Annotated in this window: 103 protein-coding genes, 5 tRNA genes and 1 riboswitch (1 of these 109 running past the window's edge); of the genes, 36 read left to right on the top strand and 72 right to left on the bottom strand. The window is 63.2% G+C overall.

What is annotated here, in order from left to right; all coding sequences use genetic code 11:
- Window positions 1-195, bottom strand: the 5' portion of a protein-coding gene (locus O0880_RS17175; protein ID WP_071325695.1) for an HDOD domain-containing protein. 645 nt of this gene lie to the left of the window's left edge; 195 of the gene's 840 nt are visible here — the first part of the coding sequence; it begins with the start codon at window positions 193-195; its stop codon lies off the left edge, out of view.
- Window positions 196-274: 79 nt separating this feature from the next.
- Window positions 275-826, bottom strand: coding sequence for an ArsR family transcriptional regulator (locus tag O0880_RS17180; protein ID WP_289887734.1), 552 nt, complete (start codon window positions 824-826; stop codon window positions 275-277).
- Here O0880_RS17180 and O0880_RS17185 point away from each other — a divergent pair, their 5' ends adjacent.
- Window positions 827-1282, top strand: a complete 456-nt coding sequence (locus tag O0880_RS17185) for a hypothetical protein (protein ID WP_289887735.1) — start codon at window positions 827-829, stop codon at window positions 1280-1282.
- Between the two features lie 60 nt (window positions 1283-1342).
- Here the strand turns inward: O0880_RS17185 and rpoC are convergent, their stop codons facing one another.
- From rpoC to O0880_RS17270, 17 genes are all read right to left on the bottom strand, one after another.
- Complete coding sequence (rpoC, locus tag O0880_RS17190; protein WP_071325697.1) at window positions 1343-5584, bottom strand: DNA-directed RNA polymerase subunit beta'; 4242 nt, start codon at window positions 5582-5584, stop codon at window positions 1343-1345.
- 109 nt (window positions 5585-5693) lie between these two features.
- Window positions 5694-9800, bottom strand: a complete 4107-nt coding sequence (gene rpoB / locus O0880_RS17195) for a DNA-directed RNA polymerase subunit beta (protein ID WP_071325698.1) — start codon at window positions 9798-9800, stop codon at window positions 5694-5696.
- A gap of 244 nt (window positions 9801-10044) precedes the next feature.
- Window positions 10045-10416: a 50S ribosomal protein L7/L12 gene (gene rplL, locus O0880_RS17200; protein WP_034753136.1), complete on the bottom strand. Its 372-nt coding sequence runs from the start codon at window positions 10414-10416 to the stop codon at window positions 10045-10047.
- 67 nt (window positions 10417-10483) lie between these two features.
- Window positions 10484-11023 (bottom strand): 50S ribosomal protein L10, encoded by a 540-nt coding sequence (rplJ, locus tag O0880_RS17205; RefSeq protein ID WP_071326751.1) that lies wholly within the window; start codon window positions 11021-11023, stop codon window positions 10484-10486.
- 320 nt (window positions 11024-11343) lie between these two features.
- Complete coding sequence (gene rplA / locus O0880_RS17210) at window positions 11344-12039, bottom strand: 50S ribosomal protein L1 (RefSeq protein ID WP_289887737.1); 696 nt, start codon at window positions 12037-12039, stop codon at window positions 11344-11346.
- The gene (gene rplK, locus O0880_RS17215) at window positions 12039-12473 is read right to left on the bottom strand and encodes a 50S ribosomal protein L11 (protein ID WP_034783246.1); all 435 of its coding nucleotides are present in this window, start codon (window positions 12471-12473) and stop codon (window positions 12039-12041) included. The genes rplA and rplK overlap by 1 nt, the downstream gene beginning before the upstream one ends.
- 115 nt (window positions 12474-12588) lie before the next feature.
- Window positions 12589-13215 carry a transcription termination/antitermination protein NusG gene (gene nusG / locus O0880_RS17220; RefSeq protein WP_071325699.1) on the bottom strand — a complete coding sequence of 209 codons (627 nt, stop codon included), beginning with the start codon at window positions 13213-13215 and terminating at the stop codon, window positions 12589-12591.
- Window positions 13215-13598 (bottom strand): preprotein translocase subunit SecE, encoded by a 384-nt coding sequence (gene secE, locus O0880_RS17225; RefSeq protein ID WP_010394308.1) that lies wholly within the window; start codon window positions 13596-13598, stop codon window positions 13215-13217. The genes nusG and secE overlap by 1 nt, the downstream gene beginning before the upstream one ends.
- 32 nt (window positions 13599-13630) lie before the next feature.
- A tRNA-Trp gene (locus O0880_RS17230) sits at window positions 13631-13706 on the bottom strand.
- 66 nt (window positions 13707-13772) lie between these two features.
- Window positions 13773-14963, bottom strand: coding sequence for an elongation factor Tu (gene tuf / locus O0880_RS17235; RefSeq protein WP_034753125.1), 1191 nt, complete (start codon window positions 14961-14963; stop codon window positions 13773-13775).
- An 88-nt stretch (window positions 14964-15051) separates the two neighbouring features.
- Window positions 15052-15126: transfer RNA gene (locus tag O0880_RS17240), tRNA-Thr, on the bottom strand.
- Between the two features lie 43 nt (window positions 15127-15169).
- A tRNA-Gly gene (locus tag O0880_RS17245) sits at window positions 15170-15243 on the bottom strand.
- Between the two features lie 60 nt (window positions 15244-15303).
- Window positions 15304-15388: transfer RNA gene (locus O0880_RS17250), tRNA-Tyr, on the bottom strand.
- Window positions 15389-15621: 233 nt separating this feature from the next.
- The gene (locus O0880_RS17255) at window positions 15622-17268 is read right to left on the bottom strand and encodes a tetratricopeptide repeat-containing response regulator (protein ID WP_289887738.1); all 1647 of its coding nucleotides are present in this window, start codon (window positions 17266-17268) and stop codon (window positions 15622-15624) included.
- Between the two features lie 134 nt (window positions 17269-17402).
- Window positions 17403-18998 (bottom strand): DUF3369 domain-containing protein, encoded by a 1596-nt coding sequence (locus O0880_RS17260; RefSeq protein ID WP_071325701.1) that lies wholly within the window; start codon window positions 18996-18998, stop codon window positions 17403-17405.
- Between the two features lie 63 nt (window positions 18999-19061).
- Window positions 19062-20141, bottom strand: a complete 1080-nt coding sequence (locus O0880_RS17265) for a J domain-containing protein (RefSeq protein WP_289887741.1) — start codon at window positions 20139-20141, stop codon at window positions 19062-19064.
- 139 nt (window positions 20142-20280) lie between these two features.
- Window positions 20281-21432: an SAM-dependent methyltransferase gene (locus O0880_RS17270; RefSeq protein ID WP_071325703.1), complete on the bottom strand. Its 1152-nt coding sequence runs from the start codon at window positions 21430-21432 to the stop codon at window positions 20281-20283.
- 93 nt (window positions 21433-21525) lie between these two features.
- Here O0880_RS17270 and O0880_RS17275 point away from each other — a divergent pair, with 93 nt between their 5' ends.
- From O0880_RS17275 to pepF, 4 genes are all read left to right on the top strand, one after another.
- Complete coding sequence (locus O0880_RS17275) at window positions 21526-22308, top strand: SDR family oxidoreductase (RefSeq protein ID WP_289887743.1); 783 nt, start codon at window positions 21526-21528, stop codon at window positions 22306-22308.
- A gap of 66 nt (window positions 22309-22374) precedes the next feature.
- Window positions 22375-22773 carry a dihydroneopterin aldolase gene (locus O0880_RS17280; RefSeq protein ID WP_046682033.1) on the top strand — a complete coding sequence of 133 codons (399 nt, stop codon included), beginning with the start codon at window positions 22375-22377 and terminating at the stop codon, window positions 22771-22773.
- On the top strand, window positions 22770-23726 hold the full coding sequence (gene ttcA, locus O0880_RS17285; protein ID WP_289887744.1) for a tRNA 2-thiocytidine(32) synthetase TtcA: 957 nt from the start codon (window positions 22770-22772) through the stop codon (window positions 23724-23726). The genes O0880_RS17280 and ttcA overlap by 4 nt, the downstream gene beginning before the upstream one ends.
- Window positions 23727-23903: 177 nt before the next feature.
- Window positions 23904-25781, top strand: coding sequence for an oligoendopeptidase F (gene pepF / locus O0880_RS17290; protein WP_289887745.1), 1878 nt, complete (start codon window positions 23904-23906; stop codon window positions 25779-25781).
- A 103-nt stretch (window positions 25782-25884) separates the two neighbouring features.
- Here the strand turns inward: pepF and kefC are convergent, their stop codons facing one another.
- The 6 genes from kefC to hppD form a co-directional block, all read right to left on the bottom strand.
- Window positions 25885-27699, bottom strand: coding sequence for a glutathione-regulated potassium-efflux system protein KefC (gene kefC / locus O0880_RS17295; protein WP_289887746.1), 1815 nt, complete (start codon window positions 27697-27699; stop codon window positions 25885-25887).
- A 69-nt stretch (window positions 27700-27768) separates the two neighbouring features.
- On the bottom strand, window positions 27769-29550 hold the full coding sequence (locus O0880_RS17300) for a M14 family metallopeptidase (protein ID WP_289887748.1): 1782 nt from the start codon (window positions 29548-29550) through the stop codon (window positions 27769-27771).
- Window positions 29551-29716: 166 nt separating this feature from the next.
- The gene (locus tag O0880_RS17305) at window positions 29717-32440 is read right to left on the bottom strand and encodes a TonB-dependent receptor (protein ID WP_289887750.1); all 2724 of its coding nucleotides are present in this window, start codon (window positions 32438-32440) and stop codon (window positions 29717-29719) included.
- Between the two features lie 162 nt (window positions 32441-32602).
- Window positions 32603-34099: a S41 family peptidase gene (locus O0880_RS17310; RefSeq protein ID WP_289887752.1), complete on the bottom strand. Its 1497-nt coding sequence runs from the start codon at window positions 34097-34099 to the stop codon at window positions 32603-32605.
- A 125-nt stretch (window positions 34100-34224) separates the two neighbouring features.
- Window positions 34225-37821, bottom strand: coding sequence for an indolepyruvate ferredoxin oxidoreductase family protein (locus tag O0880_RS17315; RefSeq protein ID WP_289887753.1), 3597 nt, complete (start codon window positions 37819-37821; stop codon window positions 34225-34227).
- A gap of 195 nt (window positions 37822-38016) precedes the next feature.
- Window positions 38017-39144 (bottom strand): 4-hydroxyphenylpyruvate dioxygenase, encoded by a 1128-nt coding sequence (gene hppD, locus O0880_RS17320; RefSeq protein WP_071325712.1) that lies wholly within the window; start codon window positions 39142-39144, stop codon window positions 38017-38019.
- Between the two features lie 125 nt (window positions 39145-39269).
- Between hppD and O0880_RS17325 the strand changes: the two genes are divergently transcribed.
- Window positions 39270-39794, top strand: coding sequence for an Lrp/AsnC family transcriptional regulator (locus tag O0880_RS17325; RefSeq protein WP_034753092.1), 525 nt, complete (start codon window positions 39270-39272; stop codon window positions 39792-39794).
- Here O0880_RS17325 and O0880_RS17330 read toward each other — a convergent pair whose 3' ends face one another.
- The 4 genes from O0880_RS17330 to O0880_RS17345 all read right to left on the bottom strand — a co-directional run bounded on the left by O0880_RS17330 (window position 39795) and on the right by O0880_RS17345 (window position 44374).
- Window positions 39795-40511 carry a GNAT family N-acetyltransferase gene (locus O0880_RS17330; protein WP_289887755.1) on the bottom strand — a complete coding sequence of 239 codons (717 nt, stop codon included), beginning with the start codon at window positions 40509-40511 and terminating at the stop codon, window positions 39795-39797. It abuts the gene before it with no gap.
- Window positions 40512-40598: 87 nt separating this feature from the next.
- Window positions 40599-41696 (bottom strand): multifunctional CCA tRNA nucleotidyl transferase/2'3'-cyclic phosphodiesterase/2'nucleotidase/phosphatase, encoded by a 1098-nt coding sequence (locus O0880_RS17335; protein WP_289887756.1) that lies wholly within the window; start codon window positions 41694-41696, stop codon window positions 40599-40601.
- A 13-nt stretch (window positions 41697-41709) separates the two neighbouring features.
- A complete protein-coding gene (locus tag O0880_RS17340) occupies window positions 41710-42426 on the bottom strand; it encodes a glutathione S-transferase family protein (protein ID WP_071325715.1) in 717 nt (238 codons plus the stop codon).
- A 22-nt stretch (window positions 42427-42448) separates the two neighbouring features.
- On the bottom strand, window positions 42449-44374 hold the full coding sequence (locus O0880_RS17345; protein ID WP_289887757.1) for a lytic transglycosylase domain-containing protein: 1926 nt from the start codon (window positions 44372-44374) through the stop codon (window positions 42449-42451).
- Window positions 44375-44532: 158 nt separating this feature from the next.
- Between O0880_RS17345 and O0880_RS17350 the strand changes: the two genes are divergently transcribed.
- Complete coding sequence (locus O0880_RS17350; RefSeq protein WP_289887758.1) at window positions 44533-45060, top strand: 5-formyltetrahydrofolate cyclo-ligase; 528 nt, start codon at window positions 44533-44535, stop codon at window positions 45058-45060.
- Between the two features lie 15 nt (window positions 45061-45075).
- On the opposite strand, the gene metF is transcribed toward O0880_RS17350, so the two are convergent.
- The 4 genes from metF to metK form a co-directional block, all read right to left on the bottom strand.
- Window positions 45076-45906 carry a methylenetetrahydrofolate reductase [NAD(P)H] gene (metF, locus tag O0880_RS17355; protein WP_071325718.1) on the bottom strand — a complete coding sequence of 277 codons (831 nt, stop codon included), beginning with the start codon at window positions 45904-45906 and terminating at the stop codon, window positions 45076-45078.
- The gene (locus O0880_RS17360; RefSeq protein ID WP_071325719.1) at window positions 45893-46249 is read right to left on the bottom strand and encodes a phage holin family protein; all 357 of its coding nucleotides are present in this window, start codon (window positions 46247-46249) and stop codon (window positions 45893-45895) included. Before O0880_RS17360 ends, metF begins: the two co-directional genes overlap by 14 nt.
- A gap of 81 nt (window positions 46250-46330) precedes the next feature.
- Entirely contained in the window at window positions 46331-47755 is a 1425-nt protein-coding gene (gene ahcY, locus O0880_RS17365; protein WP_071325720.1) for an adenosylhomocysteinase, read from the bottom strand.
- Between the two features lie 27 nt (window positions 47756-47782).
- Window positions 47783-47851: riboswitch (S-adenosyl-L-homocysteine riboswitch) on the bottom strand.
- A 123-nt stretch (window positions 47852-47974) separates the two neighbouring features.
- Window positions 47975-49141 (bottom strand): methionine adenosyltransferase, encoded by a 1167-nt coding sequence (metK, locus tag O0880_RS17370; RefSeq protein WP_071325721.1) that lies wholly within the window; start codon window positions 49139-49141, stop codon window positions 47975-47977.
- 188 nt (window positions 49142-49329) lie between these two features.
- On the opposite strand from metK, the gene O0880_RS17375 reads away from it, so the two are divergent.
- From O0880_RS17375 to dapF, 3 genes are read left to right on the top strand one after another with little or no spacing between them, the layout of a single operon-like run.
- Window positions 49330-50199 (top strand): lysophospholipid acyltransferase family protein, encoded by an 870-nt coding sequence (locus O0880_RS17375; protein ID WP_289887759.1) that lies wholly within the window; start codon window positions 49330-49332, stop codon window positions 50197-50199.
- Complete coding sequence (locus O0880_RS17380; RefSeq protein ID WP_289887761.1) at window positions 50196-51071, top strand: lipid A biosynthesis acyltransferase; 876 nt, start codon at window positions 50196-50198, stop codon at window positions 51069-51071. Before O0880_RS17375 ends, O0880_RS17380 begins: the two co-directional genes overlap by 4 nt.
- An 11-nt stretch (window positions 51072-51082) precedes the next feature.
- Complete coding sequence (gene dapF / locus O0880_RS17385; protein ID WP_289887762.1) at window positions 51083-51946, top strand: diaminopimelate epimerase; 864 nt, start codon at window positions 51083-51085, stop codon at window positions 51944-51946.
- A gap of 10 nt (window positions 51947-51956) precedes the next feature.
- On the opposite strand, the gene O0880_RS17390 is transcribed toward dapF, so the two are convergent.
- On the bottom strand, window positions 51957-53486 hold the full coding sequence (locus tag O0880_RS17390) for a hypothetical protein (protein ID WP_289887763.1): 1530 nt from the start codon (window positions 53484-53486) through the stop codon (window positions 51957-51959).
- A gap of 417 nt (window positions 53487-53903) precedes the next feature.
- Between O0880_RS17390 and O0880_RS17395 the strand changes: the two genes are divergently transcribed.
- The 8 genes from O0880_RS17395 (at window position 53904) to O0880_RS17430 (ending at window position 61366) form a co-directional block, all read left to right on the top strand.
- Entirely contained in the window at window positions 53904-54923 is a 1020-nt protein-coding gene (locus O0880_RS17395) for a porin (protein ID WP_071325726.1), read from the top strand.
- Between the two features lie 184 nt (window positions 54924-55107).
- Entirely contained in the window at window positions 55108-55785 is a 678-nt protein-coding gene (locus O0880_RS17400) for a DUF484 family protein (protein ID WP_289887764.1), read from the top strand.
- Window positions 55786-55792: 7 nt separating this feature from the next.
- On the top strand, window positions 55793-56740 hold the full coding sequence (locus tag O0880_RS17405; protein ID WP_289887765.1) for a tyrosine recombinase XerC: 948 nt from the start codon (window positions 55793-55795) through the stop codon (window positions 56738-56740).
- 135 nt (window positions 56741-56875) lie between these two features.
- Window positions 56876-57976, top strand: a complete 1101-nt coding sequence (locus tag O0880_RS17410) for a GTP-binding protein (protein WP_071325729.1) — start codon at window positions 56876-56878, stop codon at window positions 57974-57976.
- A gap of 478 nt (window positions 57977-58454) precedes the next feature.
- The gene (gene dksA / locus O0880_RS17415; protein WP_034753066.1) at window positions 58455-58907 is read left to right on the top strand and encodes an RNA polymerase-binding protein DksA; all 453 of its coding nucleotides are present in this window, start codon (window positions 58455-58457) and stop codon (window positions 58905-58907) included.
- Between the two features lie 223 nt (window positions 58908-59130).
- Window positions 59131-59667, top strand: a complete 537-nt coding sequence (gene hslV / locus O0880_RS17420; RefSeq protein ID WP_010394217.1) for an ATP-dependent protease subunit HslV — start codon at window positions 59131-59133, stop codon at window positions 59665-59667.
- 136 nt (window positions 59668-59803) lie between these two features.
- Window positions 59804-61156 carry an ATP-dependent protease ATPase subunit HslU gene (hslU, locus tag O0880_RS17425; RefSeq protein ID WP_071326752.1) on the top strand — a complete coding sequence of 451 codons (1353 nt, stop codon included), beginning with the start codon at window positions 59804-59806 and terminating at the stop codon, window positions 61154-61156.
- 15 nt (window positions 61157-61171) lie between these two features.
- Window positions 61172-61366, top strand: a complete 195-nt coding sequence (locus O0880_RS17430; RefSeq protein ID WP_071325730.1) for a hypothetical protein — start codon at window positions 61172-61174, stop codon at window positions 61364-61366.
- Window positions 61367-61502: 136 nt separating this feature from the next.
- Here O0880_RS17430 and O0880_RS17435 read toward each other — a convergent pair whose 3' ends face one another.
- The gene (locus O0880_RS17435; RefSeq protein WP_289887771.1) at window positions 61503-62117 is read right to left on the bottom strand and encodes a porin family protein; all 615 of its coding nucleotides are present in this window, start codon (window positions 62115-62117) and stop codon (window positions 61503-61505) included.
- 166 nt (window positions 62118-62283) lie between these two features.
- Between O0880_RS17435 and O0880_RS17440 the strand changes: the two genes are divergently transcribed.
- Window positions 62284-63075 (top strand): helix-turn-helix transcriptional regulator, encoded by a 792-nt coding sequence (locus O0880_RS17440; RefSeq protein WP_071325732.1) that lies wholly within the window; start codon window positions 62284-62286, stop codon window positions 63073-63075.
- Here the strand turns inward: O0880_RS17440 and O0880_RS17445 are convergent.
- The 17 genes from O0880_RS17445 to gpmA form a co-directional block, all read right to left on the bottom strand.
- A complete protein-coding gene (locus tag O0880_RS17445; protein WP_289887772.1) occupies window positions 63048-65312 on the bottom strand; it encodes a patatin-like phospholipase family protein in 2265 nt (754 codons plus the stop codon). The two genes, O0880_RS17440 and O0880_RS17445, sit on opposite strands and share 28 nt — an antisense overlap.
- Window positions 65313-65386: 74 nt before the next feature.
- Window positions 65387-65956 carry a type II secretion system protein N gene (locus O0880_RS17450; RefSeq protein WP_071325734.1) on the bottom strand — a complete coding sequence of 190 codons (570 nt, stop codon included), beginning with the start codon at window positions 65954-65956 and terminating at the stop codon, window positions 65387-65389.
- A 19-nt stretch (window positions 65957-65975) separates the two neighbouring features.
- On the bottom strand, window positions 65976-67196 hold the full coding sequence (gspF, locus tag O0880_RS17455) for a type II secretion system inner membrane protein GspF (protein ID WP_071325735.1): 1221 nt from the start codon (window positions 67194-67196) through the stop codon (window positions 65976-65978).
- 10 nt (window positions 67197-67206) lie between these two features.
- Window positions 67207-68628, bottom strand: coding sequence for a type II secretion system ATPase GspE (gene gspE, locus O0880_RS17460; protein WP_071325736.1), 1422 nt, complete (start codon window positions 68626-68628; stop codon window positions 67207-67209).
- Window positions 68629-68638: 10 nt separating this feature from the next.
- Entirely contained in the window at window positions 68639-70882 is a 2244-nt protein-coding gene (gene gspD, locus O0880_RS17465) for a type II secretion system secretin GspD (protein WP_289887774.1), read from the bottom strand.
- Window positions 70879-71655: a type II secretion system protein N gene (locus O0880_RS17470; protein WP_289887775.1), complete on the bottom strand. Its 777-nt coding sequence runs from the start codon at window positions 71653-71655 to the stop codon at window positions 70879-70881. Before O0880_RS17470 ends, gspD begins: the two co-directional genes overlap by 4 nt.
- The gene (gene gspM, locus O0880_RS17475; protein ID WP_071325739.1) at window positions 71652-72185 is read right to left on the bottom strand and encodes a type II secretion system protein GspM; all 534 of its coding nucleotides are present in this window, start codon (window positions 72183-72185) and stop codon (window positions 71652-71654) included. The genes O0880_RS17470 and gspM overlap by 4 nt, the downstream gene beginning before the upstream one ends.
- Window positions 72182-73411: a type II secretion system protein GspL gene (gene gspL / locus O0880_RS17480; RefSeq protein WP_289887777.1), complete on the bottom strand. Its 1230-nt coding sequence runs from the start codon at window positions 73409-73411 to the stop codon at window positions 72182-72184. The genes gspM and gspL overlap by 4 nt, the downstream gene beginning before the upstream one ends.
- 19 nt (window positions 73412-73430) lie before the next feature.
- A complete protein-coding gene (gene gspK / locus O0880_RS17485; protein WP_289887779.1) occupies window positions 73431-74414 on the bottom strand; it encodes a type II secretion system minor pseudopilin GspK in 984 nt (327 codons plus the stop codon).
- A complete protein-coding gene (locus O0880_RS17490) occupies window positions 74411-75034 on the bottom strand; it encodes a prepilin-type N-terminal cleavage/methylation domain-containing protein (protein WP_289887781.1) in 624 nt (207 codons plus the stop codon). Before O0880_RS17490 ends, gspK begins: the two co-directional genes overlap by 4 nt.
- Window positions 75034-75417, bottom strand: a complete 384-nt coding sequence (gene gspI / locus O0880_RS17495; RefSeq protein WP_071325743.1) for a type II secretion system minor pseudopilin GspI — start codon at window positions 75415-75417, stop codon at window positions 75034-75036. The genes O0880_RS17490 and gspI overlap by 1 nt, the downstream gene beginning before the upstream one ends.
- Window positions 75414-75899, bottom strand: coding sequence for a type II secretion system minor pseudopilin GspH (gene gspH / locus O0880_RS17500; protein WP_289887782.1), 486 nt, complete (start codon window positions 75897-75899; stop codon window positions 75414-75416). The genes gspI and gspH overlap by 4 nt, the downstream gene beginning before the upstream one ends.
- Before the next feature lie 21 nt (window positions 75900-75920).
- The gene (gene gspG / locus O0880_RS17505) at window positions 75921-76373 is read right to left on the bottom strand and encodes a type II secretion system major pseudopilin GspG (RefSeq protein ID WP_071325744.1); all 453 of its coding nucleotides are present in this window, start codon (window positions 76371-76373) and stop codon (window positions 75921-75923) included.
- Window positions 76374-76466: 93 nt separating this feature from the next.
- The gene (moeB, locus tag O0880_RS17510) at window positions 76467-77228 is read right to left on the bottom strand and encodes a molybdopterin-synthase adenylyltransferase MoeB (RefSeq protein WP_289887783.1); all 762 of its coding nucleotides are present in this window, start codon (window positions 77226-77228) and stop codon (window positions 76467-76469) included.
- 8 nt (window positions 77229-77236) lie between these two features.
- Window positions 77237-78730 carry a S41 family peptidase gene (locus O0880_RS17515; RefSeq protein ID WP_071325746.1) on the bottom strand — a complete coding sequence of 498 codons (1494 nt, stop codon included), beginning with the start codon at window positions 78728-78730 and terminating at the stop codon, window positions 77237-77239.
- A 48-nt stretch (window positions 78731-78778) separates the two neighbouring features.
- Window positions 78779-80242 carry a peptidoglycan DD-metalloendopeptidase family protein gene (locus tag O0880_RS17520; RefSeq protein ID WP_289887784.1) on the bottom strand — a complete coding sequence of 488 codons (1464 nt, stop codon included), beginning with the start codon at window positions 80240-80242 and terminating at the stop codon, window positions 78779-78781.
- A gap of 77 nt (window positions 80243-80319) precedes the next feature.
- Entirely contained in the window at window positions 80320-81066 is a 747-nt protein-coding gene (gpmA, locus tag O0880_RS17525) for a 2,3-diphosphoglycerate-dependent phosphoglycerate mutase (protein WP_071325748.1), read from the bottom strand.
- Window positions 81067-81172: 106 nt separating this feature from the next.
- On the opposite strand from gpmA, the gene O0880_RS17530 reads away from it, so the two are divergent.
- From O0880_RS17530 to O0880_RS17550, 5 genes are all read left to right on the top strand, one after another.
- Window positions 81173-81589, top strand: a complete 417-nt coding sequence (locus O0880_RS17530; RefSeq protein WP_071325749.1) for a rhodanese-like domain-containing protein — start codon at window positions 81173-81175, stop codon at window positions 81587-81589.
- 31 nt (window positions 81590-81620) lie between these two features.
- Window positions 81621-81887, top strand: a complete 267-nt coding sequence (gene grxC / locus O0880_RS17535; protein WP_034783579.1) for a glutaredoxin 3 — start codon at window positions 81621-81623, stop codon at window positions 81885-81887.
- 160 nt (window positions 81888-82047) lie between these two features.
- Window positions 82048-82521 (top strand): protein-export chaperone SecB, encoded by a 474-nt coding sequence (secB, locus tag O0880_RS17540; protein WP_010394167.1) that lies wholly within the window; start codon window positions 82048-82050, stop codon window positions 82519-82521.
- A gap of 182 nt (window positions 82522-82703) precedes the next feature.
- A complete protein-coding gene (locus O0880_RS17545) occupies window positions 82704-83165 on the top strand; it encodes an SH3 domain-containing protein (RefSeq protein ID WP_289887788.1) in 462 nt (153 codons plus the stop codon).
- A gap of 68 nt (window positions 83166-83233) precedes the next feature.
- Window positions 83234-84280 carry an NAD(P)H-dependent glycerol-3-phosphate dehydrogenase gene (locus O0880_RS17550; protein ID WP_289887789.1) on the top strand — a complete coding sequence of 349 codons (1047 nt, stop codon included), beginning with the start codon at window positions 83234-83236 and terminating at the stop codon, window positions 84278-84280.
- Between the two features lie 19 nt (window positions 84281-84299).
- Here O0880_RS17550 and O0880_RS17555 read toward each other — a convergent pair whose 3' ends face one another.
- The 4 genes from O0880_RS17555 to mscL are packed head-to-tail and all read right to left on the bottom strand — an operon-like array spanning window position 84300 to window position 87038.
- Window positions 84300-84644, bottom strand: coding sequence for a cupin domain-containing protein (locus O0880_RS17555; protein ID WP_232250995.1), 345 nt, complete (start codon window positions 84642-84644; stop codon window positions 84300-84302).
- 27 nt (window positions 84645-84671) lie between these two features.
- Window positions 84672-85364: a DUF2461 domain-containing protein gene (locus O0880_RS17560; protein ID WP_289887790.1), complete on the bottom strand. Its 693-nt coding sequence runs from the start codon at window positions 85362-85364 to the stop codon at window positions 84672-84674.
- 21 nt (window positions 85365-85385) lie between these two features.
- Entirely contained in the window at window positions 85386-86546 is a 1161-nt protein-coding gene (locus tag O0880_RS17565; RefSeq protein ID WP_071325753.1) for a Do family serine endopeptidase, read from the bottom strand.
- A gap of 42 nt (window positions 86547-86588) precedes the next feature.
- On the bottom strand, window positions 86589-87038 hold the full coding sequence (gene mscL, locus O0880_RS17570) for a large conductance mechanosensitive channel protein MscL (protein ID WP_071325754.1): 450 nt from the start codon (window positions 87036-87038) through the stop codon (window positions 86589-86591).
- A gap of 413 nt (window positions 87039-87451) precedes the next feature.
- Here mscL and petA point away from each other — a divergent pair, with 413 nt between their 5' ends.
- The 7 genes from petA (at window position 87452) to O0880_RS17605 (ending at window position 92287) form a co-directional block, all read left to right on the top strand.
- Complete coding sequence (gene petA / locus O0880_RS17575; protein ID WP_289887793.1) at window positions 87452-88060, top strand: ubiquinol-cytochrome c reductase iron-sulfur subunit; 609 nt, start codon at window positions 87452-87454, stop codon at window positions 88058-88060.
- A gap of 2 nt (window positions 88061-88062) precedes the next feature.
- Window positions 88063-89475, top strand: coding sequence for a cytochrome bc complex cytochrome b subunit (locus O0880_RS17580; protein ID WP_071325756.1), 1413 nt, complete (start codon window positions 88063-88065; stop codon window positions 89473-89475).
- Window positions 89476-89511: 36 nt separating this feature from the next.
- Window positions 89512-90276 carry a cytochrome c1 gene (locus tag O0880_RS17585; RefSeq protein ID WP_071325757.1) on the top strand — a complete coding sequence of 255 codons (765 nt, stop codon included), beginning with the start codon at window positions 89512-89514 and terminating at the stop codon, window positions 90274-90276.
- A gap of 120 nt (window positions 90277-90396) precedes the next feature.
- On the top strand, window positions 90397-91008 hold the full coding sequence (locus tag O0880_RS17590; RefSeq protein WP_010394154.1) for a glutathione S-transferase N-terminal domain-containing protein: 612 nt from the start codon (window positions 90397-90399) through the stop codon (window positions 91006-91008).
- A 225-nt stretch (window positions 91009-91233) separates the two neighbouring features.
- A complete protein-coding gene (locus tag O0880_RS17595; RefSeq protein ID WP_071325758.1) occupies window positions 91234-91746 on the top strand; it encodes a ClpXP protease specificity-enhancing factor in 513 nt (170 codons plus the stop codon).
- Between the two features lie 26 nt (window positions 91747-91772).
- Window positions 91773-91848: transfer RNA gene (locus O0880_RS17600), tRNA-Thr, on the top strand.
- Window positions 91849-92080: 232 nt separating this feature from the next.
- Window positions 92081-92287, top strand: coding sequence for a dodecin (locus tag O0880_RS17605; protein WP_289887798.1), 207 nt, complete (start codon window positions 92081-92083; stop codon window positions 92285-92287).
- Window positions 92288-92350: 63 nt separating this feature from the next.
- Here the strand turns inward: O0880_RS17605 and O0880_RS17610 are convergent, their stop codons facing one another.
- Entirely contained in the window at window positions 92351-92659 is a 309-nt protein-coding gene (locus O0880_RS17610; protein WP_071325762.1) for a hypothetical protein, read from the bottom strand.
- Between the two features lie 150 nt (window positions 92660-92809).
- Between O0880_RS17610 and O0880_RS17615 the strand changes: the two genes are divergently transcribed.
- On the top strand, window positions 92810-93184 hold the full coding sequence (locus tag O0880_RS17615; RefSeq protein ID WP_289887799.1) for a hypothetical protein: 375 nt from the start codon (window positions 92810-92812) through the stop codon (window positions 93182-93184).
- Window positions 93185-93396: 212 nt separating this feature from the next.
- Window positions 93397-94389, top strand: coding sequence for an EDSAP-1 family PEP-CTERM protein (locus tag O0880_RS17620; RefSeq protein ID WP_289887800.1), 993 nt, complete (start codon window positions 93397-93399; stop codon window positions 94387-94389).
- Between the two features lie 67 nt (window positions 94390-94456).
- On the opposite strand, the gene O0880_RS17625 is transcribed toward O0880_RS17620, so the two are convergent.
- The 14 genes from O0880_RS17625 to O0880_RS17690 form a co-directional block, all read right to left on the bottom strand.
- Window positions 94457-95521 carry a LytR C-terminal domain-containing protein gene (locus tag O0880_RS17625; RefSeq protein WP_289887801.1) on the bottom strand — a complete coding sequence of 355 codons (1065 nt, stop codon included), beginning with the start codon at window positions 95519-95521 and terminating at the stop codon, window positions 94457-94459.
- Between the two features lie 11 nt (window positions 95522-95532).
- Window positions 95533-96471 (bottom strand): type II secretion system F family protein, encoded by a 939-nt coding sequence (locus tag O0880_RS17630; RefSeq protein WP_289887802.1) that lies wholly within the window; start codon window positions 96469-96471, stop codon window positions 95533-95535.
- A gap of 105 nt (window positions 96472-96576) precedes the next feature.
- Window positions 96577-97554, bottom strand: a complete 978-nt coding sequence (locus O0880_RS17635) for a type II secretion system F family protein (protein WP_289887803.1) — start codon at window positions 97552-97554, stop codon at window positions 96577-96579.
- A gap of 8 nt (window positions 97555-97562) precedes the next feature.
- Window positions 97563-98909 carry a CpaF family protein gene (locus O0880_RS17640; protein ID WP_289887804.1) on the bottom strand — a complete coding sequence of 449 codons (1347 nt, stop codon included), beginning with the start codon at window positions 98907-98909 and terminating at the stop codon, window positions 97563-97565.
- 51 nt (window positions 98910-98960) lie between these two features.
- Window positions 98961-100139, bottom strand: a complete 1179-nt coding sequence (locus O0880_RS17645; RefSeq protein WP_071325769.1) for an AAA family ATPase — start codon at window positions 100137-100139, stop codon at window positions 98961-98963.
- 53 nt (window positions 100140-100192) lie between these two features.
- Window positions 100193-100801: a TadE/TadG family type IV pilus assembly protein gene (locus O0880_RS17650; RefSeq protein WP_289887806.1), complete on the bottom strand. Its 609-nt coding sequence runs from the start codon at window positions 100799-100801 to the stop codon at window positions 100193-100195.
- Window positions 100791-101273, bottom strand: a complete 483-nt coding sequence (locus tag O0880_RS17655; RefSeq protein ID WP_071325771.1) for a TadE/TadG family type IV pilus assembly protein — start codon at window positions 101271-101273, stop codon at window positions 100791-100793. Before O0880_RS17655 ends, O0880_RS17650 begins: the two co-directional genes overlap by 11 nt.
- Complete coding sequence (locus O0880_RS17660) at window positions 101270-102700, bottom strand: pilus assembly protein TadG-related protein (protein WP_198043834.1); 1431 nt, start codon at window positions 102698-102700, stop codon at window positions 101270-101272. The genes O0880_RS17655 and O0880_RS17660 overlap by 4 nt, the downstream gene beginning before the upstream one ends.
- Window positions 102690-102992: a hypothetical protein gene (locus O0880_RS17665; RefSeq protein ID WP_289887807.1), complete on the bottom strand. Its 303-nt coding sequence runs from the start codon at window positions 102990-102992 to the stop codon at window positions 102690-102692. The genes O0880_RS17660 and O0880_RS17665 overlap by 11 nt, the downstream gene beginning before the upstream one ends.
- 16 nt (window positions 102993-103008) lie before the next feature.
- The gene (locus O0880_RS17670; RefSeq protein WP_289887808.1) at window positions 103009-104454 is read right to left on the bottom strand and encodes a type II and III secretion system protein family protein; all 1446 of its coding nucleotides are present in this window, start codon (window positions 104452-104454) and stop codon (window positions 103009-103011) included.
- A gap of 18 nt (window positions 104455-104472) precedes the next feature.
- Entirely contained in the window at window positions 104473-105333 is an 861-nt protein-coding gene (gene cpaB / locus O0880_RS17675) for a Flp pilus assembly protein CpaB (RefSeq protein ID WP_289887809.1), read from the bottom strand.
- A complete protein-coding gene (locus O0880_RS17680; RefSeq protein WP_289887812.1) occupies window positions 105330-106706 on the bottom strand; it encodes an ATP-binding protein in 1377 nt (458 codons plus the stop codon). The genes cpaB and O0880_RS17680 overlap by 4 nt, the downstream gene beginning before the upstream one ends.
- A 93-nt stretch (window positions 106707-106799) precedes the next feature.
- Window positions 106800-107333, bottom strand: coding sequence for an A24 family peptidase (locus tag O0880_RS17685; RefSeq protein WP_289887814.1), 534 nt, complete (start codon window positions 107331-107333; stop codon window positions 106800-106802).
- A gap of 53 nt (window positions 107334-107386) precedes the next feature.
- Complete coding sequence (locus O0880_RS17690; protein WP_034752975.1) at window positions 107387-107569, bottom strand: Flp family type IVb pilin; 183 nt, start codon at window positions 107567-107569, stop codon at window positions 107387-107389.
- A 532-nt stretch (window positions 107570-108101) separates the two neighbouring features.
- Here O0880_RS17690 and O0880_RS17695 point away from each other — a divergent pair.
- Window positions 108102-109148, top strand: a complete 1047-nt coding sequence (locus O0880_RS17695) for a GGDEF domain-containing protein (protein WP_071325776.1) — start codon at window positions 108102-108104, stop codon at window positions 109146-109148.
- Between the two features lie 5 nt (window positions 109149-109153).
- Here the strand turns inward: O0880_RS17695 and O0880_RS17700 are convergent, their stop codons facing one another.
- On the bottom strand, window positions 109154-110380 hold the full coding sequence (locus O0880_RS17700) for an HD-GYP domain-containing protein (protein WP_071325777.1): 1227 nt from the start codon (window positions 110378-110380) through the stop codon (window positions 109154-109156).
- A gap of 182 nt (window positions 110381-110562) precedes the next feature.
- On the opposite strand from O0880_RS17700, the gene O0880_RS17705 reads away from it, so the two are divergent.
- Together O0880_RS17705 and O0880_RS17710 are read left to right on the top strand one after the other, a co-directional pair.
- Complete coding sequence (locus tag O0880_RS17705; protein ID WP_289887818.1) at window positions 110563-111504, top strand: LysR substrate-binding domain-containing protein; 942 nt, start codon at window positions 110563-110565, stop codon at window positions 111502-111504.
- 194 nt (window positions 111505-111698) lie between these two features.
- Entirely contained in the window at window positions 111699-115295 is a 3597-nt protein-coding gene (locus O0880_RS17710; protein WP_289887820.1) for an indolepyruvate ferredoxin oxidoreductase family protein, read from the top strand.
- Window positions 115296-115343: the final 48 nt, after the last annotated feature.

Below are 115343 nucleotides of genomic sequence, written 5' to 3' on the forward strand. Positions count from 1 at the left end.
CGAATTGGCCAGCGCGACCGTACGCGCCGCTAGCAGGGGCTCGGCCAGCACCAGCTTGATGGCGTGGTCGATATGGCAATCCGGCTCGGCCAATGCCAGCTGTAATTGCAAGGCGGAATTCACGCTGGTGGGAAACGTCAATTCTCCGCGCACCGCCTGGGAAACGATCAAACCGAACGCCTGTAATTTATTCATCATACGATCAATCCGCCTCAGCTATTATTCTAGAAAACAATTCCACGTTATAGCAGAAATTGATTACCAGGCCCGGTCATTAAAAAACCAGCGGCAAACCATTCGCCTGCAACATGCCATCCGTCCGGGCCAATGCGCCCAGGGCCAATTCATCGCCGATGACAAATAACTTCGGCTGCTGCAATACCTGCAGCAGGAATGGCTGCCCCTCGCGCAGGCGGCGCCGATAATCGGCCAGCGTATATAAGTTGGGATTGATTTTACGCCGCAAGGTTCGCTCGGCCGGGGCCAATCCCGTCAATAGATCGCCGTAATTGGCTTCCTCGCCCACCAGCAGCAGATCGACGGCGCTGCCCGGCATATCCTGCCCCTTCGCCGTGGCGCCATACACGAATGCCAGGTGCAGTTGCGCGCGCAGGGGCGCCAGGGTCGTACTGAGCACGCCGACCAGGCCGAAAGTCTTCTGCACCAGTCCGCTCAACTCGGGATACACGAGGCTTTCCTTGTTGGGCCAGAAGCGCCGCACATTGCCGATGCGCTCGGACGTGATAAGGCCGGACTCGTGCAAGCGGCGCAGTTCCCGCTGCGCCGAAGCACTGCCCAGCCCCGTCAGGCGCATGATCTCATTCAAATGAAAGCCCTCATTCACGCGGACAAAGAGCAATCCCAGCAGTTTTTGCTGGGCGGGAGTAAACAGGGCTTGGGCAATCATGCGCCAAATCTTAGCATGAATAAACTGGAAATTAGCGCGGCCTGCGCGATAGGCGACGGCGCTGCAACAGTGCTGTTCCGCAGCCGTCACAGCTCAATGATGGCGTGGGCAGCGGCACGTGTCGTGATCGTGCGCGCCCTGCCGTCTACTCGATGTGCATGCCCAATCTCGTCGATATTTAATCAATGGCATTCAGCATTCATCGCGCCGCAATTGCCCCGCATTCAATCATGGCAATACAAGTCGCGTCGTTTGCCCGATATCAAATTCGGAATGCATGGCGCCGTTTTAAATAACATGGACACCGGGTTTCATATTCCTCCCCCAATTGATACATGCCGTTTGAGTATCGGCATACCGATTCGTGTCGCATGAATTAAAAGGCGAAAAAAAACGGCACCCGAAGGTGCCGTTCTTGTCAGCTAGCAGCGCAGATTACGCTTCGTCGCCGTGGTGTTGCTGGATCTCGATGTCTTGCAGCGCTTCGGCAGCTTCGCCAGCCAGCGAGGCTTTCTCGGCCAGCAGCAGGGCTTGACGCTCTTCCACTTCCCACGCTTCTTTCTCTTTGCGTGCGCGGTGGAAGGCCAGGCCCGTACCGCCAGGAATCAGACGGCCGACGATGACGTTCTCTTTCAGGCCGCGCAGACCATCGCGCTTGCCCATGATCGCCGCTTCGGTCAGCACGCGGGTGGTTTCCTGGAACGATGCGGCCGAGATGAACGAATCGGTCGACAGCGATGCCTTGGTAATACCCAGCAAGACGTTTTCGTAGGTCGCTGGAATCTTGTTCTCAACGGCCATGCGATCGTTCTCGTCCAGCAGTTCCGAACGCTCTACCTGCTCGCCAACGATGTAGTTGGTGTCGCCGGCATTGACGATCTGTACGCGGCGCAGCATCTGACGCACGATCACTTCGATGTGCTTGTCATTGATCTTCACGCCTTGCAGACGGTACACGTCCTGCACTTCGTCGACGATGTAACGTGCCAGCGCTTCGATACCCAGCAGGCGCAGGATGTCTTGCGGATCGGCCGGGCCGTCCACGATCATCTCGCCCTTGTTCACGACTTGGCCGTCATGCACCAGCACTTGTTTGTCCTTGGTGATCAAGAACTCATGCTTGTTGCCGTCCATGTCCGTGATTTCCAGACGCTGCTTGCCCTTGGTTTCTTTACCGAACGCAACCGTACCCGTGACTTCCGCCAGCATACCGGCATCTTTCGGCGAGCGCGCTTCGAACAGTTCCGCAACGCGTGGCAGACCACCGGTAATATCGCGCGTTTTTTGCGATTCGGTAGGAATACGTGCCAGCACTTCACCCACCGATACCTGTTGACCGTCCTTCACCATGATCAGCGCGCCGACCTGGAAGCCGATCGCCACCGAGTGTTCGGTGCCGGCGATCTTGACTTCTTCGTTCGCGTCGTTGATCAGCTTGACTTGCGGACGCAGGGTCTTGGTCAGCGAACCGCGACGCTTCGCATCGATCGCCACCAGGGTGGACAGACCGGTCACTTCGTCGACCTGACGGGCGACGGTGACGCCTTCTTCGACGTTCTCGAAACGCACTTGACCGGCGTATTCGGTAATGATCGGACGGGTCAGCGGATCCCACGTTGCCAGGGCCGTACCGGCCTTGATGACCATGCCGTCCTTGACGATCAGGGTCGCACCGTACGGTACTTTATGACGCTCACGCTCACGGCCATGGTCGTCGGTGATCAGCACTTCGCCGGAACGGGAAATGACGATTTGCGCGCCCTTGCCGTTCGTCACGTAACGCATGGTTGCCGTGAAGCGGATGGTACCGTTCGACTTGGCTTCCACCGACGATGCCACTGCCGCACGCGATGCCGCACCACCAATGTGGAACGTACGCATGGTCAGCTGGGTACCCGGCTCACCAATCGACTGCGCTGCCACCACACCGACGGCTTCGCCGGCGTTGACCAGCATGCCGCGGCCCAGGTCGCGGCCATAGCACTTGGCGCACAGGCCGAAGCGCGTGTCGCAAGTCAGCGGCGTGCGGACCTTGACTTCATCGATGGACAGACGCTCGATCTCTTCGACCATGTCTTCGTCCATCAGGGTGCCGGCTTCGTACAGCGTTTCCTGGGTTTCAGGATTGACGACGTCATGCACTACCACGCGGCCGAGGATACGGTCGCGCAACGGTTCGATGACTTCACCACCTTCGACCAGTGCCTTCATGACGGCGCCGTTCATGGTGCCGCAATCGTCCTCGATCACCACCAGATCTTGCGTCACGTCAACCAGACGACGCGTCAGGTAACCGGAGTTAGCCGTTTTCAGCGCCGTATCGGCCAGACCTTTACGTGCACCGTGGGTCGAAATGAAGTACTGCAAAACGTTCAGACCTTCGCGGAAGTTCGCGGTAATCGGCGTTTCGATAATCGAGCCATCCGGTTTGGCCATCAGACCACGCATACCGGCCAACTGACGAATCTGGGCTGCGGAACCGCGCGCGCCGGAGTCGGCCATCATGTAAATGGCGTTGAACGATTCTTGCGTCGACTTGGTGCCGTCGCGGCGGATCACGTCTTCGACTTTGAGCTGGTCCATCATGGCCTTGCCGACTTCATCGGAGGTCTTGCCCCAGATATCGACTACCTTGTTGTAACGCTCGCCGGCGGTCACGAGACCCGAGGCGTATTGCTGTTCGATCTGCTTGACTTCCGATTCGGCCGTCGCGATCAGCGTGACTTTTTGCGGCGGTACCAGCATGTCGTCGACGCAGATCGAGATACCGGCGCGTGTCGCCAGGCGGAAACCCGATTGCATCAGTTTGTCTGCGAACACCACGGTGGCGCGCAGGCCGCACTTGCGGAACGACGTGTTGATCAGCTTGGAAATTTCTTTCTTTTTCAGCGCGCGGTTCAGCACCGAGAAAGGCAGGCCCTTAGGCAGGATTTCCGACAGGATCGCACGGCCGATCGTCGTTTCGTAGCGGGTAACCGTTTTCTCGAATTCGCCCGTTTCGGCGTTTTTCGGGTATTCGGTAATACGCACGGTGACGCGGGTCGTCAGTTCGACTTCCTTGTTGTCGTAGGCGCGGATCACTTCCGACACGTCAGGGAACATCATCCCTTCGTTCTTCGCATTGATCGCTTCGCGGGTCGCGTAGTACAGACCCAGCACGATATCCTGCGACGGCACGATCGACGGTTCGCCGTTCGATGGGAACAGAATGTTGTTCGATGCCAGCATCAGGGTGCGTGCTTCCATCTGCGCTTCGATCGACAGAGGAACGTGGACCGCCATTTGGTCACCGTCAAAGTCGGCGTTGAATGCGGCGCAGACGAGCGGATGCAGCTGGATGGCCTTGCCTTCAATCAGGACGGGCTCGAAAGCCTGGATACCCAGGCGGTGCAGCGTAGGTGCGCGGTTCAACATGATCGGATGTTCACGGATCACGTCTTCCAGGATGTCCCACACGACCGGCTCTTGAATCTCGACCAGCTTTTTAGCGGCCTTGATCGTGGTCGCCAGACCCATCAGTTCCAGTTTATTGAAAATGAATGGTTTGAACAGTTCCAGCGCCATCAGTTTCGGCAAGCCGCACTGATGCAGTTTCAATTGCGGGCCCACGACGATGACCGAACGACCGGAGTAATCGACGCGTTTGCCCAGCAAGTTTTGACGGAAACGGCCGCCCTTGCCCTTGATCATTTCTGCCAGCGATTTCAGCGGACGCTTGTTGGCGCCGGTCATCGCTTTGCCGCGACGGCCGTTGTCCAGCAGCGAATCGACCGCTTCTTGCAGCATGCGCTTTTCGTTGCGCGTGATGATCTCTGGAGCGCGCAGCTCCATCAGGCGTTTCAGACGGTTGTTACGGTTGATGACGCGGCGATACAGATCGTTCAGATCCGAGGTCGCGAAACGGCCACCATCCAGCGGTACCAGCGGACGCAGTTCCGGCGGCAGCACCGGCAGCACTTCCATGATCATCCAGTCAGGCTTGATGCCCGAACGTTGGAACGCTTCCAGCACTTTCAGGCGCTTCGCGTATTTCTTGATCTTGGCTTCGGATTTCGATTCCTTCAGTTCCACGCGCAGGGTTTCGGCATCGCGGTGGATGTCGATCGAGCGCAGCAGTTCACGGATACCTTCGGCGCCCATGAAGGCGGTGAAGTCGTCGCCGTACTCTTCGTACTTGGCGGCGTAGTCGTCTTCCGACATGATCTGGCACTTCTTCAGCGGGGTCATGCCTGGATCGGTCACGACGTATGCTTCAAAGTACAGCACGCGTTCGATGTCCCGCAGGGTCATGTCCAGGACCATGCCCAGACGCGACGGCAGCGATTTCAGGAACCAGATGTGCGCGGTTGGCGAGGCCAGCTCGATGTGGCCCATGCGCTCGCGGCGCACCTTGGCCAGCGTGACTTCGACGCCGCACTTTTCGCAGATCACGCCGCGGTGTTTCAGGCGCTTGTACTTGCCGCACAGGCATTCGTAGTCCTTGATCGGGCCAAAGATCTTGGCGCAGAACAGGCCGTCGCGCTCAGGCTTGAAGGTACGGTAGTTGATGGTTTCCGGCTTTTTGACTTCGCCGTAGGACCACGAACGGATTTTCTCAGGCGAAGCGAGACCGATCTTGATTGCATCGAAGGTCTCGTTGGTCTGTACTTGCTTGAATAGATCGAGCAGTGCTTTCATGTATCACTCCAGAGGTGATTAAATTTCTATATTCCTGAGACTACATTGCCCGGCATGGTTTCCCAGCCGGGCTTTGTGTTTCCCAAACCAAATGACAGGTGGCTGTCGTTTAGTTGCGTTCGAGGTCGATATCGATACCGAGCGAACGGATTTCCTTGACCAGCACGTTGAACGATTCCGGCATGCCGGCGTCGATCACGTGGTCGCCCTTGACGAGGTTTTCGTACACTTTGGTACGGCCATTCACGTCATCGGACTTGACGGTCAACATCTCTTGCAAGACATACGACGCGCCATACGCTTCCAGTGCCCAGACTTCCATCTCACCGAAACGCTGACCACCGAACTGGGCTTTACCGCCCAGTGGCTGTTGCGTCACCAGCGAGTAAGGACCGGTCGAACGCGCATGCATCTTGTCATCGACCAAGTGATGCAGTTTCAGCATGTGCATGACGCCGACGGTGACCTTGCGCTCGAACGCTTCACCGGTGCGACCGTCATACATGGTCACCTGGTTTTTCGACGCGGTCATGCCCAGGTTCTTGGCGATGTCGTCCGGATACGCCAGGTCCAGCATGCGGCGGATCTCTTCTTCATTGGCACCGTCGAACACTGGCGTGGCGAATGGAACACCTTTTTTCAGGTTTTCCGCCAGCTTCATGATCTCTTCGTCGTCGAAGTCGTTCAGCTCTTCAGCACGGCCGTTATCGTTGTAGATCGTCGTCAGGTACTTGCGCACTTGCTCGACCTTGGTTTGCGCCTTCAGCATTTCGCCGATGCGGATACCCAGACCCTTGGCAGCCCAGCCCAAGTGAGTCTCGAGAATCTGACCAACGTTCATCCGCGAAGGAACGCCCAGCGGGTTCAGCACAACGTCGGCTGGCGTGCCGTCGGCCATGTATGGCATGTCTTCCACAGGAACAATACGGGAAACCACACCCTTGTTACCGTGGCGACCCGCCATCTTGTCGCCCGACTGCAGGCGGCGTTTCACGGCCAGGTACACCTTGACCATTTTTTGCACGCCTGGTTGCAGCTCATCGCCTTGCGTCAGTTTCTTGCGCTTCTCTTCGAAGGCCAGATCGAACTGGTGACGCTTCTCGTTGATCGATTCCTTGATCGCTTCCAGCGCTACCGCCGCATCGTCGTCCGCAGGGCGGATGTCGAACCAGTGGTATTTGTCCAGATCGGCCAGGTAATCCTTGGTGATCTTGGCGCCTTTGGCCAGCTTTTTAGGGCCGCCGTTGACGACTTTGCCGATCAGCATTTTTTCCAGACGCTGGAAGGCATCGCCTTCCACGATACGCATCTGGTCGTTCAAATCCAGACGGAAGCGTTTCAGTTCGTCATCGATAATTTGCTGGGCACGCTTGTCGCGCACGATGCCTTCACGGGTGAAGACTTGCACGTCGATCACGGTACCGATCATGCCCGAAGGCACGCGCAGCGAAGTATCTTTCACGTCCGATGCTTTTTCGCCGAAAATCGCGCGCAGCAGCTTCTCTTCCGGGGTCAGCTGGGTTTCGCCTTTAGGCGTCACTTTACCGACCAGGGTGTCGCCAGCCTGCACTTCAGCACCGATGTAGACGATACCGGACTCATCCAGACGTGCCAGCTGATTTTCAGCCAGGTTCGAGATGTCGCGCGTAATTTCCTCCGCGCCCAGTTTCGTGTCACGGGCCACCACCGACAACTCTTCGATGTGAATCGAAGTGTAGCGGTCGTCCTTGACGACGTTTTCCGAGATCAGGATCGAATCCTCGAAGTTCAGACCATTCCATGGCATGAAGGCCACGGTCATGTTCTGGCCCAGAGCCAATTCACCCAGATCGGTCGATGCGCCGTCGGCGATCACGTCGCGCTTGGCGACACGGTCGCCCACTTGCACGATAGGACGCTGGTTGATGTTGGTGTTCTGGTTCGAACGGGTGTACTTGATCAGGTTGTAGATGTCGACGCCCACTTCACCAGCTTGCGCTTCGTCATCGTTGACGCGAATCACGACACGGCCCGCATCGATGTAATCGACGATACCGCCACGCAGGGCTTGCACGGTGGTGCCCGAGTCGACCGCAACGGTGCGTTCGATACCGGTACCGACCAGCGCTTTTTCCGGACGCAAGCAAGGCACAGCCTGGCGTTGCATGTTGGCGCCCATCAATGCACGGTTTGCATCATCGTGTTCGAGGAACGGAATCAGCGAGGCAGCGACGGAAACGATCTGGCCCGGCGCCACGTCCATGTACTGGATGCGCTCTGGGGATACCAGGATGGTTTCGCCGGCTTCACGGGCCGAGACCAGTTCATCGGACAGCATGCCTTCGTCGTTGATGGTCGCATTCGCCTGAGCGATGATGTAGCGGCCTTCTTCGATGGCGGACAGATAGTCGATCTGATCGGTAATCTTGGAGCCTTCGACCTTGCGGTACGGGGTTTCCAGGAAGCCGTATTCATTCAGGCGGGCATACAGAGCCAGCGAGTTGATCAGACCAATGTTCGGACCTTCCGGTGTCTCGATCGGGCAGACGCGGCCGTAGTGGGTCGGATGCACGTCGCGCACTTCAAAGCCGGCGCGTTCGCGTGTCAGACCGCCGGGTCCCAGAGCCGATACGCGGCGCTTGTGGGTAATTTCCGACAGAGGATTGGTTTGGTCCATGAACTGCGACAGCTGGGACGAACCGAAGAACTCGCGAATCGCGGCCGAAATCGGCTTCGAATTGATCAGGTCGTGCGGCATCAGGTTGTCCGCTTCGGCTTGGCCGAGGCGTTCCTTGACGGCGCGCTCAACACGCACCAGGCCGGCGCGGAATTGATTCTCAGCCAGTTCGCCCACGCAACGTACGCGACGGTTACCCAGGTGATCGATATCGTCGACTTCGCCGCGGCCATTGCGCAGTTCCACCAGGATCTTGATCACGGCCAGCACGTCTTCGTTCGACAGGGTCATGGCGCCCGTCAGTTCATCGCGGCCAATGCGGCGGTTGAACTTCATGCGGCCCACGGCCGACAGGTCGTAGCGGTCCGAGTTGTAGAACAGGCCGTTGAACAGCGCTTCAACGGAGTCTTCCGTTGGCGGTTCGCCTGGACGCATCATGCGATAGATCGCCACTTTCGCGGCCATCTGGTCGGCAGTGTCGTCGATACGCAGGGTTTGCGAGATGTAGGCGCCCTGATCCAGGTCGTTCGTGTACAACGTTTGGATTTCGGAAATGTTAGCATCGCGCAAACGACCCAGCAAATCTTCGGTCAGCTCATCGTTCGCGGAAGCGACGACTTCGCCGGTATCGCCATCGACGATGTTCTTCGCCAATACGCGGCCCAGCAGGTAGTCTTCCGGTACGGAAATGTGCTTGATGCCGGCAGCTTCGATATCACGCACGTGCTTGGCGTTGATACGCTTGTCTTTCAGGACCAGCGTCTTGCCCGACTTGTCGACGATGTCGAAACGCGCGACTTCACCGCGCAGACGCTCGGCAACGAATTCCATTTCCGCGCCTTCGGAGCGCAGGTTGAAATTGTCGAAGACAAAGAAGTTGGCCAGGATTTGCTCGTGCGACATGCCGATTGCTTTGAGCAAAATCGTCACAGGCATCTTGCGGCGGCGGTCGACGCGGAAGAACAGGATGTCTTTCGGGTCGAACTCGAAGTCCAGCCACGAACCGCGGTAAGGAATGATACGCGCGGAGAACAGCAGCTTGCCCGACGAGTGGGTCTTGCCGCGGTCGTGCTCGAAGAACACGCCAGGCGAACGGTGCAGCTGGGAAACGATAACCCGCTCAGTGCCGTTGATGACGAACGAACCGGTGGTCGTCATGAGCGGCAATTCGCCCATGTAGACTTCCTGTTCCTTCATTTCCTTGACGACTGGCTTGGTTGGCGATTCCTTGTCCAGGATCACCAGGCGCACTTTCGCGCGCAGCGGCGACGCGAACGTCAGGCCACGTTGTTGACATTCTTTGACGTCAAAGGCAGGATCGCCCAGAACGTACGACAAGAATTCGAGACGCGCAAAACCATTGTGCGAAACGATAGGGAAAATCGAGGTGAAAGCCGACTGCAGGCCATCATTCTTGCGGCCGGACGGTGCTATGTCCTCTTGCAAGAAGCTATGATAAGACTCGAGCTGGGTCGCCAGCAGGAACGGAACGTGGTGAACGTTGGCGCGCTTCGCGAATGATTTGCGAATGCGTTTCTTCTCAGTAAATGAGTAGTGCATGGACACTCCGTGAGTGACAGAAAGGATAGAAAATTCAGGTTTTGCAAGTGTTCGTTTGCACCGCTGCGTGTGACACAGACGAAACCTCAAGGCTCTGCTTTCCGGCTTGAATCGAATAAAAACTGCTGCTACAACTACATGACAAATACGATGCAGACGACAAAGGAGCCAAAGTCGGATTTCCCCCCTTGCGAGGGGAAACCTCAGACTTTGACTCGGGCGCTAACTGACGCCGGTACAGATATTACTTGATCGAAGCGGTTGCGCCGGCTTCTACCAGTTTCTTCTGTGCTGCTTCAGCGTCAGCTTTCGACACTGCTTCTTTCACAGTTTTTGGTGCGCCATCGACCAGGTCTTTAGCTTCTTTCAAGCCCAGGCCGGTGATTTCGCGAACTGCTTTAATAACGCCAACTTTGTTTGCGCCGAAGGTGTCAAGGATGACGTTGAATTCGGTTTGTTCTTCAGCTGCTGCTGCTGGGCCTGCTGCAGGACCGGCCGAAGCCATTGCTGCTGCGGACACGCCGAATTTTTCTTCGAATGCTTTAACCAGGTCGTTCAGGTCCATTACGGACATGGCGCTAACTGCTTCCAGGATATCGTCTTTGCTAATTGCCATTTTGAAACTCCTAAATTTATTACGTTAGTTACATCAGATTGGTACTGAGAGAAAAAAGCGCGCGCAATTAAGCGGCTGCTGGGGCTTCTTCTGCTGCTGCTTCTGCAGGAGCTTCGGCGCCTTCGCCTTTTTTCGCTGCCAGGGCAGCCAGACCACGTGCAAAGCCCGAAACCGGAGCCAGCATAACGCCCAACAACTGCGAAATGAGAACTTCACGGCTAGGAATGCTCGCCAACGCGGTGACAGCAGCTGTATCCAGCGGCTTGCCTGCGTAGTTACCTGCTTTGATGACCAGTTTGTCGTTGGTTTTAGCGAAGTCAGCGATGACTTTAGCTGCTGCAACGGCATCGGCCGAGATCGAGTAGATCAACGGACCGGTCATGGCATCTGCCAGGCTGGCGAATGCGGTACCTTCAACGGAGCGACGAGCCAGAGTGTTTTTCAACACACGCAGGTACACGCCTTGGGCACGCGCTTTAGCACGCAGTTGCGTCAAGTGACCAACCTGGATGCCACGATATTCGGCCACGACGATCGTTTGCGCAGCTGCTACTTGTGCGGAAACTTCGGCGACGACGGCCTTTTTGTCATTCAGATTGAGACTCACGGTCAACCTCCTTAAATGATGTTCGGCAATCACAACCGAGTGGTTGAGCGCCTTGCATCGGTTCGAACACGGCGTCCGAAGTCAAGAAGTACTAAACTGAGCGGATACATTCACGCAGCATGAGGACTACAAAACTTGTTCGGGTACACCATCTGCGTTGGGCACTTCCCGTTGCCGGAAAGTCTATTAACCTTCTGCACATGTGGTCGCAGTCGGCCCAACGGTCTTTGATTGTCTGCCTGCCTGGTGAGAACACCGGGCAGACAGCCCAAAGATGCGCCCGCAGCGCCCGAAGGCGCTACAGGACTTGATTCTGTTACTTAAGCTACCAGGCTAGCCTGGTCAACACGGACGCCAGCGCCCATGGTCGACGACAGCGAAACTTTGCGCAGGTACACGCCTTTGCTCGATGCTGGCTTGGCTTTGTTCAGGGCGTCGATCAGTGCGACCAGATTCGATTTCAGATCTGCGTCAGCGAACGATTTACGGCCGATGGTAGCGTGGATGATACCGGATTTGTCGGTACGGTACTGAACTTGACCGGCTTTCGCGTTTTTCACGGCGGTAGCGACGTCAGGAGTAACAGTGCCAACTTTCGGGTTAGGCATCATGCCGCGTGGGCCCAGGATCTGACCCAGGGTACCAACGATACGCATGGTATCTGGCGAAGCGATGACGATATCGAAAGGCATGTCGCCGGCTTTGATCTGCTCAGCCAGGTCTTCCATACCAACGATGTCGGCGCCGGCTGCTTTAGCAGCTTCCGCTTTTTCGCCCGACGCGAAGACAGCGACGCGTACGGTTTTGCCGGTACCAGCTGGCAGCACGACGGAGCCGCGCACCACTTGGTCGGATTTCTTAGGATCTACGCCCAGTTGTACCGATACGTCGATCGATTCATTGAACTTGGCCGTTGCGCACTCTTTGATCAGAGCGACAGCATTGTCGAAAGCGTACACTTTGGTACGGTCGACTTTGGCTTTCAAAGCCTTGATACGTTTGGATAACTTAGCCATTATACAACACCTTCCACCGTGATACCAATCGAACGAGCGGAACCAGCGATGGTGCGTACAGCAGCATCCATGTCGGCAGCGGTCAGATCAGGGGTTTTCAATTTAGCGATTTCTTCAGCTTGTGCGCGGGTCAGCGTACCGACTTTGTCGGTATGTGGCTTCGGCGAACCTTTGGTGATCGCAGCAGCTTTTTTGATCAGGTAGGTTGCTGGAGGCGTCTTCATCACGAACGTGAAGGACTTGTCCGCAAACGCGGTGATCACGACTGGGATCGGCATGCCTGGTTCCATACCTTGGGTCTGCGCGTTGAACGCCTTGCAGAATTCCATGATGTTCAGACCGCGTTGACCCAGAGCTGGACCGATTGGTGGGGATGGGTTTGCTTTACCAGCTGGCACTTGCAGCTTGATAAAACCAATGATTTTCTTTGCCATGATGGCTCCTATCTTGGATTGAGTAGTAGCGCCCCGCCGATCCTACCCTGGCGGGGCTCCTCTGACCGGATTTCGCTGAGACTGCCGCGGCGCTCCTGGTGGCGCTTGATAATGCTTAAACTTTTTCGACCTGGCCGAATTCGAGTTCCACCGGAGTGGCGCGGCCGAAGATGGTGACCGAGACGCGCACCTTGGATTTCTCGTAGTTGACTTCTTCGACATTGCCGTTGAAATCGGTAAACGGACCATCCTTGATGCGGACTTGCTCGCCCACTTCGTACAAGGTCTTGGGACGGGGCTTTTCAACACCTTCCTGCATCTGGCGCATGATGGCGTCGATTTCGCGCGCGGAGATCGGCGTCGGCTTGTTCGATTTGCCACCGATGAAACCGGTAACCTTGCTGGTGTTCTTGACCAAATGCCAGCTCTCGTCCGTCATTTCCATTTCAACCAGCACATAGCCAGGATAGAAACGACGCTCGGTAACCGACTTCACACCATTCTTGACTTCAACTACTTCTTCGATCGGCACCAGGATCTGGCCGAACTGGTCTTGCATGCCCGCGCGCTCGATGCGCTCGGTCAGTGCGCGCATGACGCTTTTTTCCATGCCGGAATAAGCATGCACGACATACCAGCGCTTGCTGCTCACTGGCACGCTCAGCGCTGCACCAGTATCCGCTGCCGGAGCGTCGCCCGGAACGGACTCTTCCGCCGCTTCATCATGCACATTTTCGCTCATTATTTTTTCCAACCCAGAATTACGTCATACAACAAAAACTCGAGCAATTTATCCGTGCCCCACAGGAAAATCGCCATGACCAGCACAAAGGCAAACACGATCGCAGTGATCTGCGTGGCTTCTTTGCGGGTAGGCCAAACGACTTTCTTGGTTTCGCGCACAGCTTCTTTGGCGAAATTGAGAAATTCACGGCCGGTCGTCGAGACATACAAGAGCGCAACAGCAATAACCAAACCAGCCACAAGCGCGCTTGCACGCACCAGAGCTGGTTGGCCTGCCAGGTAATAAAACCCGACTACTCCTGCAATCGCAGCCACTATTGCCAGCGCGACTTTTATCTTGTCACTCGACGTGCTAACGGTTTGCACGGATTGATTTGACATTTTTCTACTTTCGGTGCCCTGCACCTTGACGGTGGCAGGGACGGAGGGCATCGAACCCCCAACCTTCGGTTTTGGAGACCGACGCTCTGCCAATTGAGCTACGTCCCTACGTAAAACTTTCGAGGAGTGCTATTCTACCACCCAGGACGCCCCGGGTGGAAGCATAACATTTCCTTATGCGAGGATTTTTGCAACCACGCCGGCGCCGACGGTACGACCGCCTTCACGGATAGCGAAGCGCAGACCTTCTTCCATCGCGATCGGGTTGATCAGCTTGACGGTGATCGACACGTTATCGCCTGGCATAACCATTTCTTTGTCTGCTGGCAACTCGATCGAACCAGTTACGTCCGTCGTGCGGAAGTAGAACTGTGGACGGTAGTTGTTGAAGAATGGCGTATGACGGCCGCCTTCGTCTTTCGACAGAACATAGATCTCGCCGGTGAAGTGAGCATGCGGCTTGATCGAGCCTGGCTTGGCCAGAACTTGACCACGTTGCACGTCTTCACGCTTGGTGCCGCGCAGCAGCAGACCAACGTTGTCGCCTGCTTGACCTTGGTCCAGCAGTTTGCGGAACATTTCCACGCCGGTGCAAGTCGTTTTGACGGTATCGGTGATACCAACGATTTCGATCTCTTCGCCGACTTTAACAATGCCGCGCTCGATACGACCGGTAACCACGGTACCGCGACCCGAGATCGAGAACACGTCTTCCACTGGCATCAGGAACGCACCATCAACAGCGCGCTCTGGCGTTGGGATGTAAGCATCCAGCGCATCGGCCAGACGCAGCACTGCGTCAACGCCCATTTCGCCTTCTTTGCCTTCCAGCGCCATACGTGCCGAACCTTTGATGATTGGCAGGTCGTCGCCTGGGAATTCGTACTTCGACAACAGCTCGCGCACTTCCATTTCAACCAGTTCCAGCAGCTCTGCGTCGTCGACCAGGTCGCACTTGTTCAGGAACACGATGATGTATGGAACGCCAACTTGGCGGGCCAGCAGGATGTGTTCGCGGGTCTGTGGCATTGGGCCGTCAGCTGCGGAGCACACCAGAATCGCGCCGTCCATCTGCGCGGCACCGGTAATCATGTTTTTGATGTAGTCGGCGTGGCCTGGGCAGTCAACGTGCGCGTAGTGACGCGTTTCCGTTTCGTACTCGACGTGGGCGGTGTTAATCGTGATACCGCGCGCTTTTTCTTCTGGAGCCGCATCGATCTGGTCGTATGCTTTAGCTTCGCCGCCGAATTTCTTCGACAGAACCGTTGCGATTGCAGCGGTCAGCGTGGTTTTACCGTGGTCGACGTGGCCGATGGTGCCGACGTTGACGTGCGGCTTGGTCCGTTCGAATTTACCTTTTGCCATTTTGAACTCCTAATGATTTGATTAGATTGCTCAGGCACACGCCCGACGGTCTGGTTTGAATTGCTTCTGTGCTGCCTGCTGCGAATTCTGGTGCCCTTGACGTGGATCGAACACGTGGCCTCTCCCTTACCAAGGGAGTGCTCTACCACTGAGCTACAAGGGCTGTAATTTGTTGCATGCGATGCATCAAGCATCTGAACGGAAACTGGAGCGGGTGAAGGGAATCGAACCCTCGTCGTAAGCTTGGAAGGCTTCTGCTCTACCATTGAGCTACACCCGCGAGGTATCGTTCACTTTATCTTCACTTACTTGCTACTACCCAGTTTTCCTTGCAAAAACTTGGTGGAGGGGGCTGGATTCGAACCAGCGTACTCATAGAGAACAGATTTACAGTCTGTCGCCTTTAACCACTCGGCCACCCCTCCGCGGGAACCGCAGAGTATGAAGCATCTACTCACAACTGTCAACCTTATTTACTGATGCCTGACTGCTGCATTTGCTTATAAAGAAGAAGTTGGCTGCTTCGGGGCGTGATTATAAGCTCCCGATTTGAGAATGTGCAAGGGTTGGCGCGAAAAAGTCGTCTTTTTTCGCATTTTTTTTATCCGCCCCGCTTGCAAGCCGCATTTTCCCGTCATTTGCCCCGGTTTACCCCTGCTCACGGGGCGTCAGGCGGATGCATCCACGACGTGCCGCGCGGCTTATATTTGCGCAATAACTGCTGATGCAGGCCCGACAGCACCGGCAATTTGGGGTTGCGCGGATCCAGGCGGCGCACGCCGGCGATGAAATCGAGCGCCTGCTGGCCCATGCGTTCATCCCAGCCGCCATGCTCGAGGCATTTCAGCACGGCCACGGCCGCGTTGAACACCACTTGCGGGTTGTCAGGCAGGCGCGTGACGGCTTCGCTCATCAGGTCGACGGCGCCGCGGAAGTCGCCCTCGCCCGCCCTGGCCGCGCCGGCCGCCACCATGTCGGCCACTTCCTGGCGGCTTTGCCGCGCCAGCGCCTTGGCCAGCTCTTCGCGTCCCGCCTGTTCGAACACGGCCATGGCGCGCGTCATGGCGGCGCTGTCGGGCGCATTGCGCATCACTTCGCGCATCACCTCGGCGGCGCCATCCTCGCGCCCATGCGCCAGGCAATGGCGCGCCAATTCCGTCTTCAGCGTATTCGAGCCGCCGCCGCTATGGCGGTTGGCCGCCAGCGCCGCGTCGAGCGACTGCTGCAGCCTTTCCTCGTTGCCCGTATGCGCATGCAACATGGCGCTGCACAGCGCGCTGCACAGTTCCGCGTTCTTTTGCCCGCCCATCGACTTGTCGAGATCGCGGATCACGGCGCCCACCTGCAGCGGGTCGCCCTTGCGCACCAGCGTCTGCACGAGGCGCACATGGTCTTCCGGATCGCGGAATTCCGAATACTTGGCCTTGCTGACGACCAGTTTCAGGGCTTTCTCCGCCATCTCGATATCATCGGCGGCCAGGGCCGCCTCGCCCAGGCGGCGCAGGCGGCGCACGGCATGCGGCGACAGGGCCACCGCTTCGCTCAGCGCCGCCTGCGCCAGTTCCGGCTTGCCTTGCGCCAGATGAGTGCGGGCCAGCCAGTCATAGGCGTCGAGAAAGCGCTTGTTGTTTTCCAGCAACCCCTCCAGCGTGCCCTGCGCCGCGTCGTACTCGCCCAGCAGGAACTGCGTCTTCGCCTGGCCCAGGCGCGCCCAGCCGATGGCCTTGCTCTCATACAGCGCCGCATAGATCGGCTCGGCATCGGCAGCTTCGCCGAGCAGCAGATGCAATTCGGCGCGCAGGCGCATGAAATCGGTCGCATAGCGCGGATACAGGCTGGCGCCTTCGGTGCAGGCGGCAATCGCGGCGCGCTCGTTGCCCACATCGATCAGCGCATACACGGGCACGAAGGCGTTGCGCTTGTCCAGCGCGCGGCCGATGCGTTCGAGCATGCTGTCAGCGGTAAACGGCTTGAGGATGTAATCGGTGGGCAACAGCTCGACGGCGCTGACCACCTTGGCAAAGCTGCCTTCACCCGTGACCATGAAGAACATGGTCGAGGCGTGCATCAGCTTGTGGTGGCGCAAGTCTTCCAGCATCTGCTGGCCATCCTGCCCGCCTTCGAGGTCGTACTCGCACAGGATCAGGTCATACGATTTGTTGCCCAGCATGCGGATCGCCTGGCCCGAGCTGGCCGCGTCATCGATCTTCGCCAGGCCGCACAGGTTGAGCATATTGTGCAGGCTGGCGCGCATGCCCGGATGCGGCTCGATGATCAGTGCGCTGAGACCCTTGAGTTCTTTCATGTCGTGATGTCCGAAAACTCAGCGGCGCACCACACTGGTGCATGGCGCCAGCCAGCATGAGGCTGCCGAGTATATGACGGCGCCGCGCGCAAGGGAATGGCGCGGCGCCGAAAACCAGCAAGGAAGCCGGCAAATCAGCCGGTGGCGCGCTCCGGATGCCACAGTTGCGGTTCGTGGTCGATCAGGTCGAGCAGTGCGGCCACCACTTCCGGGTCGAACTGGCTGCCGCTGCGCTGTTCGATATATTCACGCACCTGCGGATATGGCCATGGCTCCTTGTACGGACGTTCGTGCAGCAAGGCATCGAAGACATCGACCACGGCGACGATGCGCGCGGCCACGGGAATGTCGCGCCCCGCCAGGCCGTTCGGATAGCCGGCGCCATCGAAATGCTCATGGTGGCCGCCGGCGATCTGCGCGCCATACGTCAGGTAGCTGACGCCGTCGACCATGTTGGCGGCGCGCTCGAGGATGGTGCGCCCGACGCTGGCATGCAGCTGCATCTGCGCCCTTTCCTCGTCCGTATGCTTGCCCGGCTTCAATAGCACGGCATCGGGCGTGGCCACCTTGCCCACGTCGTGCAGGATGCTGGCCAGGCCGATCATGTCGAGCAGCTGCGGCGTGAGCTCGTCGGCATACACGCCGCGCTGCTGCATGCGGCGGGCGATGGCGTCGGACAGCTGCTGCACGCGCCGCACATGGCCGCCCGTGTCGCTGTCGCGGAACTCGGCCAGGTCGGCCAGGGCCACCACGGTGGCTTCCTGCGCCTTGCGCAGCTGGCCGAACATGTACAGGTTGTCGAAGGCGGCGGCAATGCGCTGGCAAAACACTTCCAGCAAGTCGCGCTGGATCTGCGCCAGCGGCCACGGCGGCGTGACGGAAATGGCCAGCTCGCGGTTGCCTTCCGTATGGATGAACAGCACGTTGGCCGGGTGCTCGAACTGGCTGCGCTTTTCCGCGAACGCCTTGTCGATGGTCGGCGTCAGCGCGTGGTCGGCCGGCATGGCTTCGGACTCGGCCAGCACGGCATAGGTGCCCGTGGCGGCTACCACCTCGGGCCGCCCGGCACCGCCCTGCATCAGGCACAGCACGCCGTCGGCGCCCACGTCGAGGATGGCGCTGACCTGGTTCAGCACGCCGGAAGCGAATTCGCGCAGCGAATGGATCTGGTACAGATTGGTGGCGCCGGCCAGGATCTTGCCCAGGCCGATGCGGCTGCGCTCGAGCATCATCAGGCTCTCGTAGGCGCGCAGGGCCGAAATGACGGTGGTAAACAGCTTCTGTGTCGTCAGTTCCGTCTTGGCCTTGTAATCGTTGATGTCGTATTCGATGATCACGCGCTGCTCGGGCGCCTGGCCCGGCTGGCCCGTGCGCAGCACGACGCGCACGATGGCATTGTTCAGGTCGGCGCGGATGCGCTTGGCGAGGATCAGGCCGGCATCATCCGTTTCCATCACCACATCGAGCAGCACCAGCGCGATATCGGGCGTGTCGCGCAGGATCTCATAAGCCTCGCGGCCGCTGTAGGCGGAGAACAGTTCCAGTTCGCGCCCCTTGAAACTGACATTGCGCAGCGCCAGCCGCGTCACCGCATGCACATCGACATCGTCATCGACAATCAAGACACGCCACAGGCGCTGGTCGGGTGCGGCCAGTCCGGCAGGACTCGCCACCGGCTCATCCTCGTCGAGCAGCCAGTTATCATCTGCATCGGCTTTGAGGTCGGTCATGGATACTCCTAAGGGGTAGATTCGCTGTGGATGCTGCTTTGACGCCTATCAAGCATAATCAGATTAGATGTTGCTTACAACAGGATTCTGCGTGTCAGCCTCGCCAGCCACCGGGCTCGGCGCAGGTACGGACGCGCCACTGCGCGTCTTGCCGCCACAACTGTCCTGCGCCGGCTCGACCGCCTGGTAGCGCACCTCGTACTTGCCCGCGCTGAGCTGCTCGACGGCCAGCTTGTCATGCGCCAGGATGAACAGATAGCGCACGTTCGAACGCCGTTCCGTGTCATACAGCTTGACGAACACGGGCGTGGCATTGGCGCGGTTGTCGATGCTCAAGGTCAGCTCGTCACCCTTGTTACTGATCGGAAAACCGTCCACATAGCCGGACTGCGCCGGCCAGGGTTCGCCATTCGGCGCCACCAGCGCCGCGGACTGGGCCGTGCCATCGCAGACGGGCTGCATGGCTTTCAAGCTCAGCTGGGACACGGCCAGCACACGGATCTCGGGCGCCCTGGCCTGCTGCGGTTCCGGCGCATACGGCTTGCCCACGGCCCAGCTATCGACCGCCACCGGCTCGCCCTTCAATGCCGGCGGCAGCAGGGCGCTGGCGCCCGGCGTTGCCGTCTCCGTGCGCGGCTTGGCGCCATCGCGCGCAAAACCGCTCCAGGCCGATACCAGCGCGGACGGCATCGGCTGGGACGTATCGAGCATCAGCAAGGCGCCCAGCCAGCCCAGCAGCAAACAGATCAACAAACTCAGCCACCAGCGCCAGTTGCGCCAGACCGGTCGCGCGCCACGCCGCGGCTTGCCCGACGGCGGTGGCACATCCTGTGCCCAGGCGTGATCATGCGCATGGTGACGGCCATCCTTGGCCTTGCCTTCTTCGTGGTGGGTGCTTTCCAGCCATTCGATTTCCCACTCCTCGGCCGCGATCCACTCGTCATGCTCGCGGCGCCGCTGGGGGTCGGACAAGGTGCCATAGGCGCTGTTGAGGATAGCCATGATGCGGGCAGCCTTCTCGTCGCCGGGATTCTTGTCTGGATGATATTTCTGGCTGAGGGCCTTGTACGCGGCACGTATGACTTCCTGCGGCGCCAGGCGCGCCACTTTCAGGTTGTCATAGTGTGTATGTATCTTTCCCATCGTTCTATCTTGAAATCGGTGCGCGGCGACGGGTTCTTGCCGGATGGAACCGTGCTGTATCAATCATCATATACGATATGACAAGATAATAACCACCGGCGGACAGGAAATTGCAGGGCGTTAACGCCCTGCCTTGATATTACAGCCGGTGGCTGCGGTCGCCTGACAACAGGGTTTCCGGCAATTCCACCCGGTGTCCCACCACCAGCACCTTGAACAATTCGCCCATCTCGGCCGGCGACAGCAGCTTTTGCACGGCGCTCGCCTGCGGCAGGTAAGCCTTCGCCTGCTCCGGATCCGTGCGCAGCAGCAAGTCGCCGATACCGGCGCCCAGCAGGAAGGAGGCCTGGTTCATGTAGCCGAGCACATCGAGGCCCGCGTCCTGCGCCGCCACGGCCATGGCCGTGAAATCCACGTGGGCCGTGATGTCCTGCAAGCCGGGCAGATAGAATGGCTCCGCATGGGCATGGTGGCGGTAATGGCACATCAGCGTGCCCGTGGCGCGCTGGCCCAGGTAATACTCGTGCGCGGGAAAGCCGTAATCGAACAGCACGGCCGCGCCACCCTTGCCGGCGGTCAACATGCGCGCCAGCGAACGCATGAAGCCGCAGGCGACGCCATGAATCTCGCTGACATAGCCGACCGGCAAATCGTCCGCGTCGGGCACCTGGGCGGCGATCTGCGCCGCCACCTCGGCGCCGGCAAGGCGCTCGACAAAGACAAACTGGCCATCGGCAATGCTGACGTCGAGCTCGCACCAGCCGGCGGGCGTCTTGCTGATCAGGTTGACGGGCATGGCGTCCAGCACTTCATTGCCGAACACGGCGCCTTCAAAACTGTCGGGGAAGCCGTCGAGCCACACCACCTGCGGGAAGGCGGCCAGCGCCAGCTCCTGGCGCGCGCGCAATTCGCCGGACAATTCGACGATCGCATACTGTTCTACAGGGATGCCGGCGCTGGCCGCTTCCGTCAGGATATCGCAGGCCAGCTTGCCCGTGCCGGCGCCGAATTCGAGGATGCGCGGGGCCGTTTGCGCCATAATAGCGGCTGCCACGTGGGCCAGGGTGGCGCCGAACAGGGACGAGATTTCCGGCGCGGTTGTAAAATCGCCATCTTTGCCCAGCTTGGCGGCACCGCCGCTGTAATAGCCGAGGTCGGGCGCATACAGCGCCAGCTCCATGAAGCGGACAAAGGGAATGGCGCCGTCGTTGCGCGCGATTTCGGCGGCAATCTGGTGCTGCAAGGCATGGGACGCGGCCAGCGCGTCGCTATCGGGTGCGGGAAGAGACATTCCCGCATTGTAGCGAATCGGCGGGCCAGGCCGCCAGTGCCGCCAGTTCACCGACTACTTCAACCATATATAAAGTACATGAATCCAACGCACATGACGCAAGCAAGGCCGGCAGACGGCACACCCCGCGTCGCCCTCGTCACGGGCGCGGCGCGGCGTATCGGCCGCGCCATCGCGCTGGGCCTGGCGCGCGACGGCTGGGACATCGCCGTGCACTACCGCGACTCGCGCGACGACGCCATCAGCCTGGTGGCGGAAATCGAGGCGCTGGGCCGGCGCGCGCACGCCTTGCCGTGCGACCTGGCGCAGGAAGCCGGCGTGCGCCAGCTCTTGCCGCAGGCGCAGGCGGCGCTGGGCCCCGTCACTTGCGTAGTAAACAACGCATCGTTGTTTGAATACGACAATGCCGGCGATTTTTCCGTCGCCGCGCTGGACGCCCACATGCACGCCAACCTGGCCGCGCCCGTGCTGCTGGCGCAGGCCCTGTACGAAGCCACCCCAAGCGGCGGGCAAGCCGTGGTCATCAACCTGCTGGACCAAAAACTGTACAATCTCAATCCTGATTTTTTGTCGTACACCCTGTCCAAGGCGGCGCTGCTGTCGGCGACCACCATGCTGGCCCAGGCGCTGGCGCCGAAAGTGCGCGTGGTGGGCATCGCCCCCGGCATCACCATGGTCTCGGGCGAGCAAACGGAAGCCAATTTTGCCAAGGCGCATGAAAATACGCCGCTGGGCCGTTCCAGCACGCCGCAGGATGTGGCCGACTGCGTCTGCTATGTGGCCGGCGCGCGCGCGCTGACGGGCACCACCCTGCTCGTCGATGGCGGCCAGCATCTGATCGGCCTGCCGCGCGACGTCATGTTCCTGGCCAAATAATCAGCAGCCCTACCGACTACCCAACAAAAATATTAGCATTCAAGCATTCCCTTAAAAGGTAAAACTATGTCGTCCGCCCTGTCCCACCCTCGCCTGGCCGATTGCCGCCGCCTGTTCCTGCGCAATTACGAAGTCCTCATCAATATCGGCGTCTACGACTTCGAGAAAAAGGGCGAGCAGCGCGTCCTCATCAACGTCGACCTGTACATTCCCCTGGCCCTGTCGACGCCGAAGGATGACCAGCTGGAAGAGGTGGTCGACTACGACTTCATGCGCGAAACCATCGCCAAGCGCATGGCGCAAGGCCACGTGCAGCTGCAGGAAAGCCTGGTGGACGACGTGCTCGCCGCCATGCTGGCGCACCCGCGCGTGCGCGCCGCGCGCGTGTCGTCCATGAAGCCGGACGTGTATCCCGACTGCGAAGGCGTGGGCGTGGAAGTATTCAAGATCAAGGATGAAGCATGAACAACGCAGTGATGGAAACGGCCGTGGAAATCCCGGCCAACGTGGAAGCGCAGAAACTGGCGCGCAAGAAGGCGGAAAAGATCGCCCTGGAAAACAACAAGCTGCACAAGCGCCTGTGCCGCCTGGTGGGACAAGCCATCGGCGACTTCAACATGATCGAGGACGGCGACAAGGTGATGGTGTGCCTGTCGGGCGGCAAGGACAGCTATGCGCTGCTGGACATCCTGATGACCTTGCGCGAACGCGCGCCGATTCATTTCGACATCGTCGCCGTCAACCTGGACCAGAAGCAGCCGAACTTCCCCCCGGAAATCCTGCCCGCCTACCTGACGGAACTGGGCGTGGCCTTCCATATCGAAAACCAGGACACCTACAGCATCGTCAAGCGCCTGATTCCAGAAGGCAAGACCACATGCTCGCTGTGCTCGCGCCTGCGCCGCGGCATCCTGTACCGCGTGGCCGATGAGCTGGGCGCCAACAAGATCGCCCTCGGCCATCACCGCGATGACATTCTGGAAACCTTCTTCCTGAATATGTTCTTCGGCGGCAAACTGAAAGGCATGCCGGCCAAGCTGCAGTCGGACGACGGCAAGCACATCGTCATCCGCCCGATGGCGTACGTGAAGGAAGAGGACACGCAGCGCTATGCGGAAGTCAAGGGCTTCCCCATCATTCCATGCGACCTGTGCGGTTCGCAGGAAAACCTGCAGCGCAAGCAGATCAAGGGGTTGATGCGCGAATGGGACAAGAAGTTCCCCGGCCGCGTGGAAAGCATCTTCTCGGCGCTGTCGAACGTGGCGCCTTCGCACCTGATGGACCCGAAACTGTTCGGTTTCAAGGACTTGAAGGCCGATGGCGTGGCCAATCCCATGGGCGACATCGCGTTTGACGAAGAGCCATGCTCGACGCCGACCACCTTTGGCACGATCGCGCTGCAACCGCTGCAAGCCTAAGCCTCCCTGCTGAAATCGTTGTTTCGCCGCCACCGCCCAGGTGGCGGCATCCTGCCTCTTTCCCCTTGCGTCCATTTGATGTACCGTAGTCTGCTCTGCCGGTACGCGATGTGTCACGCGCGCATTCCTGTCCGGCGGTCAGCACGCATTCTTCCGACAACCTCACTGGAATGAACCATGACGCCATCCGCGCTCAAGCGCCCCCTGCTGTGTTCCCTGCTTGCCCTCAGCCTCGCCACTGCCTTCGCCGCGCCCGCGCCAAGCGACCAGCAGGCGGACCGCTGGGATCTGGCCGCGCTGTACCAGAACGACGCCGCCTTCGACGCCGATGCCCAAAAGCTGTCGGCGCAGCTGCAGCAGCTGGCCGCCTGCAAGGGCCAGCTGGGCAGCACGCCCGCCCGCCTGAAAAGCTGCCTGGACCTGTACGCGGAGGCGCGCAAGCGCGTCAACACGCTGTACGTGTATGCGGCGCAGTATTACGACCAGGATACGGGCGACAGCAAGGGTAACCAGCTGAACCAGCGCGCCGCCCTGCTGGGCAATGAGTTCAACCAGGCAACGACCTTCTTGCAGCCGGAAATCCTCGCCCTGGGCGCCAGACGCATCGACGCCATGCTGGCGAAGGACAAGGGCTTGCAGCTGTACCGCTTCCAGCTGAGCAACATGCTGCGCAGCGCGCCGCACACGCTCGACGCGGCCGGCGAACAGCTGGTGGCGCAATTCGGCCTGGCGACGGGTTCCGCCGCCACCATCTACCGCACCCTGGCCAACGCGGAAATCCCGTGGCCCAGCGTGACTCTGTCGGATGGCAAGGAAGTCCGGCTCGACCAGGCGGCCTACACGAAATACCGGGGCGACGACAACCGCGCCGACCGCAAGCGGGTATTCGACGCCTTCTTCGGCAAGTGGAAGGAATATGAACGCACGTTCGGCGAGACCCTGTACGGCCAGCTGAAGACGGATGCCGCCTACGCCAAGGTGCGCCGCTATGCCGATTCGCAAAGCGCCGCGCTCAATGCCGACCACCTGCCGCCGGCCGTCTACCAGACCCTGATCGCCCAGACCAACGCCAACCTGCCGACCCTGCACCGCTATTTCAAGCTGCGCGCGCGCATGCTGGGCATCAAGGATCTGGCGTACTACGACATCTACCCGCCGCTGCTGAAAAGCGAACGCACCTTCCCGCTGGCCGACGGCAAGCAGATGATGCTGGCCTCCGTCGCGCCGCTGGGGCCCGACTATGTCAAGACCCTCGCATCGGCCGTGAACGCGCGCTGGATGGATGTCTACCCGCGCCCGCGCAAGGTAGCGGGCGCCTACATGAATGGCGACGCGTATGACGTGCATCCGTATGTGCTGCTCAACTACACGGACAACTACGAAGCCGTCAGCACGCTGACGCATGAATGGGGCCACGCCATGCACTCGGTGCTGGCCAACAAGGCGCAGCCGTCGATCTATGCGCCATACAGCATCTTTGTCGCGGAAATCGCCTCGACGACGAACGAGGCGCTGCTGCTCGACGCGCGCCTGAAGCAGGCCACGGATGACGACGAGCGCCTGCTGTACCTGGGCGCGGCGCTGGAAAACCTGCGCGGCACCTTCTTCCGCCAGGCCATGTTCGCCGAGTTCGAGGCGGCCATCCACGGCAAGGTGGACAAGGGCGAGTCGCTGACGGGCGAGCAGATGACGGCCATCTATGCCGACATCCTCAAGCGCTACCACGGCGAAGCGCAGGGCGTCATGACCATCGATCCCGCCTACGCGCTGGAATGGGCCTACGTGCCGCACTTCTACCACGGCTTCTATGTGTTCCAGTACGCCACCTCGATCGCTGCGGCGCAGGATTTCTCGCAGCGCATCCTCGACAAGGAACCGGGCGCGCTGGCCGCCTACCTGAAAATGCTCAGCGCGGGGGGTTCGGCCTACCCGTATGAGCTGGTGAAGGCGGCCGGAGTCGACCTGGCATCGCCGAAGCCGTACCAGGCGCTGGTGGCGCGCATGAACGGCATCATGGACCAGATCGAGGCAATCGAAGGCAAGCGGGGAAAGTAAAACCCGGCAGCGATCGTTGCAGGCGTAGGTCGGCTTGGCGCAAGGCGCCTAAGCCGACACCACCGGCAACGCCAGCAATTTGTCGGATTACGCGGCTTTGCCGCTAATCCGGCCTGCCGCTTTCTACTTCCGCCGCCGCAAACGCCGCCGCATCGCTCTCGAACATGTCTTCCAGCTCCTCGCGCGCCTGGCGCGTAAGCGACATGACTTTTTGCTGGTCCTGGAAGTGTGGCGCCACTTCCAGCAGGGTTTTCAGGTTATGCCGGCCAAAGATGCCGGCCGCGCGCTGCGCCCGCTCGACGCTGTAGCCCACCTGCTGCAAGGTCTGCTCGCCCAGCAGCAGGGCCGCCGCGAACGTCTCGCGCTCGATCAGGGTCACGCCGCGCTTCATCAACTCATAGTAATGCGTGACGTTGCGCGCGCGCGCCAATATCGTCAGCTGCGGCAGGCGCAGGCGCACGGCGTCGACCAAGGCCAGGCTATCTTCCACGTTGTCGATGGCGATCACCAGCGCCTTCGCCTTCTCGATGCCGGCCGCCACCAGCAAATCCACGCGCGTGGCGTCGCCATAGAACACCTTGAAACCGAACTTGCGCAGCAGCTCGATCTGGTCGGGGTCATGGTCGAGCACCGTCACACCGATCTTGTTGGCCGCCAGCAGGCGGCCGATGATCTGGCCAAAGCGGCCGAAACCGGCGATGACGATGGGATTGTCCTGCGCCTCGATATGGTCGTCGGGGCGGCGTTTCTTTTCGCCTTGCAGGCGCGGCGCGACGAATTTGTCATGCAACAGCAGCAGCAAGGGCGTGGCCACCATCGACAGCGTCACCACCACGACCAGCAAGGCCCCCGTATCCGGCGTGAATACGTGCGCGGCCACGGCGGCGGCAAATACGACGAAGGCAAATTCGCCGCCCTGCGACAGCAGCAGCGCAAAGAACAGCTGCTGGCCGCGGGGAATGTCGAACAGCTTCGACAGGCCGTACAGCAGGGCGATCTTGATGGCGACGAAGCCTGCCACCAGCGCCAGGATCAGCAGGGGCTGGGCCCGCAGCACGCCGAAATCGACAGACATGCCGACGGCGATGAAGAACAGGCCCAGCAGCAGTCCCTTGAACGGTTCCAGGTCGCTGATCAGCTCATGCCGGTATTCGGAATCGGCCAGCAGCACGCCCGCGACGAACGTGCCCAGGGCCATCGACAGGCCCACCGATTCCATCAGCACGCAGATGGCGATCACCAGCAGCAGGGCGAACGCCGTGAAAATCTCGCGCAAGTCCGTCCTGGCGATGAAGCGCAGGATGGGATTGACGAGGAAGCGCCCGCCGATCACCAGCGCCGCCAGCACGGCCGCCAGCTTGGCCACGCGCAGCCAGCCCGGTTCGCCGCCATGCGTGGCCAGCCCGCCCAGCAGCGGCACCAGCGCGATCATGGGAATGGCGGCGATATCCTGGAACAGCAGGATGGAAAAGCCGGCGGAACCGGCCGGCGTGCTCATTAATTTACGTTCGCCCAGGGTGGCCAGCACGATGGCCGTCGACGACAGCGACAGGCCCAGCGCGCCCACCAGCGCCGTGCGCCAGTCCACGCCGAAGGCCATGGCGGCCGCGCACAGGCCCGCGCTGACGAGGGCCACCTGCGCCCCGCCCCAGCCGAAGATGGGACGGCGCAGCAGCCACAATCGCTTCGGCTCCAGTTCCAGGCCGATCAGGAACAGCAGCAGCACCACGCCGAATTCGGAGAAGCTGAGGATCACCTCGACATTCTTGATCAGCCCCAAACCCCACGGCCCGATGACGATGCCGGCCACCAGGTAGCCCAGCACGGCGCCCATGCCCAGGCGCTTGGCCAGCGGCACCATGATGATGGCCGCCACCAGGTAAAACAGTATGTTGATGAGGAAGCTGTGGTGTTCCATGCGCGGCCCGGGAAAACATGTGGATGAAACGACATCATGCCTGAAATGCCGGCACTCGGGGAGCGCCGCTTATTTCATGAAACTGGCGGGCCTCGCATCGACGCGCATCACCGGATACAGGTTCAGCCGCTCGTCCCACGAAGCGTGGCGGCGGGCAAAAAATTCCAGGCGCGCAGCCGGGCTCCCGGCAAACGCGGGATCGTCGGCCAGTTTCTGGTGAAACTGCGCCGCCAGCGCCGGGTCGGCCGCCAGCTGCGCGCGCGCCACGTCTTCGGCGACATATTCCTCCATGTATTCCTTGCGCTCGAAGGCCGTATTGAAACTGCCCCAGGCCAGCAGCGAGTCGGGCGCGCGCGGTTCGAGCATGGCGACGACCAGACGCGCCTTGGGCTGGTTGACGGGCACGTACAGCGCCCCCGCCTCGACCAGGCGCTCTTCTTTGCGCCATTCGCCCTGCACCGCCGCCGTTTGCCGTCCCTCGAACGACTGCGCGCCAAACTTGACGGCGCTGGCGCGGAAGGTTTCGACGGCCAGCTTGCCGGGCGCGGTACCCAGCACCTGATACGACACGCCATGCTGGCGCAGCTTGGCCGCCACCATCTGCGCCTGCGCGGCGGGCACCAGGTAGCCGGCCTTCGGCGCGGCCAGCTGCAGGTCGGGCACGATCTCGTCGCGCAGCGGCACGTTCCAGATCTGCGGCGTGGTTTCATCGTAGCGCGTCATCAGCGCGCCCGACACCTCGGACGGCGTGCGCGTGTAGGCATAGCCGCGAAACGCGATCATGCGGCTCTTGTCCGTGGTTTTATAGGTAAGCGGCAAGGTGCTGCCGGCCAGCTGCGTTGCGCGCTGGTCCGCCTCGAGCGCCGTTTGCCGCCACTGCGCGCCATGCTGCGCCACTTGCGACAGCAGCGACACGATGGTGTTGCGCGTGATGCGCACGCGGGTCGGATAATCCTTCCACGAATGGGTTTCCACCAGCATGCCGAAGCGGTTGCGCAGCAGGAAATAACCGTGCGAGAAGCGCGGGTTCGGCGCCGAATCGACAAAGCCCGATTGCGGATTGTCGTTCTCGGCAAACGAGATATAGAACGGCTTCGGATCCGAGCCCTGCTGCGCCAGATCGGCCAGCACATTGTCGCGCAAGGCCGTACCGGCCACGCGCAAGGCGGCGTCGCCCGCATGCACGGGTTCGACCTGGATCGAGATATCGGGTTCGAACTGGGCGCCATCGGTGACGTGCAGGTCGACGTAGGCCAGGGGATCCCAGGCGTTCACCAGCGCCAGCATGTGCTGCATCTCGGGCGTATCCGCCTTCATGTATTCGCGGTTCAGATTGTAGTTCTGCGCCGTGCTGCGCCAGCCCATTTCCACGGGGCCGCGCTGGTTCGGGCGGTTCCACTGGCCAAAGCGTTCATGGCCATCGACATTGAAGACGGGGACGAACAGCAGCACCTGCTTGTCGAGCGCGCCGGGCGCCGCCTTGCCGTCCAATACTTCGCGCAGCGCCAGGAAGCCGGCATCCTTGCCATCGATCTCGCCCGCATGGATGCCGCCCTGCACCAGCAGCACGGGCAGTTTGCGCCGCGCCGCCTCGGCCGGCGTCAAGGCGCCCGTTTTGGAGACGGCCAGCGCCAGCATGGGGCGGTTTTCCGGCGTGCGGCCGAATTCAAAGCAGCGCACCTGCTTCGGGTAGCGCGCCTGGAACTGGCGGCACAAGGCTTCCACTTCCGCATGGCGGCCCGTGTGCAGGAATGCCGAGCGTTCGGCCACCGTCGTCAGGGCGGGAGCGGCGTGCGCGCTGGCGGAAAACACGGTCAACAAGACGGCGGACAACAGGGTGTGGCGTAGCATGGGCAAACTCCATCGAGAGAGGACAAGCGGGCAATTATAGGGTGGCGGTGGCGAAAAAAACGCGCCGGAAATGAAAAAAACCGGAACAGCATGCGCCGTTCCGGTGTGTTTTTTTAATGCCCACCTGCGGCCGGCATTGCGCCAGAAACCAGGTGATGGCGCGCTATCAGGAGCCGAAGTGGTAGTTGAATTCCACCCAGCCCTGGCGTCCCTGCGGGCTGAAACTGCCCACCGGGTAGTACGGCCAGCCGCCGCTGGTGTCGCGCTTGATCTTGTCGAAGACGTTGTTGACGATCAGCGACAAGGTGGCGCGGTCGTTGATGCGGTACACGGTGCTGATGTTGGCCAGCGCCGTCGGCGTCAGATAGCCCGTGCTGGCGGCGTTCGGGATCTTGCCGTAGCGGCTGACCAGCAAGGTGTTCGACCAGTCGCCCGCGCTCCAGTTCACGCTCAGGTTCAGCTTGTCGGGCCAATCCATGTTCGTCAGCGATTTCGTCTCGTCGATCTCTTCGTCGCCGACGAATTGCTGCGACTTCTTGCTCAGCACCTTGGCATAGTTGGCCTTGAAGGCGAAACGGCCGTAGTCCGTCGTGCGCAGCAAATACTTCAGGCTCACGTCGATACCGCTGCTGCTCTGTTTTGCCGCATTGATCGGATTGACGGTGATGGTCTTGATTTCGCCGGCGCGGTTCAGGGCATTGGCCGCGAAGCGCTCGACGCGTCCCAGGGTATCGACGCAGGTCGGCGAATTGATATCCGTCCTGCCCAGGCGGCAATCGGCTTCATCGCGCAAGATCTTGTCGGCGCTCAGGTTCGTCACCAGATCATCGATCTTGATGTTCCAGTAATCGACGGAGACGTCGAAGTTCGAGCTTGGCGACCAGACGGCGCCGACGCCAAACGACTTGCCCTTTTCCGACTGCAGGTCCTTGCTGCCGTTCTGCACATAATCGGCGCCTGGCGACTTGTTGGCGAACTCGCAGCCTTCGATGGCCTGGCCGGCCGCGCCGCAGCGGTAGTAGTCGGTGGTGCTCGAGTAGTAACCGGTGCCGCGCGCCTTGTAGATGTAGTTCATGTCCGGCGCGCGGAAGCTGGTGGCATAGTTGGCGCGGAACAGCAGCTCCGGCGCGGGACGCAGTTCCAGGCCACCGTTGTAAGTGAACTTGCCCTCGTGGCGGCCGGCAAAGCTGTAGCGGTCATAGCGGCCGGCCAGGGTACCGGTCAATTTTTCATGCAGCGGCAGGTTCAATTCCGCGCCCAGCGCATAGCGCGTGCGGGTGCCGGCCGTCACGTCCGATGGCGTGGCGACATTGAAGTAGCCCTGATTGATGCGCGCGTCGGGTGTATTGCTGAAGCCCTGCTTGCCCACCTCGGCGATGGTGGCGATCTTGGCGGCGCCGGCCGGCAGCTGGAACAGGTCGCCGTTGGTGGCCAGGCTCAGGGTATTCGTCCAGGCCTTGTCGTCGCTGTTGGCATAACCGGTGATGCTGTCAAATTCGGCCGCCGTCACGCGGCGCGACAGGCGGGCCGGATCGGGTGCGTAGATCGGCACGCCATTCGCGTCGGTGCCCAGTTTCGGACCGAGGAAGAAGCTGTCGATGTTGGCCAGCGCGCGCGGCGTGTGGCTTTCGCTCTTGTACATCGAAGCGTTGTAGTTCGCTTCATACTGCCAGCTGCTGGTGCCCGGCACGCGGCCCTTGGCGCCCAGCGAGATGGCCGTGGCCATGTCGTCCCACTTGCGGTTGTAGCGCGACACGCCGCCCATTTCCTCTGGCGATATATAGCGCGTCCACGCCTCGTAGGCATTGGTGTTCTGGTTGCGGAAGTAGCTGCTGCCTGTCGACGACGAAGTCCAGCTCGGTCCGCGCGTATTGTTCTCGGTCGAGTTCTTGCCGATCAGGAAATCGGCAAACAGCGTCGTTTCCGGCGACAGCTCGTAATTGGCGCTGCCGAAGACGTTCTGGCTCTGGTTCTTGGTTTGCGTGGTCCAGTAGGTCGGGCTCACCTTCGGGCTGGCGCAGTAGCTGCCGTTCTTGGCCTGGTACTTGATGGTGCTGCCGCCGAACAGGTCGCCAAACTGGCTGCAGGTATCGCCCAGGTCCACATACTTGCCGGAGGTACCCGCCTGCACCAGGCGGCGCGAAGCGATATTCGTCGGCGTGCCCGAGCGGGTGGCCATGAAGTCGCGGTCCAGGCTGGACAGCGAATCGCGCTGGCTCAGCTCCACGCTGAACAGCGTGTGCAGCTTGTCGAAATTGCCGCCGCCTGTCAGCTGCACGCGCTGGTTGCCGCCGCCGCCGCGCGTGGTGCCACCGGCCTTGACGTTGATATCGAAGCCTTCCGTCTGCTTTTTCAGGATCACGTTGACCACGCCGGCAATCGCGTCCGAGCCATAGATGGCCGAGGCGCCGCCATTGAGGATCTCGATGCGGTCGACGATGCTCGACGGGATATTCGCCAGGTTGGTGAAGTTGACCGTGCCTTCATAGGCGACGGGGAAGTCGGCCAGGCGGCGCCCGTTCAGCAGGATCAGCGTGTGGTTCGGACCGAGGCCGCGCAGGCTGATGGTATTGGCCGACGGCGTGAAGGTATTGCCGAAATCCTCGCCCTGGGTAAAGCCGCTGTTCTGCACCTGGTTGGTCAGCGCGTCGAAGACGTTCTTGTAACCCTGCTTGGTGATTTCATCGCCGGTCAGGATGGTGACGGAAGACGGGCCTTCCAGGCTGGCGCGGGGAATGCGCGAACCGGTGACCACGACGGCCTGCGGGGTGGCCGCCGGCTGCTTGTCCGCTGCGGGCGCTTGCGTTTGCGCGTGCGCCTGCCATGCGGTGCCGCCCAGGATGGCCAGTACGCCAAGGCTGAGCGGGGTTAACTTGAACTGTTTCGACATCGTTGCGCTTCTCAAGGTTGGAGAAAGCCGAAAGATAACAAGATGCCAGCGTTTACAGAACGAATGGATTCATCTTTCTATATATCATAATTGTTATATAGAAATATTTCTGAGCAGAAAACCGCCCCCCATTTGGCGGGGCGAGAGGCAGAAGTCCCCGTCTTATCGTTGCATTACAGCAATTTCCTTGTAAGCGGGCCGCAGCACGCGCAGGGCCGTGTCCGCCGGGCTCTCCACCAGTCCCAGCAGCCTGGTCGCGCCCGTGGCCGGATTGCAGCTGCCGCTGGCGCGGTAGCGCAGCGCCGCCGCCAGCATCGCTTCGCCCGTGTCGCCCAGCGCATGCTGGTAATCGTCCGCCACGCTGCAGGTGGGCGCCATGCCGTCGGCATAGTCGCCAAAGCCCTTGGCATTGACGCCCTGGAACTGCACGGCAAAATACGTGGTGCCGCAGTTCGGTTCGGGATAGAAGCCATACGGCTTGCCGCATGTGGCGCCGCCGATCAGATTGACCTCGACATCGACGCCGCGCAAGCCATTGATGATCGATTCGGTGGCCGAGCAGGTATTGCCCGTGGTGAGCAGGGTCACGCGCTTGAGAGCGAGGGCAGGCAGCGGCGTGCCCTTGGCGAGCGGATTCGGGCCGGGAAAGCCCTGGCTCTGCGCGTGAAACGGCAGCGGGGCTTCCGGCTTGCTCTTGTCGTTGAAGAGCACCTGCTCGAACGTCTTGCCGGCCGTCGCCTGCGGACCGGCGATCATGTAGGCCAATTCGCTGGCGACATCGAGCAAGCCGCCGCCGTTATAGCGCACGTCGAGCACCAGGTCGCTGATGCCGGCCGCCTGGAAGACCCGCATGGCGTCGACCAGCTGGCGCTCGGCCACATTGTTGTGCGTGTTGAAGGTCAGGTAGCCGACCTTGCCCGTGGGCGTGTCGATGATGCGCTGGTTGAGCACGGCGCTGGTGGCGACCTCCAGCGCTTTCAGGCTCGCGCTCACGGTCGCGCCGTCGCGGCTGAAGGCCAGCGTGTGCGTGCCTTGCGCATCGGGAAACAGGCCCGCGTTGATGATATCCACGCTGGCCTGGCCGCCGGCATTGACGAAATCGACGCCATCGATGGCTTGCAGCACGTCGCCGCGCCGCAAGCCAGCCAGGTCGGCCGGCGAACCCGGCTCCACGATCGTGATCACGGCCTTGCGCGGCGGCGAGGCCTGCGTCATGGCCAGCAGCATGCCATAGCCAAACTCCACGCCATTGAGCGAGGCTTCCCATTGCGCCGTCGCGTAAGTGAAATGAAAGCGGTCCTTGGGCTTGCCGGATGCCGTCGTGGCGGTCGTTTTCAGCACATCGAAATACGCCGTGGCCGTGCCGAAGTTCTGCGGCAGATAGGTCGTCGGCACTTCGCGGTACCACAGATAGGTTTCATCGATCCAGCTGCGCACCCACGTCTGCTCGTCGAGCAGGGTGCCCGGCTTGTCCACGCTGCTGCCGCTGCGCGGCTTCTCGCAGCGGTTCGCCACCGTGGACGAAGCCACCAGCGCCGTTGGTCCGGTCGGCGTCACCGGTGGCGCGACAGGCGCGCTGCCACCCCCACCGCCGCCACCGCAGGCACTCAAGACGCAGACGAGGGAAACGGCCAGGCAGGAGAGGCGCAGGGCAGGCATGGCATACTTTCCAGAAAGAAATTATCTGAAAATTATAATGCGTTTCCGGCGGCGGCGCTGTTTTCCCTGACACGAAAAAATGGCGCCCGCAGGCGCCATTTCGTCACAGCATGCCATTCACGCCATCAGGCGACGGTGGCCGCCACCGGTGCCGCCACGGCGATTGGCACCACGGGCGGGGCGTTGAAGGCGATCAGCAAGCTTGCCTCCTTCTCCTTGGCCGCCTTCAGGTGACGCTCCTTCACATGGCCATAGCCGCGGATGTCTTCCGGAATGCTGGCGATGGCCACGGCTTGCGCCAGTTTGGCCGTCGTCAGCTTGGGCAGCAGGCCGCCCACCGTCGCGCGGTATTCAAGAATCAGCGCGCGTTCCATCTTGCGTTCGGCCGTGTAGCCGAAGATGTCGAACGCGCCGCCGCGCAAGCCCTTGAACTTGGCCAGCACGCCGAACGCCTTCATCATCCATGGGCCGAATTCCTTCTTGACCAGGTGACCCTGGGCATCGGTCTTCGCCATGATCGGCGGCGCCAGGTGGAACTTGAGCTTGATGTCGCCTTCGAACATGGCGGCGATCTTCGCCTGGAAGGCGCCGTCCGTGTACAGGCGCGCCACTTCGTACTCGTCCTTGTAGGCCATCAGCTTGTAGAAGTAGCGGGCCACGGCTTCCGTCAGGCGCAGGTGCGGGCCATTCAGGGCGCTTTCGGCGGCGCGCACCTGGCCGACGAAGTCCAGGTACTGCTGCGCATATGCGCGGTCCTGGTAAGCCGTCAGCAGGGCCACGCGCTTCTCGATCAAATCATCGAGCGTTTCGATGCGCTTGAATTCCACCACTTTCGCCGGCGTCGTCATGCGCACCAGGCTGGCCGTATCGTGGGCACCGGCGCGGCCCCAGTTGAAGGCGGCCTTGTTGAACGCCACCGAGACGTTGTTCAAGTCGATCGCCTTCATGATGGCCGCTTCGCTGAGTGGCACTTTGCCCTTTTGCCAGGCATAGCCGAGCATGAACATGTTCGTCGCGATGGAGTCGCCCATCAGCGCCGTGGCGATCTGGCCCGCGTCGATGAAGTCGACATGGTCGCTGCCACAGGCTTTTTCGATTTCCATGCGCGCCGAGGCGCCGGGGAATTGCCAGTCCGGGTTCTTCACGAAGGCGGCCGTCGACGAGCTGGTCGAGTTGATCATGGCCCAGCTGCGTCCTTCTCCCATGCGCGACAAGGCATCGCGGCTGGCCGTGACGATCAGGTCGCAGCCGATGACGAGATCGGCCGCACCGGTGCCGACGCGCGTCGAGTGGATGTCTTCCTGGTGGTCCGCCAGGCGCACGTGCGACATCACGGGGCCGCCCTTCTGCGCCAGGCCGCTCATGTCCAGCACGGAACAGCCCTTGCCTTCCACGTGGGCCGCCATGGCGAGGATCTGGCCGACGGTGACCACGCCCGTGCCGCCGATGCCGGTGACCAGGATGCCGAACGGCTCGACCGTCGAAGGAATATCAGGCGTCGGCAAGGCCGGCACTGCCGGCGCGTCCTTGTCGGCGGCAGCCGCCTTCTTCGGCTTTTTCAGGCCGCCGCCTTCCACCGTCACGAAGCTCGGGCAGAAACCCGTCGTGCACGAGAAATCCTTGTTGCAGGACGACTGGTTGATCTGGCGCTTGCGCCCCAGTTCCGTTTCCAGCGGTTCCACCGACAGGCAGTTCGATTGCACGGAGCAGTCGCCGCAGCCTTCGCAGACGGCTTCGTTGATGACGGCGCGCTTGGCCGGGTCCGGGTATTCATTGCGTTTCCGGCGGCGGCGCTTTTCCGAAGCGCAGGTCTGGTCGTAGATCATGGCCGATACGCCAGGCATGTCGCGCAGTTCGCGCTGCACGTCCATCAGTTCCGAACGGTGGCGCACGGTGACGCCTTCCGCCCAGGCGTAATCGTCCGGGTACTTTTCCGGTTCGTCGGTGACGACGATGATCGGACCGACGCCTTCGGCGGCGATCTGGCGCGAAATGATGGCCGGCGACAGCGGGCCGTCGAATTCCTGGCCGCCCGTCATGGCCACCGCATCGTTGAACAGGATCTTGTAGGTGATGTTCACCTTGGCCGAGACGGCCGCGCGGATGGCCAGGATGCCCGAGTGGAAATACGTGCCGTCACCGAGGTTGGTAAACACGTGCTTTTCATTCGTGAACGGCGCCTGCCCCACCCAGGTGACGCCTTCGGCGCCCATGTGGGTAAACGTCGAGGTCTCCCTGTCCATCCACAGCACCATGTAGTGGCAGCCGATGCCGGCCAGCGCGCGCGAGCCTTCGGGTACCTTGGTCGAGCTGTTGTGCGGACAGCCCGAGCAGAAGAACGGCGTGCGGTCTTTCTGCGGATCGGGTTTCACGCTGATCGCTTTCAGCACATTCTCTTTGGCTTCCAGGTAGGCGATGCGTTCCTTCACGCGCTGCTCGACCGGGTGGCCCGCGTAGTAGCGCGAAATGCGGCTGGCAATGGCGCGCGCGATCATCGCCGGGTTCAGCTCATACGTGGCCGGCAGCAGCCAGTCGCCGTGGCCCGTGCCCTTCTGGTTGCTCCACTCGCCCGTGTCGTCGAACTTGCCGACCACGCGCGGACGCTCGCCATCCTTCAGGTTGTACAGCTCTTCCTTCAGCGCGTATTCGAGGATCTGGCGCTTTTCTTCCACCACGAGGATCTCGTCGAGGCCCTTGGCGAATTCGTGCACGCCGTCCGCTTCCAGCGGCCAGGTCATGCCGATCTTGTACAGGCGGATGCCGATGTCGGACGCCGTCTGCTCGTCGATGCCCAGGTCGGCCAGCGCCTGGCGCGTATCGAGGTAGGATTTGCCGGCCGTGATGATGCCGATGCGCGCCTTCGGGCTGTCCCAGATGATTTTATTGAGCTTGTTGGCGCGCGCATACGCCAGCGCCGCATACCACTTGTAGCTGTTCATCCGCACTTCCTGCTCCAGCACCGTGTCGGGCCAGCGGATGTTCAGGCCACCGGCCGGCATCTCGAAGTCGGTCGGCAGGGTGATCTGCACGCGGTCAGGATCGAAGTCGACGGCGGCGCCCGACTCGATGATGTCGGTCACGCATTTCATCGACACCCACAGGCCCGTGTAGCGGCTCATGGCCCACGCGTGCAAGCCGTAGTCGATGTATTCCTGCACCGACGACGGATACAGCACGGGGATGCCGCAGGCGTTCAGGATATGGTCGGACTGGTGCGCCGTGGACGACGATTTCGCCGCATGGTCGTCGCCGGCCAGCACCAGCACGCCGCCATGCTTGGCGGAACCGGCGTTATTCGCGTGCTTGAACACGTCGCCGCAGCGGTCGACGCCGGGGCCCTTGCCGTACCACATGCCGAAGACGCCGTCGTATTTCGCGTCTTCGAACAGATTCGTTTGCTGCGTGCCCCAGACGGCCGTGGCGGCCAGGTCTTCGTTCAGGCCCGGGTGGAATTTGACGTGGTGCTCGTCGAGGTATTTTTTCGCCTTGATCGCCGTCATGTCGACGGACGTCACGGGCGAACCGCGGTAGCCGGTGATGTAGCCGGCCGTATTCAGGCCCGCTTTCAGGTCGCGCTCGCGCTGCAGCATGGGCAGGCGGATCAGCGCCTGCGTGCCCGTCATGAAGGCGCGGCCACGCTCGAGCGTGTATTTGTCGTTCAGGGAAATGTCGGCCGCGTGCGGGCCTGGCTCAAGACTCGAGCCCTTGACTGGTGCATTCATTACTTGTCTCCATTATTCTCGGTGCTACGCGTGCAAAGTCGGTTGAACTCACACGTACCGGCCGCGCTTTGTGAGCATGCCGGTGCGGAAAAATGACTTGTTTGTCGTAGACTACCACAGGAATGCGTGCAGTTCTTTGCTGCACTGCACTCCCAGGCTGCTGCTATTTTTACTACTATTTGTTACAAAGCAACATTACGCCGCGTTCGTATCTTTCAGCACGCCGCGCTTGATCTGGTCCAGCTCGATCGATTCGAACAGGGCGCGGAAATTGCCTTCGCCGAAGCCCTGGTCGCCCTTGCGCTGGATGATCTCGAAGAAGATCGGACCGATCACCGTCTGCGTGAAGATTTGCAGCAGCAGTTCGCGTTCCGTTTCCGTGCTGTGGCCATCGATCAGGATGCGCAGGCGGCGCAGTTCTTCCAGCTGCTCGCCATGGTTCGGCAGGCGGCGGTTGACCAGCTCATAGTAAGTTTCAATCGTATCCTGGAAGTCGATACCCGTATCGCGCATGCCTTGCACGGACGCGTAGATATTGTCCGTGCCCAGCGCGATGTGCTGGATGCCTTCGCCATGGTACTCGTCCAGGTATTCGGCGATCTGCGACTTGTCGTCCGACGATTCATTGATCGGGATGCGGATCTTGCCGCAAGGCGAAGTCATGGCTTTCGACTTCAGACCCGTCAGCTTGCCTTCGATGTCGAAATAGCGCACTTCGCGGAAGTTGAACAGGCTTTCATAGAACGTCGCCCATTCCTTCATGCGGCCACGGTGCACATTGTGCGTCAGGTGGTCGATATAGGTCAGGCCATGGCCGACCGGGTTGGCGACGGCGCCCGGAATGGCGACGAAATCGACGTCATAGATGCTGATGTCGCCGATGCCGCCCGGGGCGGCCGCGTCCGGCTTGTCCGCGCCCTTGCCGCGCCAGCGGTCGACGAAATACAGCAGGGAATCACCCACGCCCTTGATGGCGGGGATATTCAGTTCCATCGGACCGGTTTTATTGTCGAAACCCCAGGCGCCCAGTTCCAGCGCGCGGCGGTAGACGAAGGCCGCGTCGTCGACGCGGATGGCGATGGCGCACACGGACGGGCCGTGATGGCGGGCAAAACGCTGCGCGAACGAATCTTGTTCGGCATTGATGATGAAATTGATGTCACCCTGGCGGTACAGGGTCACATCCTTGTGGCGGTGGCGCGCGATGGCCGTGAAGCCCATGTTCTCGAACAGCTTGCCCAATGCTTTTGGGTCTGGTGCTGCATACTCGACGAACTCGAAACCATCGGTACCCATCGGGTTGTCCCAAGGCTGAAATTGCATGATGTCTCCTCCAAGAAGTAGCGCACAGTATAGGCGCGGTCTGTGGGCATTAAATGCCAAAGATCTCCCGAACAATCATGATTTGCGCAATAATATTGCGTGAAACAAGAACCACCGGAGGAAGCATGAGCAAAATTACGCTGGATAAAACGGACCGCAAGATCCTCGCCGTCCTGCAGGCCGACGGCCGCCTGTCGAATCAGGACGTGGCCGAGCAGGTCAGCCTGTCGCCGTCGCCATGCTTGCGCCGCGTCAAACGGCTGGAAGAAGCGGGCGTGATCCGCCAGTACGTGGCCCTGCTGGACCCGGAAAAGATCGGCCTGGGCTTGCTGGCCTACGTCAACGTGCGCCTGGAAAAGCACAGCGACGCCACCGCGCACAGCACGGCGCGCGTGCTGGCGCCCAACCTGGTGACGAACACGTCGCCGCGCGCCGACTTCGCCGTAGCCGTGGCGCAATGGCCGGAAGTGGTAGCGTGCTATGCGATGACGGGGGAGATGGATTACCTGCTGCGCGTGCACGTGGAAGACATGGAGCATTTTTCCCGCTTCATGATGGCGACCCTGCTGCGCCACCCGGCCGTGCTGGACGTCAAATCGAGCTTCGCCTTGCAGCGCATCAAGGATACGACGGCCCTGCCGCTGCTGTAATTACTCGGCTGGCGGCGGCGGCGGGGGGAGCACCGGCTTCTTGCGCCCCGGCAAGCGCTCGAACAGCTTGTACGCGGCGCGCGCATTGGCCTTGAACGTGTAGTCGAACATGGCGAACTGCTCCTGCACGGCTTCCTGCAGCATGCTCGATGGGTTCGGCGGCAATAGTTTCAAATAAGCATCGGCTTCGCCATAGTCGCGCTGGATTTCCATGCCCGCCTTCTTGGCGATATGCATCATCGTCTTGTTGGACGACAAACAATGCATGTACAGGGTGTCGACGTCGTTGTTGCGGCAGTGGATCGCCGCCCGCTCGAACAGTTTCGAACCCACGCCCATGCCGCGCATGGATTTCGACACGGACACGCCAAACTCGGCCACCTGCTCCTTGTCCGTCACCATGCTTTTCGCCGGCGACTGGTCCTTCGGCGCAAACGCCAGATGCCCCACGCCCACCAGCTTGAACAAGCTGTTGTAGACGCCGTAAATCATGTCGCGCGAAAAATCCATCTTCTGCACGTACTGCGCCACGAGTTCGTCGGGCAAGGCGCTGCCGAAGCGCAGCAGCCTGTCGCTGCGCTCGAGCGAGAGGAAATGCTTCATCATGCGGCGCCGGTCGCGCTCATGCAGTTGCTTGACGAGCACGGTCGGCCGCGCGCCGCCGCTACGGCTGAGCCAGCGGCGAAACGGGTTTTGAAACAGCTTGGGTAAGGTCACGTCGACTCCTGGAAGCGGTGCTGCCGCACGTCAAGTCATTATTGTGCAGTGCAGCATCATGGCGCCATTGTAGCGTATTCCCGCCGTTCAAGCCTGGGCCAGGAAGGCCGCCACGGCCGCCACCCGCGCCGCATGGATGACTTCCGGGATGCGTTTCGGGTCCGTGCAGCCTTGCGCCAGCGCGCCCGCGTTGACGGCGCGCGCCGCATCCAGGCCGCCCTGCAGGCGCACCGCCGGCGCAAAGTCGCCGGCGACCAGCCCATCGCAAGCGACGGCCTGCAGCATCTGCGCGTAGCGCTGCGGCTTGCGCAAGCCGTCGCAGCGCTCGCACAGGCTGACGATGGCCTCGGCGCTCAAGTCCAGCGCGCCGTTGATATTGTCCCGTTCGCGGGCCGCCATGACGGCCAGTTCGCGGCATTCATTGGGCACGCGCAGGCGCTCGCTCAACTGCTCGATGGCATCCTTGCGCATATGCAGCATCAAGGCCGCAAAGCGCACGGGCAAGTCAACACCTTGCGCGGCAGCATGGTCGATCACCTGCAGCAAACGCGCGCCGATGGTGATCTCGCCCATGATGCGTGCCAGGGCGCCGCAATCCTGCAGCACGGTCAGCATGCGCGACGGCCGCGCTTCCATCAAGCCTTTCGCCACTTCCTGCCACACGCGCTCGGCCACGAGGGCGTCGACTTCGCCGTCAGCCACCATGCGGCGCATCAAGTCCATGGTGGCGGGCGCCACCGTGAAAGCGTCGTAGCGGGCGGCAAAGCGGGCCAGGCGCAAAATGCGCACGGGATCCTCGCCGAACGCGCCGGAGACGTGGCGGAACACCTTGTTCTCGATATCCGCGACGCCGCCGAACGGGTCCGTCAGGCTGCCATCCTCGGCCATGGCAATGGCGTTGATGGTGAGATCGCGCCGCACCAGGTCGTCTTCCAGGGTGACGTCGGGCGCCGTGTGGAAGACAAAGCCCCGGTAGCCGGGGGCCGTCTTGCGCTCCGTGCGGGCCAGCGCATACTCTTCCTGCGTCTGCGGGTGCAGGAAGACGGGGAAATCCTTGCCGACGGGCCGGAAACCGCGGCGCAGCATGTCCTCGGGCGTGGCGCCCACCACCACGTAATCGCGGTCCTTGATGGGCAGTCCCAGCAGTTGGTCGCGCACCGCGCCACCGACCGTGTAAATCTTCATGGTGAACTTTTCTTTAATCGGGTAATTCCGCGTCGTGCTTGGGCGCCGTTTCCGTTTCCGCCAGCGCTTCCGCGATCCAGCGCGCCACGGCCGGGTGCGCCTGCACGCGCTCGCAATACGCGTTCAGCGCCGGCGCCAGGCTCACGCCATAGGTGCGGAAACGCATGACGACGGGGGCGAAATATGCGTCGGCGATGGAAAAGTCGCCAAACAGGAACTGGTGGTGGCCAAAGCGCGACAGACACTCTTCCCAGATTTCGCTGATGCGGCCGATGTCCGCCTGCGCGGCGGCCGTGCGGCCCCGCCCCGGCAGCTTGGCCTTGATATTCATCGACATGTCGGTGCGCAAGCCGGCGAAGCCGGAATGCATTTCCGCGCAGACACAGCGCGCCATGGCGCGCGCGGCCACGTCCTGCGGCCACAAATGCTTGTCCGGAAACTGCTCGGCCAGATATTCGCAGATGGCCAGGCTGTCCCAGATCGTCATCTCGCCGGCCAGCAGCACGGGCACGCGGCCGCAGGCCGAATACTCGGCGATTTTCGTCGCCGTGTCGCTCTGGTCGAGCAGCACGCGCACTTCCTGGAACGGGATGCCGAAGGCCGTCATGGCCACCCACGGGCGCATCGACCAGGATGAGTAATTCTTGTTGCCGATGATGAGGGTCAGGCCCGGCTCGCGCGCGGCGGCCAGGGCTTGCGTCAGGCTGGGATCAAGGATGGTCGTTTGCATAATCAGCTATTCCAGGAAAGGTTCAAGGCAAATCGGCCGCGACGGCGCTGTTTTTCGGTCCCACGGTGCCCAGGCGCGCCTTCAGCGACTGCGGGCTCTTTTCGAACAGGGCTGCGTAATAGGTGGCGTTGGCCATCACGTTCTTCACGTAGCCGCGCGTTTCCGTGTAGGGAATGATCTCGGCAAAGATGGCGCCTTCCAGCGGCCGCGTCATGGTGGCGCGCCAGATGCGCAGGCGCCCCGGTCCCGCGTTATAGGCGGCGCTGGCCAGCACTTGCGAGCCGTCCAGGCCACCGAGCACCATGTTCAGGTAGTTGGTGCCCAGCAAGACGTTGGTGCGCACATCGCTCAGCGTTTCCGTGACGAAATCGGTCAGACCGATCTTCTTGGCCACATAGCGGGCCGTCGACGGCATGACCTGCATCAGGCCGGAGGCGCCCACGTGCGACTGCGCATCCATGATGAAGCGCGATTCCTGGCGGATCAGGCCATACACCCAGGCCTTGTCCAGACCCAGGGTTTGCGTGGCCGGATGCATGACGTCGTCGTGCGGCGTCGGATAGCGCTGCGTATAGTCCACTTCCAGGCGCGTGCGGTCCGAGGTGTTGACCATGCGGTCGAGCACATTGTTCTGGCGCGCAAATTCCGCAGCCGCCAGATGCTGGCGGTCCGTCATCGAGCGCAATTCCCAGTTCCACTCGCGCGTGCCTTCGAAGCGCAAACGCATATTGAAGAATTTCAAGGCCCGCTGCAGGCCCGGATTGGCGGCCATGGCGGCGATTTCCGTCGGGCTGATCGGCTGGCCCGGCGGCGGCAAGACCAGATGGTTGCCCAGTTCCTCGTTGGCCAGCAAGCCATAGAAGTTCGACTGTTCGCTGATCGTGCGGTACAGCGCGTCGGCCTGGGCGTTCGGGCGGCCCGGCGTTTCCGCCTGCTGCGCGCGCGCCAGCCAGTACACCCAGGTCGGGTCCGCGCGCAGCGAGGCCGGCATGGCCTGGATGCTGGCCTTCACCAGCGGCCAGTTACCTTCGCGCAAGGCGATACGCGCCTTCCACTGCATCTGCTCCTGGGTCAGGGGCGCGCCATTGGTTTTTTGCCAATACTCAAACGCTTCCGGCGCCAGCGCATACGACGCCTGCAGGGCCAGGCTGGCCCAACCGATGGCCTGTTCCTGCGCCGTCAGTTGCGCGCTGGCCTTTTGCAGCGCCACCACGCCCAGCTTCAAGGTGCTTTTCGCCATGCGGCCTACAGCCACCAGGTACATTTCATGGTCGGCACGGCTGGCGCCCGCGCCCTTGGCCAGCACCAGCGCCGGCAAGTCGATCGCCTGCGCCATCTTCGCGTCGGATGCGCCCAGCAGCAGCGCGATGCGGCGCGCCGGACCCGTGGCATTGGTCTGGCCCGCCAGGCGGATCTGCGCCCACAGGTCGTTCGTGTCGAACTGGCCGCTTTGCGCCAGCGCGGCGATCAGGCTGCCGCACGCTTCGCCATAGCCAGGCGGCGACACGAGCAGGGTGCGCGCCTCGGGCGCCACGTTCTGTCCCTTGGCGATGCGGGACATCAGCGCATAGCACTTGAGCTGGGTGTCGTCGTCGAGGGCGAATTGCGGGTATTGTTCATCAAAGACGAGCCAGTCACGCTTGCGGCCCAGCTCCAGCAACCAGTCGTTGCGGAAACGGTCGGCGATGGCGCTGCCCTTGTAGCGGTTCAGGTAATCGCGAAATTGCGCTTCGCTCAACTGCTTGATGCGCGGTTTCAGCCGATAATAGTCAACATATGAGGGAATCTGGTAATTCGTCAGGCGCCCGGCATAGAAATCCGCCTTGTCGACGTCATCCTTGCGCGCGGCGTCGCGCAGCAGCAGGAAGGCGTCGTCCTCGCTGCGCGTATCGGGCGCGGCGGGCGTTGCAGTGGCGGACACCTGGGCCAGGACGGCCAGGGGAGACATGGCCGATGCAACACACAGCATCGTGCCGGCAATCCATTTCAGTGGGGAAATCAATGTACGACTCTCAATCTTAACTTGATGGTGATATGAATAGCGACCCTAGAATAACATGCGATCCGGCTACACGGCCACCCATTGCGCCACAGGACAAAGCCGGCTTGCGCAAGGCCTTGCTGGCGGCCCGGCGCGCCCTGCCCGAGGCCACGCGCGCGCAATGGGATGCGGCCATCGCGCGGCGCCTGCTCGACTGGTGCGCGCAGGAAAATATCGGGGAACTGGGCGTGTACTGGCCCCTGCATGGCGAGCCGGACTTGCACGGCGCGTATGCGCAGCTGGCCACGCGCGGCGTGGCATTGTCCTTGCCGGTGGTGCTGGAAAAGCATGCGCCGCTGGCGTTTTCCGGCTGGACGCCGGGCGAGCCCATGGTCAAGGATGGCATGGGCGTGGCCATGCCGGCGCAGTTGCGCCTGCACCCGGCGCCCGCGACCCTGCTGGTGCCCTGCCTGGGTTTTAACGCGGAACGCTACCGGCTCGGCTATGGCGGCGGCTATTACGACCGCACCCTGGCGCAAACGCCGCGTCCGCGCACGCTCGGCATCGCGTATGCCTGCCTGGCGGCAAGCTTTCCTAACGGCCAATACGACATCGCCCTCGATCACATCGTGACCGAGGGCGATCTGCTCTGACGGATCAGAACGCGGCTACTTCACCAGGCGCTGCCACAAGGCCGTCGTGGCGGCCGCCTGGTTCATGCTATAGAAATGCAAGCCTGGCGCGCCGCCTTCCAGCAGGCGTTCGCACAGACCCGTGACCACGTCGAGGCCGAAGGCCTTGATCGAGGCGCTGTCGTCGCCAAAGCTGGCCAGTTTCAGACGCACCCAGCGTGGAATTTCCGCGCCGCACATGTCCGAAAAGCGCATCAGCTGCGTGTAATTCGTGATCGGCATGATGCCGGCCACGATAGGCACGTTGATGCCCATCTTCTGCGTCTGCTCGACAAACTGGAAATACGCGTCGGCATTGTAGAAGTACTGGGTGATGGCGGCATTGGCGCCGGCCTGCACCTTGCGCGCGAACGCGTTCAGGTCGTCCTGTGGCGAACGGGCTTGCGGATGCACTTCCGGATAGGCTGCCACTTCGATATGGAAATGGTCGCCCGTCTCGGCGCGGATGAATTCCACCAGCTCGTTGGCGTAGCGGAACTCGCCGGAGGCGCCATAGCCGCTCGGCAAGTCACCACGCAAGGCCACGATGCGGTTCACGCCCGCCGCCTTGAAATCGGCCAGCACGGCGCGGATCGATTCGCGCGAGCCGCCGACGCAAGACAGATGGGGCGCAGCTTCTTCGCCGGCCGCCAGGATCTCGCGCACGGTGTCGAGCGTGCCTTGCTGCGTGGTGCCGCCGGCGCCGAACGTCACCGAGAAGTACTTCGGATGCAATTCAGACAACTTGACACGCGTGGCGCGCAGCTTTTCCGCCCCTTCCGGGGTTTTCGGCGGGAAAAACTCAATACTGAAGTTATGGTTTGCCATCGTCATGACTCAAAAGTAAGGTCGACAAGGCCCAGGAAATGACGCTGTACAGCAATGCACCACCCACGGCCGACCAGAAACTGGCGACATGGAAACCGTCGATCATCTGCGCCACCAGCCAGAACATGAAGCCATTGATGATCAGGATGAACAGGCCCAGCGACAAAAACGTCACGGGCAGGGTCAAGAGGATCAGCAAAGGACGGATCAGGGCATTGACCAGTCCCAGCACGGCGGCGGCCAGCAGCGCGGTCCAGCCGCTGCTCATCGTCACCGAGTGCATCAGATACGGGACGGCAAACAGGGCTGCCGCATTGATAAACCAAATCAGTAGCAAGCGCATTTCTCTAGCCTGTCAAAAGTGAGGTCAGGCCGGCGGCGGACGCCGGCCATCGGAGGATGAGTTACAGCCCCGGACTACCGATTAGTAGCGGTAGTGGTCTGGCTTGTATGGACCTTCCGTGCGCACGCCGATGTAGTCGGCTTGCTCTTGCGTCAGTTCCGTCAGCTGCGCATTGAGCTTTTTGAGCTGCAGGCGCGCGACTTTTTCATCGAGGTGTTTCGGCAAGGTGTACACGCCGACCGGGTAGTTGGCCGTGTTCGCGTACAGCTCGATCTGGGCGATCGTCTGGTTGGCAAACGACGAGCTCATCACGTACGACGGGTGGCCCGTGCCGCAACCGAGGTTGACCAGGCGGCCTTCGGCCAGCAGGATGATGCGGCGGCCCGACGGGAAGATGATGTGGTCGACTTGCGGCTTGATGTTTTCCCACTCGTATTGCTTCAGCGAAGCAACGTCGATTTCATTGTCGAAGTGACCAATGTTGCAGACGATGGCCTGGTCTTTCATGCGCGTCAGGTGATCGTGCGTGAGGATATGGTAGTTGCCGGTGCAGGTAACGAAGATGTCGCCGTGTTCGCAGGCGTAATCCATGGTTACCACGCGGTAGCCTTCCATCGCCGCCTGCAGTGCGCAGATCGGATCGACTTCCGTCACCCATACCTGGGCCGACAGGGCGCGCATGGCTTGCGCTGAACCTTTACCGACGTCACCGTAACCGGCGATGACGGCGACCTTACCGGCGATCATCACGTCGGTGGCGCGCTTGATGCCGTCGACCAGCGATTCGCGGCAGCCATACAGGTTGTCGAACTTCGATTTCGTGACGGAATCGTTGACGTTGATCGCTGGGAAGGCCAGCTTGCCTTCCTTGTGCATCTGGTACAAACGGTGCACGCCGGTGGTGGTTTCTTCCGTCACGCCGAGGATTTCCGGCAGGCGCTTCGAGTACCAGGTCGGATCGGCCAGCAAGTGTTTCTTGATCGAGTTGAACAGGCAGATTTCTTCTTCCGAACCGGGGTTGGCCAGCACCGACAGGTCGGTTTCCGCGCGCACGCCCAGGTGCAGCAGCAAGGTAGCGTCGCCGCCATCGTCGAGGATCATGTTCGAGTAGACAGCCTTGCCGTCAACCGATGGCCATTCGAAGATGCGGTGCGTGTATTCCCAGTAGTCGTCCAGCGACTCGCCCTTGACGGCGAACACCGGCGTGCCGGCGGCAGCGATGGCGGCGGCGGCGTGGTCTTGCGTCGAGTAAATGTTGCACGATGCCCAACGCACTTGCGCGCCCAGTGCTTCCAGGGTCTGGATCAGCACGGCGGTCTGGATGGTCATGTGGATGGAACCGGTGATGCGCGCGCCTTTCAAAGGCTGCGCTGCCGCGAATTCCTCGCGGATGGCCATCAGGCCAGGCATTTCCGTTTCAGCAATCTTGATTTCTTTGTCGCCCCATGCGGCCAAGGTGATATCGGCGATGGTGTAGTCGTGTTGCGATTTGAGTACGGCGTTCATCACGCCCTCCTTTCAGTTGTTGAAAAAGGTACGTGAGCGCGGTTGCAGGATATTCCGAGCCTGGCGAATTTCTTCGTCGCAACGCTCCTCGGACACGGGATTTTATCATTGTCAAGGCCGGCGCGCCAGCCTGTTTGCACGGCATTGCCACGTAACAACACATAAAAAAAGCGCCCGCGGCCAGCAGGCCGGGGCGCTTTTCTTGCCAGTCTGACTAGATTACTTCAGGCCGGCGGCGTCGCGCAGCAGGGCCACCTTGTCGGTGCGCTCCCACGTGAATTCCGGCTCTTCGCGGCCGAAGTGGCCGTAGGCGGCGCTCTTCTGGTAGATCGGGCGCAGCAGGTCGAGCATTTGCACGATGCCCTTTGGACGCAGGTCGAAGTGCGCCAGCACCAGCTTGGCGATTTCCGCATCGGGAATCACGCCCGTGCCTTCCGTGTAGACGGTGATGTTGATCGGCTTGGCCACGCCGATGGCGTAGCTGACCTGCACCTGGCATTGACGCGCCAGGCCGGCCGCGACGATGTTCTTCGCCACGTAGCGGGCCGCGTAGGCTGCCGAACGGTCGACTTTCGACGGATCCTTGCCCGAGAACGCGCCGCCGCCGTGCGGGGCCGCGCCACCGTAGGTATCGACGATGATCTTGCGGCCGGTCAAGCCGCAATCGCCTTGCGGACCGCCGATGACGAAACGGCCCGTCGGGTTGACGAGGAATTTCGTTTCGGTCAGCCATTCGCGCGGCAGGATGGGCTTGATGATTTCCTCGATCACCGCTTCTTCGATCTGCGAATGGGAAATTTCCGGTGCATGCTGGGTCGACAGCACGACCGTGTGCACGCCGACCGGGCGGCCATCGACGTAGCGCAGGGTCACTTGCGATTTCGCATCCGGACGCAGCCATGGCAAGCGGCCATCCTTGCGCAGCTGCGACTGGCGCTCGACCAGGCGGTGCGCGTAGTGGATGGCGGCAGGCATCAGCTCGGCCGTTTCATCGCAGGCGTAGCCGAACATCAGGCCCTGGTCGCCAGCGCCTTGATCCAGGTCAATACCCGCGCCTTCATCGACGCCTTGCGCGATGTCCGGCGACTGCTTGTCGTAGGCCACCAGCACGGCGCAACCCTTGTAGTCGATGCCGTATTCCGTGTTGTCGTAGCCGATGCGTTTGATGGTTTCGCGCGCAACTTGAATATAATCCACATTGGCGTGAGTGGTGATCTCGCCAGCCAGCACCACCAGACCGGTGTTGCACAGGGTTTCGGCGGCCACGCGGGCGGCTGGATCCTGGGTCAGGATGGCGTCAAGGATGGCGTCGGAAATTTGATCGGCAACCTTGTCGGGATGGCCTTCCGAGACGGATTCGGAAGTGAAGAGATAGTCGTTTGACATTGCAAGCTCCTGATTACTATGTGAATGTTCTGTCGCAGTAAAGAGGATTTTGCCTGCGACGCTTTAGCGATATTTATATTCCGCTTCGCAAGTTGTCTATTAACTCAGCGGTTACTGCATACGTGGTATTTTACGCTTCTTAAAAAATTTTGGCACGGCAACACGCCATTCCTGGAAACAGCTTATTCATGTTAGTCCCTATTTTCCGCTTCTTATCCGTCTTTCCCTTGCCGGTCTTGCATGGCCTGGGCGCTGCGCTCGGCTGGGTGATTTACGCCATTTCCCCGTCCTACCGGCGCCGCATGCGCGAGAACATGCAAGGTGCGGGGTTTTCGCAACACTTGCACACGGCCGTGGCCGAAGCGGGCAAGAGCGTGCTGGAACTGCCCTTCATCTGGTGCGCGCCGGCCGAGCGCGTGGCGCGCCATGCCACCGTGGAAAACTGGGAACTGGTGGAAAAAGCGTTGCAGCACGGCCGCGGCATCGTCTTCCTGACGCCGCACCTGGGCTGCTTTGAAATCGTCGCGCAGCAGATCGCCCTGCGCACGCCGCTGACCGTCATGTACCGCCCGCCCAAGCGCGCCGCATTGAAACCGCTGATCGAAGGCGCGCGCGCGCGCGAAAACCTGATGCTGGCGCCAGCCAATATGTCGGGCGTGCGCATCTTCGCCAAGTGCCTGAAAAAAGGCCAGCCGATCGGCCTGCTGCCCGACCAGGTGCCGCAGGAGGGCGAAGGCGTGTGGGCCGACTTCTTCGGCCGTCCCGCCTACACCATGACCCTGCCGGCCAAGCTGGCGCAGATGGGCGGCGCCGAAGTCATCATCACCTATGCCGAGCGCCTGCCGGGCGGGCGCGGCTACGTCGTGCATTTCGTGCCCTTCACCGAGTCGCTCGACAGCACCTCGGCCGAACAGGCGCGCACCATCAACGCGGCCATGGAGCAATTGATCGCGCGCAGTCCCGCGCAATACCTGTGGAGCTACAACCGCTACAAGGTGCCGCGCGGCGCGCCGCCGCCGGCGCCAGCCAGTCCGGATGCGGGCAAGGAGCCGGCATGAGACTGCTGATCGCCTTCATGTGGCTGCTGCACTGGCTGCCCTTGCCCATCCTCGGCCGCTTCGGCGTGGCCGTCGGCAGCGTGCTGTTCATCGCCATGCCCACGCGGCGCCGGATCGCCCTGACCAATCTGCGCCTGTGCATGCCGGAACTGACGGAAGCGCAGCGCGTGGCCCTGGCGCGCCAGCATTTCCAGGCCTATTCGCGCAGCGTGTGGGAGCGCAGCATCCTGTGGTGGGCCCCGGAAGCGCGCCTGAACCGCCTGATCAAAAAAGTGCCGGCCTTCCCGGGCCAGCAGATCGCCGACAAGCCGACCATCCTGCTGTGCCCGCACTTCGTCTGCCTCGACGTGGCCGGCGCCGCCACGGCCATGGAGATCTCCGCCTCGTCGATGTATGTGCAGCAAAAGAATGCCGTCTTCGACCAGGCCCTGCGCGCGGGCCGCTCGCGCTTCAAGCCGCCCAAGCTGTTTACGCGCCAGGACGGCATCAAGACCATCCTGCGCGCGCTGCGCGACGGCTTGCCCTACTTCATGCTGCCGGACATGGATTTTGGCGAGAAGGATGCGGAATTCGTGCCCTTCTTCGGCGTGCCGGCCGCCACGCTGACGGCCACGGCGCGCCTGGCGCTGGCCGCGCGCGCGCAGGTGATCCCCGTCATCGCCACCTTCCTGCCCAACTACCAGGGCTGGAAAGTGACCTACTATCCGGCCTGGGATGACTATCCCGGCGACGACATCACGGCCGCCACGCGCCGCATGAACGAATTCATCGAGGAACGCGTGCGCGAGGCGCCAGCCGAATACTTCTGGACGCACAAGCGCTTCAAGACGCGCCCGGAAGGCGAAGCGTCGTTCTATAACCAGCACAAGTGACACGGCACACCATGAAACTCCACTTTACCAAGATGCATGGCGCCGGCAATGACTTCATCGTCATCGACGCCATCAACCAAGACATCGACTTCACGCCGGCCCAGTGGCAGCGCCTGGCCGACCGCCGTTTCGGCATCGGCGCCGACCAGATCCTCGTGGTGGAAAAGCCGCGCCTGCCCGGCTGCGACTTCCGCTACCGCATCTATAACAACGATGGCGGCGAAGTCGAGCAATGCGGCAATGGCGCCCGCGCCTTCGTCAAGTTCGTCAGCGAAAAAGGCCTGTCCGACAAGCGCAGCATCAGCGTGGAAACGATGGCCGGCGTCATCGCGCCGCGCCTCGAGGCGGACGGCAGCATCACGGTCGACATGGGCGCGCCCGTGCTGGAGCCCGCGCTGGTGCCGTTCGACGCGAATGGCCTGGACGGCGTGGCGCAAGGCACGGATCTGCTGTGGCCGCTGGACCTGGCCTTGCCGGGCCATGGCGCCACGGTCCTGGTGTCGGTGGTCTCGATGGGCAATCCGCACGCCGTGCAAGTGGTCGACGATGTCGATGCGCAAGACCTGGAAGTGTCGGGCCCGCTGATCGAACGCCACGCGCGCTTCCCGCGCCGCGTCAACGCCGGCTACATGCAGATCGTCGACCGCCACCACGTGAAACTGCGCGTGTACGAACGGGGCGCGGGCGAAACCCTCGCCTGCGGCACGGGCGCCTGCGCCGCCGCCGTGGCCGGCATACGCCGCGGCCTGCTCGATTCGCCCGTGCGCATCAGCGCGCGCGGCGGCGAACTGTCGATCGCCTGGCAAGGTCCGGGCCAGCCCGTGCTGATGACGGGCCCGGCCGTGACCGTGTTCGAAGGCACGATAGAACTGTAATCCCCTTGCCTCATGCCGCCAGGAACTGCCGCTCCTGCGCCAGATCGTCCTGCGGCACGTGCGCCTGCGCCGACTCCAGCTCGGCCAGGTAGCATTTCAGGCGGTACAAGCGCTGCCGGTAATTGCCTTCCGGACCATCCATGCCGCAATCGACGCGTTCGAACAGGCGCATCACCTGATCGAGCACCTGGCGCTCCTGCGCCGTGCGGATCAGCACCAGGCGCCGCTTGCCGCGCCCGTGCGTGGCACTGATATCGATCAACAAGCAATGCCCCTGGTCGGCCGCATGCACATCGAGCAGCAGCGCTTCGGCGCGCGACAGGTGGAAGCAGCGCGCCAGTTCCAGGCGCGCCGCCAGCAAGGGGTGGTTCTGCCCCAGCTGGCGCCGCTGCGCGCCCGCATGCAGGACGCCGCACTGGCCCCAGTCGCCGGCGTCGCCGCGCGGCGCGATGCGCGCCAGCGCCGCCTCCGCTTCATGGCTGCCTTGCGCCTGCGCCTGCAGCAGCCAGTAGGCGGCACGCACGTCGCTGTTCACGCCTTCGCGGCGAGTGCGCCACGCATGCATCCCACATTCGAGCTGGGCCGGGCCATGCCCGAGGTCGGCAGCGCGTTCGAGACAGGACTGGGCTTCGACCACATTGCGCTGGGAAAATTCCGGTTTCGTATAGATGCGCGACAGCACGAACCAGGCTTCGGCCAGGCCCTGCTCGCCAGCCTGCGTCAGCCAGCGCACTGCCCGCTTGAAATTCGCCGCGCCATTGCGCGTGGCCAGGCGCTGGCCATGCGCATCCATGCGCGCATAGCCGAGTCCCAGCTCCAGCTGCGCCGTGCGGTCGCCGCCATGCGCCGCCAGTTCGCAGCACTGCCAGCCTTCGGCACCGCCGCCGGGCGCCAGCGCCTGGGCGCAGCGCGACAGCAACAGCACCTGCTGCGCATCGAGGGCGAGCGTGCGCGCGCCTGCCGCCGCCTGGCGCTGCAACAGCTCGCGCGCCAGCGGCAAGCCCTGCGCCAGGAATGCCGCATGGTCGCCCGTGTTCCAGGCCTGCTCCAGCCACGCGTGCGTATCGACATCGCCGCCCTGCGCCGCGGCCTGCCTGACGGCCGGCATGAACGTATCCGACGGCCCTTGCTGCAAGGACAATAGCCATTGTGCATCGGGCAAGCCGGCGCGCACGGCCGCCTCCAGCCCCAGGCGCGCCTTGGCCCGCAAGGTGTCGCAACTGGTGCTGGCGGCATTGCCCAGCACCAGTTGCGCCAGCACCAGCCCGGCCTGCACCAGCCCCGCATCGTACGCTTGCGCGTAATACGGTATCAGCGCCTTGGCCGCCGGTTGCGCCAGCTCGAACGGCACATGCGTGCCGATCAGCAAACATGCCTCCTGGCTATCCTCCTGGGCCGCCCGCGCCAGCCAGTGCAGGGCCGTGGGCAAACTTTGCGGCACGCCCTGCCCGAACAGATAGACGCGTCCCAGTGCCAGCTGACAGGCAACGTCACCCGCACGCGCCCCCTTGATCAATCCTAGTGTTTCGCGATTTGCCATCGATTCTCGATATTTGAGTCAATGATTCTAATAATGGTGAACGGTCTCCGGGCCCGTCGATGCAGGCCGTCCCCTAGTGTAACGTCCTTGTGTCACAAATCCGCCGATACGGGCGTAAGAACTTGATTCAACGCAACAATATCGGGCCGCCACCACGCCAGCATGCGGGTTTGCGCGAGGTATGGCAGGGGTAAACGGCGCTCGCCGGCGTCCGCCGCGAAGCAATCGCTGCGTTACGAAAATACAACAGGGCCATGGATTTATGGCGCTTTCCACCAATCTTTTCACGCATATTTGACCAATCCCATGCGCCCGGCACGCCGAGGAATTAAGGTTCATTCATCGAAACGCGGCAATTGGCGCATTTCAATCTGCTCGGATCTCGGACGGAACTCACTTTTAAATAGGGAATAAGACATGAAAAAATCACTCGTTGCCCTCGCACTCTTCGGCGCATTTGCCGCAACCGCACAAGCACAGTCGTCCGTTCAAATCTACGGCACGGTTGATGCTGGCCTGGGCAAAACGACCGGTTCGACCACTGCCGTGACGAAACGCGACAACAACAAGCTGGGCTTCAAGGGCACGGAAGATCTGGGCAATGGCCTGAAAGCCATTTTCCAACTGGAAATTCGCTATGAATCCGACACCGGCACGCTGGAAAACAATTCCCGTCCGCTGTTCCAGGGTCAAAGCCGCGTCGGCCTGCAAGGCGACTTCGGTACCGTGCGCCTGGGCCGTGGCCTGACCGCATTCCAGGAATCGAGCACCGCGTTCGAACCATGGTCGGGCATGCCAACGCCAGCCGGCTTCCAGACCGACATCACCGTGGCCGCCTACAGCAGCGATCCACTGAGCGCGCCAGGCAACTCGCGTAACCGCTTCTCGAACGCCGTGTTCTACAACTCGCCAGTGTTCAGCGGCTTCCAGATCAACGCCACCGTCGCCGCCAAGGAAGCCAATGGCAACGCCGCCGTCATCGCCACGCCTGGCAACCACGGCGTACCGGCCAATGCCACGCCGGATTCGAATCCATACTCGGTCTCGGCCACGTACACCAACTCGCAATTCGCCGCCATGGCCGCCTACGAGCGCAATGCGCTGGAAGCCAAGCTGTGGTCGGTTGCGGCATCGTTCAATCCGGTCCCGGAACTGAAACTGATGGCGTCGTACCAGCATCAGGATGACAGCGGCCTGAAAATCATCAATACCGATACCAAGGCATGGCTGGTCGGCGCCAACTACGACGTTGGCCCAGGCAAGATCCGCGCTGGCTACGGTCAAAAAACGCCGGATGGCGTGACCAAGACCAAGCAGGCATCGCTGGGCTATGACTACAACCTGTCGAAGCGCACCTACCTGTACGCGGACATCTCGAACCGCAAGGCAGCCACCTCGATCACCTACATCGGTCTGGGCGTACACCACAACTTCTAATGGCTGCGCCTGTCGCCCGCTGCGGGTGACAGGCCAGACGCAGGGAAGACCAGGCGGCATGGGCAACCATGCCGCCTTTTTCATGGGCGCGCGGAAAATGCACGCACGTGGCGCCCTTTGCGCCTATGCCGCGGCACTCTCGGTTAGAATTAAGCGTTCACCCTTCTATCATCTGACACTATCAATGACCGCCACACTCGATTCCAGCACCGTCGCCCAGTATCTGAGCGAGCATCCGAATTTCTTCGAAGAGCATACCGCTCTGCTCGGCGAAGTCAAACTGAGCAGCCCGCTGACGGGACGCACCATCTCGCTGCAGGAGCGGCAAATGGAAGTGATGCGCGACAAATACAAGGCGCTCGAACTGCGCATGTCCAAGCTGAGCCGCGTGGCCGAGGAAAATGGCGACATCGCCAGCAAATTCCACGGCTGGAACCAGGCCATGCTGCAGGTGCGCAACGATGCGGCCATGCCGCGCGTGCTGGTCGATGCGCTGCAAAGCAATTTCGACGTGCCCCACGTCAGCCTGCGCCTGTGGCAAGTGCTGCCGGAACACGCCAACGGCTGGTTCACGGAAGATGTCACGGCCGACGTGCGCATGTTCGCCAACAGCCTGCAAGCACCGTATTGCGGCAGCAACCGCGATTTCGAAGCCGTGCACTGGCTGCAGGCCGAGAAAATCGAATCGACCGTCATGATCGCCCTGCGCGCACCCGGCACCACGGGCACCTTCGGCCTGCTGGTGCTCGGCTCGCCCGACAGCGAGCGCTTCACCTCGAGCATGGGCACGGATTTCCTCGTGCACATCGGCGCCACGGCCAGCGCCGCCCTGGCCGCGCTGCGCGCCGGTGCGCCTGCCTGAGAACGCCATGAATGCGACGCGCGGCAAGGCCGAATGGCTCGACGCCTACCTGGCGCAACTGGCCACGCAGCGCAAACTGTCGCCGCACACGCTGGACGCCTACGGGCGCGACCTGCGCGCGCTGTTGGAACTGAGCGGCAACACGCCCTGGACGGCCCTGGCGCACAACGAAGTGCGGCGCTACACGGCCAAGCTGCACGCAGGCGGCCTCGACCCGCGCTCGATCGCGCGCAAGCTGTCGTCGTGGCGCGGCTTCTTCAACTGGCTCAGCGGTGAAACGGCACTCGACGCCAACCCCGTCGACGGCATCCGCGCCCCGAAGCGGGCCAGGACGCTGCCGCGCGCGCTGTCGGTGGACGACGCCGTGCGCCTCGTGGCGCCCGCGCAACACCAGCAGGGCCAGGCCGAAGCGGAGCAGCTGTGCAACCGCGCCATGTTCGAACTGCTGTATTCGAGCGGCTTGCGCGTTTCCGAACTGACCAGCCTGGACACCCACTACAGCAAGGCCGACAACGGCCAGCCCGCCTCGCTGGGCTGGCTCGACATGGCCAGCTTCGAAGTCATCGTCACGGGCAAGGGCAGCAAGATGCGTAAGGTGCCGGTCGGCAAGGCCGCCCTCGTCGCCCTCAGCAGCTGGCTGGCCGTGCGCCCGCCGGCCAGGGATGGCAGCGCCGCCTTGTTTTTGAGCACGCGCGGCACGCGCATCTCGCCGCGCGTCTTGCAGCTGCGCCTGAAGGCGCACGCGCTGGCCACGGAGATTCCCGCGAATGTGCATCCGCACGTGCTGCGCCACTCGTTCGCCTCGCACGTGCTGCAATCGTCGGGCGACTTGCGCGCCGTGCAGGAAATGCTGGGCCATTCCAGCATCACCTCGACCCAGGTCTACACGGCCCTCGATTTCCAGCACCTGGCGCACGTGTACGACCAGGCCCACCCGCGCGCCAAGGTCAAGTAAAGAGAACGCCGGCCTGATCCATATCAAGCGGATCGGCGCCCATTTGCAAGCATTTGCAAAATTCCGGCATAATCGTCCGGATTCGCCCGCTTGCGCGGCGGCACCACCGAACCACAGCATAGGCATGCATTCCTCATGGCACTGATTCCCACCACCATACTCACCGGTTTCCTCGGCGCCGGCAAAACCACCTTGCTCAACCGCATACTGCAGGAAGACCACGGCATGCGCATCGCCGTGATCGAGAATGAGTTTGGCCAGGAAAACATCGACAATGAAATCCTGGTGCAGGACAGCAACGAACAAATCATCGAGATGAACAACGGCTGCATCTGCTGCACCGTGCGCGGCGACCTGATCGTGGCCCTGTCGGCCCTGGCGCAAAAGCGCGATGCGGGCCTGATCGCGTTCGACCGCCTGGTCATCGAAACGACGGGCCTGGCCAATCCCGGCCCCGTGGCGCAAACCTTCTTTGTCGACGAGGAAGTGGGCAGCCACTACATGCTCGACGCCATCATCACCGTGGTCGACGCGCGCCATGCCATGAAGCAACTCGACGAATACGAAGAGGCGCAGCGCCAGGTGGGCTTTGCCGACAAGCTGCTGCTGTCGAAAACCGACCTCGTCAGTGAAGACGACGTGGCCGCCCTGACGCGCCGCCTGAAGCGCATCAATCCGCGCGCGCCCATCGGCAAGGTCGACTTCGGCCGCGCGCCGCTGGCCGAGGTGCTCGACATCCGCGGCTTCAATCTGAATGAAAAGCTGGAACTGGACCCGGATTTCCTCGCCACCGAAAGCGAGCACGTCCACGATCACGACCATGCGCATGAACACGCAGATCAGCACGCACACGGCCATGCGCATGAGCACAAGCATGAGCACACCGCAGCCTGCGCCACCGATTGCGGCCATGCCGACCACCACCATGCGCAGCACAGCGACGACATCGCCGCCTTTGTTTTCAAGAGCACGCAACCGTTTGACAGCGCCAAGCTTGATGAGTTCCTCGGCGGCCTGGTGCAGGTGTATGGCCCGCGCATGCTGCGCTACAAGGGTGTGCTGCTGATGCAGGGCGCCGAACGCAAGGTGGTATTCCAGGGCGTGCACCAGCTGATGGGCAGCGATCTGGGCGCCAAATGGGGCGAGAACGAGGTGCGTGGCAGCAAAATGGTCTTTATTGGCAAAAATCTACCAAAAGACATTTTTATTCGCGGACTCGAACAATGTTTGGTATAAACTAGCCGGGTTTTGCGAAGTATCTGTTGCAAAGCAGAAACAAAAGGGAAAGTTAAGCATGCTTTCCCCCTGCCTGACGAACATCTTGCTGGCATAAACCAACAAGTGGCCACATCTGATCGGCTAGTCAACAAATCGGGATGGCAATATAAAGCAAAGCGTGCCAAAATCAGCGACGAAAACGGCCCATGTCGTTCGCCTGTCATGAAATGCTGGCAAACTGCCGCTGGCCGCATGCCAGGCATGCAACCGATCCACCCAACACGCAGGTCGACGCGGCGAGCGAGACCGGCATATAGCGGCAAAAAGTTATCAACATGGCATTATCGCCGGCCGGTAGTCCTGGCCACCGCCGGCAAGCCAAGGTCGCAAGCAGTACAGCTGGACAGCAATGCCAAGCGGAACCTGTACAGTTGCTCGGCATCGCCGATCAACTGATCAATTTGAAAACTCTGTCGTATCGAAGGTAAGCGAAGTTATGACCAAAACTAATAAATCGACCCCGGCCGCCAACCAAGACATCCCTCTCATCAGCGAAGACCAAATTCGCGCCATGAGCGAAGATGACTACATGAATCCGGCACAACTGGCATTCTTCAAGGCACGTCTGCAACAGCTCGAGAAAGACTTGCTGAAAAACGCAGGCGAAACCACGGAACACTTGCGTGAAACCGTGCTGGTACCGGATCCTGCCGACCGCGCCACCATCGAGGAAGAGCATGCGCTGGAACTGCGCACGCGCGACCGCGAGCGCAAATTGCTGAAGAAAGTACAACAATCGATCGCCAGCATCGACGCCGGCGACTATGGCTGGTGCGAAGAAACGGGCGAGCCTATCGGCATCCCGCGCCTGATCGCCCGTCCGACCGCCACCCTGTCGCTGGAAGCCCAGCAACGGCGCGAACTGAAGCAAAAACTCTACGGCGACTGATCGCCCCGTCCCTTGCGCGGCCGCCCCGGCGGCCTGGCGATGGCGAATAAAAAAGCACACAACCCCGGTTGCGTGCTTTTTTTTCGTCCCGCGCCGACTACACTGAAGCAGGCGCGACAGTGGCACATGCCGCTTGCAATTGCCTTTTCCATCCCCACTTTTGGGCCATGGGCGCGCACACGCATGACGCTGCACGCATAGGCACGAATCTTTTGAGGTCACTATGGAACAATTTCACGGCACCACCATCCTCTGCGTCCGGCGCGGCAAGCAAGTCGCGCTGGGCGGCGATGGGCAAGTTACGCTAGGCAACATCGTCATGAAGGGCACGGCCCGCAAGGTACGCAAGTTGTACCAGGGCAAGGTCCTCGTGGGCTTTGCCGGCGGCACGGCCGACGCCTTCACCCTGCTCGACCGTTTTGAAGGCAAGCTGGAAAAACACCAGGGCAACCTGCTGCGCGCCTCTGTTGAACTGGCCAAGGACTGGCGCACCGACCGCGTGCTGCGCCGCCTCGAAGCGATGCTGCTGGTGGCCGACAGCGAGTCGACCCTGGTCATCACGGGCAACGGCGACGTGCTGGAGCCGGAAGACGGCATCGGCGCCATCGGCTCGGGCGGCACCTACGCCCAGTCGGCCGCCAAGGCGCTGCAGGAAAACACGGACTTGTCGCCGGCCGAAGTGGTCAAGAAATCGCTGACCATCGCCGCGGAACTCTGCATCTACACGAATATGTCCCACATCATCGAGACCCTGGACTAAGAGTCCTTCGAGAAAACGCCCATGGCTGCGTTGCATGGCCTGGGCGTACAAAAAGGTACTGCCTGCGGCCACGCGCCTTGCCCTGAACGTTTTTCGGGCACTCTACGCAAAAGAAAGATAGAAAGCCATTATGATCATGAACATGACCCCGTCGGAAATCGTCACCGAACTCGACAAGCACGTGGTGGGCCAGGCCAAGGCCAAGCGCGCCGTCGCCATCGCCCTGCGCAACCGCTGGCGCCGCCAGCAGGTGGCCGAACCCCTGCGCCATGAAATCACGCCCAAGAACATCCTGATGATCGGCCCCACGGGCGTCGGCAAGACGGAAATCGCGCGCCGCCTGGCCAAGCTGGCCGAGGCGCCGTTCATCAAGATCGAAGCGACCAAGTTCACGGAAGTGGGCTATGTGGGCCGCGACGTCGACACCATCATCCGCGACCTGATCGACATCGGCATCAAGCAGACGCGCGCGCTGGAGATGAAAAAAGTACGCGCGCGCGCCGAAGACGCGGCCGAAGACCGCATCATCGACATCCTCGTGCCGCCGGCGCGCGACTTCGGCTTCACGCCGAATACGGCGGCGGCCGTGGACACGGGCAGCGGCGACAGCACGCGCCAGACCTTCCGCAAGCGCCTGCGCCAGGGCGAACTCGATGACAAGGAAATCGAGATCGAGCTGGCCGAGGCGGGCCCGCAGATGGAAATCATGGCGCCGCCGGGCATGGAAGAAATGACGGAACAGATCAAGTCCATGTTCTCGGGCGTGGGCGGGCAGCGCAAGAAGGCGCGCAAGGTCAAGATCAAGGAAGCGCTGAAACTGCTGGTCGAGGAAGAAGCGGCCAAGCTGGTGAACGAGGACGAGCTGAAACAGAAGGCCATCCAGAACGTCGAGCAGAACGGCATCGTCTTCTTAGATGAAATCGACAAGATCGCCTCGCGTTCCGAAGCGGGCGGCGCCGACGTCTCGCGCGCCGGCGTGCAGCGCGACCTGCTGCCGCTGGTCGAAGGCACGACCGTCAACACCAAGTACGGCATGATACGCACGGACCACATCCTGTTCATCGCCTCGGGCGCCTTCCACCTGTCGAAACCGTCGGACCTGATCCCCGAGCTGCAGGGACGCTTCCCCATCCGCGTGGAGCTGGAATCGCTGTCGATTTCGGACTTCGAGCGCATCCTGACGAGCACCGACGCCTGCCTGACGATGCAGTACGAAGCGCTGCTGGCGACGGAAAACCTGAAGCTGCAATTCGCGCCGGAAGGCATCACGCGCCTGGCGGAAATCGCCTACTCGGTTAACGAGCGCACGGAAAACATCGGCGCGCGCCGGCTGCACACGGTGATGGAAAAACTGCTGGAAGAAGTGTCGTTTACGGCCAGCGAAGGCAGCAGCAGCACGGAAAACCTGCTGGTGATCGATGCCGCCTACGTCAACGAACGCCTGGAAGCGCTGTCGGTCAACGAAGACCTGTCGCGCTACGTGCTGTAAACAGGGAGGGGACCGATGGCAAACAAGGCATTGGCGACGCGGCAGAAAATGCAGTTCCGCGTCGAACCCTCGCAAAAACCGCGCAACCCGGTGGCCGCCGCGGCCCTGCAGCGCGCCGCCGGCGCGCACGTGAAGACCGTCTCCGGCCAGCGCCAGCAGGAAAAACGCCTGCTGGCGAAACTGCTGCAGAAAGCAGACGTCACAGACTGATCTTGAAATGTCCAGGGCAAGGCGCCTGGACGCAGCAGCATGAATCAAGGCCTTGCGGCGTGCTCATCGCAGGCCGCCTGCGGACACCCCCGATGGGGGCGTCCGCGATCAGGCCATCGTCTGCCCGGCGTCCGCCTTAGAAGCGGTAGGACGCGCCCAGCGAAAACATGTCGACCTTGGTCGTTTGCTTGCTGCTGTACTTCACTGGCACGCGGTCCCAGTCCAGGTGCAGCGACCAGTTCTTGTTCAGCGCGTAAGCCGTGCCGATGCCGTAGGTCAGGCCTATCTTGTCCTTCTTGTCCGAACCGCCGTCCGGATAATCGACCTTGCCCTGCGTGTAGGCCGCGCCGGCGCGTCCGCTCAGGGTGAATGCATCGAACTTGTAGGCCAGCACGCCCTGCATGCCGAGGCCCGTGAACTTGCCGCGCCCAGCGCGCTTGCCGGCGCCCGTGTCGAAGCCGGACTTGACCTCTCCCCCCAGATACCCCACCAGCTCAATCGCAGGCACGGCCACGCCGCCCTGAAACGGCAGCGCGTCGAAAGTGTAGCCCACGTAGGCCTTGCCGCTGCGCTTGCTGCTTTTGTCGCAGTCGCGCTGGGCGGGCACGCAATCGAGGTCGGTGTTGGCGCGAAAGCCGTAGCTGGCGCCCATGTAGACGGGGCCCGGCGCCGGCTCGGCGGCAAAGGCGGACAGGGGAGCGATGGCGGCAAGCGCCAGCATCGCTACTGGGAAACGTAATTGGATGGACATGAATAACCTCTACAAGTGAATGAGTGCCTGGTTGTAGCGCGCTGTGCGGGCCACAAGCGGGAGTGTCATCTCTTTTGCCTGGAAGTACTATCTCCTTGTGCAAAGTGCCATTAAGGGCTACATTCGGTACCGGCATCCGCTACCAAACTTGTAGAAAGGAACTATCGTGAGTTCGCCTGAACTGGTCCTGCGCGTCCTGCGCACCCAATTGCGCGCCGCCGGCATCACCTACAAGGTGCTGGCCGAGCGCATCGCCATGAGCGAATCGAGCGTCAAGCGCATGTTTGGCCAGCACGACATGTCGCTCTCGCGCCTGGCCCTGATCTGCAAGGCCTCCGGCATCGCCATGGAAGACGTGCTGCGCGGCGCGGCCGACATCACGCCGCATGCCGACACGCTCACCCTGGTGCAGGAAAAGTCGCTGGTGGCGCATCCGCGCCTGCTGCTGGTGGCGATCTGCTGCCTCGGCCACTGGAGCGTGGAGCAGGTAGTGGAAACGTATGCGCTGACGCAGGCCGAATGCATCGTCTGCCTGGCCGAGCTGGACCGGCTGGGCTTGATCGAGCTCAAGCCGCTGAACCGCTACAGCCTGCGCGTCTCGAACGCCTTCCACTGGCTGGCCGACGGTCCCGTGCAGCAGTACTTCCGCGAGCATGTGGTGGCCGACTATTTCAGCGGGCATTTTGACGGCGCCGGCGAGACGCTGATGTGCATCCCGGCCCGCCTGTGCCTGCCCAGCGCACAGGAAATGGTGCAAAAGATCCGCCAGCTGGCCGAGGAACTGGCGCGCCTGCACCAGAGCGACCGGCGCCTGGCGCCGGCCGAACGCGATGGCTTTACCCTGCTGCTGGGTTTTCGCTCATGGGAATTCGCCGCCTTCACGGCACTGCGCCGCAGCGCGCCCGCCGCGCCGCCGGCGCCGGGCGCCAGCTACCAGACAGGGCCCAGGAACAGGTAGAACGTGCTCTCGCCGCCCTTCGATGCGCCCGAGGCCATGTAGACGGGGCCGAAGCGCGTGTCGACCGAGATGAAGGCGCTGCTCGCCTGCGTGAATTTGCTGGCCTTCCAGCGTTCGCTCTGATCGAAGCCGCCGCCCATTTCCAGCGAAAAGCCGGCCCGCACGGCGCCGCCCAGGGTACTCGGCAGGGAACCGATGCGGCGCGCCATCACCAGGCGCGCCAGGGCGATGCTGCGCCCGCTCACCGATTGAAATTCCGTGCCGGACAGGCGCAGGAAACCGCCGAGGTTGAGCGGCGCCTCGCCACGCTGCGAACGCGCCCATTCGCCATACACATGGCCAGCCCAGTTGCCGCGGCTAAACGCCTTCAACCCCGTGATGGAGGATTGGCCCACGGCCGTTTCGCCCGATCCCGTGGTCGTATCGCGCGTCCAGGTGGCGTCGAACAGCACGCCGCGCGTGGGAAAGCCGGGCGAATCGAGCGTATCGACGCGGAACTGCACGAACTGCGTGGTGCCCAGCGCGCGCAACTCCGGCATCTCGGGGTCGGCCGGAATCGCCAGCTTGCCCTTGACTTCCCTGCGCGTGACGCCAAACTGCAAATCGCCCCAGGTACCAAACTGGCGTCCCAGCACCAGCGCCGCCGTCTGGCCGTTATAGGCCAGGCGCGCGCTGCGCCGGCCCTGGTCGAACAAATCCATCGCCGACGAGGTGTATTGCAGCTGCGGCGCGATATACCACGGGTTGCCGGCGCCCAGCGGCTGCCAGAACTGCACGCCATAACCGCGCGCATTGCCGATCTGCGCCGTGCTGCGCAACTCGCCGCCCCAGCTGTTCAGGTTCGAACGCACATGCAGCAGCTTCAGGGCAAAGTTGTTGCTGTCCTTGAAATCGCTGGCCAGTTCCAGGCCCACGCGCAGGCGGTTGCTGGCCCACGGCGCCTCGACCGCCTTGATGGTCACCGTGCGCTGCTCGCCCGCGTCCACCACCGCGCTCTCCACGCGCGCCACGTCGCCGCGTCCATACAGCTTGCCGGCCGCCTTGAGCACGTCTTCCTGGGTGACTGACTGGCCTTCCACCAGCCCGGACTGGGCTTGCAGGATGCGCGGATTGATATCGCCTTCGCTTTCCACGGCCAGGCGCGTGAGCGGCAGGGCCACGTCCAGCAGGGCCGGCGCGGCCAGGCGCAGCTGCTCGCGCGCCGCATACTGCTCCGGCGGCAGGGCCAGCGGCGCCAGGCGCGTGGCCAGCGCCTGCGCCGCCTGTTCGCCGGCGCGCATGGCGCGCGCATAGTTTTCGAAGTCGAGGAAACTGACGCCCGTCAGGTCGGGCGCCACGAGGATGTCCTGTGGCCGCATTTCCTTGAGCGAGCGCTGCACGTTCTGCTCCGTGAGGATCTGCAGCATCTGCTGCGCCACGCCGATGGCGCTGCCCAGCTCCTTTTCCGGCGCCAGCGGCGTGCCCACGTTGACGGCGATGACGATGTCGGCGCCCATGGCGCGCGCCATGTCGACGGGCAGGTTGCGCACCAGCCCGCCATCGACGACCAGGCGGTTATTCACGCGCACGGGCGAAAACACGCCCGGCACGGCCAGCGAGGCGCGCATCGACAGGAACAGCGGCGTGTCGACCAGCTCCACCAGCTCGCCACTGACGAGGTCCGACGCCACCGAACGGAAAGGCAGCGGCAGCTGGCTGGCGGGACGGTCGCGCATGCCGGCGGGCAGCAGCCGGTTCAAGGCCATCTCCAGCGCCGCATTGCTGGCCGCCGCCGGCGGCGTGGAAATACCGTTGCGGCTGATGCCGAACTCGATGCGCGACGGCAGCAGTAAATCCTCTTCGCGGCGGCGGAACACCAGTTCGTCGCGCGGCGGACGGTCGGCCACCACGCGCGCCCAATTCGTTTCGCGCGCCATCTTTTCCAGGTCCGCCACGGAAGCGCCGGCCGCATACGCGCCACCGACCACGCCGCCCATGCTGGTGCCGACCACCATGTCGACCGGCACGTGCAGCTCCTGCAGCACTTTCAGCACGCCGATATGCGCGAGGCCGCGCGCGCCGCCGCCCGACAGCACCAGCGCGATGCGCGGACGCGCCGGCACGGGCGCGGCGGATGATGGCTGCGCGGCGGCAGGGGAAGACGTGGCGGCGGGAGTGTCAGCGGCGGCGCCGGCTTGCGGCAGCGCGCACAGCGCCGCCATGCAGCCTGCTGCCAGGACGGCACGGATCGAAAACATGAAGACTCCTGTAGCGATGGCGGCACGGCGCCATCGGCAAAAATGCGGTTGAAGCGAAGGTGCTGATTAATGCATCAATTTGACGGCGGCTGCACGCTCGTCACCTGGGCCGGCGCCGGCATCATCGTCGGACGCTGCTGCGTCTCCATCGGCATCGGTGGCGGCACCAGGTTCGTCGTCGCGGCCGGCGCCGGGGCGGGAGTCGGCGTCGGCGTGGCCGGCAGCACTGCCGGCATGGCCAGCGCCTTGTCGTCCGCCACCAGGTCGATGCGCTTGCTCACGCCGCCATCCTGCAGCAGCACGTGGCGCGCATGCACTTCCAGCACCGTCACGCCGGGCACCACCTCGGCGCCCTCGGGCAAGGCCACGGAAGGCTTGCCGTCGGTCGAGATGATGGCCACGCTGCCGCGGCCGTTGCCCGCCGCCACCACGCCCTTGAGCTGGTAGTTGCTGGCCGTGGCCACGCTGACCTGGCCGCCGAACAGCGAGGCGCCCGCCTCCACGCTGGCGTCCTGCACCACCGGCACGGCGGGCGGGTTGATCGGGCGTTGCGGCGCCTTGAACAGCTGCATGGCCCAATAGGCCAGCGACACGGACAGCGCCACGACGGCGACCAGGCTTACAAGTTGGGGCAAACGCTTCATGGTTTCCTTGATATTTCTCTTAACGCACCAGCTGATTAATTTCGATAATCGGCATCAGCACTGCCAGCACGATCAGCAGCACCACCACGCCCATCGCCAGGATCAGGGCCGGCTCCAGCAGGCCGGCAATGGTCAGCGTGCGGCGTTCCAGGTCCTGCTCCTGCGCGCTGGCGGCGCGTTCGAGCATGGCCGGCAGCTCGCCCGTGATTTCGCCGGCGCGTATCATGTGGATCAGCATCGGCGGGAAATGCTTTTGCGCCGACAGCGCGCGTGCCAGACTCACGCCCTCGCGCACGGCGCCGCTGGCTTCCTGCACCAGTTCCTGCATCGCCACGTTGGTCAAGGTGTCACGGCTGGTGTCGAGCGCGCGCAAAATCGGCACGCCGGAACCGGTGGTGATGGCCAGCGTGCTGGCGAAACGGGCCGTGTTCAGGCTGCGCTCGAACTTGCCGTACAGGGGCGCCGTCAGCAGCCACGTATGCCAGCGCCGTTTCAGGGCCGGCTGCTGCAGCGCACGGCGCCAGGCCACCCAGGCGCCGACGAGGGCAATCGCCACGACGATGCCGTAATGGCGCACGAAGTCCGACAGCGCCAGCATGATCACGGTCAGCATGGGCAGCTTCTGCTTGGTGTTGGCGAACACGGAAACGATCTGCGGCACCACGTAGGTGAGCAGGAAGATGACGATGGAAAACGCCACCACCGTGACGATGGCCGGATAGGTAAACGCCAGCTTGACCTTCTGCACCAGCGCGTTGCGCCGTTCGATATAGTCGGCCAGGCGCGACAGCACGCGCGACAGATGGCCGATCTGCTCGCCCGACGCCACCAGTGCGCGGTAGATCTCGGCGAAGTCGCGCGGATGGCGCGCCAGCACGTCGGAAAACGCGGCGCCGCCGATCACTTCCGAGCGGATCGAAGCGATCAGGTCGCGCAGATAGGGCCGCTCGGCCTGTTCCAGCAGCGCGGAAAACGCCTGCTCCAGCGGCAGGCCCGCTTCCAGCAGGCTGGCCAGCTGGCGCGTAAACAGGGCCAGTTCGGTGCTCGACAGGCGCTCGCCGAAGCCGCGCCGCCTGGTCACGCCGGCGGCGTCCACCTGCGCGGCGATCTGCTCGACGGCCAGCGGCACCAGGCCTTGCACGCGCAGTTCGGCGCGCGCGGAACGGGGGCTGTCGGCGTTGAGCACGCCCTTGCGGGTGGCGCCCTGGGCGTCGACGGCTTCATAACGGAATGCGGGCATGGTGGCGGGCCTAGTCTTTGGTCACGCGCAGCAATTCCGCCTGCGTGGTGGTGCCGTCGCGCAGCCAGCGTTCGCCGTCGTCGCGCATGCTCAGCATGCCGTCCTGCAGGGCGACCGTGCGCACCTCCGCCTCCGAGGCGCGGTTGTGGATCTGCGCGCGGATCTGCTCCGTCGTGCGCAGCAGTTCATATACGCCGACGCGGCCCTGGTAACCGGTCTGGCCGCAATGCTCGCAGCCGACGGCCTGCCAGTATTCGCCATCGAAGGTCTTGCAGGAACCGCACAGCTTGCGCACCAGCCGCTGCGCCAGCACGCCCAGCAGGGAGGAGGACAGCAGGAACGGCTCGATGCCCATGTCGAGCAGGCGTGTGACGGCCGCCGACGCATCGTTGGTGTGCAGGGTCGCCAGCACCAGGTGGCCCGTCAGCGACGCCTGCACGGCGATCTGCGCCGTTTCCAGGTCGCGGATCTCGCCGATCATGATCACATCGGGATCTTGCCGCAGAATCGCCCGCAGCGCCTTGGCAAATGTCATGTCGATGCGCGGATTGACCTGCGTCTGGCCCACGCCCGCCAGGTCGTACTCGATCGGGTCTTCCACCGTGAGGATGTTCGTGGTGGTGGCGTTGAGCATCGACAGCGCCGCATACAGGGTCGTGGTCTTGCCCGAACCGGTGGGACCCGTGACGAGCACGATGCCGTGCGGCTGCGTGATCAGGCCATCGAACTGCGCCAGCATGGGCGCGCTCATGCCCAGGTGCTGCAGGTCGAGGCGGCCCGCTTCCTTGTCCAGCAAGCGCAGCACGGCCCGTTCGCCATGCCCGGTGGGCAGGGTCGAGACGCGCACGTCGACGGGCTTGCCGCCCACGCGCAGGGTGATGCGGCCGTCCTGCGGCAGGCGTTTCTCGGCGATGTCGAGCTGCGCCATGATCTTGATGCGCGAAATGAGCGATCCGTGGATGGCCTTGCGGGGACGCACCACGTCGCGCAGGCTGCCGTCGATGCGGAAGCGCACGACGGACGTCTGCTCGAACGGCTCGATGTGGATATCGGACGCGCCTTCGCGCAGCGCCTGCGTCAGCAAGGCGTTGATCATGCGGATCACGGGCGCGTCGTCGGACGACTCGAGCAAGTCCTCGATGGCCGGCACGTCCTGCAGCAGCTTGGTCAGATCGAGGTCGGCGTCGAATTCATCGGCCATCTGCGAAGCGTCGCCGCCGCCGCCCGCGTAGGCGCCGGCGATGGCCGCATCGAGGTCGGCGCGCGGCAGCACCGTCAGCTGGATCTGGCCGAAGCGGCGCGACACTTCGGCGATCGCCGCCGGCGCCGTCGATGCGGCCACCAGCACGTCGACCGGCGCGCCATCGACGGCGCCGGGCCGGGCCAGCAAGCCGAAATCGCGCGCGTAGGCGTAGGGAAGCAGGTTACTCATGGCTGTCCCGTCATTTCTGCTGCTGCGGCAGTTGCTGCTGCTGGTATTGCTGCAGCAGCGGCTGCGGCGGCGTGGCCGCGTTGGCCGGCGCGCCTGGCGGCGGCGTCGGCGCCGGCGGCACGGGACGCGTCACCATGTTGCCGCCCACCGGCTGGCCATCCTGCAGCGCCGGCAGCACGGGCGTGCCCAGGTCTTTCAGCATCAGGTTGCCCGAAGCCGGCACGGCGGCCGTCTCGGCCGAGCGCATGTAGTCGTAGCGGTCGGCCGCCAGGCTGCCGCTCTGCTCCTTGTTGCGCACGATGACGGGGCGCAGGAAGATCATCAGGTTGGTTTTCTTGCGCTCGCGCGTCTGGTACTTGAACAGGTTGCCCAGCAGGGGAATGTCGCCCAGGCCGCGCACCTTCTCCGCGTTGTCGCCCGTGCTGTCCTCGATCAGGCCGCCGAGCACGATGATCTGGCCATCGTCGGCCAGCACATTGTTTTCGATCACGCGGTTGTTGATGGTGATGCCGCTGACGGCCGACGCCGTGGATTTGTCCACGCTCGACGTCTCGTGATAGATGCCCAGCTTGATGGTGCCACCTTCGGAAATCTGCGGACGCACCTTCAGCGTCAGGCCCACTTCCTTGCGGTCGATGGTCTGGAACGGATTCGTGTTGGTGCCGGCCGTGCTCGTGTACTGGCCCGTCAGGATAGGCACGTTCTGCCCCACCTTGATGGTGGCCAGCTCGTTGTCCAGGGTGATCAGGTTCGGTGTCGACAGGATGTTGGCGTTGCCGTCCGATTCCAGCGCATGCGCCACGGCGCCCAGGCCCAGCGCGCCGTTGATCTGCTTGAAGATGCCCAGGGTCAGGCCGCCCGTCGGCAGCACCTTGCCGCCGCCCAGCGCCAGCTTGGCGATATTGTTGTCGGTGCCGCCGGCGAACGACTGCAGCGCGCCCACGCGGTAGCTGCTGTTGCTGTCGCCGGAAAGCCCCAGCCACTGCACGCCGAACTCGGATGCCTTGGCCGACGTCACTTCGACGATCAGCGCCTCGATGTAGACCTGGGCGCGGCGCACGTCGAGCTGGTCGATCACGGCGCGCAGGTTGCGGTACACGGCTTCGTTGCAAGTCAAAATCAGGGTATTCGTCGAGGCATCGGCCTGGATGAAGCCGGCCGCGCCGCCCGAGGACAGCTGCTGCGGTCCATTGCTCAGCGACGCGCCGCCCGAGGTGCCGCTCTGCGAGCCGCCGCCCAGGCCCGTGCTGTTCATGCCGCCGCCCTGGTTATTCTGGTTGTTCGTGTTCAGGCTGTTGCTGGTCGGCTGCTGCGCCGTGGCGGCCGTGCCGTCCGACGTCACCACCGAACGCAGGGTTTGCGCCAGCTTGGTGGCATCGGCGTTCTTCAGGTACACCACGTGCACATTGCCCAGCTGCGTAGTAGGCTGGTCCAGCTTCGAGATCAGCGACTTGGCCAGATTGGCGCGCGCCGCCGATGGCGCGCGCAGCACCAGCGAATTGGTGCGCGGGTCGGCCAGCACGGAAACCTTGCCGCTATCGGCCGTCGCGCCGGCGCCGCCGCTGCCGCCTTCCATCAGCTTGTTTACCATCGAGGCCAGGTCGGAAGCGATCGCATAGCGCACGGGGATCACGTCCAGGTCCGTCGAGGCGGGCACGTCGAGCGCGGCGATGATCTTCGCCAGGCGCTTGAGGTTATCCGCGTAATCGGTGATCACCAGCGAGTTGTTGCCCGGGTTGGCATTGATCGTGTTGTTCGGCGAAATCAGCGGACGCAGCACGGCCAGCAGGTTGGCCGACGATTCGTAGTTCAGGTAAAACACCTGGGTGGCGATCTGGTCGCCCTTCACCTGGCTGCTGCCGTTGCCCACCTGGGTCGGCACGGATTGCAGCTTGGCGTCCGCTTCCGGCACCACCTTGGCGTAGCCGTCGCCCGAGACCACCGCGTAGCCCTGCAGGCGCAGCGCCGAGGCCAGCAGCCCGAACGCCTGCGTCTTGCTGATCGACTTTTCCGACACCAGCGTGATCGTGCCCTTGACGCGCGGGTCGATGACGAAATTGATGTTGGTGTAATGGCCGACCGCCTTGATCACCGACTCGATGTCGGCGCCGACGAAATTGAGCGCCGCTTCGTCGCCGGGCGCGGCCCAGACGGGCGCCGGCATGCCGACCACGGAACAGCACAGCAAGGCGGCGGCGGAGAGGCGGCGCAGCGAGAAGGTGGAGGTATTTGGGCTCACGGATGGTTTTTTCATTGTCTAAACTCTAAGGCGATGATGTTTTTTTCGCTATTGCTACGGCGCTGTCCCAGCAAATTCAACAAACTCGCCAAGGTCTCTTCATATCCTGCTGCGGCCTGGGCCTGGCCGGAAAACTGCATGCGCCCCTGATTCAGGCTGCCGCTGCCATCGAGCAGCAGCGGTCCCTTGATGGAGCGCAAGGTCAATGCCGCCTGCTGCCCCTGCCAATCGAAATCGAGTTCATAACTGCCCAGCGGACGCAGGGACGACAGGCGCGACGCCATGTCCGTCATTTGCAGGGTGGTGCGGCCGACGGCGGAAAACTGCCGCTGCTCCAGCGCCAGCTGCAAGGTGCTCCACGACAGGCGCATGCTGCCCGTCGGCGCCACCGTGTTCAGCGGCGCGCCGAGGCCGCCCAGGCCATCGGCCGGCAGCAGCAACGCCGCCGGGCTGACTTGCCAGTGCGACCACGACCCGCGCAGGTTGACGGCCTGCGACAGCGCCTCTGCATTCTGCAGCTCCACGTCGACCGCGCCCCACAGCACGGACGGCGAAATGCGCCAGTTGAAGCGTCCCGGCAGCAGCGGCGTCACGGCCCCATTCGCGCTGGCCGCCCCGCCAATAAAGGCCGAGCCGCGCCACAGGGTACCTTGCGCGTCGCCCAAGGTCAAACGTCCGCCCGTCTGCCTTTCCACGATGCCGGCTACCCAGCCGGCCGGGAAAAACACCAGCAGGGTGATGCAGACGCTGGCGATGATGGCCAGCAGCCATCCGAGCACGCGCATCATCGTGCCGCGCCCGGACTCTGGTGCAGGCTCAGGCTGGCGTCCACCAGGCCGGCCTTGGTCTGCGCCGTGATCTTCGCTTCCTGCACGGCGATGCGGCCTTCGCGGCGCAAGCCATCGAGCCACAGCATGACGCTGGCAAACGGCACGCCCGTCAGCTGCACGCGCGCATATTCGCCCGTCAGCGACAGCGATTGCGGCGTCAGGCCGCGCGCCTTCAGCGATGCCTCGAGGCCGGCGCGGCTCATGGGCGCCACCTGCACCGGCGTCTGGCGCGACAACTCACCGGCTTCGCGCGCCAGCGCCTGCAGCTGGGCCGCACTCTGGCGCAGCTCGGGCAAGCTCTTTTGCAATTCGATGCGTCCCGTCCAGGCCGGCTCGAAAAACACGGCGTAGACGAGGGCCAGGCCCGCCACCACGCCGCCGATGGCCAGCAGCTTGCGCTCCTGCTGCGTGCGTTCGGCCCAGAAGGCCTGCACGGCTTGCTGGCGGCCGGCCAGCACGGCGCGGCCCCTGTTCAATGCTGCACTCATGCTTTTGCTCCCGTGGCCGGCGTGATCTTCCACACGCCCGGCTCCGTTTCATTCAGGGCCAGCTTGCGCGCGGCCAGGCCGTCGCGCACCTGCGCCTGGGCGCTGGCGTCGACCATGTCCGGCTTCAGGCGCACGATCAGGCTGCGCTCGCGGTATTCGAGCGAAGCCACCACGCCGCGTCCGGCCAGGCCGCCCAGCGCCTCGCCCAGGGCCGCGCTCATGCTGGTGAAGTCATCCATGCTGGCTTGCCCGCCCTGCAGGCGGGCGGCGGCGATATTGCGCCGCATCTGCTCCGCTTCCAGGCCATACACGGGGGCCTCGTTCGGGTAGGCCGCCTTGAAGGTTTGCTGCATCGAGGTGCGCACGGTGGCCACCTCGCGCTTCAGGCGCATCCATTCGATATTCATGCCCACCAGGTTGACGACCACCGTCAGCAGCGCCAGGCGCAGCGGCCAGCGCCAGCGACGCCAGTCCGCGGCCGCACCCGTCGCCGTGCCCAGCGCACCCGCCAGGTCCAGCGCTGCGGTGCGGGCGCCGGCGATCCAGTGCGCCCAGTGGTCAAGCTCGACCGTCACGCCATCCATGCCGGCGGCCAGTTGTTGATATTGCGCAAGCTCCGCCTGCGCCACGTATACGGTCAGCGGCACGTCGCCGGCGAACGCGCGCGTCGTCAGCAGCGCCTGCTGCGGCTGGGGCGGCAGCACCAGGCCCAGTCCCTCCTGCGGCGCCTGGCGCAAGGCCAGTTCCAGGCCATCGCCGCTCGCCTGCAGGGCGGCCGTCACGCTGCCCGGCTGCAAGGGCAGGCACAGCTGCGACGGCAACAGCGCCACCTTGCGCGCGCCCTGCGCCAGCAAGGCTTTTACCAGCACCTCGACCCAGGCGCGCTGCGCCACGGCCACCGTGCGCATGCCGGCCGCATCGGGCGCGCCGGCGGCCAGCAGGCAATCCTGGGCGTCGCCGAGGATGTGCTCTTCCACCAGGCCCGGCAAGGCCGCGCGCAGGCGGGCGCCGGCCAGGGGCGGAGTCTTCAGGCGCAGCAGGGTCACGTCGGCCGCCGCCAGCAGCAGCACCACGCGCTGCGCGCCGGCGATCAGCTGGCCCAGGCCGCCCAGCGGCGCACTGCCCTGCTGCAGCAAGGCGCCGCCGTCGCCGGCCAGCACGAAGGAGCAGGCCGGCGCGCTGTCGGTGGACGCCTTGGCCGGGTGCCGGATATACAAAGTTGTCAAGGTGACTCGCTTTCAGGGGTTAATTTTCCCGCAACCAGACCAGGCTGGTGGTGCGCTGCGGATCCGTTTTTCGATTGACGAGGGCCACGGCATCGAGGGCGGCGCGGTCCAGCCGCACCCGGATCACGGTGAGGAAGTAGCGGCTCTTCACATCGATATCCACGCCGTCGATCGGTTTCTTGCCATTGATATTATTCTGGAAATTTGCTCTATCGACAAACTTTTTACGCGGATTGCTCAAAGTCAGGGCGCTGGCCTCGGACAAGGACATGTCCGTGATGGCCGACAGCACTTCGGCCGACGCCGTGTTCACGTTCACGGCCGTCAGTTCCGGCAGGACGATGACGAAATCGCGCAGTTTTTCGATGATTTGCGGCGTATAGCCGGGCACGGCCAGCAAATCCTCGACCTGCGTGAAGGCCACCGGCTCGCTGCCGCCGCCCGCCGTCTTGCCGGCCGCCTTGCCATCCTTGCCATCCTTGCCGCTGTCGCTGGCGACGCGCGGCACCGGCTTGGCGCGCAGCACGGCGTCGGCCGTGGCCTGCGCCAGGCCGCTGTCGAGTTGCAAATTGGACAGCAAGCGCTGGTAAGCCTGTACCTGGTTCGGATCGACGCCGCCCGTGGCCGCGGCCAGGTTGGTGATGTTGAAGCGCGCCTGCGCGTCGAGCGCGCGGCCCGACACGGTGGCGTCAAATTTTTCCGTGTCGACCTTTTCGCGGTCGACGTAGTCGTCGAGCCGCGCTTCCTCGATGGGCGTGGCCCACACGCCGTCGGCGGCCGTCAGCATGGGATTGTCCTGGCGCAACCAGAAACGGGCGAAGTCGACCATGCCGCGCATGGCCCACTGCGTCTGCAGGCGCAAACGCTGGTTTTCCATCGAGCGCACCTGCACCTGCTGTTGCCAGAACAGGCTGGCAACCACCGTGATGGCCAGCGCCGTCAGCAGCAAGGCCGTGATGACGGCCACGCCGCGCTGGCGCGAGGGGCGGGTGTATGGCCTCATCCCGGCCCCAATAAAAAGACTTTGGACAGGCCCGCCGCCTGGCCCGGCATCTGCAAGGTCACTTCCAGGCCCGGCACCTGCGTGGAAATGGTGGCGCCCGCCGTCAGTACGTTCCAGGCGCCATTGTTCCAGCCGCGCATGACCATGCTGTCGACGCCGCGCATCAGGGTCACGTCGGCGCTGCCCGTGTCCGTATCGTCGCGCGCCGCCTGCCACAGGGTGTCGAGCACGGCCAGGTCGCGCGTGCCGTTCGACTCGCGCCGGATCAGCACGCCGCCGCGCAGCAGGTAAGTGACCACTTGCAATTGTTGCGGTTCCTGCTCCGAGGCGGCCAGGCGCACCAGGGTCAGGCGGTCATTCTCGGCCGTCAGGTTGGTGCGGCCATTGAGCAGGTTGTTGCCCTGGCCGGCGCCGGCCAGGTGGTCGCAATCGCTCTGCATCTGGGCGAATGCCAGCTGCATGCCGCGCGCCTGCTCCAGCTGGCTGGTGAGCACTTCGCGCGAGCGCATGATGCTGTCCAGGCCGCGCCAGCCCAGCACGGCCACCATGGCCAGGATGCCGATGGCCACGAGCAGCTCGATCAGGGTGAAACCCGCGGCGGAAAGGTTGCGGCGCGCCATCAGTCGTTAAACGAAAGCAGGACAAGGCGCACGATGCGCCGGGCCGGATACTGGGCGTCATAGACGTTGACGCGCACTTGCCGGATGCGCGGGTTCGGCGTGGCCACCACTTCTTCCTCGCAAATCAGTTGCAGATCGCCTTGCGGGCATTCGACCGTGCGCTTGCCCGTCTGCGGGAAGGTTTTCGCCAGGCGCAGGCGCACCAGGTGGTTTTCCGCCGACCAGGTGGCCATCATGGCGCTGCGCAAGCCGTCGCTGTTCTGCGTCAGGCTGCCCACGGCGCGCAGGGACGCGCCCAGGGCCGTGCCGACGATGACGAGGGCCACCAATACCTCGAGCAAAGTAAAGCCGCGCTGGCGGCGTTGGCGGGAGTAGCCCATCATTGCTCGACCGTGAAATGGCCGATGCCGTCGGCGCGGATGGCCACGCTGCGTTCGCCGCTGGCCAGGGTCAGGACAAACGGCTTGTCGACCGGTTCGCGGCCGAAGATGATGCGCAGCGGCTGCGCCACGCTGTTCGATGGCTGCACGCTGAGCAGCATGGGCGTATTCGCAAACGTCCGTTCGCGCAGCAGGTCGTCCTGCGTCACGGGCTGCCACAGCTTTTCATTGAGCACCAGGAAACGGTATTGATTTTCATCCGCCTCGAACGCCACTTGCCGGCTGCGCACGATGGCTTCATCGCGCGCCAGCTGCAGCAGCAGGGCGATGCGCTCGGCTTCCTTTTGCAGGGCTTGCTGGCCATTCGGCATGGCGTTCAGCGACACGAGGCCCAGGGTGACGCCGATGATGACCATCACCACCAGCAATTCGATCAGCGTGAAGCCACGGCTGCGCTGCTGGCCTGCCCTGCGTCGCCGGCTCATGATGGTCATGAAGGGAGAAACTTACAGGTCCCACGAGCCGAGATCGGCGTCGTCGCCGCTACCGCCAGGCTGGCCGTCGGCGCCCAGCGAGATGATGTCGACTTCGCCCTTCAGGCCTGGCGACAGGTACTGGTAGGGATTGCCCCACGGATCTTTCGGCATCTTTTCCAGGTAGCCGCCCGCCTTCCAGCCGTTCGCGGCCGGGCCGGTCGTGGGCTTTTCGATCAGCGCATGCAAGCCCTGCTCGGTGGTCGGGTAGCGCTGGTTGTCCAGGCGGTACAGTTTCAAGGCTTGCATCACGGTGGCGATGTCGACTTTCGCCGCCGCCACTTTCGACTCGCCCGTGCGGGCGATCAGCTTGGGCACCACGAGCGAGGCGAGGATGCCCATGATCACCACCACGACCATGATTTCGATCAAGGTGAAGCCGCGCGCGCGGCGCTGGCGTATCGGATGGTTTGCTGCGTTTTGCATAAGAAAGAGAGAAGAAGGTGAGTAATGAGAGCAGAGTATAAAGCGGAAATATGACAAAGCCTGTCATATGGGGAAAAAATTCTGCGGGGGCTGTCAGGCCGACAAGACCACTTCGCCGCAGACGGCGCAGGCGGGGTCGCGCGCCACGCGCATGCTGCTCCATTCCATGTGCAAGCCGTCGAGCAGCAGCAGCCGGCCGGCCAGCGATTCGCCCACGCCCATCACCAGTTTCAGGGCCTCGGCCGCCTGCATGGCGCCGACCACGCCGACCAGCGGCGCGAACACGCCCATGGTCGAACATGCCTCGTCCGTGAACTGCTGCTCCTGCGGAAACAGGCAGGAATAGCACGGCTGCGTACCCGTGCGCGGATCGAACACGCTCACCTGGCCGTCGAAGCGGATCACGGCGCCCGACACCAGCGGCACCCTGGCCGCCACGCACGCGCGGTTGACGGCATGGCGCGTGGCGAAGTTGTCCGTGCAGTCGAGCACGACCGTGGCCGACAAGACCAGTTCGGCCAGGCGCGCTCCGTCGAGCCTTTCCTTTAATGCAACAATTTCGATCTCGGGATTGATACCGAGCAAGGTTTCGCGTGCCGACTGCACTTTCGGCTGGCCCACGCGGGCCGTCGTGTGGGCGATCTGGCGCTGCAGATTGGTCAGGTCGACCGTATCGTCGTCGACCAGGGTCAGCTTGCCGATGCCGCTGGCGGCCAGGTACATGGCGGCCGGCGAACCAAGCCCGCCCGCGCCGATCACCAGCGCATGGGCGTCGAGCAACGCTTGCTGGCCTTCGATGCCGATCTCGTTGAGCAGGATATGGCGCGAATAGCGCAGCAATTGGGCGTCATGCATGGCGGCGACTACGGTTTCTGCACAGGAATCTTTTTATCGTCGGCCTTGATGTCGGAGGCGATCTCGGGCTTGGCGCCGATCTTCTCCACCTTGGCATCGACCTTGGCCAGCTGTACCGGCAAGCCCTGGAAGTGGTTCAAGGCTTGCTGCAATTGGAAATCGTCCTTGGCGCCGTATTCGAGGGGCTTGCGCTTTTTCGCCGTGGCGATCAGGCGCTGCTCTTCCTCGAGCTGCTCGTGCATGCCTTCCATCGTCGGCTTGGCCGCTTCCGGCTTGCCGTCGTCGCTGCTCAAGTGTTTTTCCAGGTCCGCCTCGCGCACGCGCAGGCTGTTCCAGCCGTCGCCGTCGGCCGTCTCATCGACCAGCAGGTCGGGCACGATGCCGCGCGCCTGGATGGCGCGGCCTTTCGGCGTGTAATAGCGGGCCGTCGTCAGCTTGACGGCCGTATCGGCCGTGATCTGGCGCAAGGTTTGCACGGAACCCTTGCCGAACGTTTGCGTGCCGATGACGGTGGCGCGCTGGTAATCCTGCAGGGCGCCGGCGACGATTTCCGAGGCCGAGGCGGAACCGGCGTTGACCAGCACCACCAGCGGCACGGTTTTCAGCGCGGCCGGCAGCTTGGCCAGCGGATCGGCCCTGGTGCCGGGCGGCGCATAGAATTCGCGGCGGCCATAGAACACCTGTTTCGACTCGGGCAGCTGGCCCTTGGTCGAGACGATGATGGAGTTACCTGGCAGAAAAGCTGTCGCCACGCCGATGGCGCCCGGCACCACGCCACCGGGATCGTTGCGCAAGTCCAGCACCAGGCCCTTGAGCTTGGGGTCTTGCGCATACAGCGCGTTGATCTTTTTGACCATGTCATCGACGGTCGGTTCCTGGAACTGGGCGATGCGCAGCCAGGCATAGCCGGGCGCGACCATCTTGGCCTTCACGCTTTGCACGCGGATTTCTTCGCGCACGATGGGGAACACCAGCGGCTTGCTCTCGCCCTTGCGCGACATGGTCAGCACCAGCTTGCTGCCGGGCTGGCCGCGCATCTTCTTGATGACTTCTTCCAGCTGCAAGCCTTTCAGCGGAATATTGTCGAGACGGGTGATCAGGTCGCCCGCCTGGATGCCGGCCTTGGCGGCGGGGCTGTCCTCGATGGGCGAGACCACTTTCACATAGCCGTCTTCCATGCTCACTTCGATGCCGATGCCGACAAACTTGCCTTGCACGCTTTCGCGCATTTCCTTGAAGGCATTTTTATCGAGGTAGACGGAATGCGGGTCCAGCGACGACACCATGCCGGAAATGGCTTCCGTCAGCAGTTTCTTGTCTTCCACCTTCTCGACGTAATCGGTCTTGATCAGGCCGAAGACGTCGGACAGCTGGCGCAGCTCGTCGAGCGGCAGCGGGGCATTCGTGATTTTTTGCGCCACGGCCGGGTACTGCAGCGACAGGCCGATGCCGGCCAGTACGCCCAGACCGATCAGGCCGATACTTTTGACTTTGATGCCCATGTGTTCTTCGCAATCTACAAATTCGATGCCGCAGCAATGGTGGGGAACTTAAAACTTCACCCAGGTGGCTGGATCGAAGGCGCGGCCCTGATGACGCAGTTCAAAGTATAGCCCTGATTCCTCGTTGCCGCCGCTGTTGCCCGCGCTGGCGATGGTCTCGCCGCCCTTGACGGCGTCGCCCACGCGTTTCAGCAAAGACTGGTTATTGCCATAAATACTCATGTACTGGCCGCCATGGTCGACGATGATCAGGTTGCCGAAGCCGCGCAGCCAGTCGGAAAACACCACGCGTCCGCCGGCGATGGCGTGGATCTCGCTGCCCTCGCCCGTGCGGATGAAGACGCCCTTCCAGCTGGGGCCGTCACCGCGCTTGCTGCCGAAACGGGCCGCGATCTTGCCCGCCACGGGCGCGCGCAACTGCCCTTTCAGGCTGGCAAAGGCGCCGGCCGGCGCGGCCGGGCCCAGGCTTGGACGCTCGGGCTCCGGTTCCGGCTTCGGTTCGGGTTTCGGCACCACCTTGGCCACCTGCGGCGGCTCGTCGTCATCGATGGGGTCGAGTTTCACGGGCGGCGGTGGCGGCGTCTGCGGCTTGATCTTGCCCGATTTATTTTGTTGCTCTTTAGCAATGCGTTCGCGTTCAGCCTGCGCCTGGGCCGCCTTGGCGCGCGCGGCCAGCAGGCGTTCGCGTTTTTCCGCGGCAATCTTGGCGTCGGCGGCCGCTTTCGCCGCGGCGCGCTGCTCGGCCAGCAATTGCTGGCGTTTCTTCTCGGCCGCGGCGGCGGCGGCCTGTTCTTCGATCAGCTTGGCCAGCTTGTCGACCAGGTTGCCCATGCGCTGTTCGTCGCGCTCGACATTGCCCACCTCCTTGCGCTGCGCCACCAGGCGCTGCGACAAGCTCGTCAGCAAGGCGGCGCGGCGCGCCTTTTCCTGCACCAGCAGGGCTTTCTGGTCGCGCTCTTCCTGCGCGATCTCTTCCAGCTCATCCTTGGCGTTCTGTACGTCCGCCTGGTTCTTTTCCACGGCCAGCAAGTTGGCGCGCAAGGCTTCCAGCAGGCGCGCCTGCGCCTGCGACACATACGCCATGAATTGCAGGTCGCGGTTGATGCGGTTCGGGTTGTCGCCCGACAAGAGCAGCTTGATGCGGTCCTCGTTGCCGGCGACATATTGTTCACGCAGCAATTTTGACAGCTGCGCCTTCTGTTTCTCGACCGTCGCCGTCAGCCGCTGGTGTTCCTGTCCCAGCGCGCCCAGTTTGACGCCCGTCTCGCTTTGTTCCTGCGCCAGGTCGCGCAAGGCGCGGTTGGCGTTGGAAATCGCCTCTTCCGACTCGGCCAGGGTATCGGCCGCGTCGTCCTTGGCGCTTTCCGTGCGGCTGATGTCGCGCTTGAGCTCTGTCAGCTTTTGTTGCAGGCCAGCACGTTGTGCTTCCGCGGCCGCCTTCTGCTTGCTGCGTTCGGTGGGTTTGGCGCCCTGCGCCGCGCCGCTCGACAGCAGCAGCGCCAGGCACAGCATGGCACCGGCGCGCCACGCCGGCAGGGGTCGTTCAGCAGAGGGGGCGAGCGCTGTGCCGCGGAAGAAAGACGACAAAGTTACTTGGCCTTCCCTTGGTTCGCGACGGCAGCTTGCGCCGCCGCGATCGCTGCCGGGTCGCCCAGGTAGTAATGACGGATCGGTTTCAGGTCGGCGTCGAGCTCATACACGAGCGGCTGGCCGTTCGGGATGTTCAGGCCGACGATGTCGCTGTCGCTGATGCCGTCGAGCATCTTGATCAGCGCGCGCAGGCTGTTGCCGTGGGCCGAGATGATGATCTTCTTGCCGGCGCGGATGGCCGGGGCGATTTCCTCGTCCCAGGACGGCATCACGCGCGCCACGGTGTCCTTCAGGCATTCCGTCAGCGGAATCGCGGCCTTCGGCAAGCCGGCGTAGCGCGGGTCGTTGAACGAGGCGCGGTCGTCGTCGGCTTCCAGCGGCGGCGGCGGCGTGTCGTAGCTGCGGCGCCATACCAGCACTTGCTCGTCGCCATACTTGGCGGCCGTCTCGCCCTTGTCCAGGCCTTGCAGGGCGCCGTAATGACGTTCGTTCAGGCGCCAGTCGTTCTTGATCGGCAGATACATCATGTCCATCTCGTCGAGGGCCAGCCACAGGGTGCGGATGGCGCGCTTCAGGACCGAGGTGTAAGCGACGTCGAACGTAAAGCCTTCCTGCTTGAGGATCTGGCCGGCGGCCCTGGCTTCGTTGACGCCCTTTTCCGTCAGATCGACGTCGGTCCAGCCGGTGAAGCGGTTATCGAGGTTCCAGGTGGACTCGCCGTGACGCATGAAAACGATTTTGTACATAGTTCTATCTTCTCAAGGGGTTCAAATCAAAAAAGCAAAACGTAAAAAGACCTCGTCCAGCTTCTATTTTATAATGCGCGGATTGACTTAAACCATTGGACCCTACGTGAAATTCATTATCGACCACATTTTTCTGTTTGCTATCGTCATTATTTCCGGCGGCGCCCTCCTCTGGCCACTGCTGTCGATGCGCGGCAAGCGCGCGACCGTGCTGGAAGTCACGCAACTGATCAACCGTGGCAAGACCACCATCGTCGACGTGCGCAGCAAGGAAGAATTCGCCACGGGCCACTTGCCTGACGCGAAAAATATTCCGCTGCCGGAACTGGCAAAACGCCTGGGCGAGCTGGAAAAATTCAAAACGCGCCCCATTGTAGTGGTTTGCCAGAAAGGTTCGCGTTCGGCAACGGCTGTCGGCCTGCTGGGCAAAGCCGGTTTCGCTGAAGCAACGAGCCTGGAAGGCGGCATCGACGAATGGAAAAAACAGGGTTTGCCACTGAAAACCTTGTCGCTGGCGAAATAAACATCCGCCTGCACTCATATAAGGAAACATCATGACTGTCCCAGTAATTGTCTATAGCACCGCCGTGTGCCCGTATTGCGTGCGCGCCGAGCGCCTGTTGGAAGCCAAGGGCGTGACCGTGCAAAAGATCCGCGTCGACCTCGACCCGGAAGAGCGCATCAAGATGATGGAACGCACGGGCCGCCGCACGGTGCCGCAAATCTATGTGGGCGATACCCATGTGGGCGGTTTCGACGATTTGTATGCGCTCGATCAAGCCGGCAAGCTGGACCCCTTGTTAAATGGCACGGCAGCCTGATATAAAGCGGGTTCGAGAAATTGCTTGGTTTTTTGTCGTATTGTTTTGATACAATTGCCCTCGCACCTGATCTGGCCGCGCCTACCCGGCGCGGTTTGAATACCGCAAGCACCATATTTGAACGGTGTGCCGTTCTTGTCCTTTACAACGAAAGCGTTCCATGTCTGACGAAAATCTGCAACCAGTCTTCCAAATCCAACGCGTCTACCTGAAAGACATGTCGCTGGAACAACCTAATTCCCCAGCAATCTTCCTGGAACAAGAAGCGCCAGCGATCGAAGTTGCTCTGGACGTGGGCGCCGCGCCTCTGGCCGACGGTATCTTCGAAGCCACCGTGACCATCACCGTGACGGCCAAGGTCGGCGATAAAGTCGCTTTCCTGGTTGAAGGCAAGCAAGCTGGTATCTTCGAAGCACGCAACATTCCTGCCGATCAACTCGATCCGCTGCTGGGAATCGGCTGCCCGAACATCATCTACCCTTACCTGCGCGCCAACATCGCCGACGTGATCACCCGTGCCGGCTTCCCGCCAGTGCACCTGGCCGAGATCAACTTCGAAGTGTTCTACCAACAACGTCTGCAAGCTATTGCTGACGCCGCTGCCGCAGCGCCAGCAGCCAGCGAAACGCACTAAGAACATCTCACCAAACCTGCGGCGCGGCGCGCCTTGCGGCCTGTGATGCGCGCTGTGCTCTGACACAGCTGCGCTTCTCGGCCACGATGCACTGCCGCTCGCGACGGTTTTGTGAGTGTTCTATACTGCAGGTAAGAAACGGCGGCCTGGCCGCCGTGTTTCGTTAAGGTTCAAAAAATATCATGTTGAAAAGTGCGCTCTTGAGCAAGTTCCGCTGGATCGCCGGCGCCGTACTGATGCTGGCCACTGCCGCCAGCCACGCCGTCGATTTCAAGACGGTGGGCGCGGCCCCCGTCATCCTGTATGACGCACCATCCGCCAAGGGCGGCAAGCTGTACGTGGCGCCACGCGGCATGCCGCTGGAAGTGGTGCTCAGCTACGGCGAATGGGTCAAGGTGCGCGACGCCAGCGGCGAAATGGCCTGGACGGAAGCGAAAGGCCTGTCGGCCAAGCGCAACGTCGTGGCGCGCGCCGCCAACCTCAAGGTGCGCGTCAGCCCCGACGACAACGCCTCGCCCCTGATCCTCGTCGACAAGGGCGTGCTGCTGGAAATGAGCGAACAGGCAAGCTCCGGCTGGGTCAAGGTGCGCCACAAGGACGGCCAGAGCGGCTACGTCAAGACCAGCGAAGTGTGGGGCCTGTAAGCACCGCCAGATTCATCCGGGCACCGGCCAGCCGTGCCGTGCCGCTCCCCCTGCCAGACTGAGGTTGCATGCAAGTTTCCCCTGAAAACACTCCCGATACCGCCGCCAAGGCCGACGCGCGCCGCATTACCGTGCTGGGCGCCGGCGCCTGGGGCACGGCCGTGGCCATGGCCCTGGCAGGCCGCCACGACGTGCTGCTGTGGGGCCGCAATGGCGAGGCCATGGCCGCCATGGCCGCCAGCGGCGAAAACAGTTATTTGCCCGGCTTCGCCCTGCCGCCGCAACTGCGCATCGGCGCCGATTTCGACGCCGCCGTCGCGCATGCCAGCGGCGAACATGGCCTGCTGATCGCCGCCTGTCCCGTGGCGGGCCTGCGCCCCCTGCTGCATCAGTTGAAAGACAAGGCCATCCCCAACCTGGTGTGGCTGTGCAAAGGGTTTGAAGGCGGCACGGGCATGCTGCCGCACCAGATCGTGCAGCAGGTGCTGGGGGACGCGATCCCCGCCGGCGCCCTGTCCGGCCCCTCGTTCGCGCAGGAAGTGGCGCGCGGCCTGCCGTGCGCGCTGACCATCGCCTCGCACAGCGCCAGTTTGCGCGCCTGCGTCGTGTCGGCATTGCATGGTGGAAATTTCCGCGTGTATGCGAGCGATGACCTGGTGGGCGTGGAAGTGGGCGGTGCCGTCAAGAACGTGCTGGCGATCGCCACCGGCGTGGCCGACGGCCTGGGCCTGGGCCTGAATGCGCGCGCCGCCCTGATCACGCGCGGCCTGGCGGAAATCACGCGCCTGGGCACGGCCCTCGGTGGCCAGACGGAAACCTTCATGGGCTTGACGGGCATGGGCGATTTGATTCTGACCTGCACGGGCGACCTGTCGCGCAACCGCCGCGTCGGCCTGGGCCTGGCGCAAGGCAAGGCGCTGGCCACCATCGTGGCCGAACTCGGCCATGTGGCCGAAGGCGTGCCCTGCGCCAAGGCCGTGCGCGAGCTGGCGCGCAGCATGGGTGTCGAGATGCCGATCACCAATGCGGTGGCCGGCGTGCTGTTCGATGGCGATTTGCCGCACGTGATGGTGCAGCAACTGCTGGCGCGCGATCCGCGCGACGAAGCCACCTGAAAGAATGACGAGGCCGGGCTTAGCGGCCCGCCTTGTGCATGAGTATGGTCAGCAGCAGCAAGCTGTCCTCGCGCGCGGCCAGCGCATGCGCCTGGCCGCCGTGCAGGTACAGCATCTGCCCCGGTCCCAGCACGTGCACGCCGCCATGCGCTTCCACCGCCACCTCGCCTTGCAAGCACAGCAGGGTGATTTCTCCCAGTACATGATGCTCGGGCATGGTCTTGCCTTTGGGCATGCACATGCGAATCAATTCCAGTTCGTCCGTCTTGGCCAGCGCAATGGCGGAAAACTGCGACAGATTCTCGCCATCCGCCCCCTGCACGTCGATCACCTGGCCCGATGCTGCATGTACTAATGCCATCATCTTCTCCCGCTTAGCTAGACTACCGGTTCAAGCCGCCTCTTCCTCCGGCTCCTTCGCGCCGCGCATCCACTCGACCAGCGGCCACGCATCCTTCAAGCCCTCCGCCAGGGTCGGCAGCAGTTTCTCGGGCGCGTTGACGGGCAGCGGTATTTCGGTCCAGACAAAAAAGCTCTTCAGCTTGATGAATTCGATATGCTCGGCATCCGCCTCGAAGCCCTTCGGTGGACGCTGCAGCTTGCCCTCGTTCTGGATGGTGCCGTAACGGGCCTTCAGGCGCTTATTTTTCAGCACTTTGGAAAAACCTGGCGCGTCGTTGACCATGTGTTCGCGCAGGGCCTTCAGGCGAGCGGGGGGCGGCATGTATTCGCCGGCGCCGAACAGCAAGTTGCCCTGGCCATCGATCTGCAGATAATACGTGGGACCGCCCGCCTTGCTGGGGCGGCGCATGTCGTTCGGCGCGATGGCGGCCGAAAAACGCGTTTTATAGGGGCTCTTGTCGTGCGCAAAGCGCACGTCGCGGTTGATGCGGAACAAGGCCTTCTTCGGATTGCAGTATTTCACGGCCGGGTCAAACTTGCCGAGCTCGCCGATCAGCGACGTCACCAGGGCGAGGAATTCCTCGCGCAGGATGTCGTAGCGGGGCTTGTTCATGACAAACCAGGGCCGGTTGTTGTTATCGCTCAGTTCACGTAAAAATTGGGTCAAGTCACGCACATGCATGTGTCAGCTTCCGATCAGCAACTATTTGGAAAGCTCTTTCGGGATGGGGCGCTTGCCCACCACCACGTCGAGCGCCGCTTCGCGATTCTTGCGCAGCACCGTCATTTTAGCTTTTCCGCCGGGCGCCAGTTGGGCGATCAGGTTCAGCATTTCCGTCGTATCGCCGACGGGCTTGCCATCGACGGCCAGCAGGATGTCGCCGGGCACGATGCCGGCCTTGTCGGCCGGGCCATTGCGCACGACGCCGGCAATGATGGCGCCGCTCGAGCGCTGCAAGCCGAAGCTTTGCGCCAGCTCGGGCGTGATGTCCTGCGTTTCCACGCCGATCCAGCCGCGCACCACGTGGCCGTCCTTGATGATGGCTTCCATCACGGTTTTCGCCGTCGAGACGGGAATGGCGAAACCGATGCCGACGGAGCCGCCGCTTTGCGAATAGATGGCCGTATTGATGCCGATCAAGTTGCCGCGCGTATCGACGAGGGCGCCGCCCGAGTTGCCGAAATTGATAGCCGCGTCCGTCTGTATGAAGTTTTCGAAACTGTTGATGTGCAGATTGTTGCGTCCCAGCGCGGAGATGATGCCCATGGTCACCGTCTGGCCCACGCCGAACGGGTTGCCGATGGCCAGCACGACGTCGCCCACACGCGCCAGTTCCGACTGGCCCAGCACGATCACGGGCAGCTTGTCGAGGTCGATCTTGATGACGGCCAGGTCCGTTTCCGGGTCCAGGCCCACCACCTTGGCGGGCGCCTTGCGGCCATCGGTGAGCACGACTTCGATTTCGTCGGCGCCTTCGACCACGTGGTTGTTGGTGAGGATATAACCTTCATGGCTGACGATGACGCCGGAGCCGAGGCTGTTTTGCAGGGTGTCGTCATCGTCGGCGCCAGGATCGCGCTCGCCGAAGAAACGTTTGAAGAAGGGGTCGCGCGCCAGCGGATGGGCGCCGCGCTTGGGTACTTGCAGGGTGAGGATGTTGACGACGGCGGGCATGGCGCGCGCCGCCGCGTCGCGGTAGGAACCGGGCGCCAGACTGCTCGACGCCGTTTCCACCACGGGCACCGGTTTCGCCGGCGAGCCCAGCTGCTGTACCCGGCTGGCCGGGCGCAGCGCGCCATACACAAAGTACAGCGCCAACGCGATGGTCACGGTTTGCGCAAACAATAACCAAAATCGTCGCATAGGGCTCTCTGTCCAGGTCAGCCGGCCCGGTGCCGGTCCGGCTTATTTTGCCAGATCGTTGCTCTTCTGTCCGTTCTTCTGCAGGGAGTCGCGGATTTCACGCAGCAGGACGATGTCTTCCGGCGTGGCAGGCGCGGCCGCCGGCGCTTCCGGCTGGGCGCGACGGGCCTTGTTCATCAGGCGCACCATCTGGAAGATGATGAAGGCGAGGATGACGAAATTGAGCAGAATGGTGAGGAAGTTACCGTAGGCCAGCACGGCGCCCGCCTTTTTCGCTTCCACCAGGGTCAGGGTGGTGGCCTGGCCATTCAGCGGCAGATAATAGTTGGCGAAATCGAGGCCGCCGAAAATGCGCCCGATGGGCGGCATGATGACGTCTTGCACCAAGGAATCGACGATCTTGCCGAAGGCGCCACCGATAATGACACCGACCGCCAGATCGACGACGTTGCCCTTCATTGCAAATTCTTTAAATTCTTGCATCATTGCCATGAATTTCTCCTTCGGATATGTATAAAAAACATGCCGATCATACTATTGATTCCCAGTGCCACCAACTTCTGGTTGCCGGCGAGACCAATTCCGGCACAGCCTTGCGCATCTAGTTCGAAAGAACTAGCCACCTCCTGCAAAAGTATATAAATTATGGTACAAGCAACGTTTTTGTTTTATTCGTTGTTTGCTTCACTTATAATTTGCGGTTGCCAGAAGCACCTTTTTTGCTTCCGGATAATCAACAAGAAACTGGCACGGGCTGCGCCATTGGCCGAAGTTCCGCAGGGATGTTGCCACTTTACCGTACAAAGATGCGGGTTGCGGCAAACAGTGGGAAAGAGCTTCGGCGACGGGTTTTTCGCGGCTGCCACTCATAATAAAGATTCGCATTTTGACTGATTGGGGTTTGCATGAGTAACGAAAAGCAGGTCGATTCAGGCCGTCGCGGCTTGCTCGTCGCCACGTGCGCGGCGGGCAGTGTAGTTGGATTGGCAACCGCGGGAGCCTTGGTAAGCACCTTCCAGCCGTCGGAGCGCGCGAAAGCGGCTGGCGCGCCGGTCGAAGTAGACATCACCACCTTGCAACCCGGCGAAATGCGCACCGTCGAATGGCGCGGCAAGCCGGTCTGGATCATCAAGCGCACGCCGGAAATGGTCGCTTCGCTCAAGAAAACGGACGGCAAGGTCGCCGATGCCGATTCCAAACGCAACCCCGCCGAATTCACGCCTGAATACTGCATGAACGAATGGCGCTCCATCAAGCCTGAAATCCTCATCGCCGTCGGCATCTGCACCCACCTCGGCTGCTCCCCTTCCTCGAAATTTACCCCCGGCCCGCAACCGTCCCTGCCCGATGACTGGGAAGGCGGCTTCCTGTGCCCTTGCCATGGCTCCACCTTCGACATGGCGGGCCGCGTGTTCAAGAACAAGCCTGCGCCGGACAACCTGCAAGTACCGCGCCATATGTACCTGAGCGACACCAAACTGCTGATAGGTAAAGACGAGAAAGGCGAGGCTTGATCATGGCTGCTTTCAAAGAAACGAAATTTCCCGCCGATGCACCCGCCGCTGAAAAAGCCCTGGGCTGGGTGGATGACCGCTTTCCCCTGACCAAGCTGTGGAATGACCAATGGGGCAAGTACTACGCCCCGAAAAACTTCAATTTCTGGTACATCTTCGGCTCGCTGGCCATGCTGGTGCTGGTGCTGCAGATCGTCACCGGCATCTTCCTGACCATGCACTACAAGCCCGATGCGGCGCTGGCCTTCAATTCCGTCGAATACATCATGCGCGAAGTGCCGTGGGGCTGGCTGGTGCGCTACATGCACTCGACGGGCGCCTCGGCCTTCTTCATCATCGTCTACCTGCACATGACGCGCGGCCTGCTGTACGGCTCCTACCGCAAGCCACGTGAACTGATCTGGCTGTTCGGTTTCGCCATCTTCCTGTGCCTGATGGCCGAAGCGTTCTTCGGCTACCTGCTGCCATGGGGCCAGATGTCGTACTGGGGTGCCCAGGTGATCGTCAACCTGTTCGGCGCCATCCCCTTCATCGGCCCTGACCTGTCGCTGTGGATACGCGGCGACTATGTGGTGTCCGACGCGACCCTGAACCGCTTCTTCGCCTTCCACGTGATCGCCATCCCGCTGGTCCTGCTGGGCCTGGTGGCAGCGCACTTGATCGCCCTGCATGAAGTCGGCTCGAGCAATCCGGACGGCATCGAAGTGAAGGAAAACCTGGGCGCCGACGGCCACCCGCTCGACTCGATTCCATCGCACCCGTACTACACCGTGCACGACCTGTTCGGCGTGTCGATCTTCCTCGTCATTTTCAGCGCCGTCGTCTTCTTTGCGCCGGAAATGGGCGGTTATTTCCTGGAATACAACAATTTCCTGCCAGGCGACTCGCTGAAGACCCCGCTGCACATCGCGCCAACCTGGTACTTCACGCCGTTCTACTCGGTGCTGCGCGCCACCACGGCCGACTTCATGTACGTGCTGATGGCTGCCGTGGCCGCCTACGTGGTGTTCATCTGGCTCAAGTCGCGCCTGTCGACGACGGTCAAGGCCATCATCGCCGCGATCGCGCTCGTCGCCATCGTCGGCATGCTGCCGCAGGTGCTCGATGCGAAATTCTGGGGCGTGGTGTTCTTTGGCGGTTCCGTCGTGATCCTGGCCTTCCTGCCATGGCTCGACCATTCGCCCGTGAAATCGATCCGCTACCGTCCGACCTGGCATAAATACATCTATGCCATCTTCGGCCTGTCGTTCCTGACCCTGGGCTACCTCGGTACCCAGGCGCCAACGGATGCGAAAACCATCGTCTCGCAAGTGTGCACCCTGATTTACTTCAGCTTTTTCCTGCTGATGCCATGGTGGAGTGCAATGGGCAAGTTCAAGACCGTGCCGTCGCGTGTGACGTTTCACCCGCACTAAGCCGCTCCCACGCCACGCTCAAAGGACATACATCATATGAAGATTGCAAAAAAACTGCTCGCCATCCTGGCACTCGTGCCCGCCATGGCCCTCGCCAGCGAAGGCGGCTTCCCGCTGGACAAGGCGCCCGACCGCCAGACCAACATGGCAGCGCTGCAACATGGCGCCAAATTGTTCGTCAATTATTGCCTCAATTGCCACTCTGCCGTGTCGATGCGCTACAACCGCCTGCGCGACCTGGGCTTGACGGAAGACCAGATCAAGCAGAACCTGTTGTTCACCAGCGATAAAGTCGGCGACCTGATGACGACTTCCCTGGCGCCGCAGGACGCCAAGGCGTTCTTTGGCGTCGTACCGCCCGATTTGTCGGTAATTTCGCGCGCGAAATCATCTTCCGCTGGCACAGGCGGCGACTACCTGTATACTTACCTGCGTACGTTCTATAAAGACGACACTCGTCCGACCGGCTGGAACAATATGGTCGTGCCGAATGTTGCTATGCCGCATGTGTTATGGGAATTGCAAGGTATCCAGACTGCCAAGTTCGTGGAAGAGAATGACCCGCACGAAGCGGGCAAGAAAATCCACAAATTTGTCGGCTTCGAGCAAGTCAAGCCAGGCACGTTGAACAAGATCGAGTATGACACTGCGGTAGCCGACCTGGTCGGCTACATGGAGTGGATGGCCGAACCGGCACAGCAGACACGCAAACGCCTGGGCGTGTGGGTGCTGCTGTTCCTGTCGGTTTTTGCTCTGCTGGCATGGCGCCTTAACGCGTCGTTCTGGAAAGAAGTCAAATAAGTGAGGCGCCGGCCGAAGGCCGGTTGGTGCCTGTTTCTGCGTTGTCCGCACGAGTGGACAAGCGACCTGGGGTGAGCCGTTCGCGGCTTCACCCCCTTTGTTTCTAAGGAACTATAAAAAATGATGGTTCTCTATTCGGGTACAACCTGCCCATTTTCGCAACGCTGCCGCCTGGTCCTGTTTGAAAAAGGCATGGACTTCGAAGTGCGCGACGTCGACCTGTTCAACAAACCGGAAGACATTTCGACCATGAACCCGTACGGTCAGGTGCCTATCCTGGTCGAACGCGAACTGATCTTGTATGAATCGAACATCATCAACGAGTACATCGATGAGCGCTTCCCGCATCCGCAACTGATGCCGGCCGATCCGCTGATGCGTGCCCGCGCGCGCCTGATGCTGTTCAACTTTGAAAAAGAACTGTTCGTGCATGTGCACGTGCTGGAAAGCGAACGCGCCAAGAGCAACGACAAGGCCCACGACAAGGCACGCGCGGAAATCCGCGACCGCCTGACGACGCTGGCGCCGCTGTTCCTGAAAAACAAGTACATGCTGGGCGACGAATTCTCGATGCTCGACGTGGCTGTCGCGCCGCTGCTGTGGCGCCTGGACCACTACGGCATCGAACTGTCGAAGACGGCTGCACCGCTGATGAAATACGCCGAACGCATCTTCTCGCGTCCTGCGTATATCGAAGCACTCACTCCTTCGGAGAAGGTGATGCGCCGCTAAAAGATATCCCCATCAAGCTACTGCGCAGCCCGCTCTCGACTTGGCGTTACTCGCCGTACTCAAGTACGGCTGCGTTGCTGAAGCCGATATCGGGCTTGCTCACTACGCTTTCTGGGGCATCTTGGGCCATGTGTTAAAGTTGTTTTTTGCGCTGCCCAGTCTTTTGAATTACCGGTGCGCCCGCCTCATGCTTGACGGGGGCGCTCCCGCCTCATAGTGCCTACCATGTCTGAAATCTCAACCAAACCTTATATGCTGCGCGCCATCTACGAGTGGTGCACCGACAGCGGCTACACGCCTTATCTCGCGGTCAAAGTCGATTCGCGCACCACGGTACCGATGGAATACGTGAAAAAGGGCGAAATCGTCCTCAACATCAGCTTCGGCGCCACCAGCGGCCTGAAGATGGACAACGACGCCATCCGCTTCCACGCCCGCTTTGGCGGTATCTCGCGCGAAATCTACGTGCCGGTCGACAACGTGATGGCCATCTACGCCAACGAAAACGGCCAGGGCATGGCCTTCGAGCCCGTGCTGGGCAACGACGACCCGGACGCGCAACCGACCGACAGCCCCGCCTCCGCCGACGTCCCGCCGCCAGTGCTCGCCCCGGCCGCCAGCGCCCCGACCCTGTCGTCCGTGCCGACCAGCTCCCCCGAACAACGCGACAACGCCACGCCCGGCGACGACGAGCCACCAAAAAAAGGCGGCCGCCCGACCCTGACGCGCATTAAATAGCGTATAATTCGCAACGCGCAGTTTTTGCCGACTTAGCTCATTTGGTAGAGCAGTTGATTTGTAATCATCAGGTGGCCAGTTCGAAACCGGCAGTCGGCACCAGAATTCAGTAGGAAATCAAAGGGTTACCCGCTTCGGCTGGTAGCCCTTTTTTCTTTTCTCCCGCCTGCCAGACACGCCCGGCACCATGCAAACGCATCTCCATCCAGACAAGCCGCTTGCGCGACGCATTGCTGCACTGCGTAATGACTGCGGCTGCGATTAGGCGCAAGATGGGTGCTTGTTAGCAAAGAAGAACCTTTTGATGTCCGGCTTTCCTACCTGGGGAAACATCATGTCCGCACACACTTACAAGCTGATCGAACTGGTTGGCACATCGACCGAGAGCAGCGATCAGGCGATCCGCGATGCCATTGCCAAGGCGGCGCTCACGGTCAAGCACATGGACTGGTATGAAGTGACCGACTCGCGCGGGCATATCGTCAATGGCAAGGTCGCGCACTTCCAGGTCACGCTGAAGGTCGGCTTCCGCCTCGAATAAAGCCATGTGGCATGGGCGGCAGCGGCGTGCCCGCTGCGCGCCTGGCCCAACCTTGCCCTCTCACTAGCGCCTGGCGACTGACCTGCTCTCCAGCCACTCCCGGCCGCCGTGGTCCAGCGCGGTCTCGATGACCTTGTCCGGCAAGCTGTAGACGGTTGCCCAGCTGGCGCGGCCGTCCTGCGTATTGGCGGGGAAGCTGTGCGTCTCGATCGGCCAGTGGTATTTGCGCTTTAACGCCTTGACGATGGCGGCCAGCGAGACGCGGCCTTGCAGCGGTTCGGCGCCGGACTGGTCTCGGTTCGACAGCAGCACGGCCAGGACCTGGCCGCGGCCCGTGCGCGCGCCGGGGAAGGTGGGAGTTTTGTTTGCCATGGCCTATTTTACCGGGCGAGGGGCGACTGCCGCACCTTTGATCTGGCGCAAGCGCCGCAGCAGCCTTACGGCCACGATGGGCATTTCGCCAGGCGTGCCGGCGCCCCTCCGGCGGCCTGGGCCATTCATCACGGGGCACAGGAGACAATCATGGATAGCCTGAACATCCACGCCATGCAGTGGCAGCCCGTCGCCGATATTTCCACCGTCAATCCCTTGCTGCCCGAGGACGTGGCCTGCTTTCGCGAGCTGCGCGACGTGCTGCAACGCTACGGCGCGCTCGAGCGTTTCGGCATTTCCCTGATCCACCGCCATTTCGATATCGCCGACGACGAAGAGCTGATGGAATACGCGGATGCGCAAACGCGTACCCTGACGGTAAAACCTGTCAAGAAAAGCGACATCGACTGGCAGCATACGACGATTACCAACTGGAAACTGACGGCAGGCGAGGAAGTGGCGCGCATCGGCTGCGGCTGCGCGCGCAATTCCGGGGGGCATCTCGGCTACCACCGCGGCACCTGAGGCACGGTAGCAACCGGCCGGCAAGCGGCGTCGGCCATTCTTACACTTTGCTTCCACCAGTTCAGCCCGCTTTACGCAAGCGTTTGATTCGACAGGATTTTCTTGTGTGGCACGCAAGCTGCTTATCTCCGTCTACGAGATGAATCCAGGCAAGTCGTCCTGGATTCTTTATCCCCCGGATTTTCCGAGACTGACCACGATAAGAGGCTGCGATGAACGTCGATCACACACGAAGCAAGACCCTGGGCTGGCTGGGCGCACTGGCGGCGGCAAGCCTGCTGGCCAGCGGCCAGGCGCATGCCGGGGCGTACGGCCTGGCCGTCAATGAATTGAGCAATTTCCGCATCACCACCAGCGCCGGCGCGCTGTCGCTGGCCGGCGCCAACCGCAACGCCAGCGACAGCGCCTTTTTCCAGGGCGGCGTGGCCGTCAATCCGCGCGCCGTCAACACGGGCCCGGCCGCCAATGCCGACGTGCCGCAAGTGTGTTCCGGCAGTGGCTGCACGGGCCTGCCGCAGAACCACTACGCCCCCACCACGGCGCTGGAGTTTGCGCGCGGCGATGCCCACGCCTTCGGCAACATGCTCAATGGCACTGGCTCCACCGTGCTGGCCGTTTCGGAGGCGCAGCGCAACACGGTGGGCGCCGCCTCGGCCACGGCCGGCGACACGCTGACCGGCTCCGTCAACCTGACCCTGTCGAGCGCCGGCTTCATCACCTTCAGCTTCATGGGACGGCGCGACCTGCGCACCAGCGTGACGACGATGGGTGACAAGTCCAATGTGTCGATCATGGATATCTTCAATATCTCGTGCAACAGCGCCAGCCCCGTCGGCTGCCTGTCGCATGCCAATGCCGACGGCGTGATCTTCCAGTTCGCGCCCGATGGCGACGCCAACAATGGCAGCGACATCAACGGCAACCACGGCGCGGGCAGCCTGGATCCGTTCAGCCTGAACATGACGGCCGGCACCAACGATCCGTCCACAGGGCGCGCCTTCACGAATGGCCTGGCGCAATTTTCTCTGACGTCGAACTTCGCGCTGGCGGCCGGCAGCTACACCTTGAATTTTTCCAAGTCCACGCGCACCGATATCGTCGTGATCGATCCCGTGATCGTCGTGGTGCCGGCACCGGCCACCCTGCTGTTGCTAGGCACGGGCCTGGCGGCCCTGGCCTTCACACGGCGGCGGCAACCCAAATAATTAGCAGCAAGCAAAAACACGCGGCGCCCGCCAGGGCGCCGCGTGTTTTTGCGTGGGCGGATGCGCTTCAGCCCAGCCGCGCCAGCGCCTGGCGCGCCAGTTGCAGCTGCTGCAGATAGTAACGGTGCAAGGTGGCGGGGTCGCCGAAGTCGCGCCCGAGTATCAGGCGCAGTTCGCTGGCGGGACAGTCGGCGGGCAGGGTCTGCACCGGCAGCCCCAGTTGGCGGGCCAGCTGGCGCGCCGCCTGTTCCTGCGCGGGCCGGTATTCGACGCGCGTGCGCGCCACCTGGAACGAGCTGTCATTTCCCAGGCGCACCACCTGCACGGGTCCACCGGCCAGGCTGCGCGCCAGCGCGGCGGCCATGCCCTGCACGCCATTGCCATTGAGGATTTCCAGGCGCGGACGCGGCGCGCCGGCCAGCGCCGCCGTTGCCGGCGCAGCGACAGCAATGGGGACGCCGCGCTCCATCGCCGGCACGCGCCGCAACAGGGCCATGCCGTCGCGTTGCGTGATTTCCACGCGCGCCATGGCCGGTGCCGCCGCTACCGGCGCGAGCGCAACGGGTTCCGCCGCGCCGCGCAACAGGGCCGCATCGCGGCGCGGGTCGTGCTCTTGCAAGCTGTTCGCCTGGCGCCGCATCACGGCGGCGCGCTCGTGCTGCCCCAGGCGTTCCAGTACTTGCGCCAGGTGCTGCCAGGCCAGCGCATTGAACGGATCGAGCAGGCAGGCCTGCTCCAGCGCAGGCAAGGCCAGCGCATCGCGGCCGCTCAAGGCATAGGCATGGCCGAGATTGCTGAACAGATAGGCCTGCTGCGGGCGCGGTGTGCCCGCCTCCTGCGTCAGGGCCAGCCAATGGGCGATGGCGGCGTCATGCTCGCCGCGCTGCGCGTACAGCACGGCCAGCGCGTTGCGCGCATGCACATGGCGCGGCGCACTGCGCAGCGCTTGCTCATACGCCGCCTGCGCGGCGGGCAGGTCGCCCCGGTCGAAGGACTGGCGCCCCGCCGCATAGGCGCTGTCGGCGTCAGGCAGCGGCGACAACGGCGGCGGCGCGTGCGCCGTGTGGCTGGCGCAGGCGCCCAGGCCCAGGCAGGCGCAGGCGGCGGCCAGGCGGGAAATCGTCGAACGCATGGTATCTCCTTTCAACGGCTGGCCATGGCCGGCACGAGCACGCGATAGACTTCGATCACGGCCGGCCCCATGAGGACCAGCATGAGGGTGGGAAAAACGCAAAAAATCAGGGGGAACAGCAATTTCAGGGCGATCTTGGCCGCTGCCTCCTCGGCCAGCAGGCTGCGCTTGCTGCGCAGGTTTTCCGAATGCACGCGCAAGGAGTCGCCCATGCTGGTGCCGAAGCGTTCGGACTGGATCAGCATGGCGACCAGCGTGTCGACGTCTTCCACGCCGCTGCGCAGGGCCAGGTTGCGCAACGCTTTTTCCTTGCTGAATCCGGTGCGCATTTCCATCAGCACCAGCTGCAATTCCTGCGCCAGCACCACGCTCTTGATGTGGATCTCGCCCGACACCTTCACCAGCGCCCGTTCCAGGCTCAGGCCCGCTTCCACGCACACGGTCAGCAAGTCGAGCGCGTCGGGAATGTTTTCGAAGATATCGCGCTGGCGCCGCTTCGCCGTGCCCGACAGCACCAGGTTCGGCAGGTAATAACCGGCCGTGGCACTGACGCACAGCAACAACAGCAGCACGCTGCGCAACTGCGCCGCCATGGCGCTGGCCGCATACAGCCCCAGCACGGTGGGAAACAGCAGGGCCAGCACGGTTTTCGCCGCAAAGTACAGGGCCGGCGCACTGGCTTGCCGCCAGCCCGCATTCATGAAACGCGTGCGCAGCGGCGAGCGCTCCCAGCCTTCCTCCGGCAGCGACAGCTTGCTGAACGGCTGCGCCACGCGCGCCACGCGCTCCACCCAGCCGCTCTCCGGCACGGCATCGCTGGCGGCCGGCGCCATGGTGCCGGACAGGCGCTGGCGCAAGGCACCGGGAAAAAAGATCAGCCACGCCAGCAGGGCCAGCGCCACCACCACGGCAAAGACGATCAACAGGAACAGCAGTTGCGGGCCAGTCATGGCATTTCCTCCGATTGATCGACTGACAAAACGTTCGGGACCAGGCAAGTACCGTCGTACGACGAGGCGACGGCACAACGTCACGGACGTTTTTCAGGCGATCGCTTAAATGCGGATGCGGATGACCTTGCGCATCCAGACCACGCCCAGCGCCACCATGCCGGCCGCATACCACAGCAATTTGATGCCGCTGGGGTCGGTCCACAGCAGGCTGATGTACTGCGGGTTGACCAGCGCCATGACGCCGATCATCACCACCGGCATCAGCCCCAGCACCCAGGCCGACATGCGGCCCTCGGCCGACAGCACGCGCACCTGGCCCAGCAACTTTAGGCGGGCGCGGATGATGCGGGCGATGCTGACCAGCACTTCGGCCAGATTCCCCCCCGATTCGCGCTGCACCAGCACGGCGATGACGAGGTAGCGCAAGTCCGTCAGCGGGATGCGCGCGGCCAGGTTTTGCAACGCCTCGTTCATCGGCACGCCGTAATTGATCTCCTCGTGCGCCATCTTGAATTCGCCGCTGATCGGCTCGTTCAACTCGTCGCCCACCATTTGCAGCACATTGGAAAACGAGTGGCCGGCGCGCAGCGCGCGGGCGAGGAAATCGGCCGCCTCCGGCAACTGCGCCTCGATCTTTTGCAGCCGCGCCGCGCGCGCGCGCAGCACGACCATGACCGGTCCGCCGCCGGCCACGCCCAGCAACAGCAAGGCGCCCGGCAACGGCATGGGCCAGGCGGCCAGCAGCAGCAAGGCCGCCAGCAGCACGGCACCCGTGCCGCCGAGAAATTGCGCCACCGACCAGGACAGGCCCGATTGCAGCAGCAGCCGGTCCAGCTGCGCCGCCTGCGGCGCGCGCCGCAGCAGCCGGTCCAGGCCCGGCGCGCGCGCATAGCGGCGCTGCTTGAGGATGGACACCCGTTCGCCGCCCGCCTCGCCGCGCGCCGCCATCAGGCGCAGGCGCCGGTTGATGCGCCGCGCCGCGCTGCCGTGCGTGCCCGACCACCACAGCCAGGCCCCCTCCACCATCAGGATGCAGGCGGCGAACAGCAGCACGGCAAAGCCGTAGAACACCAGGTCCATGCTGCCTCCTATTCGTAGATGCGGTCCGGATCGAACACCGTGTCCGGCACGGGCGCGCCGAACATGCGCAGGCGCTCCGTGAAGCGGGGCCGCACGCCGGTGGCGCAGAAGTGGCCGAGCACCTTGCCGCCGGCATCGACGCCCGTCTGCTCGAAGCGGAAGATTTCGTGCATGGCGATGATGTCGCCTTCCATGCCCGTCACTTCCTGCAGGCTGACCAGCTTGCGCGCACCATCCGTCAGGCGCGACACCTGCATCACCACCGTCACGGCCGAACAGATCTGCTGGCGCGTGGCGCGCGGCGTCAGGTTCACGCTGGCCATGCCGACCATGTTTTCCAGCCGCGCCAGCGCGTCGCGCGCCGTGTTCGAGTGGATCGTCGCCAGCGAGCCTTCGTGGCCCGTGTTCATCGCCTGCAGCATGTCGAGCGCCTCGGCGCCGCGCACCTCGCCGAGGATGATACGGTCGGGCCGCATGCGCAGCGCATTGCGCACCAGCGCGCGCTGGCTCACTTCGCCCTTGCCCTCGATATTCGGCGGCCGCGTTTCCAGGCGCACCACGTGCGGCTGGCGCAGCGCCAGTTCGGCCGCATCCTCGATGGTGACGATGCGCTCGCTGCCGGGTATGAAGCCGGACAGCACGTTGAGCAGCGTCGTCTTGCCGCTGCCCGTGCCGCCCGAGATCAGGATATTCACCTTGGCCTGGCCCAGCGCCTGCAGCACCTGCACCATGGGCGGCGTCAGGCTTTTGTAGTCGAGCAGGTTGGCGATCGTCAGCGGCTGCACGGCGAAGCGCCGGATCGACAGGATGGGACCATCGACGGCCAGCGGCGGGATGATGGCGTTCACGCGCGAACCGTCGGGCAGGCGCGCGTCGACCATCGGGCTCGATTCGTCGACGCGCCGGCCCACGCGCGAGACGATCTTTTCGATGATCTTCATCAGGTGCGCATTGTCGTGGAAGGTCACGTCCGTCAGCTGCAGGCGCCCGCCCCGCTCGACATACACCTTGTCGCAGGTGTTGACGAGGATATCGGAGACGCTGGCATCGGCCAGCAGCGGTTCCAGCGGACCAAAGCCGAGCATCTCGTGCTGGATGTCGAGCACCAGGCTATGCCGCTCGTGCTGGTTGAGGACGATGCGCTCTTCCTCGATGACGCGCTGCACCAGCAGCGCCAGCTCGTGCTTGAACTGCTCGGCCGTCAGGCGCTTCAGGCGCTCCAGGTCGATACGGTCGAGTATCGTCTGGTGCATGGTCTTCTTCAGCTCCTGGTACGCATGCAGCGCCAGTGCCCCCTGTCCATTGCTGACCGGCCGTGTCTGTTCATTCGCCGCCAGGCGTTCGCGTAAAGTCATCTCGGCTCCCATGATGGCTCCCGGCGGGAGCCTTTGCTGCTGTGTGCTGCGTCAAATTTCGCTGCGCTCGCCACGGCTGAACAGGCGGTCGAACAGGCCGCGGCTTTCCGTCACGCGGCGCGCCGTCACCAGTTCCACCAGCTCGGCCAGGCTGCGCGCCACGGCGCTGGTGCGCGACAGCTGCAGCAGCGGGATGCCCTGGTTGACGGAATCGGTGGCCGCGATGTAATCGTTGGGCACCGTGTGCACCACTTCCGCGCCCAGCGCCTGCTCCAGGTCCGCCAGGCGCAGGCGGCCGCCCTTCTCGTAGCGGTTGACGATCAGGCGCAGACGCTCGCCCGGGTAGCCGAGCGAACGGAAGATGTCGAGCAGGCGGCGTCCGTCGCGGATATCGGGCAAGGCCAGCTGCAGCACCGGGTAGATGGCGTCTGCATTGTCGAGCGCGCGCAGCGACAGCGCGTCGATCTGGCGTCCCACGTCGAGCACGATGTAGTCGTAGTGCTGGCGCGCCACGGCGAGGATGCGGTCCATGTGGTCGGGCTGCATGTCGACCTTGTGCGCCGGGTCGTCGGCCGCGGCCAGCACGCCGAAGTTCGGCGTCACGTGCACCAGGCACGAGGCGAGAAAGGCGCCATCCATGCGCGCGATCTGCGCGCAGATGTCGGACAGGGTCATGGCCGGCTTCTGGTCCGACACATACAGGGTGGCGTCGCCGAACTGGCCGTGCAGGTCGATCAGCAGCACCTTGCAGCCGGCCATCGTCGCCAGCGCGTAGGAAAAATTCGTCGACAGGAAGGTGGCGCCGCTGCCGCCCTTGCAGGAAATGAAGGCGAGTACCTTGCCGTCGCGCATCTGCGTCACGCCGGCCTGGATATCGACGCGGTCCATCGCTTCATGGAAGGCCTTGTGCACGAGCGGCAGCTGCAGCACTTCGCGCATGCCGGCGCGCATGGCGCGGATCAGCACATCCTGCTGCTGGCCGCGCGTGAGCAGCATCAGCACGGCCAGCGGATACTGGCGCGCCAGGCGCTCCAGCAAGTCCGCCTCGTCGGTCTCGATGGCGCTGGCGTCGACGATCACCAGCTCGGGCGGCTCGGGCAGCATGCGCTCGACGGCGTCGCGCAGGCCGCTGCGCCGTTCCAGCAGGCGCAGCACGGGCATGCGGGCCGCGCCCTGCGCCGCGATTTCATCGTGCAAGCTGGCGTCGCGGGTAATCATCAAGGCTTTCATCACACATCCTTCATTTCAGTGCAACACGATCGGCTGCGCCCGCCTGGCGGCGCTCAAGGACAAAAATTCGGATTGCCCGGATAACCGAGCGATTCGGCCACCGCCATGGTGCTGCCCGTGGGCAGGCGCACGGCCTGCGCGCCGGTGGGAAACATCATCCCCAGCAGCGGCAACATGGGCCGGTACGGCACGCCCTCGCAGCGCGCGCCCTGGGCCGGCACGCACAGGCGCGCGCGCACGAAACGGATGCAGCTGGCGCCATGCGGATCGTCCAGGCAATTGATGCGGTTGCGCTGCGGACAGCCGGGCATCGCGCTCACCGGCAGCGCCGCCAGCGCCGCGCCGCCGCCCGACTCCGACAGGTAATCGATGCGCACATAGGCGTCGCTGATGGCGCCGCCCAGCGGCAGCGCGCCCGGCGTGGCGCGCAGCACGGCTTGCGCGCGCACGGCCTGCAGCGCGCCGGCATTGCTGAAATCGGTGACGGCGGCGCCGCGCGCGGCGCGCCGCGTGACCTCGTGCACCATGTTCCACAAATACACGGCGCGCGCCATTTCCAGCAGCGCAAACAGGAACAGGAAGAACAGCAGCGCCAGCATGGCGAACTCGACGACGAAAACGCCGTGCTGGCGCGGCAGGCGGCGCAGGCGGTCAATTAACATAGCGCATCGTCACATTGGCGCGCAGCGGTATCGGCCCCAACTGCGGCAGCCACTTGCGCGTCAGCTCAGGCAGGAACACCATGGGCATGTCCACGGTGACATTCAGGCGCACCTGCTGCGGCGCCGTCGCATGGTTGCCGCAACTGGAAAGCTCCTCGAAATACACGCAATCGACGCTGACTCGCGTCGATTCCATCTCGGGCCAGCTTTCCGCCATCGCCTCGACCACCATCTGCCGCGCAAACGCGGCGCCCTGGGCCGCCGAGCCGTTCTTGGCCATCTGCGGCAGCGGCATGGTGGCCATGTAGCGCGCCGCGTCGTGCACGCTTTTTTGCAGGGCCGTGTAGGTCAGCAGCGCGCGGCCGAACAGCAGCATGAAGGGCAGCAGCCCCATGAAAAACAGCAGGATCAGCGCCAGTTCGATGGCCGCCACGCCACGCTGGCGGCGCGCCGTGCGGTACGGCGGCCTCATCGCAGCAACTCCACGGGACCGGCCAGCGTGCCTTCGGGCGCCAGGCCGGCGAATTCGGCGCTCAGCATGCCATTGCTGGCCGGCGCCGTCATGTAGAAGCGGCCGATGCCGCGCACCTGGGCCAGCACGTCGCTGCCGGCCGGCACGGGGCAGGCCAGCAGGGCGATATGCAGCAAGCGCCGCAGCGCCACGCCCGTGTTCACCGTCGGCGCCGTCTGGAAGGCCGGCGTCAGGTATGGCGATTTATCGGCCGGATACGAGGACTTGGCGGCCGGCGCGGCCGACGCGGCCGGATACAGCGCCGCCCAGTTGCTGGTGGCCAGCGCGAAATGGCCATCGGCCGGCCGCTCGGCGTTGTAACCCCACGCCCTGCCGAACGACCACAGCGGCCCGTAGCTGGCCGCCGTCGGCAGCGGCACGCTGGTTTCGGGATCGGCCACGGACAGCAGCGGGTTACCGCCGCTGAGGGCGCTGGGCGCGTCGGGCGCATTCGTCATCCACCAGTTCGCGGCCGTGTTCGGATAGGCGCGGATATTCGTGTCGGGCGGCGCCGTGACGGGGTGGCAGCCACCGCCCGCGTACTGGTTGAAGCGCGCATTGAAGGCCGGCCACAGCGCAGCGGGAAATGGCCGGTGCACATGCATGCGCGCGCTGCCGATGCGCGGGTACAGCACGCTGCCCGTGCAAACGAATGGCTGCACGGCGGCCTCGCTCACCTGCGCCGACGGGCCCACCAGCCCCGGCTGGCCAAGCGGATTGAGCACGAAGTGTTCGGCCGCCGGGCCGTGCGGGTTGAGCTTGAACAAGTTATATGCGACGCCACGGCGGAAGCCGAACTCGAGCACTTCCACCAGCGGCTGCAGCGCCACGTTCGTGCGGTTGGCCGCCGCGCTGGCCGACAGCGCGCAGATGGCCAGCGGCGCCACGCGCAGGCTGGTGCGGCCCGCCACGGCGCGCGCGCCCGTGTCCAGCGTGCGCAGGGCCGGCGACCAGGCGCCCAGGAAGGCCGTCGCCACGTGACCCAGCGGCGGCACGTTGGCCTGCGTATCGATGCGCACGAACAGGGCCGCGCCGGGGTCCGGCACGGCGCCGGCCGCATGCCACTCGCCGTCCGGCGCATCGACCGCGCTGGCGAAGCGGATGCTGGCGTCCGACAGGACCACGCCCTGCATGCGGCGGCGGTACATATTCTTCTCGGCCGCGCTGGCCTTGGCTTTCGTCACGGCATTGGCCAGGCCGGCGGGCGTGCCTTCCAGTTCGGCGGCCGCCGCCAGCGCCGCATTGTCAGCCAGGTTCTGCAGTTCCGTCTTGCGGCCGATGACTTGCCCCACGTCGAGCGCCAGGCCGATAAAGCCCAGCACCACGATGAGCAGGATGGAAAAGGCGATCAGCATCGCCCCGCGCTGGCGTCGGCGTCTATTTGCCACTGCCGCCTCCCAGCATGAACTGCACCGGCTGCGGCGCCTGGCCATTCGGCTCGGCAAACGAGGCGCGGTAGCGCTGCATGACGGCATGCGCGCTGGGACCGTCGAGCCCGTCGGCCGGCCGGCGATTGGCGGCGGCGGCCGGATGACGCACCTGTTGCGCCATGGACAGGCGCACGGCGTCGCCAAAGCGCTGGTCCAGCAGCGGCGTGCTGCTGTGCGCGCAGGCGGCCAGCAGCAGCGCCAGGGCCGGCACCGCCAGGCGCCGCGAGCACGTCAGGAGCGAGTTCGGCATGGCATATCTCCCCGTCTCATTTCAACTCGAAACCATGGGCCGCGCGCGGCGGCGGCACGGCGGGCGATGCAGGCGATGGCGGCGGCACGGGGCCTTCCATCTTGCCGCCCAACATCAGGGTCGCGCGTGACGGCGGCGCCAGCTGCGCCGTCGGCAGGACGGCGTCCGCCGGCAAGGGTTTCACCAGGTGCGCGGTAATGACGAACAGCAGTTCCGTGCGGTCATGCTGGAAGTCCGTGCTGCGAAACAGCGCGCCGAGGATGGGCAGCTCGCTGAGCCACGGCACGCCCGTGATATTGCTCACCTGGTTGTTCTTGATGAGGCCGCCGATGGCGTAGCTCTGGCCATCGAACAGCTGCACCGTGGTCGAGGCGCGCCGCGTCGTGATGACGGGCAGGATCGAGCGTCCGCTGACGCCGGCGGCGGAAATGCCCACGCCTTCGCGCGACAGTTCCGACACTTCCGGCGCCACCTTTAGATTGATGCGCCCGCCCGACAGCACGGTGGGCGTGAAGCGCAGGCCGACGCCGTATTCGCGCTCTTCCAGCGTGATCTTGTTGTTGTCCTGGCCGACGGGAATGAAGATCTTGCCGCCCGCCAGGAAACTGCCCTCCTGGCCGCTGATCGCCATCACCGTCGGCTCGGCCAGGATGCGCACCAGGCCATCCTGCTTCTGCGCCTCGATCGTCAGCTGCTGGCCGTTCGACTTGCGCACGTCGAGCAAGCCGTTGGCCGTGCCGCTGAGGAAATTCGACAGCAAGGTGGTCGCCCAGCTGCCCGAGGCGAAGCGCAGGGTGGCGCCCACTTCCAGGCGCTCGAGCAGGGACTTCGACACTTCGGCGATCTGCACGGCCAGCATCACCTGCTGCGGCGCGCTGACGTCGAGCATGTTGATGATGCGGCTGTTCGGCGTGGCGCCGCCGCCGGCGGCCACGGCCGGCGGCGGCATGGCGGCGCCGTCGGCCGGCTTGGGCAGCGCCAGCGGCGCGGTAGTGCGCCGCACATAGGCGTGCGCCAGTTCCACGGCGCGCAGCACGGCGCCCGCATCCTGCACCGTGCCAGACAGCACCAGGCTATCGGCCACGGCCGTGACGCGGATGGACTTTTCGTCCGACATCAGCGCGGCCAGGGTCGCCTGCAGGCCGGCCGGATCCATGCTGACGCTGACGTTGACGACGCTGCACACGCCGCTCTTGCCCTGGATGATCATATTGGTGCTGCCGACGTCGACGCCCACCACATACAAGGTGTCGGGCGCCACCAGCATGGCTTGCACGACGGCCGGGTTGCCGACGCTGCGGGCAAGCACGGCTTCCGGCAGGCGCAGCATGCTCGACTTGCCCACCTGCAGCTGCAAGTTGCCGGGCGACGCCGCCTCGCCGCCGCAGCGGGGACCAGGCTCGGCCGCCGCGCCGGCGAGCGGCGGCAGCAGGCAGCAAAAGAGGAGCAAGGCGCGGTTCATGAGCGTGTCCATGGTTGGCTAAAAACATTCGCGCGACTGGCGCGTACCGTCGATGACGCCGCTGCACTGGCGCGCCGGCTCCGGCCGCGCCTTCGCCACGCGCACCGGGCGCGGCGCCACGGCGGCCACGGGCACGGCGGCGGGCGCCGGCGCGGCAGCCGCTTCCGGCGCGCCGCCCAGCAGAGTCAGCTTGGTGGCGCCCGCCGTCACGCCCGGCTGCGGGTCGACCTGGTTGCGCAGCACCAGCGACAGGCTGCCCACGCTGCGCGCCAGGTCCAGGTTTTCCGCCTGTTCCGGCGTCACTTCCAGGGTCACGGCATTGACCACGCGCGGCTTGGTCTCGTCGCGCCCCACTTCCTGCGCCACGGCCAGCACGAGGATGCGTTCGAGCACGATCTTGGAGATATTGCGGCTCTGCGGAAACGCGCGGTCGCCCGCATCCTGCTGCGTACTGACGATGATGTCGACATAGTTGCCCGGCAGGGCGAAGCCGGCCACGCCGATAACGTCGTTGACGCGCACGGTGATGGCGCGCCGCCCTTCCGTGATCAGGGCCGACAGGCCGCCCAGGGTGCCCACGGGCGCCAGCTTGGCTTCGCTCAGCGGCTCGCCGCGCAGCACGCTGCTTTTCAGCACGCGCCCGGCCAGCTTCAAGGGGTCTTGCAGCGCCCCTTGCGGCAAGCTTTCCGCCGGCCATTCGGCCAGACGCAGCATCTCGGGCGACAAACGCTGGCCCAGGTTGACGTCGCTGGCGGCGACGACGATCTTGCCCTTGCCGGCCGGCGTCTGGCGCAGCAGCCAGTGCGAGGCCAGCAGCACCGCCAGCAAGCCCAGCACGATCGCCAGGCCCATCATCAGCAGGGCGCGCCGGTTTTTCATGCGATGCGCTCGCACAGGCTGGCGGCCGGCATGTCGCAGCTGGCAAACAGGCTGCCCCAGGCTTGCTCCAGCGCCGCCACCGTCAACTGCGCTTCGCTGCCGGCAAAGCCGGCGAAGTCGGCTATGCGCGCCAGCAATTCGCAGGGGTAGCTGGCCAGCAGCGGCCGCCCCTGCGCGCCATGCAGCTGCTGCATCAGGTGCTGCAGCACCAGCTCGTCAAACGCGATGCCCGCCACCCGGCATTGCTGGCGGAACAGGGCGCGATAGGCGCCGTCGGCCAGCGGCCCCACCTGCACCTTGTAGCCGATGCGGCGCAGCAAGGCGGCATCCAACAGCTCGCCCGGCGGCAAGTTGGTGACCAGCACGAGGGCATTGTCGAAGGGCACGCTGATCTTCACGCCGCCAGGCAAGCCCAGCTGATCGACGCCGCGCGCCAGCGGCTGCATCAGCCGCGTCAGCAGGTCCGCTGCGGCCAGGCGCTGGCGCCCCAGGTCGTCGACGATCAGCATGCCATTGTTGGCGCGCACATGGGGCGGCGCCTGATAGCAGCCGCCGCTGGCGTCGTAACCAAGCTCGAGCATCTCGGCGTCGAGCTCGGCGCCCACGTGGATCACGGGCCGCTGGCACAGCACCCAGCGGATGTCCGTGCTGCGCCGCTCCAGCGCCTGGCGCGCATGGCTGACATGCTGCGCCGCCGGCGGCAGGTGCTGCGCCGGGTCGTACACCTGGAGGATGTCCTGGCCGACGACGATGGCGTACGGCACGGCCACCAGGCCATGCAGCAATTGCCCCAGCTGCAGCGCCAGCGTCGACTTGCCGCTGCCGGGCGGCCCGTACAGCAGCAGCGAGCGCCCCGAATGCAGGGCCGCGCCCACCACGTCGAGCATGCCCGGTCCCGCATGGGCGCCGCCCAGCACGGCCGCCAGGTCGTCGCTGCCCACACGCAACTCCTGCGCCTGCCACGACTGGCGCGCCACCATGGCGCGGTAGGCGTCCAGCGTGACGGGCGCGGCGCCGATGTAGGCACAGCGTTCGAGAAAGGCGCTGGCGCGCTGCTTGCCGGCACTCGTCAGCTGATACTGCACGTCGATATCGGACTCGCCGCGCCACGCCACTTCCGCCCACTGTTCACCGACCATGAAGTCGAGCACTTCGCGCAAGACATTGATCGACAGGCGCAGCCGCGTCGTCAGCGCGGACAGGTGCGTCTTGCCGCCCACGAACATGCACTTGGCTATCAGTTCGACCACCAGCTGGCGCTCGAGTCCCGTTTCGCGCAGGCTTTTCGGCTGCGGCGGCAAGGGCGGCATCAGGTTCGCGTCGGCAGGGCGCGGCGCGCTCTCGGTGCTCATGGAATAGTCGACCTCGGTCATGCTGCATCTCCACGCCGGTTAAGACTGCATTGAACAGATTTCATTCTAGCCAGCGGAGGCTGGCGCCCATTGATCAAGAGCAATGAATACCACTCAGAAATAACTGCGTCCCTGCACGGCCAGGCTGCCCAGGGCGATGGCCAGGCCATAGGGCATGTTGCCCACGCTGGCATGGCTGTCGAACGGGATGGGCGCCAGCGGGATGCCGGCCGTGCGCGCGATCATCGGCCACAGCAGCTGACGCAGGTTGCGCAGGCAGGCGCGCCACTTGCCCTGGTACGTGATCATCAGCACGGCCATCAGGCCGCCCAGCACGAACGTGGCAAAGCAGATTTGCAGGGCCGGCCATGGACCGACGAAGGTGCCCACCATGGCGATCAGCTTGACGTCGCCGGCGGCCATGCCGCGCAGCACGTACAACGGCAGGAACAGGAAGAAGCCCGTCGCCATGCCGCCCAGCACCAGTTGCGGCACGCGGTGCGGCCACAGCCACAAATGCAGGACCAGCGCGGCGAGCATGCCCGACAGCACCAGCCAGTTCGGAATCTTGCGTTGGATCAAATCACTGACGGCGGCCCCCGTCACGAACAGCAGCAACAGCAGGTCGCACAGGGCATACGCTGGCATGGCATACCTCCTGAAAAAAACCCGCCGCTGGCCGGCCAGCGGCGGGCACCCGCTTAGGGCGTCAACACCAGGTTCGACGAAATATCGGTGAGGACAGCCAGCAAGTTAGTCTTGATCAGCAAGAAACCGGCGGTGATGGCTGTCGCCATCAACGCCGCAATCAGGCCGTATTCGATTGCCGTAATCCCGTCCTCATCTTTGACAAATTGCTGCACTGCCGACAGGAAGGTATGCATGACAAGCTCCCAAAAGTGAATCACAAGTCCCTGGCGCAATCGGGTGTGAAACATTGCCCTTTCCTGCTAATATGTTTCCTGCCGTAAATTTCTGCGCCATTAGAGTAACTATAAAGCGCACGCATTTTGGCAAATTGACGCACCACAAGTTTCCATGTGGAAATTATCAAATGGCGCCTGTATCGGCGCGGATCTTGATAAATATTGCGACGGGGATCAGCAACCGTCGTCAAAGCAAGTTTTTTACAACGCCATGCAGCAATCTCATGAATTTGCATGAAATATTGCATACGTTAATTGCCTATTAGGCAAAAAGACATTATCCTGCTTAGCTCTTCTTTGGAAAGGCCGATCGCCCGGCAGCGACTGACGACAAGAGGCGCGACACTGCGACGTCGAGCCAAGTTGATTGTTGGTTATTGCGCAGCGTGTCATGCCGCCAAATAAACTAGGCTTCTTGTAGACGGACGCGAATTGCTTGACGCAATGTTGGTATGAAGAATCTTGTGTGATTACTTTCCAGAGAACGACAATGGATTCCCTACTGAAACACATGGTGGACATGACAGGGCACCGCGATCACACGATGCTCGACATCTCCGTGATCTCGGCCGTCCAGGAACTCGCTTCCGCGTCGCAGACCCGTGTGCTGGCACTGACCACCGTGCGTGGCCAGGTGTTCGTGCGGTCGCGGGCCATCATCGTGGCGGGCAGCGTTGCCCGCATGGAAGAGCATAACGATCCCACCCTGCCCGGCGAACCGCTGTCCGACTACCCGGCCCTGGCCGCCTGCATCGCGCGCCACGAGGCCAGCGCCGACACCCTGTGCGCCGATGGCCGCCACCTGCTGTGGCTGCCCATCTGGATCGGCGACCAGGTCACCACCTGCCTGGAAATCACCAATCCCACGCCATACACGGGCGCCACCATCCAGGTGATCGGCGGCATCGTCAGCGTCTACCGCAATTTCCAGAACCTGCTCGACTACAGCGAGCGCGATTCGCTCACCGGTTTGCTCAATCGCAAGACCTTCGACGACCAGCTGGCGAAAATCCTGCAAAGCCGCGGCGAGCCGGAATCGGACAAGCCGCTGCCCGTCGATGCGGAGCGGCGCCACCACACGGATACGGAGCGGCAATGGCTGGCCGTGATCGACGTCGACCACTTCAAACTGGTCAACGACAAGTTCGGCCACCTGTACGGCGATGAAGTGCTGATCCTGATCGCCAACCAGCTGCAATCGTCGTTCCGCTCGCAAGACCGCATCTTCCGTTTCGGCGGCGAGGAATTCGTCGTGCTGCTGCGCTCGATCACGCTGGAAAATGCGCAGAAAATCATCGACCGCTTCCGCACCAACGTCGAGGCGCACGACTTCCCGCAAGTGGGCAGGGTCACCGTCAGCGTGGGCTTCGTCAGCATCAGCGCCTTCGAGGCACCCGTCATCATCCTCGGCCGCGCCGACCAGGCCCTGTATTACGCCAAGAGCCATGGCCGCAACCTGGCCTGCCACTATGACGAATTGGTGGCCAAGGGCATGTTGACCACGGTGACCTCGAACGATACGGCGGAATTCTTTTAATTAGGTCAGGCGTCCGCCAGCGATAAAAAGCGCATGGGATCGACCTGCCACTTGGCGGCCGACTCATGGCCGACGATCTTGTCGGCGCCGCCAAAGCCGAAGCCGCGCGACAGGTCGACCGTCTCGGGCTTGATGTAGGTCTTGCTCTTCGTACTGAAAAACACATTCACCTTCGGCGCCAGCAGATTGCTTTCGTGCGCCTCGATGACGACGGCCAGGCGGCCCGATTCCAGCATCACCATGGTGCCCACCGGATAGATGCCCACGCAACGCATGAAATCCTGCGCGAACACGGGGTTGAAATGGAATTTGCTCCACTCATAGATCTTGCGCAAGGCTTCGGCCGCCGGAATGCCCCTGTGGTAACTGCGGTCCGACGTCAGCGCGTCATACACGTCGACGATGGCAGCCATCTGCGCCAGTTCGCTGATGGCGTCGCCGGCCAGCTGGTCCGGATAGCCGCTGCCGTCGCGCCGTTCGTGGTGGTGCAAGGTAATGTCGAGCGGAATCGGGCCCACCTCGGGCGACTGGCGCAGGATCTCGTAGCCGTCGCGCGGATGGCGCTTGATCTGGGCAAACTCTTCCGGCGTGAGGGGGCCGGGCTTGTTCAGCACGCTGTCGGGCACCAGCGCCTTGCCCGTGTCGTGCAGCAAGCCGCCCAGGCCGGCCTGGTGCGTGGTGGCCGCTTCCAGGCCGCGCGAACGGCAAAACGCCACCAGCAGCGCGCACACGCTGACGGAATGCAAAAAGGTGTAATCGTCCTTGCTCTTGATGCGCAACAAGCCGACGAGGGCGCCGGGATTGCGCAGGATCGATTCGGTGATATCTTGCACGGTATGCTGCACGCGGTCGATCTCGACGGCCTTGCCCAGGCGCACGTCGGCCATCACCGTGCGCACCAGGCTCGACGCCTGCCGCCGCACCTGCGTGGCGCGCGCCAGCTCCATGCCCAGCGACACGCGCGTGACCACTTGCGGCGCCGTGGCGATCTGCACCAGCGCCCGTTCCGTCTCCGCATGGGCTTGCGCCAGCGTGGGCGCATCCTCCACGTCGAGACCCTTGCCGCTGTCGATCACCACGTCGTGGATGCCGGCTTGCACGATCTTGCGGATCTCGTCTTCGCTGCGCAACAGGAAGCGGTTGCGCACGAACGGATGCGTCATCCAGTCGCAACTGAGGTCATGGATGTACATGCCCACTTTCAATTGCGCGGAATCGACTTTCTTGAGCATGCTTTCATCCCACAAATAAACGGCTGGAGCACCGGAGGCGCTAGAATGAGTATAACAAACTTGTCATGCTGCTGGCCGCGTTCGGCGCGGGGGTGGCAGCACCTGTTTTCTTTCATCACAGCACTGTTGCCGGCGCGCTTGCCGGGCAATGGCGCACGCTACGCTTCTGGAAGCAACCAAGCATGGAACTGCGCCAATTACGCTACTTTGTTGCCATCGTCGACCACGGTTCCCTGTCGCGCGCGGCCCTCATCCTGCACGTGGCGCAGCCGGCCCTGACGCAGCAGCTGCGCCAGCTGGAAGAGGAACTGGGCGTGCAGCTGCTGCACCGCTCGGCCCAGGGCGTGCTCAGCACCGATGCGGGCAAGGTGTTCTACGAACATGCGCAGGCGATCCTGAAACAGGTGGCCGACGCCCGCTCGGCCGTCACGCAAAGCGCCACGCGGCCGTCCGGCAACGTCACCTTGGGTTTGCCGCACAGCATCTCCGGCGCCCTGGCCCTGCCGCTGCTGCTGGCCGCGCGCGAACGCTATCCCGAGATCACCTTGCAGCTGACGGAAGAAATCACGGGCAACCTGAACGAGCAGCTGAAATCGGGCCGCATCAACCTGGCCGTGCTGTTCGACGATGGGCAGCTGACGCCGTTCGCCTGCAGCCCGCTGGTGGAAGAGGAAATGCGCTTCATCTGCCGCAGCGACTCTCCGTTCGCGCCCGCCGGCAAGGCCATCGCATTCCAGCAGGCGCTGGCCGCGACATTGATCCTGCCGGGCCTGCAGCATGGCGTGCGCCCGCGCATCGACAGCCGCGCGCGCGACGCGGGCCTGGCGGCGGCCAACATCATCGAGATCAACTCGATCGCCATCCTGAAATCGGCCATCCTGGCCGGCATGGGCGCCACCATCCTGCCGGCCGCGCCGCTGCTGGCCGAGCTGGAAAGCGGCGCCATGCGCAGCTACGCCATCCACAGCCCCGCCCTGTCGCGCACGGTAGCCCTGTGCGCCTCGAAAAACATCCCGCTGACGAATGCGGGGGCGGCCGTGAAACACCTGGTGCTGCAAGTGGCTGCCGAGCTGTGCGACAGCGGCCAATGGGTGGGCGCCCACATGCTCTCGCCCACGATATAAGTTTTTCTTATACCCCCATCGGCAAAGCGTATTTGCCCCTTCCTGCCCGCCGTTCTACACTGACCACATTAACTATTTTAAATTTAAAGTAGTCATGTGCCGCCCACACGCGGCAATCCCGTCTGCACAGCGCGCGCCTTACCGGGCGCGCCCCTTGTACAGCCGCTATCTGAAACACCATTTTGGAGACAGCCATGTCCGTGACCACGGAAAACGGCTCCGCAGCGTTCGCTAGAAACGCCGGTGCCGCGCCATCTACACCGCCTGAACCTTCCCGTTTGACCACCGTCAGCCTCGACGACAAATACACGGCCACTTCCGGCGCCATCTTCCTGTCCGGCATCCAGGCCCTCGTGCGCCTGCCCATGATGCAGCGCCTGCGCGACCAGGCCGCCGGACTGAACACGGCCGGTTTCATCTCGGGCTACCGCGGCTCGCCGCTGGGCGGCCTCGACGAAAACCTGTGGAAAGCCAAGAAACAGCTGGAAGCGCACCACGTGCAGTTCGTGCCCGGCGTCAACGAAGACTTGGCCGCCACGGCCGTCTGGGGTTCGCAGCAGGTCGACCTGATCGGCCCGGCCAAGTACGACGGCGTATTCGCCATGTGGTACGGCAAGGGCCCGGGCGTGGACCGCTGCGGCGATGTCTTCAAGCACATGAACCATGCGGGCACGGCGAAACTGGGTGGCGTGCTGCTGGTGGCCGGCGACGACCATGGCGCCTACTCGTCGACCCTGCCGCACCAGTCCGACCATCTGTTCTCGGCTTCGATGATCCCCGTCTTGTATCCATGCAATGTGCAGGAATACCTGGACCTGGGCATCCACGGCTGGGCCATGTCGCGCTTTTCCGGCTGCACGGTGGCCTTCAAGGCCCTGGCCGACACGGTCGAATCGTCGGCGTCCGTCGATGCCGACCCGTTCCGCGTGGAAGTGAAGATTCCGCAGGATTTCATCATGCCCGAAGGCGGCCTGAACGCGCGCCTGTCGAGCATCCCGCTGGGCCAGCAGGCGCGCAACCAGGAAGCGCTGATGCAGGACTACAAGATCTATGCGGCCCTGGCCTACGCGCGCGAAAACAAGCTCAACCACACCACCATCGACAGCCCGAACGCCAAGCTGGGCATCATCGCGTCCGGCAAATCGTACCTGGACGTGCTTGAAGCGCTGGAAGAGCTGGGCATCGACGAGCAGATGGCGGCCGACGTCGGCATGCGCCTGTTCAAGGTGGCCATGCCATGGCCGCTGGAGCCGGACAGCGTGCGTGAGTTTGCGCAAGGTCTCGATGAAATCCTCGTGGTAGAAGAGAAGCGGCAAATCGTCGAATACCAGCTCAAGGAACAGCTGTACAACTGGCGCGACGACGTGCGTCCCAAGGTCATCGGCAAATTCGACGAAAAAGGCGAATGGGTGGCGCCGCGCGGCGAATGGCTGCTGACGTCCAAGGCCGACTTTTCCGTCTCGCAAGTGGCCAGGGTCATCGCCAGCCGCATCGCGCGCCTGATTTCCGACCCCGTCACCTGCGACCTGATCAAGGCGCGCCTGAGTTTCCTTGACGCCAAGGACGCCGTGCTGAAGAAGGCCGTGAACACGCCGTTCCGTCCCGCGTTCTATTGCTCGGGCTGCCCGCACAACACCTCGACCAAGGTGCCCGACGGCAGCCTGGCGCTGGCCGGCATCGGCTGCCACGTGATGGCCACGTCGATCTATCCGGAAATGAACAAGCTGACCACGCACATGGGCGGCGAAGGCGCGCCGTGGATAGGCCAGGCCGCGTTTTCCGAATTGCCGCACGTATTCCAGAACCTGGGCGACGGCACGTATTTCCATTCGGGCTACCTGGCCATCCGCGCCGCGCAGGCGGCCAAGGTAAACATCACCTATAAAATCCTGTACAACGACGCCGTCGCCATGACGGGCGGCCAGCCCGTGGACGGCCTCATCACCGTGCCCATGATGGCGCAGCAGGTGGCAGCCGAAGGCATCGCCCGCATCGCGCTGGTGACGGAAGACTTGTCGCGCTATAGCGACCGCAGCAATCTGCCCGCCCACCTGACCTTGCACGACCGCAAGGACATGGATGCCGTGCAACGCGAATTGCGCGAGGTAACAGGCGTGTCCGTGCTGATCTACGACCAGACCTGCGCGGCCGAGAAACGCCGGCGCCGCAAGAAAGGCGAATATCCCGACTTGCCGAAACGCATGGTCATCAACGACGCCGTCTGCGAAGGCTGCGGCGACTGCGGCGTGCAGTCGAACTGCGTGTCGATCTTGCCGAAAGAGACGGAATTTGGCCGCAAGCGCACCATCGACCAATCCTCGTGCAACAAGGATTACTCGTGCGCCAAGGGCTTTTGCCCCAGCTTCGTCACCGTCGAAGGCGGCAGCCTGAAGAAAACCAAAACGGGCGCGAGCAAAACGGGCGAGACGGACAACTTCGGCCCGCTGCCGGAACCGGTCCTGCCCGGCTGCGACGCACCGTACAATATCCTCATCAACGGCATCGGCGGCACGGGCGTGATCACGGTCGGCGCGCTGATGGGCATGGCGGCCCACCTGGAAGGCAAGGGCGCCTCCGTGCTGGACATGACGGGCATGTCGCAAAAGAACGGCTCCGTCACTTCGCACGTGAAGATCGCCCAGTCCCCGGCGCACATCCGCGCCCAGCGCATCGCCACGGGCGAAGCGGACCTGATACTGGGCTGCGACATGCTGACGGCCGGCGCGCAGGATGCCGTGTCGAAGATGCGTCCGGGCCGCAGCCTGGCCGTCGTCAACCTGCACGAGCAGCCGCCGGGCACGTTTGCGCAAAATGCCGACTGGCAATATCCGACGGCGGAAGTGCGCCAGCTGATCGAGGAATCCGTGGGCGGCGCCGACGCGGCCGACTTCATCGACGCCACCAAACTGGCCACCGCACTGATGGGCGACTCCATCGCCGCCAACCTGTTCATGCTCGGCTACGCCTGGCAAAAAGGCCGCATCCCGCTGACGGAAGCGGCCTTGCTGCGCGCCATCGAGCTCAATGGCGTGGGCATCGAGTCGAACAAGAAAAGCTTCCTGTGGGGCCGCCGCGCCGCCGTCGACGTGCGCCGTGTGACGCAGATCGCCACGCCGTCGCAAGCCATCATCGTGCAAATGCCGCAGAGCCTGGATAGCGTGATCAAGAAGCGCGTGGAGTTCCTCACCGCCTACCAGAACGCCGCGTATGCGGATGGTTATGCCACCCTGGTGAAACAGGTGCGCGACCGCGAAAACACCCTGGGACTGGGCCAGAAACTGTCGACGGCCGTGGCCAAGAACTACTTCAAGTTGCTGGCCTACAAGGATGAATACGAAGTGGCGCGCCTGTACACGGATGGCCGTTTCGTCGAGCAATTGCAGCAGCAGTTCGAGGGCAATTTCTCCGTCAAGTTCAACCTGGCGCCACCGCTGTTCGCGAAAAAGGATGCGAAAGGCCACCTCGTGAAAGCGGAGTTCGGTTCCTGGATGTGGCGCGCCTTCAAGCTGCTGGCGAAAGCCAAGGGTTTAAGGGGCGGCACCTTCGACGTCTTCGGCTATACCGCCGAGCGCAAGATGGAGCGCGCGCTGATCGTCGAGTACCGCGAACTGCTGGCGGGCCTGCTGGTGAACCTGACGGCGGAGAACCTCGCCACCTGCGTGGAACTGGCATCGCTGCCCGAGAAAATCCGCGGCTTCGGCCACGTCAAGGAAGCGGCCGTCGCCACGTATCGCCAGGACAAGGCGAGATTGCTGGCCGTGCTGGCCGATGGAACGAAGCACGCGGCATAAGCCAGCGGAGCTTGAAGACAAAACGCAGAGCCTCGGCTCTGCGTTTTT

Origin of the sequence: Janthinobacterium sp. SUN118 (genome assembly GCF_030397695.1) — a bacterium.
GTDB lineage: Bacteria > Pseudomonadota > Gammaproteobacteria > Burkholderiales > Burkholderiaceae_D > Janthinobacterium.

Excerpts from the sequence above, each read along its gene's own strand:
- metK (WP_071325721.1), bottom strand. The coding sequence starts at position 49,141 with ATGTCAAACGACTATCTCTTCACTTCCGAATCCGTCTCGGAAGGCCAT.
- O0880_RS17565 (WP_071325753.1), bottom strand. The coding sequence starts at position 86,546 with ATGCGACGATTTTGGTTATTGTTTGCGCAAACCGTGACCATCGCGTTG.
- O0880_RS17695 (WP_071325776.1), top strand. The coding sequence starts at position 108,102 with ATGGATTCCCTACTGAAACACATGGTGGACATGACAGGGCACCGCGAT.
- O0880_RS17335 (WP_289887756.1), bottom strand. The coding sequence starts at position 41,696 with ATGAAGATTTACACGGTCGGTGGCGCGGTGCGCGACCAACTGCTGGGA.
- petA (WP_289887793.1), top strand. The coding sequence starts at position 87,452 with ATGAGTAACGAAAAGCAGGTCGATTCAGGCCGTCGCGGCTTGCTCGTC.
- gpmA (WP_071325748.1), bottom strand. The coding sequence starts at position 81,066 with ATGTACAAAATCGTTTTCATGCGTCACGGCGAGTCCACCTGGAACCTC.
- O0880_RS17710 (WP_289887820.1), top strand. The coding sequence starts at position 111,699 with ATGTCCGTGACCACGGAAAACGGCTCCGCAGCGTTCGCTAGAAACGCC.
- O0880_RS17700 (WP_071325777.1), bottom strand. The coding sequence starts at position 110,380 with ATGCTCAAGAAAGTCGATTCCGCGCAATTGAAAGTGGGCATGTACATC.
- gspG (WP_071325744.1), bottom strand. The coding sequence starts at position 76,373 with ATGCAAAACGCAGCAAACCATCCGATACGCCAGCGCCGCGCGCGCGGC.
- secE (WP_010394308.1), bottom strand. The coding sequence starts at position 13,598 with ATGTCAAATCAATCCGTGCAAACCGTTAGCACGTCGAGTGACAAGATA.
- O0880_RS17655 (WP_071325771.1), bottom strand. The coding sequence starts at position 101,273 with ATGAGGCCGCCGTACCGCACGGCGCGCCGCCAGCGTGGCGTGGCGGCC.
- O0880_RS17515 (WP_071325746.1), bottom strand. The coding sequence starts at position 78,730 with ATGGGCATCAAAGTCAAAAGTATCGGCCTGATCGGTCTGGGCGTACTG.
- O0880_RS17545 (WP_289887788.1), top strand. The coding sequence starts at position 82,704 with ATGTTGAAAAGTGCGCTCTTGAGCAAGTTCCGCTGGATCGCCGGCGCC.
- gspF (WP_071325735.1), bottom strand. The coding sequence starts at position 67,196 with ATGCCCGCATTCCGTTATGAAGCCGTCGACGCCCAGGGCGCCACCCGC.
- O0880_RS17685 (WP_289887814.1), bottom strand. The coding sequence starts at position 107,333 with ATGCCAGCGTATGCCCTGTGCGACCTGCTGTTGCTGCTGTTCGTGACG.
- O0880_RS17380 (WP_289887761.1), top strand. The coding sequence starts at position 50,196 with ATGAGACTGCTGATCGCCTTCATGTGGCTGCTGCACTGGCTGCCCTTG.
- O0880_RS17435 (WP_289887771.1), bottom strand. The coding sequence starts at position 62,117 with ATGTCCATCCAATTACGTTTCCCAGTAGCGATGCTGGCGCTTGCCGCC.
- O0880_RS17185 (WP_289887735.1), top strand. The coding sequence starts at position 827 with ATGAAAGCCCTCATTCACGCGGACAAAGAGCAATCCCAGCAGTTTTTG.
- O0880_RS17690 (WP_034752975.1), bottom strand. The coding sequence starts at position 107,569 with ATGCATACCTTCCTGTCGGCAGTGCAGCAATTTGTCAAAGATGAGGAC.
- O0880_RS17375 (WP_289887759.1), top strand. The coding sequence starts at position 49,330 with ATGTTAGTCCCTATTTTCCGCTTCTTATCCGTCTTTCCCTTGCCGGTC.
- O0880_RS17550 (WP_289887789.1), top strand. The coding sequence starts at position 83,234 with ATGCAAGTTTCCCCTGAAAACACTCCCGATACCGCCGCCAAGGCCGAC.
- tuf (WP_034753125.1), bottom strand. The coding sequence starts at position 14,963 with ATGGCAAAAGGTAAATTCGAACGGACCAAGCCGCACGTCAACGTCGGC.
- O0880_RS17345 (WP_289887757.1), bottom strand. The coding sequence starts at position 44,374 with ATGTCTCCCCTGGCCGTCCTGGCCCAGGTGTCCGCCACTGCAACGCCC.
- O0880_RS17665 (WP_289887807.1), bottom strand. The coding sequence starts at position 102,992 with ATGCCGAACTCGCTCCTGACGTGCTCGCGGCGCCTGGCGGTGCCGGCC.
- O0880_RS17490 (WP_289887781.1), bottom strand. The coding sequence starts at position 75,034 with ATGGCGCGCCGCAACCTTTCCGCCGCGGGTTTCACCCTGATCGAGCTG.
- O0880_RS17520 (WP_289887784.1), bottom strand. The coding sequence starts at position 80,242 with ATGCTGTGCCTGGCGCTGCTGCTGTCGAGCGGCGCGGCGCAGGGCGCC.
- gspD (WP_289887774.1), bottom strand. The coding sequence starts at position 70,882 with ATGAAAAAACCATCCGTGAGCCCAAATACCTCCACCTTCTCGCTGCGC.
- gspK (WP_289887779.1), bottom strand. The coding sequence starts at position 74,414 with ATGAGGCCATACACCCGCCCCTCGCGCCAGCGCGGCGTGGCCGTCATC.
- O0880_RS17445 (WP_289887772.1), bottom strand. The coding sequence starts at position 65,312 with ATGTTTTCGATCCGTGCCGTCCTGGCAGCAGGCTGCATGGCGGCGCTG.
- O0880_RS17470 (WP_289887775.1), bottom strand. The coding sequence starts at position 71,655 with ATGATGCGCGTGCTCGGATGGCTGCTGGCCATCATCGCCAGCGTCTGC.
- pepF (WP_289887745.1), top strand. The coding sequence starts at position 23,904 with ATGACGCCATCCGCGCTCAAGCGCCCCCTGCTGTGTTCCCTGCTTGCC.
- cpaB (WP_289887809.1), bottom strand. The coding sequence starts at position 105,333 with ATGAAAAACCGGCGCGCCCTGCTGATGATGGGCCTGGCGATCGTGCTG.
- secB (WP_010394167.1), top strand. The coding sequence starts at position 82,048 with ATGTCTGACGAAAATCTGCAACCAGTCTTCCAAATCCAACGCGTCTAC.
- O0880_RS17630 (WP_289887802.1), bottom strand. The coding sequence starts at position 96,471 with ATGACTGGCCCGCAACTGCTGTTCCTGTTGATCGTCTTTGCCGTGGTG.
- gspI (WP_071325743.1), bottom strand. The coding sequence starts at position 75,417 with ATGATGGGCTACTCCCGCCAACGCCGCCAGCGCGGCTTTACTTTGCTC.
- O0880_RS17595 (WP_071325758.1), top strand. The coding sequence starts at position 91,234 with ATGTCTGAAATCTCAACCAAACCTTATATGCTGCGCGCCATCTACGAG.
- O0880_RS17625 (WP_289887801.1), bottom strand. The coding sequence starts at position 95,521 with ATGCGTTCGACGATTTCCCGCCTGGCCGCCGCCTGCGCCTGCCTGGGC.
- O0880_RS17360 (WP_071325719.1), bottom strand. The coding sequence starts at position 46,249 with ATGCGCTTGCTACTGATTTGGTTTATCAATGCGGCAGCCCTGTTTGCC.
- grxC (WP_034783579.1), top strand. The coding sequence starts at position 81,621 with ATGACTGTCCCAGTAATTGTCTATAGCACCGCCGTGTGCCCGTATTGC.
- rplL (WP_034753136.1), bottom strand. The coding sequence starts at position 10,416 with ATGGCAATTAGCAAAGACGATATCCTGGAAGCAGTTAGCGCCATGTCC.
- rpoC (WP_071325697.1), bottom strand. The coding sequence starts at position 5,584 with ATGAAAGCACTGCTCGATCTATTCAAGCAAGTACAGACCAACGAGACC.
- O0880_RS17585 (WP_071325757.1), top strand. The coding sequence starts at position 89,512 with ATGAAGATTGCAAAAAAACTGCTCGCCATCCTGGCACTCGTGCCCGCC.
- moeB (WP_289887783.1), bottom strand. The coding sequence starts at position 77,228 with ATGCATGACGCCCAATTGCTGCGCTATTCGCGCCATATCCTGCTCAAC.
- O0880_RS17705 (WP_289887818.1), top strand. The coding sequence starts at position 110,563 with ATGGAACTGCGCCAATTACGCTACTTTGTTGCCATCGTCGACCACGGT.
- O0880_RS17555 (WP_232250995.1), bottom strand. The coding sequence starts at position 84,644 with ATGATGGCATTAGTACATGCAGCATCGGGCCAGGTGATCGACGTGCAG.
- kefC (WP_289887746.1), bottom strand. The coding sequence starts at position 27,699 with ATGGAACACCACAGCTTCCTCATCAACATACTGTTTTACCTGGTGGCG.
- O0880_RS17650 (WP_289887806.1), bottom strand. The coding sequence starts at position 100,801 with ATGTTAATTGACCGCCTGCGCCGCCTGCCGCGCCAGCACGGCGTTTTC.
- O0880_RS17670 (WP_289887808.1), bottom strand. The coding sequence starts at position 104,454 with ATGAACCGCGCCTTGCTCCTCTTTTGCTGCCTGCTGCCGCCGCTCGCC.
- dksA (WP_034753066.1), top strand. The coding sequence starts at position 58,455 with ATGACCAAAACTAATAAATCGACCCCGGCCGCCAACCAAGACATCCCT.
- O0880_RS17340 (WP_071325715.1), bottom strand. The coding sequence starts at position 42,426 with ATGCAAACGACCATCCTTGATCCCAGCCTGACGCAAGCCCTGGCCGCC.
- O0880_RS17260 (WP_071325701.1), bottom strand. The coding sequence starts at position 18,998 with ATGACCGACCTCAAAGCCGATGCAGATGATAACTGGCTGCTCGACGAG.
- O0880_RS17310 (WP_289887752.1), bottom strand. The coding sequence starts at position 34,099 with ATGCCTGCCCTGCGCCTCTCCTGCCTGGCCGTTTCCCTCGTCTGCGTC.
- O0880_RS17270 (WP_071325703.1), bottom strand. The coding sequence starts at position 21,432 with ATGTCTCTTCCCGCACCCGATAGCGACGCGCTGGCCGCGTCCCATGCC.
- O0880_RS17615 (WP_289887799.1), top strand. The coding sequence starts at position 92,810 with ATGGATAGCCTGAACATCCACGCCATGCAGTGGCAGCCCGTCGCCGAT.
- O0880_RS17395 (WP_071325726.1), top strand. The coding sequence starts at position 53,904 with ATGAAAAAATCACTCGTTGCCCTCGCACTCTTCGGCGCATTTGCCGCA.
- gspM (WP_071325739.1), bottom strand. The coding sequence starts at position 72,185 with ATGAGTGCAGCATTGAACAGGGGCCGCGCCGTGCTGGCCGGCCGCCAG.
- ahcY (WP_071325720.1), bottom strand. The coding sequence starts at position 47,755 with ATGAACGCCGTACTCAAATCGCAACACGACTACACCATCGCCGATATC.
- O0880_RS17680 (WP_289887812.1), bottom strand. The coding sequence starts at position 106,706 with ATGACCGAGGTCGACTATTCCATGAGCACCGAGAGCGCGCCGCGCCCT.
- ttcA (WP_289887744.1), top strand. The coding sequence starts at position 22,770 with ATGAACAACGCAGTGATGGAAACGGCCGTGGAAATCCCGGCCAACGTG.
- O0880_RS17635 (WP_289887803.1), bottom strand. The coding sequence starts at position 97,554 with ATGGACCTGGTGTTCTACGGCTTTGCCGTGCTGCTGTTCGCCGCCTGC.
- hslU (WP_071326752.1), top strand. The coding sequence starts at position 59,804 with ATGAACATGACCCCGTCGGAAATCGTCACCGAACTCGACAAGCACGTG.
- hslV (WP_010394217.1), top strand. The coding sequence starts at position 59,131 with ATGGAACAATTTCACGGCACCACCATCCTCTGCGTCCGGCGCGGCAAG.
- O0880_RS17325 (WP_034753092.1), top strand. The coding sequence starts at position 39,270 with ATGAGCAAAATTACGCTGGATAAAACGGACCGCAAGATCCTCGCCGTC.
- O0880_RS17620 (WP_289887800.1), top strand. The coding sequence starts at position 93,397 with ATGAACGTCGATCACACACGAAGCAAGACCCTGGGCTGGCTGGGCGCA.
- O0880_RS17560 (WP_289887790.1), bottom strand. The coding sequence starts at position 85,364 with ATGCATGTGCGTGACTTGACCCAATTTTTACGTGAACTGAGCGATAAC.
- metF (WP_071325718.1), bottom strand. The coding sequence starts at position 45,906 with ATGGCAAACCATAACTTCAGTATTGAGTTTTTCCCGCCGAAAACCCCG.
- dapF (WP_289887762.1), top strand. The coding sequence starts at position 51,083 with ATGAAACTCCACTTTACCAAGATGCATGGCGCCGGCAATGACTTCATC.
- O0880_RS17580 (WP_071325756.1), top strand. The coding sequence starts at position 88,063 with ATGGCTGCTTTCAAAGAAACGAAATTTCCCGCCGATGCACCCGCCGCT.
- O0880_RS17265 (WP_289887741.1), bottom strand. The coding sequence starts at position 20,141 with ATGGGAAAGATACATACACACTATGACAACCTGAAAGTGGCGCGCCTG.
- rplA (WP_289887737.1), bottom strand. The coding sequence starts at position 12,039 with ATGGCTAAGTTATCCAAACGTATCAAGGCTTTGAAAGCCAAAGTCGAC.
- hppD (WP_071325712.1), bottom strand. The coding sequence starts at position 39,144 with ATGCAATTTCAGCCTTGGGACAACCCGATGGGTACCGATGGTTTCGAG.
- O0880_RS17645 (WP_071325769.1), bottom strand. The coding sequence starts at position 100,139 with ATGAAAGCCTTGATGATTACCCGCGACGCCAGCTTGCACGATGAAATC.
- O0880_RS17275 (WP_289887743.1), top strand. The coding sequence starts at position 21,526 with ATGACGCAAGCAAGGCCGGCAGACGGCACACCCCGCGTCGCCCTCGTC.
- O0880_RS17410 (WP_071325729.1), top strand. The coding sequence starts at position 56,876 with ATGGCACTGATTCCCACCACCATACTCACCGGTTTCCTCGGCGCCGGC.
- O0880_RS17450 (WP_071325734.1), bottom strand. The coding sequence starts at position 65,956 with ATGAAGCGTTTGCCCCAACTTGTAAGCCTGGTCGCCGTCGTGGCGCTG.
- O0880_RS17590 (WP_010394154.1), top strand. The coding sequence starts at position 90,397 with ATGATGGTTCTCTATTCGGGTACAACCTGCCCATTTTCGCAACGCTGC.
- O0880_RS17400 (WP_289887764.1), top strand. The coding sequence starts at position 55,108 with ATGACCGCCACACTCGATTCCAGCACCGTCGCCCAGTATCTGAGCGAG.
- mscL (WP_071325754.1), bottom strand. The coding sequence starts at position 87,038 with ATGGCAATGATGCAAGAATTTAAAGAATTTGCAATGAAGGGCAACGTC.
- O0880_RS17430 (WP_071325730.1), top strand. The coding sequence starts at position 61,172 with ATGGCAAACAAGGCATTGGCGACGCGGCAGAAAATGCAGTTCCGCGTC.
- gspH (WP_289887782.1), bottom strand. The coding sequence starts at position 75,899 with ATGAGCCGGCGACGCAGGGCAGGCCAGCAGCGCAGCCGTGGCTTCACG.
- O0880_RS17405 (WP_289887765.1), top strand. The coding sequence starts at position 55,793 with ATGAATGCGACGCGCGGCAAGGCCGAATGGCTCGACGCCTACCTGGCG.
- O0880_RS17640 (WP_289887804.1), bottom strand. The coding sequence starts at position 98,909 with ATGACTTTACGCGAACGCCTGGCGGCGAATGAACAGACACGGCCGGTC.
- O0880_RS17605 (WP_289887798.1), top strand. The coding sequence starts at position 92,081 with ATGTCCGCACACACTTACAAGCTGATCGAACTGGTTGGCACATCGACC.
- O0880_RS17255 (WP_289887738.1), bottom strand. The coding sequence starts at position 17,268 with ATGAAAGAACTCAAGGGTCTCAGCGCACTGATCATCGAGCCGCATCCG.
- rpoB (WP_071325698.1), bottom strand. The coding sequence starts at position 9,800 with ATGCACTACTCATTTACTGAGAAGAAACGCATTCGCAAATCATTCGCG.
- O0880_RS17315 (WP_289887753.1), bottom strand. The coding sequence starts at position 37,821 with ATGAATGCACCAGTCAAGGGCTCGAGTCTTGAGCCAGGCCCGCACGCG.
- O0880_RS17280 (WP_046682033.1), top strand. The coding sequence starts at position 22,375 with ATGTCGTCCGCCCTGTCCCACCCTCGCCTGGCCGATTGCCGCCGCCTG.
- nusG (WP_071325699.1), bottom strand. The coding sequence starts at position 13,215 with ATGAGCGAAAATGTGCATGATGAAGCGGCGGAAGAGTCCGTTCCGGGC.
- O0880_RS17390 (WP_289887763.1), bottom strand. The coding sequence starts at position 53,486 with ATGGCAAATCGCGAAACACTAGGATTGATCAAGGGGGCGCGTGCGGGT.
- rplK (WP_034783246.1), bottom strand. The coding sequence starts at position 12,473 with ATGGCAAAGAAAATCATTGGTTTTATCAAGCTGCAAGTGCCAGCTGGT.
- O0880_RS17300 (WP_289887748.1), bottom strand. The coding sequence starts at position 29,550 with ATGCTACGCCACACCCTGTTGTCCGCCGTCTTGTTGACCGTGTTTTCC.
- O0880_RS17610 (WP_071325762.1), bottom strand. The coding sequence starts at position 92,659 with ATGGCAAACAAAACTCCCACCTTCCCCGGCGCGCGCACGGGCCGCGGC.
- O0880_RS17305 (WP_289887750.1), bottom strand. The coding sequence starts at position 32,440 with ATGTCGAAACAGTTCAAGTTAACCCCGCTCAGCCTTGGCGTACTGGCC.
- gspE (WP_071325736.1), bottom strand. The coding sequence starts at position 68,628 with ATGAGTAACCTGCTTCCCTACGCCTACGCGCGCGATTTCGGCTTGCTG.